The sequence below is a fragment of the Ruegeria sp. O5 genome (assembly GCF_056535105.1).
Genome location: NZ_JBQERN010000004.1, coordinates 168101 through 270080 on the forward strand (window position 1 = coordinate 168101; position 101980 = coordinate 270080).

A 101980-nucleotide genomic window follows, 5' to 3' on the forward strand; every position below is an offset into this window, starting at 1 on the left:
AAACAGGGCGCGTTATCCCCGCGCGCGAGTTCATGCCACAGGTTGAAAACACTCCGATCGGACGTGATCTCGACTGCGTCGCGTTGGAACTTGGTCTGCGCACGTTGGTGAACAACCCCCAGATCCGCCTGTCGATCAACATGTCCGCCCGCTCGATCGGTTATTCCAACTGGTCCGGTATACTGGACCGGTTTCTGAAACGGGATCCGCAACTGGGCGAACGGCTGATCCTAGAAATCTCCGAAAGTTCTGCTATGCAGGTGCCGGAATTGGTGGTCGACTTCATGGACCGCCTACAGGATCGCGGCATCGCCTTTGCGCTGGACGACTTTGGTGCCAGCAACTTCAGTTTCCGCCACTTTCGCGAGTTTCTGTTCGACGCCGCCAAGATCGACGGTCAGTTTATCAGGGGCATCAGCAACAGCCCCGACAACCAGGCTTTGGTGCGGGCCCTGATTGCCGTAGCGCGTGAGTTTGAAATTCTGGTCACTGCCGAATCGGTCGAAACTCAGAAGGATGCGGCATTTTTGCTTGAATTTGGCGTGGATTGCATGCAGGGCTTTTTGTTTGGCGCGCCCAGTGTTTCGCCCCAGTGGAAACAGGAAAAAAATTTCAAAAACAGCAAGTTGACCCGTGGGTGATCGACATTTTTCCGCCATTTCCCAAGCTGAGACAAGCTGCCCGTTGCTGCAAGTGCAGCATTACGCTATTGCAGAAGTACTTGAGCGGGGGATAACGGGGCGCTCTTGTTTCGAGAGGGAAACTCTCGGCCTGCGCCGTCAGACATTCCGCCAGACAATGACGGTAAAGGACTGATCATATGACCAACGTAGTAATCGCATCCGCCGCACGAACAGGTGTCGGCAGCTTTAGTGGTTCGTTTGCGAACACCCCCGCACATGATCTGGGCGCGGCCGTCCTGGAAGCAGTTGTTGAGCGCGCCGGGATTGAAAAAGGCGAAGTCAGCGAAACCATCTTGGGTCAGGTGCTGACTGCGGCTCAGGGGCAGAACCCGGCTCGGCAGGCGCATATCAACGCTGGTTTGCCGCAAGAAAGTGCCGCCTGGGGCATCAACCAGGTTTGCGGCTCAGGCCTGCGTGCGGTCGCATTGGGCGCTCAGCACATCCAACTCGGCGATGCCGACATCGTCGCCGCTGGTGGCCAAGAGAACATGACCCTGTCGCCCCACGCAGCTGCCCTGCGCGCCGGTCACAAGATGGGCGATATGAAGTATATCGACACCATGATCCGCGATGGTCTGTGGGATGCCTTCAACGGTTATCACATGGGTCAGACGGCGGAAAATGTTGCCGAGAAATGGCAGATCAGCCGCGACATGCAGGATGAATTCGCTGTTGCTTCGCAGAACAAGGCCGAGGCGGCGCAAAAAGCTGGCAAATTTGTCGACGAAATCGTGCCCTTCACCATCAAGACCCGCAAGGGTGACATCGTGATGGACAAGGACGAATACATCCGCCACGGCGCTACAATGGAAGCCATGGCAAAGCTGCGCCCCGCCTTTACCAAGGACGGATCGGTCACTGCTGCAAACGCTTCGGGCCTGAACGACGGCGCGGCCGCAACCCTGCTGATGTCAGCTCAAAACGCAGAGAAGCGCGGAATCGAACCTTTGGCGCGCATCGCGTCCTACGCAACTGCCGGGCTGGACCCGTCGATCATGGGCGTTGGCCCGATCTACGCTTCGCGCAAGGCATTGGAAAAAGCGGGTTGGTCCGTCGACGATCTGGACCTGGTTGAAGCCAACGAAGCCTTTGCCGCGCAGGCCTGCGCAGTGAACAAAGACATGGGCTGGAATCCGTCGATTGTGAACGTGAACGGCGGCGCAATTGCCATCGGCCACCCAATCGGCGCATCAGGTTGCCGCGTTCTGAACACGCTGCTGTTCGAAATGAAGCGCCGCGACGCAAAGAAAGGTCTGGCCACCTTGTGCATCGGCGGCGGCATGGGTGTCGCCCTGTGTGTGGAGCGCGACTAAGTGCGCCAATAACCAAATAGAAAAGGGCGTCCATGGGACGCCCTTTTTTGTTACACTGGGGTCGTACCCCTTAGATGCGACGATATTGCCATCCGAAATAAACACCTTAACGACGAAACAATATTGCGCACAAGCATCTCTCAAAGTAACAGCATTACCAAGGCGACTAAAATTGGAGGAGTCCTAAATGGCACGTACAGCACTCGTTACCGGCGGTTCCCGCGGCATTGGCGCAGCAATTTCCAAGGCGCTCAAAGCCGAAGGATACAACGTTGCGGCCACCTATGCGGGGAATGACGAAGCCGCCGCGAAATTCACCGAAGAAACCGGCATTAAGACCTACAAGTGGAACGTCGCCGATTATGACGAATCCAAAGCAGGTATCGAAAAGGTTGAGGCCGAGGTTGGCCCCATCGATATCGTTGTCGCCAACGCAGGCATCACCCGTGATGCACCTTTCCACAAAATGACACCCGATCAGTGGAAAGACGTGATCGACACCAACCTGACCGGTGTATTCAACACTGTGCACCCTGTCTGGCCCGGCATGCGCGAGCGCAAATTTGGCCGTGTCATCGTCATCAGCTCGATCAACGGCCAGAAGGGTCAGTTCGCTCAGGTGAATTATGCTGCGACCAAGGCAGGCGATCTGGGCATCGTGAAATCTCTGGCGCAGGAAGGCGCGCGGGCAGGCATCACGGCCAACGCGATCTGCCCCGGTTATATTGCAACCGAGATGGTGATGGCGGTGCCCGAAAAGGTACGCGAATCGATTATTGGCCAGATCCCCGCCGGTCGTCTGGGCGAACCAGAAGAGATTGCACGCTGCGTGACCTTCCTGGCCTCGGACGAATCTCAGTTCATCAACGGCTCGACCATCTCGGCCAACGGCGCCCAGTTCTTCGTCTGATCTGCAATCAGAATTGTGAAAACGGGCCGGTCCATTAGGGCCGGCCCATCCTTATCCCGTAAGAACGCGCGCGCTGCGATCAGCGGGAACCCAATACCCAATTCCACATCTGCCGGACCACCTTGCCACGCTCTTCATGAGCGCGCAGGATCGCCACTTGGGCGGCGGGATTTGTTGTCATCTCGATCATGGTAGCCGCCTTTCAATTCAGTTTTGCTTGACCTGATGTGAATATGAAGGTCACCTATGATCATGACAAACGAAGTTTCCTGAACCTTCAGTTAAGAATTTCTCGACCATGAGTGATTATCTGCCCCCACTTACCGCGCTTCGAGCTTTTGATGCCGCGGCCCGGCACATGTCCTTCGCGAAAGCGGCGGAAGAGCTGCACGTGACGCCAGCGGCCCTGTCCTTTCAGATCAAATCGCTTGAGGAGCATCTGGGTCGCCCTCTGTTCCGCCGTCTGAACCGTGCTGTGGAACTGACTGATGCGGGCCGCGCCCTGGCCCCCGGCGCGGCAGAGGGCTTTGCCACATTGCAAAGCGCGTGGCGTGCTGTACGCAGGCAGGAGGATGACACCGGATTGACCGTCACCGCAGGTCCGGCACTGACTGCAAAGTGGCTCGCACCTCGCCTTTACGAATTCGCCCGTGCACATCCGGAAATCGACCTGAAATTCTCGGCCACATTGCGCAACATGGATCTGGAGCGAGATGATGTGGATGTTGCCATCCGGTTTGGCAATTCCGCCGATGAGGGGCTGTATTCCGTACCTGTAAGAAAAGAGTGGCTGACCCCGGTCATGACCCCGGAGCTAGCGGAGCAATTCACCACGCCAGACAGCCTGCGCGACGCACCGTTGATCCACGACGATTCGATCAATTTTCTGACCCCGCCCTGCGACTGGCCTGCCTGGTTCCGCGCTGTGGGTATCGATTTTATCCCCACTCATGGGGCGCATTTTTCCAACGCAGATCACGCGATTGACGCCGCTGTCGCCGGCGTTGGTGTCGCCCTTGGACGGCGCGCCATGATCCTCAAGGACTTGACCGAGGGTCGGCTGGTTGCCCCCTTCAAGGTCGCGCTGGAAACGCAGGGCCGGTTCCGGTTCCTGTGCCTTCCGGGGGCCGAAAAACGTCCTCAGATCTCAGCATTTCGGGATTGGTTCCTGACCGAGATTGAAAAGACCGCGCATATTTCGGATGAATTCGACATTATTCCGATCGAAGAGGTTTCCGGATCATGACCAAAACGCGCGCAACAGCCATCGGCTTTGGGGCCGTACTATTATGGGCTTTGCTGGCGCTTTTGACCGTCGGCTCTGCACCCACACCGCCATTGCTGTTGAACACGATCTGCTTTTCGATTGGTGGGGCACTTGGGTTGATTTGGACAGCCGCAACCGGTGGGTTTAGCGGGTTGAAACAGGTCCCCTGGACGACCTACCTGTTCGGTTCATTGGGTCTGTTCGGGTATCACGCATTGTATTTTTCAGCCCTGCGTATGGCCCCCGCGGCCGAGGCCGGGTTGATTGCCTATCTCTGGCCCCTTCTTATCGTTCTGTTTTCCGGCCTGCTGCCGGGCGAGCAGCTTCGCACTGGTCACTTGATCGGGGCATGCCTTGGCTTTGTTGGGGCTGCTTTGATCATCACCGGAGGCGGGAGCGCCGGTTTTCAGGCACAACACCTGCCGGGATATGCATTGGCCCTGCTTTGCGCCCTGACATGGTCAGGCTATTCGGTTTTGTCGCGCAAATTGGGGGGTACACCGACCAGTTCGGTTGCGGTCTTTTGTCTGATGGCTGCGATGGCTTCGGGTCTGCTGCATCTGGCCATAGAAGACACCGTGCTGCCCGACACGACACTGGGGTGGTTATCGGTATTGGCACTTGGCCTCGGGCCCGTTGGACTGGCCTTTTATGTATGGGATATCGGGGTAAAGCAGGGTGATATTCAAATGCTCGGGACCTCATCTTATGCGGCCCCGCTTTTGTCGACACTTGCTTTGGTGATGGCCGGGATCGCTGCCCCATCCTGGGGGCTGGCGATCGCGGCCTTTCTGATTACCGGCGGGGCCTTGATCGCGGCCCGTTCCAGTTTGAAATCTTAAGCAGACAGTCGCTCGATCTCTTCCTTCAGCTTGAGCTTCTGTTTCTTCAGCTGGGCTATGTGGAGATCATCGATGCCTGGCGAGCGTTGGGCTTGTTCTACTTCTAGACCGAGAGATTCGTGCTTTTTCTTCAGTTCTGTCAGATGTGCGCTCACGCTCATTGCGATCCTCCTTTTATACGTGTCTGAATGTCACGTAAGAAGTTGATCACATCGTTTCCACCCTGTCACGCTGCAGACGCACAGAATCTGAAACAAATCCGACAAAATCGGCTGGACATTGCCGGTCGTCGTCAAAACCCGGGCAGGGCAGCGGCCTTCCGGAGCACGGCCGAAACTGCATCCGTATAGCTTTCGCCGTCTTTTTCGTGACGTTCACCCGCGTGCACAATCAAAGGTGGGTGGAGGCGAAATGCCGCACGCCCTCCTTTGCGGGCGCGCAGAATGATCAGCTCAGCCTCTCGCCCTGTCCGTGGGCTTAGCGGCAACAACTCTACCGATCCCAGCAACCCCTGGCACGCTGCCAGCATGTCGGGCAGTCGATCGGCTTTCTGGATCATGTGCAGGTACCCTTTTGGCGCAAGGCGTTTGGCAGCCACTGCAATCCAGTCGGCCAACTGGGTGTCTTCGCTCAGGGCCACACTTCGTCCAGCATCCTTTGCAGGGCTATGCGCCCCCGCCCGATAATAGGGCGGATTCGCAATTACGTGATCGAACTGGCGCTGCCGAAACGCCTCAGGCAAAGCAGTCAGATCAGCTTGGACAACTTCCAGCTCTATCCGGTTGATTTCCGCATTTCTGCGGGCCAATTCCGCATAGGAAGGCTGTAGCTCGATACCTGTCAGGTGCAGACCGGGCACTCGGGAGGACAAGCAAAGAATGGCAGCCCCTGCGCCGCACCCCAGTTCCAACACGGACTGACCTGCGCTGGCCGGAACGGATGCGGCAAGCAATACCGGGTCGACCCCGGCACGATAACCCGACCGAGGTTGCAGCAATCGAACCCTGCCCCCCAAGAAATCATTGCAGCTGAGTTCGCTATCGGAAAACCGGGTCATCGGCCCAGCGGAATTTCATTGTCGCGCATCACACGTTCAGCACGGGTCAGGTCTTCGGCGCGAACCATCAGTCGGCGGGGAAAGATTCCGATCCCACCTTCGAGGATGCTCATATTTACGTCCATCTGAAAGCAGTCTATATCCTCGCCTTCAAGGAGAGCGGATGCAAAGGCCAGGATCGTCGGATCGGTACTGCGCAATAGTTCTTTCATGGGGATGGATGTAAGGGCAAGGCGGGGCGGAAGTCGAGCCTTGTATCAGGAGAATGATGACCGTCGGCATGATCTCAAAACCGCATGAGCGCCTCGCTGATATATTGGCGGGTGAAATGGAGGCTGTGAACACGTTGATCCGCACCCGGATGGCGTCGGACCATGCCCCACGTATCCCCGAAGTGACCCAGCATCTGGTCGAGGCGGGCGGAAAGCGCCTGCGCCCGATGCTGACATTGGCAGCGGCGCGGCTGTTTGGCTATTCGGGCGAGCACCATGTACGCCTTGCTGCCACGGTCGAGTTCATCCATACCGCTACCCTTCTGCACGACGACGTTGTGGATGAGAGCGCGCAGCGGCGCGGACGCCCGACCGCAAATCTACTTTGGGATAACAAATCCAGCGTGCTGGTCGGTGATTACCTGTTTTCCCGCAGCTTCCAATTGATGGTCGAAACGGGTTCGCTGCGGGTTCTGGATATCTTGGCTAATGCCTCAGCAACCATCGCCGAAGGCGAGGTGCTGCAAATGACCGCGGCAACCGACCTGCGTACAGATGAAAGCGTTTACCTACAGGTTGTGCGCGGCAAGACAGCAGCTTTGTTTTCAGCTGCGACCGAGGTGGGCGGCGTGATCGCCGGTGCATCGGAAGAACAGATCAAAGCTCTGTTCGATTATGGTGACGCATTGGGGATCGCATTCCAGATTGCGGACGACCTGCTGGATTATCAGGGTGACAGCAAGACAACCGGCAAAAATGTGGGCGATGATTTCCGCGAACGAAAGCTGACCCTGCCTGTCATCAAGGCTGTTGCACAGGCCACGCCCGAAGAACGCGCTTTCTGGGAGCGTACGATCGAAAAAGGCCGCCAACAGGACGGTGATCTGGATCATGCGCTGGGTTTGATGGACAAATACGCAACGCTGGAAAAAACCCGGCAGGACGCTTTGGGCTGGGCGAATAAGGCAAAGGCATCTTTGGATGTTCTGCCCGATCATGAAATTCGCAGCCTGCTGCGCGAACTGGCCGATTACGTGGTCTCGCGCCTTAGTTAAGCTGCGTCGCACGGCACCACCAGTCAGGATGCGCCGCACCGATCTCATAGGCCGCGAAATGCGCGTCTTTCATTGTGGGATATAGGGCAAAACAGGTTGATCCTGACCCCGACATACGCGTCACAAGGACACGACTGGTCATGTTCAACTCGTCCAGAACCTGCTCGATCTCACGTGCAACGACCATGGCAGGTACCTGCAAGTCATTGCGTTGACCACGCAACCACAGGGCACAGGCTTCAGCGTCTTCAAAATCAGGGACCAGCTCAGGCATCGGCGGATTGTCTCGGGACGCCAGCGCGTTGAAAACGGCTCCTGTCGGCACCGGCACATTCGGGTTGACCAACAGTGCGGGTAGGTTCGGAAGGTTTACCGCCGCCAAACGATCGCCAATGCCTTGCATTCTGATCGCCCGGTTTTCGAGACAAACGGGCACATCTGCCCCCAGTGACAACGGCAGGTCAGGCGGGATGTCACGGCCCAGACCGCCCAGCATATTCAGCGTGGCGGCCGCATCCGATGACCCACCCCCAATACCTGCTCCGTGGGGCAGAGATTTGGTTAGGTCGATATGCCCGGTCCAACCGACACCTTCGGCCGCTTTCCAGACCAGGTTACGGCTGTCCATGGGCACGCCTTCAGCAAACTCCCCACTCACGTCCATAGTCAGCTCGGGGCCGGGTGTGAATGTCAACTGATCGCCGAGATCAGCAAAAACCACTAACGAATCCAACAGGTGATAACCGTCCTTACGACGTCCGGTCACATGCAGGGTCAGGTTGATCTTGGCGGGCGCAAACGCCTTAATTTCCATTTGCGACTTTCAAAGGTTCCGCACCTTCTTCGGCCAGAACGGCACTTAGTCCGACCTCGATCTTGCGTCGAATGCGATCTGGGTCAGCCTCGCCATCTGTGTCTTCGGGGTCAACAAAGGACAGCGCCCGCTTCCATTGGAACTCGGCCTCGCGCGCACGTCCAACAGCCCAATAGACATCCCCCAGATGATCATTGACGACCGGATCAACAGGCATCAGCTCGACCGCGCGCTCCATATGCTCGACCGCTTCTTCGTAACGACCCAGACGGAACAGAACCCAACCCAGACTATCCACGATGTAGCCGCTATCCGGGCGGGCTTCGACCGCGCGTTGGATCATGTCCAGCGCTTCATCCAGCTTTTCTTTCCGTTCTACCAAAGAATAGCCCAAGTAGTTCAGCACCTGCGGCTGATCCGGATTCAACTCCAGCGCCCGGCGGAAATCGGTTTCAGCCTGATCCCATTGCTTCAGCCGCTCGTGGCTTATGCCGCGCGCGTAGTGCAGGAACCAATTCCCACCTGCCTGACTGTCCGTCAAAGCAATCGCAGTGTCATAAGAGGCAACCGCAGCCGCATAGTTTTCCTGACGACGCTGAAGATCTGCCAGAGAAACATGCACGCTGGGCAAATCAGGGTTTTGCAGCGCCAGGTTTTGCAGAACTTCGATGGCCGCATCGGTTTTTCCGGATTTATCCAGGATTTCGGCCCGTCCAAGTTCTGCGGCATGGTGGTCATTGCTGCCTGCCGGGACCATACGATAGGCGGCAACAGCCAGATCATACTGTTGCAGCTTGTCCAGCAATTCCGCGCTCAGCAGAATGGCGTCCACGTGGTCAGGGCGCAGAAAGCTCGCCAGTCGCGCGTAAAGCAGGACGTAGTCAGCCGAAGCCTCGCTGTTCAATGCGGCACCAACGGTAAAGAATATTTCCGCCATGCCATCCAGCGCAGAGCCCGCATGGGTGAACGGAAGCGTCTCGCCCGCGGTCAATTGGCCGGTATAGGCTTCAATGGTCGGATCGCTACCGGAAACAAACACATCGTCCAGAAATCGAATGGCGTCTTCGTTGCGATCCAGCTGTGACAGCACCTCTGTACGGGCCAGCGCGGCCCGACGCGAGAACCGCGCAACCGCGCCGTTATTATCCGCAAATATCACCTCGGCACCTTCGAAATCGCCGATAGAGGCCAATGCCATGGCTTTGTGATACAGCGCAAATTCCCTGAGGCCTTCCTGCGTGGCCACGGCATCGAACTGCTCCATGGCCTTTGTCATTTCACCTTGCCCCAGATGGGCCCATGCGATCATCAGCCCATCAACCAAAGGACCGATCCCCTGCGTTTCAGGGTCACGCGCCAGAAGTTCGTCAAACTTGCCGTCAGCAATCAAATTGGCCGAAATCGCCATGCGCGCGGCCTGACTGGGAAGGTTGGCTTCCTCGATCTGCTTTGCAACGGGCAAAGCACGGGCAATTTCCCCCAGCGCAAGGCGGGCGACAACAACGCTTTCCAAGAGCAGCGCGTTTTCCGGATCAAACCTGAGAGCCTGGGCGTAGTATCTTTCCGCCGCAGAATAGTCGCTTTCGTAGATCGCCTGACGCCCGGCCAGATATGAACCGGCACCCGAATCCGAATAGGCCGGAACTGCGACCGACGACATGAGCAGCACGGACAATGCCGCGCGACGAACCAGGGAAACCACCGAAATCCTGCCTTACTATCGTTGACTGACGGTTAAGCTAGGGCTTCGGTCGGCAAGAGGCAATGGCAGAGCCTTCACGACCCTGCCATTGCCGGTTTTTTGCTTACATGTTCGGATAGTTTGGTCCGTCGCCCCCCTGCGGCGTGGTCCAGGTGATATTCTGGCTTGGATCCTTGATGTCACAGGTTTTGCAGTGAACGCAGTTCTGGAAGTTGATGACGAATCGCGGACCGTTGTCATCCTCGACCATTTCGTACACACCTGCCGGGCAATAGCGCTGCGCCGGTTCGTCGAACTTGGGCAGGTTGACCTTGACCGGGATATCCGGGTCCGTCAGGCGCAGGTGGCAGGGCTGGCTTTCCTCGTGATTGGTTGCCGCAAAGGACACGTTGGTCAGACGGTCAAAGGACAGCGTGCCATCGGGCTTGGGATAATTGATCGGCTTGTGCTTGCTGGCTTCCTCGGTCGACTGTGCATCGTTCTTGCCATGTCCCAGCGTACCAAAGAGCGAAAAGCCCAATGTGTTGGTCCACATGTCCAGACCACCCAGCACCAGCGAAGGGATCATGCCCCACTTGGACCACATCGGCTTGACGTTGCGCACCTTCTTCAGGTCCTTGCCAATTGCGCCATTGCGGACATCGGCCTCGTAAGCGGTCAGCTCATCGCCTGAACGGTCAGCCTTGATCGCGTCATAAGCAGCCTCAGCCGCGGCCTTACCAGACAGCATCGCATTGTGGTTGCCCTTGATGCGCGGCACGTTGACCATGCCCGCGGAACAGCCCAGCAGCGCCACGCCCGGCGCCACCAGCTTGGGCATCGATTGAAGGCCGCCTTCGGTGATCGCACGGGCACCGTAAGCCACGCGCTTGCCGCCTTTCAGCAGCTCGGCCACCATCGGGTGATGCTTGAAGCGCTGGAATTCCATGTAGGGGTACAGGTGCGGGTTTTTGTAGTTCAGGTGAACCACAAAGCCGACATAGACCTGATTGTTTTCAAGATGATAGATGAACGACCCGCCGCCTGCGTTGCCGCCCAGAGGCCAGCCCATTGTGTGCGTGACCGTACCTTCCTTGTGCTTTGCCGGATCGATCTCCCAGATCTCTTTCATGCCGACGCCGTATTTCTGCGGCTCTTTGCCGGCAGACAAGTCGTATTTGGCGATGACTTCCTTGGACAGTGAGCCGCGCACACCTTCCGACAGGAAGACGTATTTGCCGTGCAATTCCATACCCGGCTCGGTGTTGGGGCCATAAGAGCCGTCCGCTTCCAGACCAAAGACACCGGCCACTACGCCTTTGACTTCACCGTTATCGCCGTAAACCAGTTCGGAACAGGCCATGCCGGGGAAGATTTCCACGCCCAGTTCCTCGGCCTGCTCGGCCATCCAGCGGCAAACATTGCCCATCGAAACGATGTAGTTGCCATGGTTGTTCATCAGCGGCGGCATCGGGAAGTTGGGGATGCGGATCTTGCCTGCCTCGCCCAGCATGTAGAAATTGTCTTCATGCACCGGCACGTTCAGCGGAGCACCCTTAGCCTTCCAATCCGGGATCAAAGCATCCAGCCCGCAGGGATCGAGAACTGCGCCAGACAGGATATGAGCGCCCACTTCCGAGCCCTTTTCCAGAACGACAACGTTCAGATCCGCATCCAGCTGTTTCAGACGAATGGCCGCCGACAGGCCCGCAGGACCTGCGCCTACGATCACCACGTCATATTCCATTGCTTCGCGTTCAATCTCGGCCATCGCGGGCTCCCTAGCTTACTTTCCGAATTGGCGCTGTCACTGCAGGATCTGCGCAATTTTGTTTCACGGCTGATTACATGGTCAGTAAGACTTTGGTCAATCGAAACACGGCGTAACAAGGGCGCTATTCGACACATCAGTCCTCTGGTGCATCACCCATCAGGTATCTGGGACCGCTACCATGGGATTTTGCCCTGTCATCGGGGTTATAAAGCTTGCATTTCGGCAAGCTGAGGCACCCACACCCGATGCAGCCGTCCAGATTGTCGCGCAATCGCATCAGGGTATCGATTCGCTGATCCAGATGAGTGCGCAACCGCACGCTTATGGCTTTCCAATCCTGTGGTGTCGGTGTTCGCTTTCCCGGCAAGCCCGACAAGACCTCGCGAATTTCAGGCAAGGTCAGGCCGAACTGCTGTGCGATCATGACAAAGCTCAGCCGCCGGATATCTGCCCGCTGGTAACGTCGCTGCCCACCTGCATTGCGCCAGGGCGCGATCAAACCCTGTGCTTCGTAATACCGGATCGCCGAAACGGCCAACCCCGTACGTCGGGCCAATGCCCCGATTGCCAACCCTTCTGAAACAGCCATGTCGCCCTCGAAGAAATACCTTGACCTAAAGTTAGGTTTAGAAATTACGGTGAGTCGAAACAAGCCAAAAAAGGAGATCCCATGATGGCAACGCTTGAACATACCAATTTCACTGTCAGCGACCCACAGGCCTCGGCCGCCTGGATGCAGCAGGTCTTTGGCTGGAAAACACGGTGGGAAGGACCCGCAATATCAGGCGGATACACGGTGCATGTCGGATCGGCCCACACCTATCTTGCGCTTTACAAACCCGATGCGCCGAAACCATTGGTCGAAAGCAGCTACGATATCGTCGGCGGGCTGAACCATGTTGGTGTTCTGGTCGAAGATATCGATGCAACCGAGGCCAAGGTGCGCAAGGCGGGGTTCGAACCCCATAATCATGCCGATTACGAACCGGGGCGTCGGTTCTATTTCAGGGATGACAACGGCATCGAGTTTGAAGTGGTACAATATGATTGAGATGCTGTGGCTCTGCACGTCTTCGAGGCGATGGTGCAAGGGCGGGCAACCGGACCATCGCCATAGGCCACACCCGAAACAATCCCGCCGGCGCAATGTTGCAAATTGATCGCTGCACCTGCTGACACCCCTTGCAATTCACGTGGTATTTGGGTCAGGTAATCGTCAACCTAGGACTCGCCCCGACGCTTCTGTGCGGCGGGGCGAGTCAGTTTATGCGTGGACGTAGAGAGTATGGAAAAGATCCCGATGACGCCTGCGGGCAATGCCGCACTCGCAGCTGAGCTGAAGAACCTCAAATCCGTCGAACGCCCTGCGATCATCGAAGCCATCGCATCGGCGCGAGAACTTGGCGACCTGAAAGAAAACGCCGAATATCATTCAGCCCGCGAAAAGCAGGGGTTTATCGAAGGTCGCATCAAGGAACTGGAAGGTATCCTGTCACTGGCGGATGTAATTGACCCTGCAAAACTGTCTGGCGCGATCAAGTTTGGCGCAAAGGTTACATTGGTTGACGAGGATACCGACGAAGAAAAGACGTGGCAGATCGTCGGTGAATATGAAGCCAATATCGAAGCTGGCCTTTTGAATATCAAATCCCCCATCGCCCGCGCCCTGATCGGCAAGGACGAAGGTGACAGTGTCGAGGTGCGCACCCCTGGCGGCGTGCGCTCTTATGAAATTCTGAGTATCAAGTACGCCTGACCGGAGCGCATGTAATGTCGGGGCCCAAACCTGACCCGGAAACTGAAAGACCGACTTCGCTGGGCATCTATGACCGCCCAAAGGCGCCGTCTGTCACCGAGATTGAGATTGCCGCACTGGTGCTCAGCCTGATTTGGCTGGTGGTGTCGGTTGTTTTTTTGGTGTTGCCGGGTAAGGTGCAGAGCGGTGGTTTTGTTGTCACCTTTCTGGCCGTTTTCATGCCTGTGGCGATGATCTGGGTCGCGGCCACTGCCATGCGTGCCAGCCGCGTGATGCGCGAGGAAAGCGCGCGGCTGCAAACTGCGATTGATGCGATCCGCCAGGCTTATGTGGCGCAGCAGCAGCGCGCATCCAGCACCTACGAACCTGCGGTAGCAAAGAAACTGGATGAGATCGCAGCCGCGACGCGAAAAACCGAAAGCGCGCTGGCAACATTTTCGACCAAGCGCACAACGCCCCCTTATGCCCCTGCAAAACCACTCGTTGCGGGTGCTCAAACCTCGCTTGAACTGGGCACGTCTGCGGAAGAAATTGCGCCTCCGCTGAGCACCGATATCTTTATCCGCGCCTTGAACTTCCCGGAAACTCAGAATGACACCGAAGGGTTCAACGCCCTGCGCGTGGCGCTGAAAGACCGCAAGACGGCGCAGATCGTACAAGCCTCGCAGGATGTTCTTACACTGCTCAGCCAGGAAGGCATCTACATGGACGACCTGCGCCCTGACATGGCCCGGCCCGAAATCTGGCGTCAGTTCGCGCAGGGCGCGCGGGGTCGCGCTGTCGCCGCGCTGGGGGGTGTACGCGACCGGTCCTCGCTGGCGCTGACAGCTGCACGGATGAAACAGGATCCCATTTTCCGCGACGCCGCCCACCATTTTCTTCGCCGCTTCGACAAGATGATGGCCGAGTTCGAGCCCACCGCAAGCGATGCAGAACTGAGCGCGTTGGGTGAGACCCGCACCGCGCGGGCGTTCATGTTGCTGGGGCGCGTGGCCGGGACGTTTGATTAATCAGGCAAAACGATCCAAGACATCTTGGTCGCGCTGCTGAAACCAAACACGTAACTTAAAGGCCCGGTTTTTTCTTCACCCACCGCCCGAAATCCTTCGCGCTCATATAAAGCGCGGGCGCGGGGATTTGTGTCGATAACGTCAAGCTGAACCACTGACATGTTTTGTTTCCGCGCTTCACACTTAACGGCATCCAGCAAGGCAGTGCCAACCCCTTTGCCACGCGAGCCCGCGGCCACAAATATGCCATCCATCTGAAACACGCCGGGTTTCAGTTCGCGCTCCAAAATGCTGAGGATGAGGGCGCGCCAAATGGCCCCAAGCCAGCCATAGACCTTTGCTAGGTCTGACATTCCGCCTCCGGCCAATGCACCATCGCGTGTCTTGAAACCTGCAAGCCCCAAAATCCGGTCTTCCTTGTCCCGTGCAACAAGCGCGAAATCCGGGTTCAACGAAGTTTCGAAGAAAGCCAGCCCCTTTTCATCCGGACCCATGACTTTGTTCAGTTTCGCCGAAAATGCCTGCCAGAACAGGGTCGCCACCAGTGGGCGTTCCGCATCAGAAAAACCGCGTGAGATCGTGATTTTCACAACCCAAAACTGCCATACGGGATAAACCGAACCATATCACCCGGTTGGATATGCCGGGCACCATCTTCTATTTCGACCAGCCCTTCGGCCCAGCTGAGCCCGCTGATCCGGCCTGATCCTTCTGACTTGAAGACTACAACCCGGCCTTCCCGTATGCGCGCGCGCAGGTATTCGCGGCGGCCCGGTTTCTTGCGCTTTTCAAAGGCAGCGGGCACTTCGAACCCTTGCGGCTTGATCCAGCCTTCGCCAGACATCAGGCCCAGCGCCGGTCGCGCAAAGATCAAGGTGCAGACCAAGGCGGCAACGGGATTGCCGGGCAGTCCAAAGACCGGAGTTCCGGACCACAACCCCAAAGCCAGAGGGCGACCGGGTTTCAAGGCGATCCGCCAATGTTGCATCGCCCCCGCCTGGCGCAGCAAGGCAGATACGTGGTCTTCGTCACCAGCAGATGCGCCACCACTCGTCAGTATCACATCTGCCTGTTCCGCAGCCTGGTCCAGCCGTTCCCGCAGGGCATCCCGATCATCTGACACACGCCCCATATCCACAGGTACAAACCCCAGCCTTTCGACCAGAGACAACAGCATCGGGCGGTTGGCGTCGAATATCTGACCCGGTCCGGCGCACTCTCCGGCGTCGATCAGTTCATCGCCGGTCGATACCACGGCGACACGCAGCGGCTCGCGCACCTTCACCTCGGCAATGCCCAAAGCGGTGAGCAGCGCAAGGTCAGCCGGTGTCAATCGGCGCCCTGTAGGCAGGGCCAGATCGCCTGCGGCCACATCCTCGCCCGCTTGCCTGGTATTTGCCCCCTTTTTCAGCGGGCCGTGGAATGCGATATGCCCGTCTTTAACTGTGACATCCTCTTCCAGAATAACCGTATCCACCCCGTCAGGCAGCGCGGCACCCGTCAGAACGCGCACTGCCTGACCCTCGGGAACATCACCGTCGAACGGGATACCGGCTGCTGCACGCCCATCGACCAGCGGCAGGACCTGTGGCCCATCTGAAACCGGACCAGCGAACCCGAACCCATCCACGGCTGTATTCGGCTGCGGCGGGTTGGAACGTTGGGCTGTCACATCTTCTGCCAGAATGCGCCCACTCGCCTTTTTCAGCGCGACCACCTCGACCGAGGTAATCGGATGCAACCTGCCGCGCAAATAGGCCAAGGCGTCATCAACCGGCGTCCACTCCACACCCGCTGGCAGCGCAAAACAATCGTTGCGCAATGGTGGCGGGGCTATGTTCGGCTTTTTCTGAGTCACACCCAATATCCAGCCTTCCTCTGCCGCTGAAACATCTAATTGCGCTTTCAACTCCTGCTCTGTCAAACGCGACAGAGTCAAGGCGACCTGTTCGACCTGCCAAGCATCCTTGATCCGGCCGTCCGGTGGCGCACCCAAGCTGAGCGACGGCCAGATTTCCACAAAGGCAACGGGTCTATCCAACGACTCGAACGGCCAGACCGCGACTTGTCCGGCAAAGCGATGGCGGAGCCTGCTCAGAACTGGAAGCCCCATCATCACCTGCCCACCGACCGCGCCTGCACCCGCCATCTGCCAGCAGGTGAAACTGCCTTTTGCCAAGGCTTCAACCGCACGACGGTCGGAAAACGGATTGGAATAGCCCGTCTTGGTTCGCGGCAAACCATCAATGTCACGCCCGAGGCCATTCATCCAAAATGGGCCTCTTCCTCCGAGTTGTCGATTGACCCGGCCCGCCAAGTCGAAACGATTGTTCGTTTTCGGACCGTCTTCGACATGCTGTTCGAACCAGCCCCACAAGGTCAAGGGGTCATCCGTTCCGGTGATCGCGCGGGCAAAGCCCTTCGGGTATCCAAAAGGGAAATCGAACCCCAGAAACAGGCGGCGACCTGCCTTCAGTTCGGTGCGGATCAGGGCATCCAGCCACGCCTCGGCAAGCGCCCGGTTGCGCAGGTATTCGGGTTCCTGTGCCTGCCCTTCACGCGCAAGACAGACCCAGATCGCGTCTTTGCGCGGTGTTGGTCCGGTGTCATTTCCACCAGACCAGTCCACCATGGCAAAGGTCTGGAACAGGGTCACAAACCGACCTCATCCAATATGAAGTCCGCGATCCTGACTGTGTCGTTCAGGTCGAAAACCGGGCGATCCAGTTCCAGCGCCGTGTCGCTGGCAACGGCTCGAACGGTATCGTTTTCAATCGCGATCAGAGGGTTTCCTGCCTCGGCGCGAAACGCCTCGACCTTTGGGTGGCCTTCCCGTTTGAAGCCTTCAACCAGCACCAGATCAACCGGAGAAAGCCGCGCCAGCAGTTCGCCCAATGGCGGCTCGGGCGCGCCGCGCAGCTCTTGCATCAAGGCGACGCGCCGCCCCGACGCAAGCAACACCTCGCTAGCACCAGCAACGCGGTGACGATGACTATCCGTGCCCGGTTGGTCCACATCGACGCCGTGATGCGCGTGTTTGACAGTTGAGACGGTAAAGCCCCGCCCCGTGATTTCGGCCACCAGCCGTTCCATCAGCTCGGTTTTGCCCGCGTTTTTCCAACCGGTGACGCCGTAGACTCTCATACCTGCTCCAACAATGTCCGGGCGCGGTCCAGATCGTCAGGCGTATTTACATTGAAGAACGGATCAAACGGGTCAGCCTGAAACAAAGCCTCGCGCCCGTCATGTTTATCAGTCCACAGCACGACCTTGCGCAACCCGTCCGTCAGAGCCGCCCGCAGATCATCACGCAACGCCACAGGCCAGAGCCCAAAGGTCGGGTGCCGGTTGACCCGCCTGCCCCCACCGGATTTCAGCGCCTCGTCGCCCGTTCGCGGAGTAGTGGCCAAGACCAGAGGATGCACCTGCCCCGCTGCCGCCTCTTGCAGGCGCGCCACCAGATCACGTGGGAAGAACGGTGTATCTGCGGCAGCCGTTACGATGCTGTCGGCCCCCTGGTCTGCCGCCCAATCGAGCCCCGCCAGAACACCGGCCAAAGGGCCAGCGAAGCCTTCGATCGAGTCAGGCAGAACGGGTAGCGTCAGATCGCTGAAACGCTCGGGGTCGCCATTTGCGTTCAGGGCCAAACCATCGACTTGCGGAGACAGCCGGTCAACGACATGGGACAGCAAGCTCTGCCCACCAATCTGCAATAGACCTTTGTCACCGCCGCCCATCCGGGTGGCCTGCCCGCCTGCGAGGATGACGCCGAGGGGTTTCCTGTTTTCATCACTCATTGGCTACTCTTCCGCCGGTGTTTCCTGTCTTCGGCCACAACCGTCGACGGGTCCACATCACGAACCAACCGTTCCTCACCAGAAAGACAAACAAAGCGCTGTCCTCGCATCCGACCGATCAGCGTAAGGCCTACCTCACGCGCGATCTCAACACCCCAGGCGGTGAAGCCGGAACGGGACGCCAACACGGGAATGCCCATCATCGCCGTTTTGATCACCATCTCGGATGTCAGGCGACCGGTGGTGTAAAGGATCTTGTCCTCTGCCGAAGCACCCTCGGACAGCATCCAGCCTGCGATCTTGTCGACAGCGTTATGGCGACCCACGTCTTCCATATAAACCAGCGGGCGGTTTTCGCGGCACAGTACAGTCCCATGAATTGCCCCGGCCTCAAGATAAAGCGACGGGGTGCGGTTGATCTTGGCCGCCAGTTCGTAAAGCCACGAGGTCCGCACCTGCACTTGTGGCAGTTGAACGCCCTCAAGGCCCTCCATCATGTCCCCGAACACCGTTCCCACAGCGCAGCCACTGGTGCGTGTCTTTTTCTTCAGCTTGTCTTCGTACGAAGTCGCGCGTGCGGTGCGGACAACAACGGTTTCAAGATCATCATCGTAATCGACACGGGTAATCTCATCATCAGCCAGCAACATGCCCTGATTTCGCAGAAAACCCAGCGCCAGGTACTCGGGATAATCGCCAATGGTCATCGCCGTCACAATTTCCTGCGCGTTGAGGAAGATCGTCAGTGGGCGCTCTTCAACCACTGAAATCTGACTGACCTCGCCATTCTGGTCCACCCCCTCGACCGCACGGGTCAGGCGGGCCGCGCCCGGATCAGGAGCGATTACATAGTCTGACACGTCGGTTTCGGTGACCAATTGCAACCCCTCCACAAGACCGATACTGCTGCTGGCGTCACCATAGGATTTAGCCATGGCCTCTGCCACATCCAAGTCATACTTCTGGAAAGGTTTTCGCGACGGCACACCGTTTGTCTTCGTGGCTGTGCCTTTTGGTCTGTTGTTCGGTGTCTTCTCGACAGAAGCCGGGTTGAATATCGTGCAGACCATCGCCTTTTCCATCACCGTTTTTGCAGGCGCTGCGCAGTTTACAGCTCTGCAACTTCTGCAGGATGAAACGCCGACAATCATCGTTTTGATCTCAGCCCTGGCAGTGAACCTGCGGGTTGCGATGTATTCCGCATCACTGACGCCGTTTCTGGGTGCCGCGCCCTTGTGGCAGAGAGCATGTGCGGCTTACCTGATCGTTGATCAGTCTTACGCCTGTTCAATCGCGCAGTTCGAAAAAGAGCCTGATCTGACGATCCCCCAGCGAATGGCCTATTTCCTGGGTTCGGTCACTCCGATCACACCGCTGTGGGTTTTGGGAACCTGTCTGGGTGCCGTGCTGGGTGCTCAAATACCGGAAAGTTGGGCGCTGGACTTTGCCCTGCCGATCACCTTTCTGGCGATGATTGGGCCAATGATGCGTACGCTGGCCCATGTCATCGCCGCCCTGGTCGCCATTGTTGTTGCCCTGCTGACCGTGAGTGTGCCGTTCAATCTGGGCCTGCTGATCGCGGGCGCAGCAGGGATGATGGCCGGTGCGCAGGCGGAATTGATGCTAAAGCGGAACACGCTATGAACCAGATCGATCAGACAACAATATGGATCATCATCGCGGGTCTTGCGGTGGGCAGCTATGCTTTGCGCTTTACCTTCATCGGTCTCGTCGGTGATCGCCCGATGCCGCCCTGGTTGTTACGTCACCTTCGATATACAGCCGTGGCCATCCTGCCCGCACTGATCGCGCCGCTGGTGGTTTGGCCTGCAGCCACCGAAGGACAACCGGATATACCCCGTATGTCGGCCGCAGCGGTTGCACTGTCTGTGGGCATTCTAACCAAGAATGTGCTGGCCGCCATCTTTACCGGGGCGGCAACACTTTACATATTGCTGTATTTAGTTGGATGAAGCCGCGTCCAGCTGGTTCAGGCGCGCATTGTTGAACGCCAGTCCCTTTTGCAGGTCCGCGTCGTCGTTTTCACGGTACTCCGCCGTTTGAACGCCTTGCAGCGCTCCAAACTGATCCGACAGTTTGACCGGATAGAATGTGGTCGTGATCTGTTCGAACCCCGGAACCTGCTGCAACAGCTGCGAGGTAGAGTTCGCACAGAATGCACCAGCCACTGGGCCCATCTGCTTGGCCAGTTGCAATGCAATTTCGGCCTGTTGCGGAGTGACCTCGATCGTCTGGATGCGCGCATAATGTGTTTCGCGGGCGTGGCTGCTGCGATACGCACGTTCGACATTCGGGGTAATACCGTACAGCACATCGTTCCTGATCGGTACAACATCCGCCCGGAACGATCCTGCCGGGTCGAAAATAACCCGCTCACTGCCGCTGATCATCAACGACGTATGCGCACCCGAACCGGTTCGGGTGCTGATCATCGTGTACAAGGTCAGGGTCGATGGCCCCGGATCGCGATAGGAGCGGGACGTAATTTCAGTTTGATCCGCTTGTGGGCGCTGTGATGCAGCGCAACCAGCCAGCGTTGCGGCCACGAGGCACGCAGTCAATATCCTGAGCAAAGCCGCCCCCGAATTGCTTACGAGGCGAAAACTGCCAGGAACAGGCACAACAAGGCGATCGCGACCACACACCAAGTGGTGGCTTTGATGAAACCGTTGAAAGTTTTGGTTTGAACGTCGATGTTCATTTCGCCGTGCTTGTATTCAGCCATGAGTCTCAGAATCCCAATTCGCGTGTTTGACTTGTTGGATAATGGAAAACAAAACGCCTGTCACCACGTCATTCGCGCGCAGGGCGCGCTTACTTGAGGACCGAGCATCTTGGATACCCAAACCCCCACCGCCAGGGCAGGCCGCTGCACGGCCCGCCACCGAAACGAACCGCCCCATACATGGCATCCGCAGTGATCGCATGAATGGTGCGGATCTGATCAGGTTCCATATCGTAGCGATCCGCATATTCGTCGGCATTCAGATCTCCATGCGCCGCAACACAGGCATGCAGGGCATCGTCCGCCGCCAAACGCGCGTCATAGCTTTCCTCGGCCGAATCCGCGCCGCCAGCATTGTGATATGCCCGGTCGTGGATCACACAACAGTTTTCCCAAGGTGGATGTTCTTCAAAAAGTTCACCAACCTGCGGGAATTGCTTTGCCACCCAGCGCCAGCTTGCGGACAACCCACCCGAACACCCGTCTGTTTCAAATGGTTGCAGCTCGGCTCCGTTGCTCTGGTCCATCAAGGCGCGATGGGCAGGCATTTCGAACCGGCGCATCAAGTCCTGTGCCAAGGCAACATGCGGAAAGACGAGCAACAACAGCAACAGATTAAGGGCTTTCATCGCGCATCGCCTTGGTGTCGACTTGTAATCCGAACGCCGTGGCCAGCCACAACATCAGCCGCTCTGCCGGTCCCATTTCGGCGCGCACGCGAAGAACCTCATTGGCCATAGCCGGGCGATCGGTAATCAGACCATCAACGCCCATAGACGCCATTTTAGACATCTGCAGCGGATCGTTTACTGTCCAGACATAGATATCCCTGCCGGCATCGTGAACCTTTCGGATCAGGCCCGGCGTCGCCATCCCTGCGTTAACGGCGACAAACTCGCCCTCCAACCCCGACAGATCACCAACGGCTGTGGCCGCCAATACACCCGAACGCCAGTCCGGGCGCAGTTTCTTCATCTTTTGGACAGCCGGGTACTTCAACGACATGGTGGCGACCTCGTCCTGCATCTCCAACTCTTCCACCAGTTTGATCACCCGGTTTTCCAGATCGATATCATGGCCATAGTATTTCAGTTCGATAAGAACCCTGGACTTGCCTTTGGCCGCCTCCAGCACATCACGCAGAGTTGGCGTGCGTTCCGAGGCGTATTCCGGGTCGAACCAGCTGCCGATGTCGATATCGGCCACATCCGCCATTGTGGCATCCCAGACCTTCAGATTAACACCCGCCAGCTTCATGAAATCGCTGTCATGGGCCACGATGATCACGTCATCCGCGGATTCCTGAACATCGATTTCAACCCAATCCGCGCCGTCCTCGATGGCTTTCAGAACCGAGGCCATCGTGTTTTCCGGCCGCAAGGCCGCAGCACCCCGGTGACCAATGACCTCGGCATGATCCGGGGCCTGCACACGTTCCAGCAGACTTTGACCTGACCAAAGGCCAATACCCAACGCGGCTAGGGATGCACCCACTGTCACAAATACAGGCGCCTGAATTTTCCGGGGCTCTGGGTGAACGATCTTTTTTCCGTCTGTATCGAAAAACCCGTCCAGCAAGACGGCCAGCGCGCCCAGCGCCGTTGCTGCCAAAACCAGCCCCGCCAATGACCAGAGCCCAGCGACGACAAAACTGAAGGTCAGGGCCAGCTTGAGGTTGCCGCCGTCCTGCACGGGTACGAAAGTAAACAAATGGCTGGCCACTGCGGCAATCAAAGCGGCGATGACAAGGCGCATCCCCAGCCAAAGGACAAGCTCGATCTTCAACCGCCCGCGCTTGCCCTCCATTTTCTGCGCACTTTGGGCAAACGCTGCTTGGGGCGCAGTTCGTTCGAAAAGGACCAAATGCAGGGCCAGCGCCCAGGCGGACAGGCGGCGGATCAAAAGCCACGCCAGTACAAGAACAACCACTCCGATCAGAAGAACCGCCACCTTGAAGGCGGGGGGGCGGAAGGTCAGGTAATAGTTGATGTCATATTCAGTCAGCGTCCACCAAGCGATCAGGCCAGCGACAGCCACGAATGGCAGGGCAAGCAACAGGACACGCAGGATGAAACGCACGGCAAATCCGAACAACGCCGGGAAACGGGACAGGATCAATGCGAGCGCCGCACTGCCAGCACGCCAGGGATCCTGTTCGCCCATGCGCAGCGACCCGGCCATGACCGAGAACACAAAGACCTCAGCCAGCAGAAACAAACTCAGAACTACAACAGACGAGATAAACCCGACCGGAGACAGCAGGAACATGGCAATGTCCTGATCGGTCAAGGCCGTCTGGTCAGACAGAGAGACTGCCAGATTGACCGCCAGCGCCACCCCTGGCGCAATCAACGCCACAAGCAGCAACCGGACAGCGATATAGATAGGCACAAAAACCCGACGCCGGGCCCAGGCCCCCGCGTAGGCATGTGTTACGGCATGGAAATATCTGCTCACGCGGTCGCCTCCGAACTGATACATTCATTCAAAGGCGCGCAAACGTGAATTGCAAGTCAGCTGTCTTTCAGGTCTGCAGCTAGGCGGAACCCGATGCGGTTGGCTGGCTTGTCTTCAACCGATTTGGGAAGCGCACGCAACATCACGTTCAACTGGCTGACATGTTGCACCAGTTGCGTGCGGGCTCCGGTCCCGTCGGACCCGTAAAAGGTTATCATGTCGGGGTCGAAATAACCCATCCCCTCGATCCGCATTACACCTGCATCGCCACCGGTGAACCCCATCGCGACCTCATGATCGCCGTCCAGCGTCTGTTCGAAATTCTGGATGTACAGGATTAACCGCTCGTATGCCCATTGTGCGGGGCTCTTGCTAGCCACCGGTTTTTTCAACGTCTCGGGCAGTTTTTTGCTTCCGGATTCGGCTTTGGGATCGGCGTGCACCTCGTAACACTTTGGCAAAGCTGCGGCTTCTGCGGCCTCGGCCGAGGTTTCGATCTGGTCCTGCATTCGTCTACCCTTTGCGTTGATACAACCATGCCCCATCCGCGCGTTGCGTCCGGGTTACTGCACCAATGTGGTAGAGGTGATTTACATGTGCAACCGCCTCGACCAGCGCAAGGCCATACTCACCCTCGCGGATTGTACGTTTGAACAGCGGCATAAAGCAGTCAGCGGCAGATTTGGGCTGATCCAGATGATCCAGCAGCCGTTCCAGCGCGCCATGGTGGTTGTCAATCAGCTGCTTCATACGCAACGGCAGACCCGTGAAGGGCAGTTTGTGCCCACCCAAAACCAGATGATCGGGACGGGCGAGCGCCTGAAGCCTCTCACAGGCCTCCATCCATCCTGACACTGGATCGGCCATGGGTTCGGTCGCATAGACACCCAGATTGGGACTGATCGAACTTAAGATCTGATCGCCGCTGAGTACCAGATTGTCATCGCGGCTCCAGAAGGTGGCGTGTTCCGGTGCATGGCCATTGCCCATATGAACGTCCCAGTCACGTCCGCCCATACGGATCACGTCACCCTGCTTGATCCCGGTAAAACCCAGCGGCATGGGATAGACCGTGTCGGCAAAATTAAAGGGCCGGTCCGCCATCCGTTTGTTCAAAACTTCGGATGCCATGCCCGCGCTGCGATAGAAACCCAGCGTTTCTTGCGGCCAGGTTTCCTGCACATCCAGCGTCAGCATCCGCGCAAACAGCCACGAGGTGCGGCTTGTCACCAGCTCGGCGCCGTGTTCCGTCTGAAACCATCCGGCATTGCCAACATGGTCGGGATGGTGGTGAGTCACCACCACCCGCCTGATCGGCTTGCCTGCAAGAGGTCCGGCCATCAATGCTTCCCAGATGCGCCGCGTATTGTTCGAGGACAGCCCCGTATCGATCACCGTCCAGCTGTCGCCATCGTCCAGTGCGTAGATATTTACATGGTCCAGCGCCATAGGCAGGGGCAACCGCATCCAGAGAACACCTTGGGCAATCTCGGTGGCTTCGCCCTGCGCGGGCGGTTCAGACCACGGATATCTGATCCCCAATACGTGATCCCCGTCCATCAAACTGCAAACTCGTCCGTGCTCAGCGCGAAAAGGTCATCCGCCCCGTTCTGTGCCCGTGCCAAAAGGCCCGTATGTTCGGGCAACAGGGCGTTGATATAATACCGCGCCAGTTTCGCCCGCGGCCCCTCTGGGTCGGCAAGGGCTGCGGTCAGGTGATAATGCCCGCCCAGCACCCGGGCAAATGCCTGCAGATAAGCAACTGCGCCTGCAAAGCGGTTATTCATATCGTCCTGTGCCACCAGCCATTCTGTCGCCTCGCGCAGCGTTTCGGTGGCTTCCCAAACAGGGCCCGCCAGATCAGGCAGTGTTGCACGGGCGCGTTCAGCCTGGTCTTCAATCTCATCCAGCAAGTTCGAAGCAGCCTCGCCCCCGTCCATCATCTTCCGCGCAACAAGGTCCATCGCCTGAATGCCGTTGGTGCCCTCGTAGATCGCGGTGACACGCGCATCGCGATAGAACTGAGCTGCGCCGGTTTCCTCAATATATCCCATGCCACCATGCACCTGGACCCCTGTTTCAGCCACACGCATCCCGGTCTGAGTACCAAACGCCTTGCTGATCGGCGTCAACAGCGCGGCCCGCGCAGCCCAATCGGCGTCACCAGTGGCCTCTGCCATATCGATCGCAACCGCATTGGCCAACAGGATCGCGCGCGCGGCATAAACATCAGCACGCATATCCAAAAGCATACGGCGCACATCCGCATGATCGATGATCGTCCCGGACGGCGTTTTGCCTTGTTTCCGTTCCAGCGCATAAGCCACCGCGTGCTGATATGCACCTTCGGCCACGCCCACGCCCTGTCCGCCCACGCCGAGGCGCGCATTGTTCATCATGGTAAACATGGCCGCCATACCGCCATGTTCGGCACCCACCAGCCAGCCTTTGGCTTTGTCATATTGCATCACGCAGGTGGGCGACCCGTGCAAGCCCATCTTGTGTTCCAGCGAAACCACTTTCAGATCATTGGCCACGCCAGGATCACCATTTTCATCAGGCAGGAATTTGGGGACAAGGAATAACGAGATCCCTTTGGTGCCGGGCACCCCATCGGGAAGGCGGGCCAGTACCAGATGGCAGACATTCTCGGTGAAATCGGTATCGCCCCACGAGATGAAGATCTTTTGACCGGTGATCGAATATGTCCCGTCACCGTTCGGCTCAGCCTTCGCAGACAGCGCGCCAACATCGGATCCAGCCTGAGCTTCGGTCAGGTTCATGGTGCCCGACCATTCCCCCGTCATCATCTTAGGCAGATACAGCGCTTTCAATTCGTCGCTGGCGTGATGCTCTAACGCCTCGATCTGGCCCTGAGACATAAGCGGCGCAAGTTGCAGCGACAGGCAGGCGGCACTCATCATCTCGTTGACCGCCGTGGTGATGGTCATAGGCAGCCCCATCCCCCCGTATTCAGGATTACCACTGATCCCGATCCAGCCACCTTCGGCAATTGCCTTCCAGCCGTCTGCATATCCCGGAGAAGTTCGCAGCACGCCATTTTCAAGCCGTGCAGGTTCCAGATCACCGGGACGCTGCAGAGGGGCCATCACCTCTTCGCACATCTTTCCAGCTTCGGTCAGGATCGCATTGACCACATCCCCGCTGGCATCAGCAAATTTATCCGTCGCAGCGACCTGGTCGAACCCGACCACTTGGTCCAGCAGGAACTGGTAATCTGAAATTGGGGTGCGATAGGGCATGATCACTCTCGAAGGCTAACAATTCAGAACATATCGGCAGGCTTGGAATTGTGGGCAAGCGCCGGTAAGCGTATGAGCTTGGATCAATTACCTACTGTCCCTTATGTTTCAAGCAACCAAAACGCGGCGTCACCAGTTATGATCTCAACCGGCACTCAGGAATTGACGGCGGATCCCGGCGGTATCGCGCGGGCTGCAGATATGTTGCGACAGGGCCTTCTGGTCGCTTTCCCGACCGAGACGGTCTACGGCCTGGGCGGCGATGCCCGCAACGGGCAGGCGGTGGCGTCGATCTACGAGGCCAAGGGGCGGCCCAGTTTCAATCCGCTGATCGCACATGTCGCTTCGGTCGCCGCGGCGCAACGGTATGTGCAATGGTCAGATCAGGCCGAGCATCTGGCGCAGGCCTTTTGGCCCGGTCCGCTTACCTTGGTTTTGCCCTTGCGCGAAGGGCACGGGATTTCATCGCTGGTGACGGCAGGTTTGGATACGTTGGCCGTGCGCGTTCCGGCACATCCGACAGCGCGCACGCTGCTGGCCAAATTTGATGGCCCGGTTGCGGCGCCTTCGGCAAACCCGTCGGGTCAGATCAGTCCGACCAAGGCAAGTCATGTCTGGTCAGGTCTTGGCGGCAAGATCGCGGCTGTTCTGGATGACGGGCCGTGCGGTGTCGGGCTTGAATCCACCATCATCGGCCTGGCTGGGGAACCTGCACTTTTGCGTCCAGGTGGCATCGCGCTGGAGCAGGTCGAAGAGACGCTGAAAATGCGTCTGCATCTGCATCAATCCGGTGATCTTCTGACCGCCCCCGGCCAGTTGCAATCACACTATGCGCCGGACGCTCCGGTCCGTTTGAATGCCAAAACCCGTCAGGGTGACGAGGTGTTTCTGGGATTTGGGCAGGTAGAGTGCGACCTGAACTTGTCCGCCACTGGCAACTTGACCGAAGCGGCGGCAAATCTGTTTGCGTTTCTGCATCAGCTGAACGAAACCGGGCGACCGATTGCCGTTTCTCCGATCCCTGACACGGGTTTGGGGGCGGCAATCAATGACCGGCTGCGGCGCGCGGCGGCACCCCGTGACAGCTGATCACGCTCGCCCCGCGCTGGCAGAAAGGGTCAGCGGGTCCACGCCCAAAGAAGCCAACGCTGCCTCCCATTTCGCATCATCGGGCACATCGAAAACAAGTTTCGACGTTGCTTCGGTGGTTAGCCAGCCGTTCATGGCAATTTCATCCTCAAGCTGACCGGGCCCCCAGCCGGAATAACCCAGCGCCAGCATCGAGTTCAGCGGCCCAGTGCCTGACGCCAAATCCTCGAGCACATCAAGTGTCGCCGTCATGCTGAAATCCTCGGAAATCTGCATTGAATGCAGGTTGGCCTCGTAATCGGCGCTGTGAAGGACAAAGCCGCGTGACATCTCGACCGGCCCACCGAAATGCACAAGGCGTTCGCCGACAATCGGAACACGGCAGGCGATGTTCAGTTGACCCAGCAAAGTCTTGATCCGCAGGTCCGAGGGCTTGTTCACAATCAAACCCATGGCACCGTCGTCACCATGACTGCACACATACACCACCGAATGGTCGAATCGCGGATCCCCCATACCAGGCATCGCAATCAACAGTTTTCCGGTCAGGTCCATGGGCCGCCATCTCTTTCTCAGAACACCTCAACAATGGCCCCGCAGCATGTCTATTGGCAAGAGAACAACAGGTATTTTGGCGGATTTCATCCCAGTGAACAGAACGTGACTTGGAATCCGGGCCAACGCCGCGCATTTAAGAGGGATGAAGATGTCGATGAAACACACTGCCGTCGCTGCACTCGCTTGCCTGCATCTGGCCGCCCCGGTTGCCGCTCAGGGTCTGGACGGCGTGGTTCAGCTGGATGTTCTGGATGGCGGACGGACTGCAAACGGCACTTATCTTACCGCCTTGAAGGTGACGCTTGAGGATGGTTGGAAAACCTACTGGCGCGCGCCCGGAGATGCTGGCATCCCGCCGGAAATCAACTGGAAACGCTCAAGCAATGTCGGGCGTGTAGAGATCACATGGCCTGCCCCCGATGTCTTCGATCAGAACGGGTTGCAGTCGATCGGTTACAAGAATCAACTGGTCCTTCCGATTGAGATTACGCCGCACAACCCTGCCAAGCCGGTCCGATTGCAGGGCGAAATGGATCTGGGCGTTTGCAAAGACGTTTGTATTCCGGAACGTCTGGGCTTTGACCACACGCTCGACGCTAATGCCGGACGCCATCCCGCGATTGCCGCCGCACTGGCGCAACGCCCTTATTCCGCGCAAGAAGCTCGTGTGTCCAGTGCCACCTGTCGTCTGACGCCGACGAAAGATGGTATGCGTATCGAAGCACGAGTGACCATGCCATCGGCAGGTGGTCATGAAGTGGCTGTTATCGAACCCGGCAATCCCTCCCTCTGGGCGTCGCAGCCGGTTGCGCAACGGCAGGGCGATACGTTGGTCGCCGAGGCCGAGATTATCAATGCGTCGGGTACACCTTTTGCGCTGGATCGGTCGGAAATCCGGATTACTGTTCTGGGCGCCAATCACGCAGTTGATATTCAGGGCTGCAGCGCAGGCTGAATTCATGACCCAATCGCCAAAAATCGGTGCCCTGGCCGTTGTTCTGCATCAGGATCAGGTTCTTCTGGTTCAGCGCAGCAAGCAGCCCGACGCCGGGCTGTGGGGGTTTCCCGGTGGCCATGTCGAATGGGGTGAAACCGTATTGGAAGCGGCACAACGCGAATTGCTGGAAGAAACCTCGGTGATCGCGCAGTCGTCACATTATCTGAAAAATCTGGACCTTGTGCGCCGAACCCCAGATGGGCTGATCGTGTCCCATTACCTGCTGGTCGGGGTCGCCTGCCAGTATCGCTCGGGCACGCCAAAGGCCGGTGACGACGCACTGGATGCCCGGTGGTTTCCCGTCGATCAGATACGCCAGGGCAACCTGCCCATGAGCGCGCGGGTCATTGAGCTTATGGAATATGCCTTGCGTGCGGTTTAAGCATCTGCCGATTTCGTGAGGCGACCATAAAGCATGCCTGAGGCAGCAATGCTCAGAATCACAATCGGCACAGCGCCGGCAACAAACGCGCCCAGCCCCATTTTCAATGCGGCAATGCCATCCTCACCGGGGTAAAGGCTTTGTAGCATGGCAAGCGGTGCACCGTTGATGGCAGGCCAGATCATCGTCAAGGCAAACCAGACCCCAAGCATCGCGCCGGTTCCGGCCAACGCGCCACGAACAACCTTGTCAGGGGCCCGCGCCGCGCGGCGCATGGCTGTCATCGGACGTGCCACGTCATTGAGAACTCCCAGCAAGGCAGGCACAAGTACCAACACCAGCAACATTCCGAAACCAAGCCCGTAGACCAGTGTGATTACTGTCGGTTTCAGGAACTGCGCCTGTTGAGAGCCTTCATATAGTAAGGGCGCAAGGCCAAGAACCGTGGTCAGCGTTGTCAGCATCACGGGTCGCAACCTGTCCGCCGTGCCATCCAGAATAGACGGAATCAACCCGCGATCCTGCTGGTATGCGTCGATTGTCGTCACAAGAACGATGGAGTCGTTGATGATGATCCCTGTCATGCCCAGCAACCCGACCACCGTGAACATGCTAAGCGGCACCTCCCAGATGTAATGGCCCCAGATTGCCCCTACCAGGCCAAAGGGAATAATCGCCATAACCACAAGGGGCCGTGTCCAGCTGGCAAAAACCCAGGCCAGTACAAGGTAAATACCAGTCAGGCACAGGATCAGACCATTGCGGGCCTCGGACAGGAACTCGTTTTCCTGTTCGCTCAGACCCGACATGCGCCACTCAACCTGCCTTTCGGCCGCGATATTGGGCAGGATCTCGTCCTGCATCACGCGTTCAATTTCGGCGGCCCGTGCCGGATCGTCCTCCGAGATGTCACCTGTTACCGAAACCACCCTCAGGCCGTTTTCACGCCGAACCGTCGAAAACCCGGACTTGCGTTCGACCGAAACGATATCAGCCAGCGGTACATAGACCCCGTCAGGAGAACGCATCAGAGTTCGTTCCAGAAAATCTGCCGTCAGTTCACCTTCGGGCAGTTCGACACGGATCTCGGCACTGCGCGGCCCGTCGGGGAAGGTTGCGGCCTCAATCCCGTTTAAACGGTTGCGCAAAGCCCGCCCCAGCGTTTCGATCCGAAAGCCCAGCGCCTGACCCTGTGCCGTCAGATCAAGAAGAAACTCTTCCTTGTCATATGCCAAAGTGTCCTCAAGCGCCGAGACTTCAGGAAACTTCGACAGCGCGGTATGCAAATCTTCTGATGCGGCTTTCAGGACATTTACGTCCGAGCCATAGAATTGCACGTCGATGGCGTCGCCGCCGGGGCCGGACCGCCAACCGCGGAAGCTGATCACTTCGACCTTGGGGTGGCGCGGTACGAAATCCTGTAGCTCGCCCACAAACTCAAAACTCGAATAGGGGCGCAGATCGGCGTCGATCAATTCAATCGAAATACCACCCAGCACACTGCCGTCCTTGCCGTCAGCCGCAGCAAGCGCACGCCCGGCATTGCCCCCAACTTCGGCCAGGACATAGTCAATTGGATTTCGGCCATGACGCTCTTCGTAGATCCGGCCCAGTTCGTTGGTTGCGTCCTGTAGAATGCGCATCATTTCAAGCGTATCTGACCGGGTCGACCCCTCGCGCATAATAAACCCGCCGCTGACTGAACTGCGTTCAGGTGCGTTGAAGAACCGCCAGTTCACGTCGCCACGAATGAACAATGCGACCTGACTGGCCAGGATGGCGATCATCAGCGCGGCGACCACATAACGCGCCCAGATCACCCAGGCGATCAACGGGCGGAACAAGTGATCCCGAACCCAACGAAAACCACGATTGACGACACGGTTCGGCAGATCGTACCAGTGTTCCTTGGCCGAATGCGCAATTGCGTGCGCCATGTGATTGGGCAGGATCAGGAAGCATTCCACCAGCGATGCAACCAGAACTGCGATCACCGTGAAGGGGATATCGCGGATCAGTTCTCCGAAACGTCCTCCAACCAACGTCAGGCCGAAAAACGCAATCACGGTCGTTACCGTGGCGGCCAGAACCGGCATTGCCATTCGACGGGCGGCACGCTCAGCGGCTTCCACAGGTGTCTCACCCAATCGACGGGCACGAAAATCGGCGTGCTCACCCACGACAATGGCGTCATCTACGACGATCCCCAAGGTGATGATCAGACCGAACAGGGAAACCATGTTCAGCGACAGACCGCCCAGATACATCAGCGCGATCGCCGCCGACATCGCCACCGGGATACCCGCCGCGACCCAAAACGCAATGCGCGCATTCAGAAACAGGAACAACAGGATGACAACCAGCCCCAGCCCCATCAGCCCGTTATCCACGAGGATGTTCAGCCGGTCGGTAATCGCTTGCGCCCGGGTACGGATCAGATCAATTCTCACACCTTCAGGCAGGCTGGCCTGCATCTCGCGGGCTACGTCCTCGACCGTGTGCTGAATGCCTATCGCATCGCCCAGGTTCGACCGGTCCACTCTGATGGACATGGCGGGATTGTCGCCCACATAATAGCTGCGGTGCCGGGTGACGTCTTCGATCCGAAGTGTTGCTATGTCACCAACCTTCAGCTTCGACCCATCTTCGTTCACCCGCAGCGCGATGCCTTCGATCTGTTCGGGCGTGCGTTTCTCAGTCCCTGCCCGGATACGAGCCCCGGCGCCTTCCACATCACCCGCAGGATCCGTGGTGACTTCAGCCCCGATCGCCGCCGCGATTTCCGCCATTGAGATATCATTGGCAATCAATTGCGCTGTGGTGACTTCGACAACAATGCGCGGTGCGGCAATACCTCGGATTGTCGTGCGGGTCACACCAGATGCGAATAAACGATTGATAAGCTCATCCGTCAGCTTCGCCAGTTGAGCAGTATCGGTCGGCCCCGTGATCACTACATCCGTCACCCGATCACGCCACGCCCCGCGTTGAATCTTGGGCTCCTCAGCGTCTTCCGGCAGATCTGTGACAGCGTCTACGGCGGTCCTAACATCCTCGACAGCGCGGGACACATCCCAGTTGGGTTCGAATTCCAGCCTGATCCGGGTCCATTCATGATGCGAGGAAGCCTCGGTGCTGATCACCCCTTCGACGGCCAGCAGCGCAGGTTCCAGCAACTGCACGATTCCGGCGTCCATGTCCTCGGGCCCGGCGCCTTCCCAGGTCACGGATACATCGACGCGTTCCAGAATGACGTCCGGAAAGAACTGCGCCCGCATGTTCGGGATTGCCGCCGCGCCAAGAACCAGCATGACAAGCAACAGCAGGTTGGCAACTGTCCGATGCCGCGTGAAGTAACTGAGAATGCCGCCCGCCGCGCCAGGTATCTCGCGCATCATGGCGTTTATCCCCCAGCCCTGGTTTCAATGCTGCGCACCAAAGACGTCGGCACACGAGCTTCGCGCAGCCGGGTTAGAACCTGCGTCTTTTCCTTCGGAGGCATCGCACTGTTCGCCTCGACTTGCGCCACAAGTTCGGCGCGCTTCTCGTCCGTCAGCTCGACCATTCCGGGGTCTGCACCCGCCTCAAACCGCAGGGGCCGCACCCGCACGCCCGACCCAAGCAGGGGGGTTCGCCCGACGACGACCTCTCGCCCTTCCAAACCGTCGCCCCGCAGCAGAACCTCGTCCCCCTGGCGGCGGATGAGTTGAACCGGCAGGCTTTCCAAACGGTCATCAGGGCCAAGCACCAGAACTGTTCCGGATGCATCAAGGGCCGACGACGGCAGTCGGTAAACTCCGGCAAGCGGTTGTTCCTGAACTGAAACCGTAACGAAATCCCCGGGTTTAAACCCCGATGCCTCTTGCAGACGGGCATAGATCAACCGCCCGGTCTGGCCTTCACCGGCAGACCCGCTGTCGCGGCTAATCTGGCCAATCGCGGTCAGATCGGTCCCTGTCACTTCGAGCGATATGGTTACCGGCGCGTTGATCAGACGATCGCCGCCATCCAAAAGCCGCACATATTGCGCGGTCGACACCCGAAATGCCACCTCAAGGTCGTTGGGATCAACCAGTTCAGCCAGCTTTTCATTTGCCGATACCAGCCGCCCTTCCACAAGCGTCACATCCGTTAAAGTACCGCCAAAGCCCGCCCGGATTGTCATGTCGCCCAGATCACGTTCCGCAGCTTCCAGTGCTATCATGGCGCGGGCCAACAGGGTTGATGCCTGATCCACACGGGATTCAGCCTGTGCCAGCGCAATACGCCGCGCCAGTACGGCCTGTTGCGCCGCTGCGGCAGCCAGTTCGGCCTCTTCCACGCTAGCGGCGGCCCCCACGCCCCGAGATTCCAGATCGCGTTGACGTTGCAACGCCCTTTCCCGCAGTTCCGCCTGAGCCTCAGCCGATTTCAGCTCGTCCTGCGCCAGCAGCAACGAGCGTTCTGCATCGCGCTCTTCAAACTGAGCGTCCAAGAGGTCGGACTTGGCCCGATCCAGTGCGGATTGCGCATCTGCCGGGTCCAGTTCAACCAGCACTTCACCAGCCTCAACAATTCCACCATCTTCAAAGTCTTCCGCCAGCGCGACAACGCGACCACCAAGCGCCGCGCGCAACTCCAGCCTGCGGCGGCTTTGAACCTCTCCGAAAGCTTCAAGATATGGGGTGACGGTTTCCGCCTCGGCAGGCCGAACCGAAACAGCAAAGATCCTTTCTCGAGCGGGAGGTGTCGCGTTATCGTGCGTCAAAGCCTCCTGAACGGCCCCAACGATCATCTGCACGGCAACAAACAACAAAGCCAGCGCCAGAAACGCCAGAAAAATACCGACAAGACTATGCCGCAGAAATCGCATCAATCAGTTACCCCGGTTGCACCACGCTGCCGTCCACAACATGTAGCTGGATCAGGAAATATGCCAAGCCACAAGGCGGTTATACGGAATGGAACGTATGACCAGTCTACTTCCGTCGCAGATGTTCGTCCAATCTGGGCATTATTTCCACAAAATTGCACGGGCGATGGCGATAATCGAACTGTTTTTCCAAAATACCGTCCCACGCGTCCTTGCAGGCCCCCGGACTGCCGGGTAATGCGAACAGGTATGTCCCCCCGGCAACGCCCCCCGTCGCCCGTGACTGCACCGCCGAAGTTCCGATCTTTCCCATCGAGATGATCGTGAAGACAGTGCCAAAGGCTTCGATCTCTTTTTCATAGACATCGCGATGCGCCTCGACGGTGACATCGCGCCCAGTCAGACCCGTGCCGCCGGTCGAAATCACGACGTCGATCTGTTCGTCCGCCACCCACGCGCGTAACTGATCTGCGATCTGTTTGCGCTCGTCCCGAATTATCCTGCGATCCGCGACGACATGGCCTGCCTTTTCAATCCGGTCCACCAATGTCTGTCCCGAGCGGTCCTCTTTCATCGATCTGGTATCCGAAACAGTCAGTACGGCGATCTTAACCGGGATGAACTCCATGGTTTCATCAATGCGCGACATGTGGTGTCAGGCCCTTTCCAGAATGGCAAGCCGGACCGCAAGGGCCGCAAAAATGCCCCCTGTAATCCAGCCCAGAATACGTGAGGCGCGCGGATTCGAGACCAGATGGCGCCCCGCGCTTCCGGCGAAAACACCAACCAGCCCGTTCACGACGAACCCACCGATGCCGATGATTGTGCCGAAGATCAAAAACTGCATCAGGACCGACCCCCGCGACGGGTCTACAAATTGCGGGATAAAGGCCAGAACGAACAGAATAACCTTGGGGTTCGTCAGATTGACAAGCATCCCATCCCGAAAGGACAACCGGGCCGGTTTGACGGGGGCCTCGGCCGACACTGCGCCATTTCGAACAGCACCCCAGGCAAGATACAACAGGTATGCAACACCAACCCAGCGAATGACATCGAACAGCCATGGCAAGGCCGCAACCGCCGCGCCGAGGCCCAGCCCAGCCAGAAGGACCTGTATCATTCCACCCGCGGAAATCCCAGCACTTGCGGCAATTGCTGCGCGCGGACCTGATCGCAGGCCCTGACCGAAACAGAACATCATATCCGCGCCCGGTGTCAGGTTCAGCGCCAGCGCGGCGGGAATGAAGGCAAGCAGCGTTACCAACTCAATCATACAGCGACCTCGAACCAGTTTACCTTGGGGCCAAGGTTGGCGATCCGGGTGCGGCCGATCGAGCCGCGATATCCCCAGCTGTCGTGAATATGGCCGCAAAACGTGAAACGGGGCTGTATCCGCTCGATCGCGTCCCGAACAGCGATCGAGCCCACAGCCATGCCTTGCGAGGTCACATCCCCATGGCCCTTGGGCGGTGAGTGCGAAATCAGGATATCTGCTCCGCTGCAGCGCGCCAGCAGTTCGGCGGCCTCACCCTCGGTCAGATCACAGGACCAATCACCAAACGGTGTGGGTGGAACACCGTAGCCAAGCCCGAACAGGCGCAATCCATCCACCGTCATTCCCGTTCCATGCAGAACATGCACACCCTCGGGCACAGCTTTGCCCAGATCCTCTGCGCTTTCTGCATTCCCGGGTATCAGGACCAGCGGCGCTGAAACGCCCGAAAGCATTTGCATCGCCTCGTCCAGACCCTGCCGCATATTGCAATAATCCCCTGCGCCGATAACCAGGTCGGCATCAGCGCTGGCCGCCACCAGATCAGCAGCGCGGTTGCGCGCCATATGAAGATCGGAAAACGCCAAGATCTTCATGACTCACCTCGCAGCCGGGCTTGTAACTCCAGCAGATCAGCCCAGGCCTGTCGCTTCATTTGCGGCTGGCGCAGCAAATAAGCTGGATGAAACATTGGGATCACAGGCAGGTCCATCGCCTGATCCCATTGGCCGCGCAATCGGGTAATCCCGCGCTTGCCCAGAACGGCCTGACAGCTGATATTGCCCATCACCACCAGAACCTCGGGCCGGGCCAACGCCACGTGACGTTCCAGGAAGGGCTTCATCATCCCGATTTCTTCGGGCTTTGGGTCACGGTTCTGTGGGGGCCGCCATGGCAGCACGTTTGTGATATAGACGTTCTGCCTGCGATCCAGATCAATCGCGGCCAACATGCGATCCAGCAACTGGCCCGCGCGCCCGACAAAGGGCTTGCCCTCGCGGTCTTCGTCGCGGCCCGGCGCCTCACCGATGATCATCACCCGCGCACCGGGCGTTCCATCAGCAAAAACCAACTGCCGCGCCCCGCGCTTCAGCTCGCAGTGATCAAAAGCTTCCATCGCATCGCGCAGCTGATCCAGTGACCCCGCCCCCTTGGCCGCTGCTTGCGCAACCGTTACCGGGTCGGTCTGTCCGGGCTTTGACGGGATGGCTGCCGCAACCTCTGCCTTCTTGGGCTTTGGTGATGTGTCCGGCACCGAATATCGATCAACCGGAGCATCCCCGATTGCCTCGGTCACGCCCAGTTCGACCTGCCATTCCAGCAAGGCCCGTGCAGAGTAATAGTCCAAGCCCGATTCCATATGGATAATTTACCCGCCTGAGGGCTGATGGAAAGCGAATTGGGCTTGATCGGTCGCTCTGTCGCGCCGACCATCAGGGCACGATGCTCAGAACCTTGCGAATCCTCCTGATCGGGCTTGGACTGGTGCTTACCGGCAATCCGGCATTGGCGACGTTCCACAACGAACAGGGCCAGTGCCGTGCGGGCCAGTTCAAATGCGGCACCACCTGCTGTTCCGGCGGTCAAAGATGCAGCTTTGATGGGCACTGCATACCGCTGGGCGGCACCTATTGCGGTGGCGGGCGCAGCTGCGGCCCGTTTGAACGCTGCGTAGCGGGAGGAGCGAGCTGTGCACCCGCAGGCGTGAACAAATGCACATCGCGTCTGGATTGCCCCGGTGACAGTTTTTGCAATGGGCGCGGCGAATGTGAACGGATCACACCAGATTCGGGTACAGCCCCTCCTACGATATGCGAGGATGGCCGAACTTGTGCGCGCGGCTCGTCCTGTCTGCCGGGTGGGGGGTGTTCCCGTCCGGGATGGTTCCTGTGCGAAGAAACAGGCTCGCAGTGCCGTCCGGGATTCAAATGCTCGGACCATCAGGGTTGCGTGCCGATCAAAGCCATCGACTGCGGATACGGCAAATGGTGCAAACCAGGTGAACAATGTCTGCCCGAAGGCGGCTGCGAAAAACTGCCAGAGGGTTCTGATCCTTAGGTTGCTTTGCACCGCGTGGCTTTCTATAAGCGGCCCGATTGTCAGACAGGAGCCCGCCCATGCGTTTCGCCCATCGTCACCTTCTTGGCATCGAGCATCTGTCGCAATCCGATATCACCGAAATTCTCGATCTGGCCGAAACCTATGTCGACATGAACCGCCAGTCGACCAAACATTCGGATGTGTTGTCGGGGCTCACCCAGATCAACATGTTCTTTGAAAACTCGACCCGAACGCAGGCAAGCTTCGAACTGGCTGGCAAGCGTCTGGGTGCAGATGTGATGAACATGGCGATGCAGGCCAGTTCGATCAAAAAGGGCGAGACGCTGATCGACACTGCGCTGACCCTGAACGCGATGCATCCCGACCTTTTGGTGGTGCGTCACCCGCATTCGGGCGCGGTCGACCTGCTGGCGCAGAAGGTCAACTGCGCTGTTCTGAACGCAGGCGACGGGCGGCACGAACATCCGACACAAGCTTTGCTGGACGCGCTGACGATCCGCCGCGCCAAAGGTCGCCTGCACCGTCTGAACATCGCCATTTGCGGCGATGTCGCGCACTCTCGTGTTGCTCGATCCAATTTGATCCTGCTGGGCAAGATGGAAAACCGCATTCGTCTGATCGGCCCGCCCACACTCGTGCCGTCGCAATTCGCCGAGTTCGGGGCCGAGGTTTATGACGACATGAACGAGGGTCTCAAAGACGTCGATGTGGTCATGATGCTGCGCCTTCAGAAAGAACGAATGGACGGAGGCTTCATCCCGTCAGAACGCGAGTACTACCACCGTTACGGCTTGAATGCGGAAAAGCTGGCGCTGGCCAAGCCCGATGCCATCGTCATGCACCCCGGCCCAATGAACCGCGGGGTTGAGATCGACGGAACCCTGGCTGATGACATCAATCGATCCGTAATACAGGAGCAGGTGGAGATGGGGGTCGCTGTCCGCATGGCCGCCATGGACCTTCTGGCCCGCAACCTGCGCGAGGTTGCATGAGCAATCTGAAAATCGCCCCCCATGAACGCGGCGTTCTGCGCCTATTCACACTGAACATGCGCCCGGAAGAGGCAAAGTTCCTGCGCGAACCGGGTGCCGCCGATCAGGTGCTTGGCGTCGACGGGCTGGACCCCGAGCAGATCGACATTTTTCCGGTATCCGACCTCGAAGAACTTGGGCTTTACGGCTATCTGAACGAAGGGTGCGGCGTGTCCGAAGATCAGTTGGACCGTGCCGCGCTGGCGCAGATCGGCGGATGGGTCATGGTTCTGCGCAGCGCAGCGTTCAAAGACCAGGCCACGACACTTGAACCCGATCCCCGGCTTCACATGATTGGTCTTTTCACGGAAGAGGCGACCAATTGGACCGGCGGAACGATCGAGACCGAAAGCGCCAAGCCTTTCTCGGCCCCGCAAACCGCGCCGGTTGACAACAAACCGCTCCGCATAGGCTCGGCCGTTATGGCATTGGCAGTACTTTTGATCACCGGAGGGATTCTATGGCTGATCCTGTAGTCTTTGCCCCGGACAAGGGCGCGTATATCCGCACCAATGCATGGCTTGCGGCCGCTGCCATGGCCGGAGCAATGGCTGTCTTGTGGTTGACCGGCAACCCTTATGTCTGGACCGGAGCACCTGCTGGCCTCGCCGCTATCGGCATCCGCGCGTGGTATCTGGCATCGGAAGAACTGGCTGCTAACTGGGAGATGACCGGCACTTTGTTGACCGGCCCCGGTCCCCGCAAAGTACCGCTGAATCAGGTCGAGGCGGTTAAAACCATGGGCAGTTTTGTCCAAGTCGTTACCAAAGGCGGCGACAAACACCTGATCAAGTATCAGGCCGATCCCGCCGCCACGAAGGCCGCCATCGAAAGGGCTGTTCCATGACTTCCGTTCTTTTCGCCAACGCCCGCCTGATCGACCCCGAAGCCGGAACAGAGTCAACTGGCTGGTTGCAGGTGAACAATGGCCGGATTACCGCCCGAGGCGAAGGAAGCGCGCCGTGTACTGAAGGGCATATCGTAGAGTGCAACGGCAAGTGCCTCGCCCCTGGCATCATCGATATTGGCGTCAAGGTCTGTGAACCCGGTGAACGTCATAAGGAAAGCTATCGGTCAGCAGGACTTGCTGCTGCAGCTGGCGGTGTCACGACGATTGTCACCCGACCGGATACTCTGCCAGCAGTCGACACACCGGAAACGCTGGAATTCGCGACACGCCGGGCGCAGGCCGATGCGCCAGTCAATGTTCTGCCGATGGCTGCCCTGACCAAAGGGCGCGAAGGGCGTGAGATGACCGAGATCGGGTTTCTGATGGACGCGGGCGCGATCGCCTTCACCGATTGCGATCACGTCATCACTAATACCAAGGTGTTTTCCCGTGCCCTGACCTATGCGAAATCCTGTGGCGCGCTTGTGATAGCCCACCCGCAAGAGCCGGGGCTGAGCGCCGGGGCCGCAGCGACCAGTGGCAAGTTCGCGGCACTGCGCGGCTTGCCCGTAGTGTCACCGATGGCAGAGCGGATGGGGCTGGACCGCGACATTGCCCTGCTGGAGATGACCGGTGCCGCCTATCACGCCGACCAAATCACCACTGCCCGGGCGCTGCCTGCACTGGAGCGCGCCAAGCGCAATGGGCTGGACATAACCGCAGGGACGTCGATCCACCACTTGACGTTGAACGAGCTTGACGTGGCCGACTATCGCACCTTCTTCAAGGTCAAGCCGCCGCTGCGATCAGAAGACGACAGGCAAGCGGTAATTGAAGCTGTTCGCACCGGGCTGATCGATATCATCAGCTCGATGCACACCCCTCAGGACGAAGAAAGCAAGCGCCTGCCGTTTGAAGAAGCGGCCTCGGGTGCGGTCGCACTGGAAACGCTTCTGCCCGCGGCCTTGCGCCTGTATCACGCGGGCCAGCTGGATCTGCCGACGCTTTTTCGGGCCATGGCCCTTAACCCGGCCAAGCGGCTTGGACTGGACAGCGGTCGCCTGTCGAAAGGCGCGCCAGCCGATCTGGTTCTGTTCGACCCGGATGTGCCTTTTGTGCTTGATCGGTTTGCACTAAAATCAAAATCTCAGAACACTCCATTTGACGGCCAGCGGATGCAAGGTAAGGTCATTTCGACTTATGTGGCAGGTAATGAAGTGTTCCGGAGACCCTGATGCCCCCAATCGACAACTCGACTAGCGAACTGCTCCAATGGGCGGTCGTTGGATACCTGATGGGCTCCATTCCCTTCGGCTTGTTGCTTGCCAAGATCATGGGGCTGGGAAATCTGCGCGAGATCGGGTCCGGGAATATCGGGGCGACAAATGTCCTGCGCACCGGCAACAAGGCCGCTGCGGCACTGACCTTGCTGTTTGACGCAGGCAAGGGGGCGGCGGCCGTTCTGATCGCAAGCGCGTATGCGGGTGAAGATGCGGCCCAGGTTGCCGCTCTTATGGCGTTTTTAGGCCATTGCTTTCCGGTTTGGCTGAGCTTCAAGGGTGGCAAGGGCGTGGCAACCTTTCTGGGGCTTTGGCTGGCACTGGACTGGCGCGTCGGTGTTGCCTGCTGCCTTACCTGGCTGGTCGCGGCGGCAATCTGGCGGATATCCTCGGTTGGCGCATTGGCTGCGGCCGCGCTGTCAACGACTTGGGTGTTGTTGCTGTCAAACGGGACTACATTTATCCTTGGGATAATTCTGACACTTCTGGTCTACTGGCGGCACAGCTCGAACGTCGCGCGGATCAAGGCCGGAACGGAACCCAGAATCGGAAAGCCGTGATCGCGCCAGACGGGTTTCTGTATGCCCTTTTTGCACTGCCCTTGGGCAGTTTCACCGGAACCTCCGGCGGTCGGCGCTATGTTGTTGTGCGTCAACGAATGGCGGGTGGTAAATCCCACAAGCTGGTTGCGCACGAACTGGGCGGAGCCGACTATATCAGCCTGAACCTGTATCAGACCATGGGCAGCGGCGCGTTGCTAAGACCCTGTGAAATGTCCGCATGCAAAGTCATCGCATTTGTCCTGAACCTAAGGCCGGATGCCTGAGGCGAGATCGGCAAAAAAGAACAGTGGCTCTATCACCTGCGCACAATCACAAATCATTGTTTTGAACGTGATCAGCCCGCTTCCCAGATCGCTATCGTGACGGTCAATTACGGGCCACACAGGACAACAATCTGGGCCTTACGGCGGCAATTATTGCGGTGCTGAACGGGCTCATTTCACGAAAGGTGAAACAATGAACAAGTTTAAATCTCTGATCAGTGGCGTGGCACTGTCTGTCACTTTGGCAACCTCCGCACTGGCGGCTGGCGTCGAAATCAACGCAAGCTCGACCGGTCTAGCCATGCAGGGTTATGATCCGGTGGCGTACTTCACCGCTGGCGAAGCGACAAAAGGCGATTACCGCATCACTGCGCTGCATGATGAGGCCCTGTACCGTTTCGCGTCGGAAGAAAACAAAGCTGCCTTTGAAGCCAACCCCGAAGCGTACCTGCCTGCATATGGCGGCTATTGTGCCTTCGGCGCTGCCATGGGCTTTAAATTCGACGGCGACCCGAACCACTGGAAGATCGTTGACAACAAGCTGTATCTGAACCTGTCCAAAGACATTCAGGAGCGCTGGGAAGGCGACATCCCAGGTTTCATCGAAAGCGCGAGCGCAAACTGGGAAACGATTGCTGAAAAACCCCCGGCAGAGCTGCAATCGCAGTAAAACCTGATTTTTTTCAGGCACAGCGGCGGCGGTTTTTCCGCCGCCGTATGTCATTGAAGACCTCTTGTCCTTCCCATCCGGCGCATCAAGTATCCCAATTCTAAGGGCAATGGCGTTTCGGTACTGCGTTACAGGTCCAGAATTGTGCTGCCGGTCGTTTGCCGCGCCTCAAGCGCGCGATGCGCATCAGCAACCTGATCCAAGGCAAAGCGCTGATCGACATGGATTTTGACCTCACCCCCCTCGACTTTGCCAAACAGGCGACGCGACATTGCCTGACACACCGCATGGTCCGCGATATGTGTAAACAACGTGGGCCGGGTGATCTTGAGCGAACCTTTCTGGCCCAGAACTCCAAGGTTGAACGGTGGAACCGGGCCCGAGGCGTTGCCGAAGGAAATCATCATGCCCAGCGGTTTCAGGCAATCCAGTGATCCTTCGAATGTGTCCGCCCCGACCGAGTCCATCACCACGTCTACACCCTGACCCTTTGTAATCTCAGCCACGCGTTCAGCGAAATTCTCGGACCGGTAATTGATGCAATGCGCGGCCCCGTTAAACCGGGCAAGGCTGCATTTCTCGTCACTCCCCGCCGTTCCGATCAACGTGATGCCTTCTGATTTAGCCCATTGACATGCGATCAGCCCGACCCCGCCAGCTGCCGCGTGGAACAGAACCGTATCGCCCCGCTTCAATGGTGTGGTCCGGTGAAACAGGTATTCAACTGTCAGACCTTTCAGCATCATCGCTGCGCCGGCTTCGAATGTGATGCCATCCGGCAGCGGGCAAACCTGCGCAGCGGGCATCACACGCGCCTCGCAATATGCACCGGGCGGGGCTGCGGCGTAAGCGGCCCGCTGCCCCGGCTGAAGATGCGTTACCCCTTCCCCAACCGCTTCAACGGTACCCGCCGCTTCCATGCCTAAAGCATGTGGAAGATCAAGGGGATACAGGCCGGTGCGTTGATATACGTCGATGAAGTTCAACCCGCAGGCCTGATGCCGAATACGTATCTCACCCGGACCGGGGTCGCCCACTGGCCTGTCTTCGATCCGCAGAACCTCAGGCCCACCAAATTCATGAATCACAACCGTTTTCGCTGTTTGCTGCATCCTGACCTCCTCTTGCCTGCCATCAAGCTAACATGACTGTGACACAGGGCAATCCGTCCGATGCCGGAGTATTGATCCAGATTTCGTAAATTTATGTTATACTGAGGCATGGCGTTGCCGGTTGGACCGGCCACGGGCAACTGAATGCCGGATCCGTTCCGCGGCGCAAGTCTCGCCAGGGAAGGGTGAAGAAATGGCTAAGACAATCGGAAATCCGATCAGCTGGGCAGCCCAGGCACTGGGCGCCACAAGTGACCACGTCACCGAAAGCGTCTCGCAACTTGGCAGTGCAGATCCAACGCAAGTGCCAATGGTGCAGACCTTGACCCTGCAAGACCTACGGGCCTGCCTGAGGGCGGGGTATCAGGATTTTCTCGAAACCCGAGCGGATGTCGTATTCATTGTCCTGGTTTATCCGATCGCCGGGCTTTTGATGTTCGGCTTTGCCCTGAATGCCAATCTGGTTCCGCTTCTGGCCCCTCTGGTCGCAGGCTTTGCGCTGATCGGGCCTGTTGCGGCCGTGGGCCTCTATGAAATCAGCCGTAAGCGTGAACAGGGCAGCGAGGTTCACTGGCTGGACGCATTTGGTGTATTCCGCTCGCCGTCATTTGGAGCAATTCTCGTTTTGGGGTTTTACCTTGTGATGCTGCTGCTGCTTTGGCTGATGGTCGCGCAAAGCATTCACACCTACACGATGGGCCCCGAGGTTCCTGCGTCGCTCAGCGTATTTGCCACGCAGGTGTTTACGACCTCTGCGGGCTGGACGATGGTCATTGTCGGAACCGCAGTTGGGTTTGTTTTTGCCCTTTGCGCTTTGGCGATTAGCGTCGTCAGTTTTCCCTTGCTGCTGGACCGCAAAGTGGGCCTGCCGGTTGCCGTTGTGACATCATTCAGGGTGCTGCGTCACAACCCCGGAGTCACTCTAACCTGGGGGTTTATTGTAGCGGTGCTTTTGTTTCTGGGGGCTTTGCCACTGCTGCTGGGTCTTATCGTGGTGATGCCAGTTCTGGGTCATGCCACGTGGCATCTGTATCGCCGCGCCGTTGCGTGAACGCGCGGGACACGCCCGCGCATTCTAAACTCAACCCGCAATCTTCAGAACAATCTTGCCAATATGGCCCGAGCTTTCCATGCGCGCGTGGGCTGCGGCGGCCTCGGTCAGATCAAACTCGCTGTCCATCACGGGCGCAACTTTTCCGGCATCCAACAGAGGCCAGACAGCTTCGCGCAGGTCCTGCGCGATTTGCGCCTTGGCCAGATCACTTTGTGGGCGCAAGGTGCTGCCGGTCAGGGTCAGGCGCTTGACCATCATCAGGGCAAAGTTCAGCTCGACCACCGGGCCTTGCAGAAACGCGATTTGCACCAGCCGCCCATCTTCGGCCAGAGCCTTGACGTTGCGGGGGATGTAATCACCGCCGACCATATCAAGGATCAGGTTTGCCCCACCTTCGGCGCGCATGGCTGCTACGAAATCCTCGTTTCGATAGTTGATCGCCTTTTCCGCGCCCAGTTTGACACAAGCCTCGCATTTTTCATCCGACCCAGCCGTGGCAAAAACGCGCGCGCCAAAGGCATTGGCCAGTTGGATTGCCGTCGTACCAATTCCGCTGGACCCACCGTGAACCAAAAAGCGTTCACCTGCCTTCAACCCGCCACGCATGAACACGTTGGACCAGACTGTAAAGAATGTCTCGGGCAGACACGCTGCCTCTTTCATTCCCATACCTGCAGGCACTGGCAAACAATGGGCCGCTGGAGTCGAAACGTATTCCGCATATCCTCCGCCCGGCAGCAGTGCGCAGACCTGATCGCCGACAGACAGTCCTTCGACCCCCGCACCGACTGAAACCACTTCGCCCGAAGCCTCAAGCCCCGGCAGGTCGCTGGCACCCGGCGGCGGATCGTAAGCGCCCGCGCGTTGCAAAGCGTCGGGGCGGTTCACCCCGGCATAGGCTACTTTCAATACAACCTGTCCGGCCCCCGGCTTAGGAATAGGGCGTTCGGTCAGCTGCAATACATCGGGACCGCCCGGTTGAGTGATCTCAACAGCACGCATCATCTGGGTCATAGGCACCTCCTTTGCCCAATGCCTAGCAGGCATCAGAGGCAAGGCCCAGCACCAAGACGTGTTACTTTCGGGGGTTCAACACTCCAGGCAGATCACCCTGCATCTTGGACGGCGCCCTCACCTGACCCGCCAGCCAGTTCGGAACTGCAAGAAAGGGTTTCAACACCGGGTTGTCACGCACCTGAGCCTTGAGCTTTTCGAACTCCATGACATTTGCGATCCGGCGATCCAGAAACTCCCAGGTGCGCTGATAGTCGGGGCTGTCATCGCCCAGCCAGAACAGCAAGGTCGAGGAATAGACCCCCGACAAGGTTGCCCGTTTGGTGTACCAGTTCACATCGTCCGATGTATCGCCCAGCGCGCCCCAGATCAGATCGCAGGTTTGCCATAACGCCTTGGCCCCATCGGCCGCATATGCTGGCAGGGAAAACAGCGTCATGCCCCGGCGCACCAGCTCTTTGTCTTCAACAGCCTGCAACCGGAACCTGACCGCAGCGGCAATCCTGTCGCGGAATTTTAGCCCGCTCATGTCCTCGGACCTGAGGCGGTCCAGCATCACCTGATCGCCGCGCGCATGAAAGGCCAGTGCCAGATCAACCGCCCCGCGCGGGCAGATTGCACGTGCCAAACCGTCATCCAGACCACAATCGGATACCGAGGCGCGAAAGCTGGTTTCCGACCAGCCGTCGAAAGGAACATGGTTCAGCATCGCGTCCAAAAGCTGCCGTTTTGCATCTTCATATGTGGTGGTCATGACGGTTCTCCGGTTGTCAGGCCCAGTACTAGACAAGTTAGGGCGGCTTTGCTATACGGCCAACTCCTGCAATTTCCTTGCAACTCTATCTAGAAAGGTGGTGACAACCACATGCAGGTTAGTGTTCGCGACAATAACGTCGATCAGGCGCTTCGTGCCCTGAAGAAAAAGCTGCAGCGCGAAGGCGTGTTCCGTGAAATGAAGCTCAAGCAACATTTCGAGAAACCGTCCGAGAAAAAAGCGCGCGAGAAAGCTGAAGCGATTCGCCGTGCCCGTAAACTGGCGCGCAAGAAAGCCCAGCGCGAAGGTCTGCTTTAAGATCTTTGATTTCGTCCAGCTTTGGATGACACTATTTGACGACCCCCGAGGCATGGCCCGGGGGTTTGTCGTTTCAGGGCTCGGATACAATCCGCCGACTCGTGGTTCAGGTTGTGCGGCAAGCTGCCAATTCCGTACAGGCAGTGTTTTGCCCGGCGCTTTGCAGCGCAGCGAATCTCGTCTCGGTAGCATCGCGCCGCCAAAACTCGCCTGAATTGCGCCGCCCTCTATCGCCCCCGACATCCCCGCCTCTAAGTGAGCCCGTCCGCAAGGACACAAACACAAACGGAGGCAAATATGTCGACTGCAAGTACATACGAACGTGAGATGTTGGCGCTGATAAACCAGGAGCGCACATCCCGCGGGCTCAACCCGCTGCAGCTTGAAACGCAGCTGAACGACTCGTCCGAAGATCACAGCACCTGGATGCTGAATACAGACACCTTCAGCCACACCGGTTCAGGCGGTTCCAGCGCAACCCAGCGGATGCAAAACGCGGGGTTCGATCTTGAAGGAAGCTGGCGCACCGGGGAAAACATCGCATGGCAGTCCGAACGCGGCGCGCCGGGTATCAGCGACGATGTCGCCCAGTTGCATCAAAACCTGATGAACAGTCCGGGTCACCGCGCCAATATCCTGAACCCGGATTTCAAGTATATCGGGATCGGGATCGAAACCGGTGACATGCAAGGCTTCGATGCCGTGATGGTCACGCAAAACTTTGCCGCAACCGACGCGGCTGTCATGCTGGACAACGGCAATACAAACGCCCCGCCCGTTCCTCCGACAACACCGGACGAGGTTGCTGAGCCCGAGGAACCAGAAACCGAAACCCCGGATACTGACGTCACCGAGACCGAAGAGCCTGGGACCGAGACCCCCGGAACCGAGGAACCAACACCCGAAACACCGGACACCGATGTCACAGAGACGGAAGAGCCGGACCCCGAGACACCTGATACCGACGTCACTGAGACCGAAGAACCGGAACCTGAAACCCCCGGTACCGAGGAAACAACACCCGAAACACCGGACACTGACGTGACCGAAACTGAAGAACCGGAACCTGAAGCGCCGGATACTGACGTTACCGAAACCGAAGACCCGCAACCTGAAACGCCCGATACTGAAGTCGTCGATGGTGGTGAGCCGGAAGCCTTCTGCTTTGACATTCAGGCATTCCTGGATGAAATCGCCAGCTTCCTTGAAAACCTGCAAACGCAGTTTGACGAGTTTGATTGGCGCGACGACATGAATGACGGCACTGATGTGGCAGATGTCGACGATGTCGATACCCTGCCGACCATAGATACCACTCCGGAGACCGAGATTGAGCCTGTCGACACCGAAACGACCGAAGACGATGGCTGCGATGTCTTCATGATCAATATCTTCACCCATGACTGCATGATGGATGCAGCCTGATCACTTGAAATTGTGCGAGGTCGGCCCTGCCGGCCTCGCATGCGTTGCTCAGTAAATCTTTGGGACGTAAAGCTCGTCTGGCAATACCCGCCGCTCGTATTCAGGATTGTACCGCCGGTCAGGCAAATTGACCTTTTCCTGTGGCACGTCTTCGTAGGGGATTCTTGTCAACAGATGCTCGATACAATTCAGACGTTCGCGTTTCTTGTCATTGCCCTCAACGATATACCACGGTGCTTCTGGTATGTTGGTTCGAAACAACATGTCTTCCTTGGCCTTCGTGTACGCCTCCCAGCGAATGCGGGATTCAAGATCCATCGGTGACAGTTTCCACTGTTTCATCGGATCGTGAATACGCATGAGGAACCGCAGTTGTTGCTCTTCATCCGTGATCGAGAACCAGTATTTCAGCAGAATGATCCCTGACCGCACCAGCATCCGTTCAAATTCGGGAACGTCCTGAAAGAACTGTTCAACCTGATCCTCGGACGCAAAGCCCATCACTCGCTCAACCCCCGCCCTGTTGTACCACGAGCGGTCGAACAAGACGATTTCACCCGCAGCAGGCAGATGCGGCACGTAGCGTTGAAAATACCATTGGCTCTGCTCGCGGCGACTGGGGGCTGGCAGAGCGACCACACGGGCGACACGGGGGTTCAGGCGCTGCGTGATCCGTTTGATCACGCCCCCCTTGCCCGCACTATCACGGCCTTCAAACAGGATACAAACCTTGGCGCCAGTGTGCTGAACCCAATCCTGCACCTTGATCAACTCGGCCTGCAACCGCAGCAGGTTTCGGAAATAGACTTTGCGATCCAGCATTTCGGGGTGCTGGTCCCGATAGATTTTGCGGACTTCCATCGACAGCATAGGCTCGCTGAACTCGATTTCGAAGTCTTCATCCAGCGTGTCTTCCAATTCGGCCTCAAGCCAGTTCTTGGTGCCCCCATCGTTCTCGTAAGCCAAGATCAGCTCCTTCTCAGTCATCGGGTTCGAACCATATCGGGCCTGTGTAACCGCCTGATGTCATCAGATAAATCGAAGCCGATCCGTTGCAGCAGTCTATATCGGAAATCAGGGTCTGGACGGGTATATGGTCTTTTACCCGAATTTGTACGTCTGGCCCAAAGGATACAAGCACAAGAATTGACACGAGGCGCCAATCACGCGCTTTCAGGTTGCTTGCATTGCCTTGTTTTTGTGCGGCATGACTGGGTCCACAATTCAGACGAGAACGCCGTGACGTATTTCTTTTCGACATTGCCGGTCACTTGGCCCTGGCTGATCTTGATCACAGCGCAAGTCGCGGCGATGGGGCGACGAACCGGACTTGCGTATGCCCTGCTGGTTCTGTTCGTCAGTGTCGCCTCGGTTACCGGACTGATGTCACCGACAGCAATCGTGGCGGTGGCGCTTGGTCTGATCGTGGCCTTCTTCCTCCCTCGCCAGACAGGTCTGCTGGCTATTGCGGGGCATACGCTGTTGATCCTGTGGTGCCTGGCATTGGGGGCACATCTGTTGCCAGGATTCAACAATTTGAAACTGCTGGATCAGGTGCAGGCAAGTGCCTCGAGCACAAGTTTCACACTGCACCTGAATCTGGACAAACCCATGGTCTTCTTTGCCGTTCTTCTGGCTTGGCCCGGAATGCTGAACAGCCCAATCAAGACCAGAATAAAACCTTTGCTAGCGGGTTTTCTGATTCTGCCCGGCCTGTTTCTGCTGGGTCTATCGCTGCGCGCCGTGCGCGTGGACCTCTCAGCCCCTTATTGGTGGCTGGTATTTTGCCTGTCCAACCTGTTTCTGACTTGTCTTACAGAAGAGGCGTTCTTTCGCGGCTACTTGCAGTCGGCCATTACCTTGCGCCTTGAGGCAACAGGCGGTCTGGTCGCTGCCAGCCTGCTCTTTGGATTGGCGCATATTGGCGGAGGACCCGCGCTTGTGGTATTCGCATCCCTTCTCGGGTTGGGGTGCGGGTTGGGGTTTTATGCAACCGGTCGGCTTTGGGTGCCTGTTGCGATGCATTTCTTGTTCAATCTGACCCACCTGCTGCTGTTCACCTATCCCGGCCCGTTATGACGGTCAGACCGGCAAGGCTGTGGTCTTGAACACGGTACGCAGCGCAAATGAACTTTGCATCTGCGCCACCCCAGGCAAGCGCGACAGGTATTGCCGGTGGATACGCGCGAAATCTTCTGTGTTTTCCGCCACGACCTTCAGAATGTAGTCTGCGGTTCCGGCCATCAGATGGCACTCCAGCACATCTGGTATTCGGGCCACCGCCTTTTCGAAAACATCCAGAACCTCTTCGGCCTGGCCTTGTAGCGTGATCTCGACAAAGACGGTGGTAGGCACGTTCATTTTCCGCGCATCCAGCAGAGCCACATAGTTGCGGATATAGCCGTCAACCTCCAACCGTTGAACGCGGCGGTGGCACGCAGATGGAGACAGGTTGACCTGTTCAGACAGTTCCGAATTCGACATCCTGCCATTCTTCTGAAGTGCGGCCAGAATCTTTCGATCAGTCGTGTCCAGGCTCATTCCTGCAATTCCTTTGCGAGTTTTTTGAATAGTACGGGAAATTCTTCCAAAGAAAAGTCTACCGACACGTTTTCTTTCACAGAAATTGCGCCACGAAATGCACATAATTTAAGCAGCTTATGAACGGAGAGCCCAATGAAAATCGGTTGCCCCAAGGAAATCAAACCTCAGGAATTCCGCGTCGGGATGACGCCCAATGCTGCTCAGGAAGCGGTCGCTCGCGGACACCAAGTCCTGATCGAGTCCGGCGCGGGCATCGGCGCAGGCTTCGACAATGACGCCTATGTCGCCGCAGGCGCGCAAATTATCGACACCGCGGAAGAGGTGTTTGCCACCGCCGACATGATCGTCAAGGTCAAGGAACCGCAGGCCGTGGAACGCAAGATGCTGCGTGAAGACCAGCTGCTGTTCACCTATCTGCACCTGGCTCCGGATCCGGATCAGACACATGACCTGCTGGAATCGGGTTGTACCGCAATTGCCTACGAAACCGTAACGGATGCCAACGGCGGCCTGCCGCTGCTGGCACCTATGTCCGAGGTCGCCGGTCGTCTGGCCCCTCAGGTCGGATCCTGGACCCTGCAGAAGGCCAATGGCGGCCGTGGGGTTCTGATGGGTGGCGTTCCCGGCGTCGGCCCGGCCAAAGTGGTTGTGATTGGCGGCGGTGTCGTCGGGACACACGCGGCCAAGATTGCCGCCGGAATGGGGGCTGATGTCACCGTTCTGGATCGGTCGCTGCCGCGCCTTCGCTATCTGGACGATGTCTTTGGCGGAACTTTCAAGAACCAGTATTCGACAGCAGGCGCGACCGCTGAACTGATCCAGGACGCCGATATGGTCATCGGTGCTGTTCTGATCCCTGGCGCAGCCGCACCGAAACTGGTGTCGCGTGCTCAACTGTCGACGATGAAACCCGGCGCAGTACTGGTGGATGTCGCCATCGACCAAGGCGGGTGCTTTGAAACGGCAAAAGCCACCACCCATGCCGATCCGATCTACGATGTCGATGGCATTATGCATTACTGCGTTGCCAACATGCCGGGCGCTGTTGCGCGCACCTCGACCATCGCACTGGGCAATGCCACGATGCCGTTCATGCTGTCGCTGGCCGACAAGGGATGGAAACAGGCATGTCAGGACGATCCGCACCTGCTGGAAGGTCTGAACGTTCATGCTGGTAAACTGACCTACTATGCCGTTGGCAAGGCCCTTGGCATCGACGTCGTTTCGCCAAATGTGGTGGTCAAATCGTAAGTACCTCCACTCCTGAAGTTGCCTGTTGATGGCAATTCTCAGGGTGGCGCGGTCGGCATCGAACCGACGACTTTCACAAAAAAGGGCACCGCGTTTCTGCGCGGTGCCCTTCTCAATACGCGGAAAGGATGAATGCTCGCCCAAACAATGGGTGCCAGCTGTCACCCCTGTTTTTGAATTTCGACCGAATGCGGATACGGAATCGAAACACCTTTGGCGTCAAACGCCTCTTTCACCACCTTCGTAAGCTCGAACTTGACGTCCCAGTAATCGGCTGCGGCACACCATAGCCGCGCAGTCAGATCGACTGAGCTGTCGCCCAGATTCGTGACCCGCACCCAGGGTTCAGGGTCGCTGTGAATGCGCTGGTCGGCCTTGGCCACATCCAGAATGATCTGCATGGCGGTATCTGCGCTGTCCCCGTAATCAATTCCAAACACCAGATCGACACGACGTGTGTCGTGGGCTGAATAATTGGTTATGATCGACCCCCATGCCTGACCGTTTGGAACAATGATCTGCACGTTGTCGGGTGTCACAAGCTCGGTCGTGAACAGGCTCAGATCCATAACGGTTCCTGCCGTGCCACCGATATCCACATACTGTCCAAGCTTGTAGGGTCGGAAAACCACCAACATCACACCGGCCGCAAGATCACTCAGTGTACCCTGAAGTGCCAACCCGACAGCCAGCGACGCAGCGCCCAGAATGGCGACGATACTGGTCGCTTCTATCCCGAAGATACCCAGAACGGCGACCAGAACTATGGCCAGAATTGCCCACTTGATCACACTGGCGGCAAAATTCCCCAGTGTCGGGTCGATCTGCGGTGTTTTGTTGATCCGGCGGCGTACAACACCCGCGATCGTTCGGGCGGCGATCCAACCCAGAACAAGAACGATCAGAGCCTTCGCTGCATTCAAGGCAATGGGCAAGTATTGATTGGCCATACCAATCGCCTGCTCAGCCAAGTCGGCGGTTTGTTCCATCTCGAATTTCCTCGTGTTTTCTGTTCGTCAATTCTAATAAAACAGGCTCCGCGATTGGTGCGGAGCCCGATGTCGCAACGAAACGACAGATCTACTTCTTCAAAGCGTCCCGGATTTCCATCAGGATGTCCAGTTCGCTGGGACCTGCGGGTGCCTCTTCAACCGCTTCTTCCTTTGCTTCGGCAGCGTCTTTGACCTTGTTCACCATTTTTACCAACATGAAGACGACCCAGGCGATGATCAGGAAATTGATGATCGCCATAATAAAGGCACCATAGGCAAAGACGGATGCGCCTGCTTCACGTGCCGCTTCAAGGCTGGCACCTTCGGCCACGTCGCCTGCAAGAACGGCGTAATTGTTCGTAAAGTCGATACCCCCTGTGAACAATCCAATAAGCGGATTGATCAGATCGCCCACCAACGAGGTAACAATTGCGGTAAACGCGGCACCGATAATGATACCGACCGCCATGTCCATGACATTGCCCTTGGCAATGAATGTCTTGAATTCTTCCAGCATAGCATCCCTCTTGTTTTCTAAGACCACGCTTCTGTTCACGCATGAGCGCATAGGAATTGTGCGTTAAACGCATGAATAAGGGTATGTTTTTTAGGGGAAAGCCACCCTATTTTTCCCCAAATGGCATTTCTCAGGAGTTACCATGTCTCAACTTGCGCCTTTTTTCGTAACCGACAGATGGCCTGCAAAAGATCCCAAGGTCCTTCAACTCTACTCCTATCCTACGCCAAACGGCGTCAAAGCCTCGATCATGCTTGAGGAAACCGGCCTGCCCTATGAGGCACATCTGGTGACCCTGGCAGACTCGGATGTCAAAAGTCCCGAGTTCCTGTCGCTGAACCCGAACAACAAGATCCCGGCGATAATCGATCCCAACGGACCCGACGGTGCACCGCTGGCCCTGTTCGAAAGCGGTGCGATCCTGCTGTATCTGGCCGAGAAAACGGGCAAGTTCCTTGGCCAAACCGCAGCAGACAAGCACCGGATCACCCAATGGCTGATGTTTCAGATGGGCGGCATCGGGCCAATGTTTGGCCAGCTCGGGTTTTTCTACAAATTCGCTGGCAGCGCGATAGAAGATCCGCGCCCGCGCGAGCGTTACATCAACGAAGCCAAGCGCCTGCTGAACGTGGTGAATACGCAACTGGAAGGACAAGACTGGATCGCGGGCGAATATTCCATCGCGGATATCGCGCTTGCCCCGTGGCTGAATGCACTGGATTTCTATGGCGCGAAGGATGTGGTTGATTGGGACGACTATTCCAATGTCGTCGCTTACGTTGATCGTTTCTTCCAACGCCCAGCGGTTCAGCGCGGCAAAGCCATACCGGCACGAGACTGATAACAGTTGAAAGAAAGGGGGCGCCAAACCGGCGCCCCTTTTATCGATCAGCCGGGCAGAGCGCCTGTCAGCACGTAACGCAGAATTTCGACCACCTGAGCGGGTTCTTCCGCCACGGCCAGTGCGGCGGCATCAACTTCTTTCAGCGCGTGCTGGTGATCCGGGCCGTGCAGAACGATGATAGACTTGCCCAGTGCTGCAGCGTAACCCGCGTCAAAGGCAGCGTTCCACTGTTTGTACTTGTCACCAAACCTGACGACGACAACATCCGCATCCGCAATCCCCTTGCGTGTTCGGATCGCATTGACCATCGCTCCCTTGTGGTCGTGCCAATACTTGTTCGGCTCGGCCCCCAGAATGGCCACACCACAATCATCACTGGCCGTGTGATCGGTAACGGGGCTGTTGAAGGTCACGTCCAACCCTTGCGCTCCATCGATGATCTGTTCACGCCAGTCGGTGTGGATTTCTCCGGAAAGATAAACGTTCAGGCCCATGGCAAACTCCGATGTTGTTCCCGCCCAATTTAAGGGTCCCACACCCAAAGCCCAACGCGGATTCCGGAAAAACCTTACATTTTACGAGCCACTAGGAATCGGCGGGCGTCACGTATTGGGAAACTGTCGCTCTCGATGATGCTGAACCCGGCGCGTTCAAGGGCCGCATCAAGATCCGCCTCAGACAGGAATTGCACAAACGGAGCCTTACCAAAGAACTGCATGATCGGAAGCGCGAGACGAATAGCGTAATACTTTAGGCTCGCCGCGCTGGACGGACGGCAAAAAGTTTTCGAAATAAACAGCCCTCCGGGTCTAAGGACCGAGTGTACTCGGCTCAATGTCAGATCCAGATCTTCGACCAGGTGCAAAAGATTGAATGCCAGCGCCGCATCAAATGAACCCTCAGGCGGTCGATTTGCATCAGCCTCGGCAAAAGTGACGTTTTCGATGCTTTGCGAAGCGGCGTTTCGACGTCCAACGGCCAACATACCGGGGGACACGTCGGTTGCAGTGATAGATCCTACATATCCGGACAGCTTCAGAGCAGTCATGCCTGTGCCGCACCCAAGTTCCAGAACATCATCGGATTTCTTCAGGTAAGACGCTGTCCGTTCCAGCGTATGCTCGTACGAAGCCATGTCTTTGATGGGCGAGCGGGCATATTTCTCGGCCACTCCATCCCAGAATTTCGCAGTGGTGGTCATTGAGGAGTCTCCTTTCGGCGAGAATTTATTCATGCGCAGACCGAATATAAATTGCCGAAATTTGCAGGTTTACTATACATTTTTGTATGAATGAGTTTGGCGATTTTGATTGGAACCACATCCGGTCCTTTCTGGCGACGGCTGAAACCGGGTCATTTTCCGCAGCGGCACGGCAGCTACGGCAAACCCAGCCTACGCTGAGTCGTCAGATAGCGGCGCTTGAACAGGACTTGGGCGTGATGCTGTTTGAACGGGTTGGCAGAACTCTTGAGATCACTCAGGCCGGATTGGAGCTGCTGGATCATACACGCAAAATGGGGGACGCGGCCAATCGCATCGCGCTGACGGCGTCCGGACAGGCACAATCCATTGAAGGCCGGGTTCGCATCACCGCCAGTGACGTGATGTCGGCCTATGTCTTGCCCGACCTGCTGCGCGAAATCCGGGCGCAAGCCCCGCGCCTGCGGATTGACGTGATTGCCTCAAACGATATTCAGGATCTTATGCGGCGCGAGGCAGATATCGCGATCCGCCATGTCCGCCCTGATCAACCCGACCTAATCGCGAAACTGATACAGGAGGCGTCCGGGCATTTCTATGCAACCACAGAGTATCTCAACCGTGCGGGACGCCCGAAATCAAAGCAGGACCTTTCACGGCATGAGTTCATCAGCTTCGGCGACAACAATCAGATGATCGCCTATCTGAAACCGCTTGGCATTCACCTGACCAACGAGAATTTCCGGCTTGGGTCTCAGAACGGAATAGTGGCTTGGGAATACGCCAAACAAGGCTTTGGCATAGCGCCCATGTCGCAGACCGTCGGTGATGCGGCACCAGGTATGGAGCGTGTGTGCCCCGGGATGGAGGCCATCACATTTCCGATCTGGTTGACCACGCATCGCGAGTTGCACACCAGCCGCCGCATCCGGCTGGTCTATGACTTACTGACCAAGTTCCTGTCCAAATAAAACGCGCCCGAAGGCGCGCTTTCCATTGGAGCCTCAGAGCTCTAACCGCGAAGGACCCCACCCGTCGCCTTGGCAACCTTGGCAATGATCTTCTCGGCTACGGCTTCGATGTCCTTTTCCTTCAGCGTCGCCTCAGTCGGTTGCAGACGCACGGTAATGGCAAGAGACTTCTTGCCTTCGCCAAGGCTGCCGCCAATGAATTCGTCAAAGACACGCACGCCCTCAATCAGTGCCTTGTCGGCACCTGCGGCTGCGTTTACCAGCGTCAGCGCTTCGACATCGGCATCGACAACAAAGGCAAAATCACGCTCGACCGCCTGCAAGTCGCGCAGTTCCAGCGCAGCGCGGGTGGCCCCGGATTTGCGGGGCAAAGGCACTTCGTCCGGCCAGATGGTGAATGCCATTACTTGACCTTTTATGTCCATCGCCTGCAAAACGCGCGGGTGCAACTCTCCGAAGACAGCCAGTACTTTTTTCGGACCCAGACAGATTTTGCCATGACGACCCGGATGCCACCATGGATCGCCGTCGCGCAGAATCTGAACCTTTTCGGGCGCGCCAACGGCGGCCAGAACAGCCTCGACATCTGCCTTGGCGTCGAACACGTCCACTGGGCGCGCAGCACCGTGCACATCCTTGGGGCCAGAACGTCCTACCAGCAGGCCGGTGATCTGGGTTTTCTGATCACCCGGCTCGCCATTGTGAAAGACCGGACCGACCTCGAACAGGGCGACATCCGCGAATCCGCGCGCCTGATTGCGGGCGGCAGCCTGCAACAGGCCGGGCAGTAGATCGGGGCGCATATGGCTCATCTCGGATGAGATCGGGTTTTCCAGCATGGTCGTAGTATCGCCACCACCGAACAAAGCCGCCGAAGCCTGATCAATGAACGTATAACTGACGCATTCGTTATAACCCAGCGCCGCGCAGGTACGGCGCGCCATGGACTGACGGCGCTGCGCCGGGGTCATCACCGGTTTCGGTATCCCCTCGGTCACGCGCGGCAACGGCCGGCCTTGCAGCTTGGTCAAGGAAGCAATCCGCGCGACCTCTTCCACCAGATCGGCCTCGCCCAGGATATCCGGGCGCCAGCTGGGGACATGGGCCATCTCGCCTTCCAGACGAAAGCCCAGACGGGTCAGGGTCTGTCGCTGTTCGCTTTCGGGAATATCCATCCCGACCAGAGACTGCACCCTTTCCGCATTCAGCTTGTAGGCGCGCGCATGGTTCGGCGCTTTGCCGGCCTCAACCACGTTGGAGGCTTCTCCGCCGCAGATATCCAGGATCATCTGGGTCGCGTGTTCCAGCCCCTCGCGGGTGTATTCCGGGTCAACACCGCGCTCGAACCGATAGCGCGCGTCGGAATTGATCTTGAGCGCACGGCCTGTGAGCGCGATTTGCACATGGTCCCAGAACGCGCTTTCGAGGAAAACGTTTACCGTTTCCTCGGTACATCCGGTTTCCTCACCGCCCATGATGCCCGCAATCGATTCCGGGCCTTTGTCATCCGAAATCACCATCATTCCGGGTTGCAGCGTGTATTCTTTTTCATCCAGCGCGACCAGCGTCTCTCCGCCTTTGGCGCGGTGCACCCGCAGGTTGCCCTGCACCTTGTCGGCGTCGAACACGTGCAACGGGCGGTTGTGATCGTAGGTCATGTAATTGGTGATATCCACCAGCGCCGAGATCGGACGCAGACCTATGGCCTTCAACTGATCCTGCAGCCATTGCGGGCTGGGGCCATTCTTCACGCCACGGATCAGACGGCCAGTGAAATGCGGCGCTCCGTCCAGCGTGTCTTCTTCGATTGACACCTTGATCGGACACTCGAAATCACCCGGAACAGGCGTATAATCACGCTGCTTCAACGTGCCAATTCCACGCGCGGCCAGATCGCGCGCAATCCCTTCAACCCCCAACGCATCCGGGCGGTTCGGAGTGATCGCGATTTCGATCATCGGATCGACTTTGGACGGGTCGTTTTCTGCAAGCCAGTCCACGAATGTATCACCCACTTCGCCCGAAGGCAGTTCGATGATGCCATCATGTTCATCCGACAGCTCCAGCTCACGCTCGGACGCCATCATGCCAAAGCTTTCGACGCCACGGATCTTGCCGACACTGATGGTCAGGTCCAGGCCAGGGATGTACATGCCCGGTTTGCAGACCACGACGGTGATCCCTTCACGCGCATTGGGCGCACCGCAGATGATCTGTAGCTCGCCCTCGTCTGTATCGACCTTGCAAACGCGCAGCTTGTCCGCGTCAGGGTGTTTCTCGGCGTGTTTCACATAGCCCAGAGTAAAACCTGCCAGCCGTTCGGCCGGGTTCACGATCTCTTCGACCTCAAGCCCGAGATCGGTCAGCACCTCGGCGATTTCATCAACCGAAGCATCAGTGTCGAGGTGGTCTTTCAGCCAGGACAGAGTGAATTTCATTGCACGGGGCCTTTTTTGGCAAACATCCAGTCGGCACAGGCAATGGCAAAGAATGCGCCGGGGTGCAAGCGCTGCGCGTCACGGATAGCTGGGGGTGCGGCCCAAAAGCTCATCCAACTGCCGCCCAATCCAGCCATGCGGGATGAAATGCCCGCCGGGATGCGTGTCCAGCGTCACCTGCCCCTGCGTGCAATCGGTCCATTCCACTCGGCTAAGCGTCAGGAACGGTTCCACACTCCAATCACCCCGCGGGGTCGCTCCGTTGCAATTGTACTTTTCACGCCAAAGCGAGACCGGATGGGTCGTGTCGCCATTCGCGCCATAAGGAAAATCCATCACCGTATCGCTGAGCCCGTGTACATGGCGCGCCTCACGCGGGGCTTCGGGGCAGTTTTCTGTCTGGCGAATGCTGCCCGCAACGGCCAGCAAAGCAGCGATGTCATTGCCCGACTGGCACACATAGCGCCACGCCATCGCACCGCCGAAGGAATAACCCGAGACATAGATGCGGTCAGGGTCAATCGGATAGCGCTTGGCCACGTCCTCCAGCACCCGGTCGGCAAAAGGCACATCATCCGAGCGTGCGGACCAGAAATTCCAGCTTTTGCCCAAACCGTTCGGGGCAACCAGCAGCACGCCCCGACGTTTCGTGGCCCCGGCAATCCGTTCGTGGTTCACAACCACGGTGCCCTGCCGCGCCCAACCATGGAAATGCAGCAGCACGGGCAGAGGTGTTTCACCATCCCAGCCATCAGGTTCTAGAACGTGATACGAGCGGTCACCGAGATCACAGGCAATAACGCCGTGGCATTCGGTTTTCCAGGGGCCCATGGCAAAGGCGGGCGCGGTCATCAGCAGAAGAAGGCAGAGCAATCGACAGATCATGCACCCGACCCTAACGGGGCATTCCGCCCTGTCACTTAACATATCGGTGTGGTCCGATCGTAGGCCGGGCTTCAGCCCGGCACCCACCCACCGCACATGGCGGGCTGAAGCCCGCCCTACGTCAGGTCAAAGCATCAAGCCGGGCCATAGCCAGACCGCGGAATGGCGATCAAACCTTTAGCTGGGCAGTTTGTGGTCACCAATTTTGTGTGTCGTTGAAACAGGGCACCTGCGGAGACAAATCGCCAGCCCGTCCGGGCGGTCTGGCGATGGCGCGGCGGCCTACCGGCCTTTGCTCCGCGCAAGCTATTTGGATGGCTCTTTGCTCAACATTTTTTGCATCCATCTTGGAAATCTGAATTGATGATGCTCCGCAAGTTCCGTTCGCATTATTCTCAGCAGCTGCGCATGAGATTGCTGAAGTTCCCTTGCTGCCGCCTTAGCTTTCTCGGAGTTTTCAGGGCTAGCATCACCCGCCGGAGGGAAAGCAACCTTCCACGCGCGAAACTTTTTGTCATGAGAACTAACAGCATTCCAGATACGATCTGACGCTATCAAAGCAACCTGATCGCGTGTGGTGTATATATCAATCTCTGCTTTCGATATCCCCAAGAAGCCCGCCAGTTGCTCGTCGGTGTATTCTTGCCCTTTGTAAGGCTGGGAAAGAAAATGTTCGTGCGTGAGGGTCAGATACTTGGCGAAAAGCTCTCTTTGCCTCTGTTGAAGCTCAGTTTCCCTTTCCACCATTTTTTGCCAACGGTAGACAACCGTAGCGACTATTATTGTCACTAGGCCTAGGAAAAACTGGCCGATACTCACCGACTCAAACCACCATGCAGGTTCGGCATATCCAGCGCCGCAAACCCGTAGTGGCGCAGCCAGCGCAGGTCGCTATCAAAGAACGCCCGCAAATCCGGAATGCCGTATTTCAGCATCGCCAGACGGTCGATGCCAATCCCGAACGCAAAACCCTGATAGACCTCGGGGTCGATCCCTCCAGCGGCGATCACCTTGGGGTGGACCATGCCGGAACCCAGAATCTCCATCCAGTCGTCGCCCTCGCCGATCTTCAGCTGACCGTTATCCCACGAACAGCGGATATCAACCTCGGCCGATGGCTCGGTGAAGGGGAAGTGCGAGGCGCGGAAGCGCAGTTCGACATCGTCGACCTCAAAGAAGGCTTTCACGAATTCTTCCAGAACCCATTTCAGGTTCGCCATCGAGATATCCTTGTCGATGGCCAGCCCCTCGACCTGATGGAACATCGGCGTGTGGGTCTGGTCGTAATCGGCGCGGTAGACGCCACCCGGACAGATCACGCGGATCGGCGCGCCCTGTTTTTCCATCGAGCGGATTTGCACCGGAGACGTATGGGTGCGCAACACATGCGGCGGGCGGTTATCACCCTCGGCGCGGTGCATATAGAACGTGTCCATCTCGGCCCGTGCGGGGTGGTGACCGGGGATGTTCAGCGCGTCGAAATTGTACCAGTCGTCTTCAACACGCGGCCCTTCGGCCACCGAGAAGCCCAGTTCAGCAAAGATCGCTGTCAGCTCTTCGGTCGCCTGGCTGATCGGGTGGAGTGACCCCTGACGGCGCGGGCGGGTCGGCAGGGTGACGTCCAGCCATTCGGTGCGCAGGCGCTCATCCAGTACAGCATCGGCCAGCGCGGCTTTCTTGGCGGACAGCGCCGAGTTGATTTCATCCTTCAGGGCATTCAGCGCCGGGCCTGCGACCTGACGTTCCTCGGGCGTCATCTTGCCCAGCTCGCGCATCTTCAGCGCGACCTCGCCTTTTTTGCCAACAGCCGCGACGCGGATCGCCTCAAGCGCGTTTTCGTCGCCTGCTTCGGCGATTTGGCCCAGATATTTTGCCTTAAGATCGTCCATGACGGCCCTCTGAATTTGGTCGAGAACCTGCTATCGGCCCCGCCCCGCGATTGCAAGCGGGACGGTGCGCATCAATAGCTGTATTCGGGATAAATCCGGGTCAGATCGCCATTCCAGTCGCCATTGTAGTGTTCCAGCAACTCATCTGCCGGAACCTTGCCGGTGTCGATGCTTTCCTTCAACGCGTTCAGGAAATGCGTCTCATCCGGGACCAAACCACCAGCACCAGGGCGCGCACGGGCTTTCAGGCCCGCCTCGGAGATTGCCACAACTTCACGCGCCAAATCATGCATGTTGACGTTACCAACCTGCGCCTGAAGCCCGTCTTTGGCTGCCGCAACACGCAGCCCCTCGCGCGTTTCAGCATCCCAGCCCTTGACCAGATCCCACGCCGCATCCAGCGCGGTTTGGTCATAGGTCAACCCGACCCAGAAGGCGGGCAAGGCGCAAAGCCGTCGCCAAGGACCACCATCCGCGCCGCGCATCTCCATGAACTTCTTGATCCGCGCTTCGGGGAAGGCCGTTGTCAGGTGATCGGCCCAATCCGACAGGGTCGGCGTTTCACCCGGCAATGCAGGCAACTCACCCTTGAGGAAATCTCGGAACGACATGCCCAGCGCATTGATGTACTGCCCGTCGCGGTAGACGAAATACATCGGCACATCGAGCGCGTATTGGACATAGCGTTCGAATCCAAAACCATCCTCGAACACGAAGGGCAACATGCCCGTGCGCGCATCGTCCAGATGTCGCCAGATATGGCTGCGCCAGCTTTTCTGGCCGTTCACTTTACCTTCGAAGAACGGAGAATTGGCAAACAGCGCCGTCGCTACCGGCTGCAATGCCAGCGCCACGCGCAGTTTCTGTACCATGTCGGCTTCGGACCCGAAGTCGATATTGACCTGAACGGTACACGTCCGCCGCATCATTGCGCGGCCCATGGTGCCGACTTTTTCCATATAATCGTTCATCAGCCGATACCGCCCCTTGGGCATCAGCGGCATCTGGTCATGCGTCCAGATCGGCGCCGCGCCCAGACCGATGAATCCCACACCGATCTCATCGGCGATATCCTTCACCTCGCGCAGGTGAGTATTCACCTCATCGCAGGTTTCATGGATCGTTTCCAGCGGAGCACCCGATAGCTCCAGCGCGCCACCCGGTTCAAGGCTGACATTTGCGCCGTCCTTTTCCAGACCGATCAGATGACCGGATTCACGGACCTCTCCCCAGCCGTGGCGATCCCGCAACCCCTCCAACACGGCGACAATGGATCGCTTTCCTTCAAAAGGCAGAGGTTTCAGCGTGTCCTTGCAATAGCCGAATTTCTCATGCTCGGTGCCGATGCGCCAATCTTGCTTGGGTTTGCAACCCGATTCCAGATATTCGGCCAGTTGTTCATGGCGTTCGATCGGACCGCCGCCGGACTGAGGGATGGACATGAACCGTGCTCCGATCCTGCTGTGTCTGTTTTGAAGGTCAAGTGGTGGTCGGAAATGGCGCCAGTGTCAATGCAACGGCAAATGCGCCGGGCGCGACGGTGTACGTTCCCAGATAACGACCGGATGCTGCGATTTGCCGTTGAGTTCCGACAGCATTTGCTCGGTTTTGAGGCCAGGCAGGTTTGAGAACACGTCGAACAACGCCTCGGCTCCTTCTGCATTCACAGGAATGTGAAGCGTTGGCTGGCCCGGCTGATCCAGAACCCAATGTGCGGGGTCGGAGGTCGGGTCAAGGGCCAAACGCTCAATTTCGCGGGACGCGACGATGCCGCCATCCAAGGGGCCAAGATAAGTGATCTGACCTTCATCAATCGTCACGACACCTTGCCCGCCCACACCTGTTCTGAAGCGCGCGCGCTGTATGCCGATCACGGCCAAAGCCGCTGACACGACAATCAGAAACCAGCCTATCCAGGCCAACAGTCCGCCCGGCCCGCTGATCCAGCTCAGACCAAGGATCAGGACAAAAGCCGCGACCAGAACCTCGCGCCAACGCCAAAGCGCCAGTTTTGCTTCAGGTCGGATGAAACTCATGAGAGCACCCTTTGCGGTTCCTGAAGCAAAGCGACCTTGTACCAACCCACCTGTTGGAACCCAATCGCCTCATAGGCACGGGCGGCAGGTGCGTTGTTCGCAAACAGGTTCGCTGCCGCCGCGCCCTCGGATTTTGCTTTCTGCATCAATGCGGTCGTGACCCGTCGACCCAAGCCACGATTTCTGTTTTTACGTGGAACAAAAACACCACCGACCTGAATTTGGTCGTGAACCCTGGCATTTACAGACGCCATGGCAACCGGCGCGTCGCCTTCCATCAGGACAATCGCCCTGCCTGCGGTCAATTCCGCCTCGACGCGCTCTGCCGCCAGCTCACGCGCCTCTTCGCCTGCGGCCTGTCCGGTATCCTCGATGTAATCCGCGAACCAAGTGTGCAGTCTTGACCGATCCTCGGCGCGCAAATCGCGATATGGAACAGGTGCCTCAGTCAGACCTCGCAGGTCACGTCGATAAAGCGGTTCATCGTGATTCAACCGGTACTTCGCCTGCCCCAATCCCAAAGCGCCCAACGTCAGCTCGACCTGAGGTGCATCCCCCGTCATACCCAAAACGGTTTCGCCTTCGATCATCCGCGCGAAACACTCGGCAGCTTGGGTTTCGGCGTTGGGCAATTGAACCATCAGATAGCCCTTCTTGCTGAGCCCAAAGACACCCTGAACCTGATCCTCACCCCAGATGAAGTAGCGGCTGGAATATTCATTCGCATTCAACCCCACCCCGTGGGCCGCCAAATTGCTGCGCAAAAACATTGAACTGTCAGGGTAGCGGGACAGAAACCTCTCTAGCGCCGGGGCATCCGATTGAACCGCCTCTCGAATCACGACCAATCCCCCAATGCCTGCTGCCACATGGTCAACGCGGCCACCGCCGCTGTATCCGCCCGCAGAATACGCGGGCCAAGACTGACTACATGCGCATAGGGTAAAGCCGACAGCCGCGCACGCTCAGCGTTGGAGAACCCGCCTTCCGGGCCGATGAGAATCGCCCAGGGGCGCCCTTTTTCATTCGCTGCCAGCCGCAGGGCCGAGCCGACCTCGGCCTCGTTGCAGAACATCAACTGCCGCCCTTCAGGCCAGGTATTCAGCACACGGTCCAGCCGCTGAAGGTCTGCCACCTCGGGCACGTAGGTTCCACCGCATTGTTCAGCTGCTTCGATTGCATGAGCCTGAAGCCGGTCCTGCCGGATACGGTCTGCGTTGGTGAATTCGGTCTGAACTGGCAGGATGCGAGCCGCGCCCATTTCAGCTGCTTTTTCAACAATGAAATCGGTGCGCGCCTTTTTGATCGGCGCAAACAGGAACCACAGATCGGGGGGCAGCTGCAAAGGTTTGGTCTGCCTGACACAGGTCAGAGCGCCACCGCGTTTTCCGGACTCGGCCACCTCGGCCAGCCACTCTCCATCTTTGCCGTTAAACAGCGCCACTGCTCCGCCAACCGGCAGTCGCATGACGCCAAACAGATAGTGCGCCTGATCGCGCGTCAAAGGAACCGATTGCCCCTGACCCAAGGGCTGCTCTACATACAGTCTGATTTTCGCATTCATGAGACCTACATATGCAAGGCAATGCCCCAACACCAGATGGTCAAGTCGCCGATGCCGTCACCGGCAACTGGGTCGACACCCATGCCCCAGCCTTTGCCCGACCGTATCTGCGCCTCAGCCGCGCAGACCGGCCCATCGGCACATGGCTGTTGCTGCTTCCATGTTGGTGGGGGCTGGCGCTGGCCATCCTGCATGACGGTCAACCGCGTTGGGAAGATCTGTGGATTGCCCTAGGCTGCGCATTCGGAGCTTTTTTGATGCGAGGTGCCGGTTGCACGTGGAATGACATTACAGACCGGGAATTCGACGCACAGGTTGAACGCACACGCTCGCGCCCGATACCGTCGGGGCAAGTCAGTGTCCGGCAAGCTGCGGCCTGGATGATACTGCAAAGCCTTCTGGCGCTTGGCATTCTTCTCAGCTTCAATCAGGCGGCGATTGCCATGGGTGTGTTATCTTTACTGCCGGTGACCGTTTATCCGTTTGCCAAGCGGTTTACGTGGTGGCCTCAGGTTTTTCTGGGGCTGGCCTTCAACTGGGGCGCATTACTGGCTTGGACGGCGCATAGCGGGTCGCTCGGCTGGCCTGCTGTCACGCTGTACCTGTCCGGCATCGCCTGGACCCTGTTCTATGACACGATCTATGCACATCAGGATACCGAGGATGATGAACTGGTCGGCATCAAATCCACCGCGCGCCTGTTTGGCACCGACACGGCGAAATGGCTGAAGTATTTTCTGGTCGCAACAGTATCGCTGATGGGGCTGGCCATTATTGATGCCGGGGTGCCTGACGCGTCAATTCTGGCGTTGGGGGTCGCGCTTTGCGGCCCCTGGGCCATGGGCTGGCACATGATGTGGCAATTGCGCGGGCTTGATACTGAAGACAACGCCAAGCTGCTGCTGCTGTTTCGGGCCAACCGCGATACCGGCTTTATTCCGCTGATCTTCCTTTGCGTCGCCTTGTTGCTCTGATTGCACCTGCTGAACGGGGCCTGTAAAGATCGGCGCAAACGCCTGAGGAGTGCCAAACCCAAACATGCGTCTGCCGTATTTTATCGCTGTTTCCCTGATCTTTCTTGTATCAGCTGGCCTGTCACTTCTGGCGGCCAGCTATGCTGTTACCGAGATCGAAGAATCATCGGAACTCGCTGTACGGCGCTCGCTGGACCTGAAAGGACATGATTGGGCCGAGGTCGAAGCCGATGGTTTGCGGGTGGTCCTGACCGGTACAGCGCCAGATGAAGCGACCCGCTTTAACGCTCTGACCGCCGCGGGAACCGAAGTTGATACATCCCGCGTAATCGACGAAATGGAGGTTATCGCAACTTCCGCCCTCGCAGCACCGCGCTTTTCGGTAGAAATCCTGCGAAATGACAGTGGAATTTCGGCGATAGGTCTGATCCCGGCCAGTGAGAACAGGGACAAGCTGATCCAACGGCTTGGCAATCTGGACAGATCTGTTGCCATTTCGGACCTGATGGAAACAGCAGATTACCCAAAGCCCAAAGGGTGGGATGCCGCAATATCTTACGCGTTGGAGGCCCTGACCCACCTGCCCCGCGCCAAAATTTCCGCCAACCCGGATTTGGTCAGGATCACGGCAATTGCCAACAGTCAGCAAGAAAAACAAAAACTGGAACGCGACCTGACCCGTACGGCACCGCCCAGCCTGCGGGTTGGGCTGGCGATTTCAGCACCTCGCCCGGTCGTCACACCATTTACTTTGCGTTACCTGATCGACGAAGAAGGCGGGCATTTTGACGCCTGCTCGGCGCAGGATGAGAAGGCACGTGACCGAATCGTGGCCGCCGCGAAAAACGCCGGGTTGACGGGGCCTTATTCCTGCACCGTCGCCTTGGGCGAACCATCGCCACGCTGGCCAGAAGCAGCCGAGAAAAGCATTCAGGCGCTGTTCAGGATAGGCCAGGGTTCGGTCACCATGTCAGATGCGGACATTACCCTGATCGCAGCGGAGGGAACCGATCCTGCGGTGTTCGACCGGGTTGTGGGCGAGCTTGAAACCGAGCTGCCTGCGGTCTTCGCCTTGCACGCCGTATTGCCCGAGCCTGAGACAACGAACCCAAATGGCCCGGTCGAGTTCTCGGCGACCCGCAGCCCTGAAGGGCTGGTGCAATTGCGCGGACGGCTGGGTGATGAAACTCTGCGCGACATGGTCGACAGCTACGCGCGCGCGGCCTTTGGATCCGATCAGGTATATACTGCCACCCGCATCGTTTCGGATCTCCCGGCGGACTGGCCTGTACGTGTTCTGGCCGGTCTGGAGGCTTTGGGTCAGCTCCACAACGGCGTATTGACCGTTACACCCGATACGGTCGAACTGATCGGCCTCAGCCACGAAGAAGACGCCAAGGCCCGCATCGCAGGTCAATTGTCCGACAAGTTGGGCGAGGGGCAGGAATACACCCTGACCATCACCTATCAGCCCCCACCGGAACCCGAGGACGCCCTGCCCGACCCGGAAGTCTGCGAGGCCCAAATTGCTGAAATTCAGGCCACCAGCAAAATCGCCTTTGAGCCCGGATCGGCCACGATTGCATCAGACTCGCGCGATGTGGTGAACCAGATTGCGGATATCCTGCGCGACTGCGGTCCGATCCGTATGGAGATTCAGGGCCACACAGACAGTCAGGGCCGCGAAGAGATGAACCAACAACTCAGCCAGGCACGGGCACAATCCATCCTGAACGAATTGCGCGGGCGGCGTATTCCGACCAGCAGCTACACCGCTGTGGGATATGGGGAAACGCAACCCATCGCTGACAACGACACCGAAGAGGGCCGGGAAGAAAACCGCCGGATCGAGTTCCGTTTGATCCGCCCTGAGCCTGTTGCGAGTACCGAAACAGGCCTTGAAGCACTCGAGGTCGAGGCTGCGACCTCCGCAGAGGACCAAACCGACACGACCGCACCTGATGCGGATGCAGGGGACCAATAAGTTGAACAGAACAGAATTCGTCATTGTCACTGCCATTATCCTGTTCGCAGCCTTCTGCATGGGCTGGTTTGCCAATTGGCTGGCGCATCGCCTGTCCCGCGTACGACAAAGCGATGTCGCCGATCTGGACCGGATGAGTCAGGAGTTGCACGAGGCCGAGGAAACACGCGATCAGGCCATCACCTATTTGCAGCAACGTGAGGCCGAATTGACAAACCAGCTAACCCAGACAGAGGCCGAGCTGGCAGCCGCAATGGATGGCCTGCGGGCCGCGCGTCAGGAGGCCGAAGAACTGCGCGGACGGATCAACAACGCGGATTAAGTATACGACCTTGCGCCACCGCCCAAGTTTGCAAGAATAAACGGTCGCTAAATCACTACCACCGGGTCAGCGCGTCTTCGTCTTCGTCTTTGGCTGCGACCCATTCCGCACCAGAGTGGGTGATTTCCTTCTTCCAGAAGGGTGCGCGAGACTTCAGATAATCCATCAGAAATTCCGCTGCCTCAAACGCATCTTTACGATGCGGCGCAGCGGTCGCCACCATCATGATCCTGTCTCCCGGGGACAGGCGGCCATGACGATGGATCACCAGGACGTCACCCAATGACCACCGCTCCTTGGCTTCCTGGGCAATCTTGCTCAGCGCCCGTTCCGTCATACCCGGATAGTGTTCAATCTCCATCACATCCAGATCACCGCTTGCCAGGTCGCGCACAACGCCAGTGAAGGTGACAATGGCTCCGTTGGCATCATCCCCGGCGGCAAAAGCATTGGCCTCGGCGCCCAGATCGAATGCTTCCTGCTGAACAGTGATCCGCATCACTCAGCCGCCCGTCATTGGTGGAAAAAACGCCACTTCCCGAACGCCCGACAGCGAGGCGTCAAAATCCGACAATTCCTGATCCAGTGCAACGCGCAGGGCGGACAAATCGGCAAATGCCGCGGCATAGCGTTCTTCCCGCGCGCTCAACTCGGCCACCAGATCATTGACAGTGACTGCCTGCGTTTCGACCTTTTCCTTTGGCAAACCGATACGTTCGCGTACCCATGCAAAATACAGCACATCCATCCCTTAGATCTCCTTCAGATGTGGCATGGCTTTACGTAGGTAATCATAGCCGGTGATCAACGTCAGTGTCGCCGCAATCCACAGCAACCACAGCCCGATCTGGCCTGCCCAGAACATACCATGGATGTTCCAGCGCAGGTGATTCACATCTTCAACCTGGCCCGCGATAATCTGTTCTACCAGCGCGGCGTCCATGCCGAAACTCGCCATCACGGCATAGTGTTCAAAGATGCCCTGCGAGAACAGCACGGCGATGGCGATCATCTGCGCTGTAGTTTTCCACTTGGCAAGCTTTGTAACCTTCAGCGTCCCCGCCACATCGCCCAGATATTCGCGCAGGCCCGAGACAAAAACCTCGCGGAACAGGATCACGGTGGCGGGTAGCACCAGCCATGGCGTCCAGTGTTCGGTCGAATAGCCAACCAGAATCATCAGCGCGATCACCACCATTGCCTTGTCGGCAATCGGATCCAGCATCGCGCCCATCTTGGTTTCCTGTTTCCACGCACGGGCCAGATAGCCATCAAACCAATCGGTGATCGCCGCCGACAGGAACAGGATCAAAGCGAACCAGTCCGCATAGGGCCGGGTGAAGTACAAAAACATAACGGCCAGACCGGGCGCAGCCAGCAGGCGTAGAACCGTCAGGATATTGGGCAAATTCCACTTCATGGCTTGGACCCTATATCGCCGGTTCAAGACAGAAAAGACAAACCGGTAAAAAACTACATCACTCACAACAGCTTGGTCAAAGCGCCGCAGGTCCGACGCTTTGCGCTTCGTGCACTTGGCGTTTCACGTCTTTGCAGTCAGATTGCCCGTCGACTGCAAAGTGGAACGTTCAGGATGACAGCGCATATTCAAACCGACGCCCGGTCGAACATGGTCGGCAGCCTGTGGATGGTGGCCGCAATGGCGGGCTTTGCGTTGGAGGATGCGTTGCTGAAAGCAGCATCGACCGCGCTTCCGATCTGGCAGGTTCTGGTTCTGTTCGGGACTGGCGGGTCCGTAATCTTTGCGGCACTGGCGTCGGCTCGCGGAAAACGTCTGATACACCCAGACGTTCTATCCCGCCCGATGAAAGTTCGGGTGCTGTTCGAAGTCTTTGGTCGGCTGTTCTATGTGCTCGCCATCGCGTTGACGCCCTTGTCCTCGGCCACCGTGATCTTGCAAGCAACGCCTTTGGTTGTGGTCGCAGGCGCGGCGTTATTCTTTGGTGAAGCGGTTGGTTGGCGGCGATGGAGCGCGATTTTTGTCGGTATGATCGGCGTCGTCGTTATTCTGCAACCGACCGGGGGCAGTTTTTCGCTGCTGTCGATACTGGCCGTATTGGGCATGTTAGGGTTCGCAGGGCGTGATCTGGCCAGCCGCGCGGCCCCTGCGACCCTTGGAACCGAAGTACTGGGGTTTTATGGTTTCCTCAGCATTATCGTTGCGGGCCTTGCCTATCGGGTGTGGGAAGGCGCACCCATGACACCGGTTAGCACGCACACCAGCCTGCATCTGACGGGCGCGGTTCTGATGGGCGTCATGGCCTATGCCGCGCTCATGAACGCAATGCGCACGGGTGAAGTGTCAGCCGTGACCCCGTTCCGCTATACGCGACTGCTGTTCGGTATCGGGTTGGGTATCGCCCTGTTCGGCGAAAGCCTGGACCGTACCATGTGGGTCGGCAGCGCGCTTATTGTGGCCTCGGGTCTCTATATCCTGTGGCGGGGGCGACAGGTCTAACCCTTGTCGTGGAAGAAATCATAGACTTTCTGAGCCAACCCGGCCGAGATTCCCTCGACCGCTTTCAGGTCTGCCAGATTGGCCCGGCTTACCGCTTTGGCGCTGCCAAAGTGAGTCAGCAAGGCGCGCTTGCGTGCAGCCCCGACGCCCGGAATTTCATCCAGCGGCGTGGCACCAACAGCCTTGGCGCGTTTCGCACGGTGGGTGCCAATGGCAAAACGGTGCGCCTCGTCCCTTAGCCGTTGAATAAAGTACAAGACCGGATCGTTGCGTTTTAGGGCAAAGGGGCGCTGGCCGATCCGGTGAAACTCTTCCTTGCCGTGGTCACGGTCGACCCCTTTGGCAACACCGACCATCGGAATGTCTTCGACTCCGTGGGCCTGCATGATCTCGTGCACAGCGCTGACCTGTCCGGCACCGCCATCGATCAACAGCAGGTCGGGCCAAAGCCCTTTATCCCGATCCGGGTCTTCTTTTTGCAGGCGGGTGAAGCGACGGTTCAGAACCTCTTTCATCATGCCGAAATCATCACCCGGCGTCAGGTCGTCGCCGCGAATGTTGAACTTGCGATAGGCGTTTTTCATGAACCCGTCGGGCCCTGCCACGATCATACCGCCCACCGCGTTAGTGCCTTGGATATGAGAGTTATCGTAGACCTCAATCCGTCCCGGTGGACTATCCAGATCAAACGCCTCTGCCACCCCGCGCAGCAACTTGGCTTGGGTGGCGCTTTCCGACATGCGCCTTGCCAGAGACTCTCGCGCATTGCGCAAGGCACCTGCAACCAGTTCCTGTTTCTCACCCCGCAGCGGGACAAGGATTTCGACTTTGCGCCCGGCTTTCTCGGACAAAGCCTCCTGCATCAGATCGGCGTTTTCGATCCCGTCCGACAAGATCAACTGCCGTGGTGGTTCCTTGTTGTCGTAGAACTGGCCAAGGAAAGCCTCCATCACTTCGGCATGTGATACATCCGGGCCAACACGCGGATAAAAGTCCTTGTTGCCCCAGTTCTGGTTGGCCCGGATGAAGAATACCTGAACACAGGCCTGCCCGCTGTCCATATAAAGGCCGATCACATCCGCCTCGGTCACGCCACGAGGGTTGATGCCTTGCGCGGTCTGTACCTGCGTCAGCGCCCGGATGCGGTCGCGCAGACCGGCGGCGCGTTCGAACTCCATAGCCTCGGACGCGGCCATCATCTGTTCAGCCAGTTCCTCCTGCACCTTGGTCGAGCGCCCCGACAGGAAACGTTCTGCATCCTTGACGCTTTCACTGTAATCCTGCTCCGAAATCAAACCGACACACGGCCCGGAACACCGTTTGATCTGATAAAGCAGACAGGGCCGCGTGCGGCTGTCGAACATGGAATCCGAACAGTTGCGCAGCAGGAATGCCTTTTGCAGCTGGTTCAATGTGCGGTTTACAGCACCCGCGCTGGCAAATGGTCCGAAATAGGCGCCTTTTTCCTTCTTCGCCCCACGGTGTTTTTTGATCTGCGGAAAGTCATGATTCTTGGCGACCAGGATGTTCGGAAAGCTTTTGTCGTCCCGCAGCAGCACATTGTATTTCGGTTTAAGCTGCTTGATCAGGTTCTGCTCCAGCAGCAGCGCCTCGGTTTCCGTTCTTGTGGTCAGAAACATCATCGAAGCGGTCGAGGAAATCATCTTCTCGATCCGGCCCGAGTGACCCGGCCTTGTATAGTTCGACACCCGCGCCTTTAGGTTTCGCGCCTTGCCCACGTATAAAACCCGACTGTCGGCATCCAGCATCCGGTACACCCCGGGTGAGCTGTCCAGCGTCTTTGCATAACGCTGAATGCAGGCATAACCGGTCAGGGACGATTCACTGTGGGTAGTCATGGGATTCCGATATGATTCTCTTTTACTGGCTGCAATCTTGCGGGCTTCAGATCAAGAGAAAACAAATCCACGATTCCTGTGGATAAGTGTGAAGATAAGTTTTCACAGCTTTAGAATTTCCCTTGTTTCATTACCACTTCATTAACATGCACAAAAAATAGGCACATTATTAAGACGCTGATTTTTAACGATATTTTTTCACACATTTAGCAAGTGTATGAAAAAAAAGACATTTTTGTAACACGCAGGTAACACAAACGTGCGCGGTGCAAAACTTGCAGCGATATTGCTTATTCAACTCCCAGAACGTCCGGTGTTTTCCACCCCAGGTGCTGACCGCCATCCACGCATATCAGTTGCCCCGTTACTGCGTGTGCATCCAGAAAATATCCCAAAGCGGCGGTGATATCCGACGGATTTGACCCGCGTTCCAGAACAGTATTCGTTCGTTGCGCCTGGAAATGCTCAGCGCTTTGACGATGCCCCTGTACCGTTGGTCCGGGTCCGATGGCATTGACCCGGATTGCAGGGGACAGCGCCTGTGCCGAGGTACGGGTCAGCGTCCATAGCCCCATTTTGGCGATGGTGTAAGACATGAACTCGGGTGTCAGCTTGCGTACACGCATGTCCACCATGTTGATGATCAGACCGGTCGCCAGGGGTTCGCCATTTTCGTCCGTGTCCGGGGCCAGCCCCTGCCCGGCCATGGCTTGGGTCAAAACGAACGGTGCGCGCAGATTGCTGTCGAGATGGCGGTCCCAGCTTTGGCGGGTCGCTGTGTGAACGCTGTCATATTCAAAGATCGAGGCGTTGTTTACCAGACAGGTGATCGGCCCACCCAGAGCCTCGGCGGCTTTGGGCAGCAGGTCCTGCACCTGTGCCTCGTCCAGCAGATCGGCCTGCAATGCCACCGACCGTCGACCCAATGCCTGGACCTCCGCCACAGTCTCGTGCGCGGGGCGTTCTGAGGACGCATAATGAACGGCGACATCATATCCACGACCCGCCAGATAAAGCGCCATGGCCCGGCCCAGACGAATACCGGCACCGGTCACTAAAGCTCGGGTCATGCTTCACCTCGTTTTGTCAGATCACACCAGCAATACAGTGACATAAAGCGCATAAAGGAAGGTCAGCACCAGCCCCCAACCGCGAGAGATATCCTGCTTGAAGACAACAAAGGGAACCAGAAGCAGTGATGCGCCCAACATGACCCAAAGGTCAAAATGCAGGAAACCGGGATCAACCGGGATACGCCCGAACCAGGTTGCGATCCCGATAATGGCCAGAAGATTGAACATGTTCGAGCCAATCACGTTGCCAAGGGCCACATCGGCCTGTCGGCGCAAAGCGGCCATCACGGTTGTCGCCAGTTCGGGTAAAGACGTTCCAACCGCAATTAGGGTCAGACCGATAACCGTTTCACTGACACCATATGTCCGGGCGATGACCGTCGCATTTTCCACCAGCAGGTGCGCCCCCATAGGAAGGCCCACAAGGCCGAGGATCAGGTAAACCGATACCTTCCAGTAAGGCATGTCAGGATCAGCTTCTTCCAGACCTTCAAGGTCGTCGTCATCGGCACAGGCTTCCCCACAGGCCTTGCGGTGCGCCTTTGCTTCACGAAACGCATTCATCAGAACCAGGCCCAAAGCCGCCAGCAGGATCAGGCCGCTGACGACGGTGAATGTTCCACAAAACGCCAACCCTATGAACAGGGCCGTCGCCATCAGCATGAATGCATAGTTCCTACGGCTGTCGCATTCGCTGGTATGGATCGTTGCCAGCATCGCAGGAAGACCAAGAACCAACAGGATGTTGGCCGTGTTTGATCCGACAACATTGCCCAGCGCAATACCCGGTGCGTGTTCCTTGACGGCACTGATAGCAATCAGCAACTCGGGCGCGGACGTGCCGAAGGCCACAATCGTAAGGCTGACGATCAAGGCCGGAACACCTAAACGCAGGCTCAGGTTCACTGCGCCACGCACCAAGGCATCGCCTGCCAGCAACAGGATCAACAGGCCAAGACCAGACAGCAGCCACGTGGTGATCAAGCCCGGCCTCCTTTTCCACAGGCACAGGGGCCTTTTCCGATGCGATAGCGACCGCATCGCGGACATTTCGCCGAACTTAGCTTCTTTTGCCCAGGAAACCGCAGCTTGCCGAACATTGCCAATACGCCCATTGCGATCAGAAATAGAGTGACAGCCTTTACGATCACGTCACAAACCGAAACGCGCGTAGGCTGCCCGCTCCTCTAACCCTGCGATAGCATCCTGCGCCAGGCTGGCACCAAACCGGGTCCAGATCGGTTTTTTCACGCCATAGCGGCGAAATTTGACCTTGTCACCGAAACGGTCCTGCACCTTTGGCTTCAGATGGGCGATGCCGTCGATAAGCCCCAGTTCCTGCGCGCGACGCGCCAGCCAGACCTCGCCCGTGAACAGGTCAGCTTCCTGATTCAGCTTGTCCCCGCGCCGATCTTTGACGTGCGCAATGAAATTCTCGTGGATATCGCCCAATAACCCTTGCAGGCGGGCTACATCCTCTTTCTTTTCCGGTGAAAACGGGTCGAGCATGGACTTCGATTTCCCGGCGGTATGGACCCGCCGCTCAAATCCCTGCCGCGCCAGAAAGACATGCGCGCCAAATCCAGCTGAGATCACACCGATCGATCCCAGTACGGAACTGTCATCGGCCCAGATCTCATCCGCTGCGGCGGCCAGCCAATACCCACCGGATGCAGCGACGTCTTCGACAAAAGCGATGACCGGCACGTCCAGTTCTTCGGACAAACGCCGAATGCGCGCACCGATCATTGAACTTTGGACAGGGGATCCGCCCGGTGAATTGATCTCAAGCGCCACGGCCGCAGGTTTTCCCTTGCGAAAGGCTTTCTCGAGAACCGGCGCAAGCGTGGCGTCGTTCAAGGACCCGCGCCCGGCCATGCCGATGGCTCCGGACAGGCGGACGATGGCCACACAGGGGTGTTTTTTGACGAACGGCAGGCTGAGCTTCATGGGTGCCGATGTAGAGTGCCGCCATCCCGTAAACAAGGGACTCTTCGAACCTTGAACGCGACGTGAACCAGATTCACACACTCGATGGGCAAAAATGCAACGCACCGGCGTGGGTTAGCTGCGAATGCGCCAGCCGGTTTTGAATATCCAGCCAATGACCGCCAGACACACCCCAGTAAAGGCTATGATGGCCAGCAAGCTCAGGGCAATGGGCACATCCGCAAGCCCGAAAAACGACCAGCGAAACCCCGAAATCAGATAGACGACCGGATTGAACAACGTGATCGTCTGCCACAGAGGCGGCAGCATCGAGATTGAATAAAACGTACCTCCAAGGAAGATAAGCGGCGTGACCACAAGCTGCGGCACCAATGACATCTGTTCAAAATTACTGGCCCATATCCCGATGATAAAACCCAGCAACGAGAAGCTGAGACATGACAGGATCAAGAACGCCGCCATGGCAAAGGGATGTTCGATCCGTATGTCGACGAAAAAGGTCGACGTGGCCAGAATGACCAACCCCACGAACAGCGCTTTGGTGGCCGCCGCACCGACATACCCAATCACGATTTCGATAAAATTCACCGGCGCCGACAACAGCTCGTAGATGGTGCCCAGAAACTTTGGGAAATAAATTCCGAAAGACGCGTTCGAGATCGAAAGCATCACCACAGACAGCATGATCAAGCCCGGGACGATGAACGCGCCGTAGGATACACCCTCGACCTCCTGAATTCGACTGCCGATGGCGGTGCCAAATACCACGAAATACAGCGAAGTGGAAAGAACCGGTGACAGGAAGCTTTGCGCCAGGGTGCGAAAGAAGCGGGCCATTTCGAACCGGTAGATTGCAGCGATTGCGGTCCAGTTCATGCCGCCTCTCCGGATACCAGATTGACAAATATCTCCTCCAGGCTCGATTGCCGTGTCTGCACATCGCGCAACACCAGTCCGGCCTGCGACACGTCATTCAACAGGGTCGTTATCCCCGTGCGATCCGCATGGGTATCGTAGGTATAGATCAGGCTATCCCCCGCGCCGTTGAGGGTCAGATTGTGGCTGGCCAAATCATCGGGAATCTTGGCGATTGGCTCGGTGAGCATGACGACAATCTGCTTTTTGCCCATCTGCGCCATAAGCGTGTCTTTGTCCTGCACCAAAAGCAACTCACCCTTGTCGATGACGCCGACGCGATCCGCGATGGCTTCTGCCTCTTCGATGTAGTGGGTGGTCAGAATGATGGTGACACCGTCCCGTTTTAGCTCGGCCACGATTTCCCACATATCCTTGCGCAGCTCGACATCCACACCCGCCGTCGGTTCATCCAGAAACAAAACACGTGGTTCATGCGCCAAGGCCTTGGCGATCAGCACGCGGCGTTTCATGCCGCCCGACAACTCCTTGATTGCGTTCTTGCGCTTTTCCCACAGCGAAAGCTTGCGCAGAATGTCCTCGATCCGGGCGTTGTCTTTGCCCAGCCCAAACAATCCGCGTGACAGCCGAACTGTGTTCCAGACCTTTTCAAACGGTTCCAGCGCGATCTCTTGCGGGACAAGCCCGATCATCCTGCGCGCTGCGCGATAATCCGACTGAATGTCGTGCCCGCCGACTGAAACCGCGCCGGATGTTGGCGTGGTTATTCCGCAGATCGTCGAGATCAGAGTGGTTTTTCCCGCCCCATTCGGCCCCAGAAGCGCAAGAATTTCGCCTTCTTCAATGTCCAGAGACACACCTTTCAGCGCCTCGAACCCATCGGCGTAGGATTTGCGCAGATCTCTGATGGATAAAATGGTCGTCATATCCGCTCCCCGTTCTGGCCCAGACCCTATCGCCCCGAACACAGGGATAACAGGCCCATTCCGCACCATGTGATGAACAACTGCCAAAAGGAAGACCGCCCGCGCCAGCAATCATCCGGCTTGCAATCCCGACACCAGCCAGCAAACTCTGCCGGAAACGGAGGGCCTTGATGCTGAACGGAATACGTGTTGTCGAACTCGAAGGTCTGGGCCCCGGCCCGTTTAGTGCCATGTTACTGGCAGATCTGGGCGCTGACGTGATAACAGTCCACCGCAAAGGGGGCGCCGCAACACCGGGTATGCCGGAACGTTCCCTGCTGGACCGGGGCAAAAGATCCATCGCACTTGATCTGAAGAACGCCAATGATCTGGATACCGCACTTCGCCTTATTGACACAGCCGATGCCCTGATCGAAGGATTCCGCCCCGGTGTGATGGAAAAACTGGGGCTCGGCCCGGATACCTGCCTGACCCGCAATCCAAAACTGGTCTATGGGCGCATGACGGGCTGGGGGCAGAATAGCCCGCTGGCCGACACGGCGGGGCATGACCTGAATTACATCGCCCTGTCCGGAGCGCTCTGGTATGCATCACGTCCCGGCCAAGCACCGCAGACCCCGCCAACTTTGGTGGGCGATATCGGCGGTGGGGCCATGTATCTTGTGGCAGGCGTTCTGGCAGGGCTCATCAATGCGCAACGCACTGGCGCAGGTACTGTCGTTGACGCGGCAATCTATGACGGCTCGGCCCATATGATGAACCTATTGATGACAATGCGCCAAACCGGCAACCTGTCTGAAACCCGGAGTCAAAGCCTGTTGGACGGTCCCCACTGGAGCAGAACCTACGCCTGCGCCTGCGGCGGCTATATTTCCGTGCAATGCCTCGAACCAAAATTCTACATGCAATTTCTAAGCTTACTGGGCCTCACAAACGATACCGAATTTCAACGGCAATACGACCCTGATCTATGGCCTTCGCTTTCACGCCGTCTGACCGATATCTTCGCCAGTCAACCTCGAGACCATTGGGAGGCCCTGTTTCAAGGAACAGATGCCTGCGTTGCCCCAGTTCTCAGCCCGGACGAAGCCCGCTCACACCCGATGAATACCCATCGCAACTGCTGGCAGGATTTTGACGGCGCATTTCAGGCCGCCGCCGCCCCACGGTTTTCAGGCCATCACTGGACCCCGAAACCCAGCCCCATGCGCGGCGAGCATACTAAAGAGATCCTCGCAGAGCTTGACAGCCTGCGCTGATCCGCACTTCATCTGGCCCAAAATATCCCGGGGGATGAATTGGCCGCAGGCCAAGAAGGGGGCTGGCCCCCTTTAACCTGCTTACTGCCCGCGCACCGTATCAATCATCAACTGAACATTCTCAGGATCGGCATCCGGCGTGATCCCATGTCCCAGGTTGAAGATGTGCGGCCCGTTCGAGAAAGCCTCGACAATCCGCCGCGTCTCATCCACCAGAGCCTGCCCACCGGTCACCATATGCGACGAGGCCAGGTTTCCCTGCACACAACCATCAACCTGTACATGTCTGGCGGCCCAATCGGGCGACACCGAGTTGTCCAGCGCGACGCAATCCACGCCCGTCGTCTTGGCAAACCCGACATACCCCTCCCCCGCCTCGCGCGGGAAACCGATCACCGGGATGCCGGGGTGACGTTCCTTGATGGCCTGCGTAATCACACGGCACGGTTCCACCGCGTATTTGCGAAACGCCTCACCTTTCAGGGAACCCGCCCAGCTGTCGAAAATCTTGACCACCTCGGCCCCGGCGTCGATCTGAGCCGACAGATACTCGATTGTTGCCGCCGTGATGCGATCCAGCAGCGCCTCGAATAAAACAGTATCGCTTTCTCGCAGAGCGTGAGCTGGTCCCTGATCGGGTGTTCCACGCCCGGCGATCATGTAGGTCGCGACTGTCCAGGGCGCGCCGGCAAACCCGATCAACGCGGTCTCAGACGGCAATTCTCGCGACAGGATCCGAACCGTTTCATAAACGGGCGACAATGTCTCATGAATCGCGTCAACCGGTTTCAGCGCATCAAACTCCGCGTGCCGCGTGATGGTCGATAAACGTGGGCCTTCACCGGTCACAAACCATAAATCCGCACCCAGCGCCTGCGGCACCAGCAGGATATCGGCAAACAGGATCGCAGCATCAAACCCATAGCGCCGGATTGGCTGCAATGTGACTTCGGCGGCCAGTTCCGGGTTATAGCATAAAGACAGAAAGTCCCCGGCCTGGGCACGGGTAGCCCGGTATTCCGGCAGATACCGGCCCGCCTGGCGCATCATCCAGATTGGCGGCACATCCTGTACTTCACCCGCCAGCGCCCGCAGCAGTTTCTTTGTCTCGGCCATTTTCGCCCCCAGTCTTCCGGTTTTCGCAACGGGTCGTCCTTCGGCGGCAATTTGTCAAGCTCAGCCCCCATTGTCAGGGCAATGTGACGCGACTAAAGCTGTGCACATGACTTTGACCCTGCCCACACCCGCATCGCCCCTCAGAATTGGCACCCGTGGTTCACCGCTGGCTCTGGCTCAGGCCTATGAAACCCGCCAACGCCTGAGCGATGCGTTTGATCTGCCCGAAGCGGCCTTTGAAATCGTCGTGATCAAAACAACCGGCGACAATCGCGCCATGATCGATGCGGATCGCCCGCTGAAGGAAATCGGCAACAAGGGCCTGTTCACCAAGGAAATCGAAGAGGCGATGTTGCGCGCCGAAATCGATATCGCCGTGCATTCAACGAAAGACATGCCTGTTGAACAGCCCCAAGGGCTGGTTCTGGACACATTCCTTCCGCGCGAGGATGTGCGTGACGCTTTCATCTCGCCGCGCCTTAACTCAATCCACGATCTGCCCGAAGGGGCTGTTGTGGGCACTTCGTCATTGCGGCGTCGGGCACAGCTGCTGAACCGGCGGCCGGATCTGAAAGTGGTCGAGTTTCGCGGGAACGTGCAGACGCGGCTGAAAAAGCTGGAAGCCGGGGTCGCGGATTGCACTTTTCTGGCCATGGCTGGCATTCGCCGTCTGGGCATGGACGAGGTTCCAGCCAGCGCCATTTCTCCGGATGACATGCTGCCCGCGATTGCACAAGGTACCATTGGCATCGAACGGCGCAGCAACGATATGCGCGCGGCCGAAATGCTTGAAGCGATTCGTCACGCGGAAACAGGATGGCGGCTGGCCGCCGAACGCACCTTGCTGGCCGCGCTGGACGGGTCTTGCGAAACTCCGATCGCTGGCCTGGCAGAGTTGGATGGAAACAACTTAAGGCTGCGCGGTGAAGTCCTGCGCCCAGATGGGTCGGAAATCGTGAACAGAGAAGTGACCGGTTCTGTCAAAGACGGGCCGGAAATGGCCCGCACGATGGCTGCGGAACTGTTGGAACAGGCGGGTCCAGGTTTTTTTGATTGGAAAAATTCAAATTAATTTAAGGCAGTGTGAACTTGATCACTGTGGCCACCGAGATTCTCGGGCATTAAAGTGACATACCGATGAGGAAGTCGGGTCAGTCTCGAAAGTATCGAAAAGTTTTCAGATTGCCGGTGATTTAATCAGTATTCGAGGGGGCGAGGCTGACCCCCGACTTCCAAAGGTAGCGGGTCGCTGTTGAACTCAACAGCGACCCGTTTACGTTGTATACATCCAACCTTCAGGAAATGGCATCAACCGCGTGACGGACGGCGATGCGTGTCTGTTCCAGATCCGCATCGGTGATCGCCAGCGACGGATAAAGCTTGCCCGGAGACTTGAAGATTCCATGGGCGCGCAGCACCGCATTATAAGTGGCGTTGCGCTGTGGATCATCGTGGTTTGCGCTGCGATAATCAAGGCACTCGGCGTTGGTGAAATAGATGTCAAACAAAGTCTCGTCACCGCAAATCCGATGCGCGATGCCCGCTTCATTTAAGGCGTCCGACTGAATCTGCTGCAAGTGTTTTCCAATTGCGCGCAAACGCTCATACGCGCCTTCACGCCGCAAAATCTCCATCGTCTTCAGCCCAGCGGCCGAGGCGACCGGATTCCCCGAGAGGGTACCCAACTGCATCAGCCAACCTTCTTCCCCGACCTTCGACTTATCGAAATGCTTCATGATCTCGACGCTGGCACCAAGCGCAGCCAGAGGGAAGCCGCCACCCGTGATCTTGCCCAAAGTGCAGATATCCGGTGTGACCCTGTATCGTTCCTGCGCCCCGCCATAAGCCAGCCGGAATCCGGTGACGATCTCATCAAAGATCAGCAACACACCATGTTGATCACACAGGGTTCGAAGGCCTTGCAAATATCCCGGCATTGGCGGAATGATCCGTTGCAAAGGCTCGACCATAATCGCGGCAACGTCGTCATTTTCATCCAGCAAAGCAGCGACGGCTTCCAGATCGTTAAAGGGCGCGATAAGCATCTGCTCGGCCACGCTGTCGGGGATACCGGCGCTGTCGGGAACAGCCTGCGGGAAATTAACTCTGCGGCTTGGGGCAAGGCTCATCTGCGCCTCGGCGCTCATACCGTGGTAACCGCCTTCAAACTTCAGGATCTTGCTGCGCCCGGTATAAGCCCGTGCCAGGCGGATCGCATACATGTCGGCTTCGCCTCCCGACGCGACAAAGCGCACCTGCTCGCAGCAGGGAACGGCGTCGATGATGGCCTCGGCCAGTTCGATTCCTTTTCTGTTATTGGCAAAAAACGTCATCCCTTTGGGCAGCTGTTCCAAAACGGCTTCCATCACTTCAGGGTGACCATGACCCAGCAGCATCGGACCCGACCCGATCAGGTAATCGACATATTCGTTGCCGTTTTCGTCCCAGACACGGCTGCCTTCACCACGGGCGATGATGATGCCCGGATCAAAGTTGCCAAACCCCCCGGCGGGTAGAACTTCGTTCGCGCGAGCAATCCATTCGGATTGTGATTGGATTTTCAGCATCTCAGTCGATCTCCAGAATTGGGGTGCCAAGGATATCGAGGTCCGGCACAACACCTAAACCCGGACCTTCGGGCGGAGCAATCCGGCCGTTTTCACGAATTGGTGCATCAGGACACAGACGCGGGGCCACGTAAGACGACAAGTCGCACGTGTTCATCAGAGAACCTTTCGGCGTCGACGCCGCAAAGTGAAGTGAAGCCGCAGTAATAATGTCAGACCCCCATGTGCATTCCGCGCATATCTCGGCACCCAGATGCACGGTCAGATCCCGTGCACGACGCATTGCCGACAATCCGCCGAATTTCGAAAGTTTAAGCGCCACCGCATCCATGCACCCCAGGTCATGCGCACGCAAAAGCGAGGCAAGATCAAAGGCACTCTCGTCGATTTTCATCGGAAGACCAGTAGCCTGACGGACAGCGGCACAGTCTTCCAGCGTTTTGCAGGGCTGTTCCAACATCACGTCCAGATGTGCCACCGCACGCCCGGTACGGGTCGCCTGCAATCGCGATGCTCCACAATTCCAGTCACCATATACCAACGGCCCGATTCCCACGGCTTCGCGCACTTTGATCAGCCGTTCGGCATCCGCCTGCCAATCTCCCTCGACGCCCAGCTTGACCTGAAACTGCCGGATTCCGGTTTGAAAAGCGGATTTGGCAATGCGCGCCATCTCGTCCGGTGCGATGCAGGTGATCGAATGATAGAGCGGCATATCCGCCTGCGTTCGCCCACCCAACACCGCATAAACCGGCAACCCTGCCGCCTGACCGAACAGGTCCCAAAGCGCGATATCGACGATCGATTTCGCGTATTGATGCCCTTGCAGAAACCCGTCCAGCTTGCGCATGGTGGCGTCTGCACCAAAAGGGGTGATCCCGAGAATTTCGGGCCCCATCTCAGCAATGGCACCTGGCACCCCGTCCGCATAGGCCGGCAGGTAATGCGGGATCGGGCAGACCTCACCCCATCCCTTGTGACCGGTGTCCGTTTCAAGGCTCAGGACATGGGATTTCACAGTGGCACAGGTCTTGCCTTCGGCCATATGGTACGTTTCGTGACTTGTCAGATCGACAGACCAGAGCGTTATCTTGTTGATTTTCAAGCGTATACTCCCACTGGATCACCTAATGTGCTTTCATCCGGATGAACGCCAAGTCCAGGCTCTTCTGGCAGGTGCAAGTGGCCATCAACATTCCGAGGCCCACGCCCCCCGGCAATATCGACCGTGATCATGTCCTGACAGGCCCATACGGCAAGGCAGTTGTCATCCGGGATGGTCGCGGCCAGATGCAATGCTTCGGTATCGGCCAGAACCGTACCGCCTGTGGCCATTACAAACATGTCTATCCCATGGGCCAGCGCGATATCCCGCATGCGTGCAGCCTTGGTCAGCCCGCCGACGCGGTTCAACTTGATTCCGAAAATCTGAGCCAGACCATCGCGGGCGATACGGGCCGCATCCTGCAAAGTCACAAGGCTTTCGTCCACTGAAACGGGTGACGGGTGAAGCCCCGAGATTGCAGCAATGTCATCCAGCGTCTCACAAGGTTGTTCGAACATGACATTCAGGTCCGCGCAGGTGCTCATCACACGCAACGCTTGCTGACGCGTCCAGCCACGATTGACATCGTAAAGAACGATTTCCCCGGGTCGCCGAATACTCTCGACATCGCGAACACGCGCGATGTCCCGTTCAACGTCACCACCGATCTTCACGGAATGGGCGATGTAGCCCCGCTGGCGGTAACGCTCTATGACCGCGCGCGTTTCGTCGACAGTTTTCGCCCCGACCGAGGACGCAATCGGGCGCGGTGTCCGCGATCCACCCCCCATCAGATCGGCAATCGGCACGCCCGCCGCCTGACCCGCGATATCCCAGCAGGCCATATCAATTGGGCTTTTGGCATAAAGGTGCCCGGGCAAGGCAAGATCCATAGCCCGTTCCACATCCAGAACCCGCCGCGGATCAAGGCCCAGAATGAACGGCGCCATCGTTTCAATCCCGGCGCGGATACCCGGACCATGCGCGGGCACATAGGTATGGCCCCATGGGGTCCCTTCACCCCAGCCAACAAACCCCGCATCGGTATCGATTTTCACGACTGTCGCGTCAAGCGTTTCGAATTTCAGCCGCCCGCCCGACAACCAATATGGATGCTCCAGTGGGAGGTCGACGTGAAATACTGTGATAGATTTGATCTTCATGCGATATCCATCCGGGGCAGATCACCCATGCCTTCACCGCGCCACAGAACATAAGTCAGGATCTGCTGATCTGTGGTGACCATGGCATGACTTTGCCAGCTTGCGTGCAAGCGTGTTTGATTGGCGCCAAGATATGTTTCGTTCCCATTGACCTTGAACAACGCACCTCCGCCAAGAATGAGGTAGAGTTCTTCGGCCTGATGGCTGTGCCAATCGTAATTCAGGCCAGCCCCCCAATATGCGATGTAGCCACGCAGGAGGGTCGAGTGAAAATGTCCGGTAGGACCGAACAGCTCATAATAGCCGTATCGGTTCAGGAAATCCGCACCAACTTCGTCTTCGGTGTAGGTATGTTTCCAATGTGCCAGATGCGCCGTCGCATTGACCGCCGCGATCAAGTCACGGGTTGGCGTGTCTTCAACAAGATCGAAGGCTGCCACCAGCCTCGTTGCGGGAATGGGTGCGGCATCCAACCCCGTCGGGGTCAGATCACCCGGCCAAGGCGCGAACGCAGCAAGGCCCGGATGCGCATGGTGCATTTGACGGGCAGCTTCGAGAACATCGTCAAGCGTCATGGCATCACCACGATGTTGCCGGTGTGCTCTTTCGCGATGAACGCGGCTTGTGCTTCTCGGAGATCCTCCAGCGCGTATGTCGCGGCAAGCGCTGGCTTGATCTCACCAGCCTCGATGTATGTTACGAGGTTCTTCATGACCTGAGGGTCAATGACGGTCGAACCGGTGAAGGTCAGGTCGCGCAGGTAGAATGTGCGCAGATCAAGTTCGACGATCGGGCCTGCAATTGCGCCCGAACAGGTATAGCGGCCACCCCGTTCCAATATGTCGATCAGGTTCGGCCAGTATGGTCCGCCCACGACATCTGCGACCACACTGATCTTTTCCACGCCCAGCGCCTCGCGCAGGTTCGCAGGAGCGCGTGGCAGAATGACGTCAGGGCCAAGCCTGGCCACGTCCGCGTGTTTGGATTCGGATGCCATCGCGATCACACGCGCGCCGCGCCGTTTGGCCAGTTGCACAAGCGCACCGCCCACACCGCCGGAAGCACCTGGAACCAAAACCGTATCCTCGCCGGTCACATTGGCACGGGTCAACATGCCTTCGGCGGTGGAGTAAGAGCAGGAAAAAGTTGCCAGTTCAGCATCCGTCAGATTCGAGGTGATTGCCACAGCATTCACCGCCAGAGTTGTCGCGTATTCGGCAAAACCACCATCCCGTTCCGAGCCGAAATAACCAGTCTTGTCCATATTGTCGGGTTCCACCGGATCGCGCAGCCAGCCATCCGTGATGACACGCTCGCCAATACGCGCCTGGTCAACACCTTCGCCGACGGAAACGATATGCCCGCAGATATCGGCCCCTTGAATTCGCGGGAAGGTGATCGGATTACCGCCCCAGGTGGGATCTTCTTCGCCAACCTCTTCAAACGCACCACCGGTCGTTGCGGCTGTGACCGTCTTGGAGTACCAACCCGACCGCGTGTTGACGTCCGTATTGTTCAGGCCACATGCCGCAACCTTGATCAGCACCTCACCCTCCGCAGGTTCAGGACGCGGCCAGTTATCGTGCCAAACTATCTGCTCTAAACCTCCATGGCCCATCGTGACCATGGCTTTCATTGTGGCGGGCAGGCTCATCAGGCGGTCTCCACTAATGCGTCTGTGCGGGGCAGCAGGCTGTCGGGATCGTAGGCGGGCTCATCCAGTACTCGGGCCGGACGCGGCTTGCCGTGAATCACGACCTCCAATTCGGTTCCCACTTTTGCTGCTTGGGGTTTGATGTATGCAAAGGCCAATATCTTACCGACCGTGTGGCCGAATGCGACCGAAGCCGTCGAGCCTATGACACGCCCGTCCAGCATCACCGCCTCGCCTCCATGGCCGTCAATTTCGCCATCCGGCTCGATTTGCAGATAGGCACATATCCATGGCAAATCGGTGTTCAACGTCTTGTCCTTGCCCAGGTAATCCTTGTCCGTTCGGGCAAAGCGCAGCACGCCAGCCTCGGCCAGAGTGACCTCGTTGGTCAGCTCACCTGCCCCTTTGAAGCCCTTCTCCATCCGCATCACGTTCATGGCGAAACTGCCATAGTCCGCAATGCCATACGCTTCGCCCGCAGCCCATAGCGCATTGTAGACATCAAGGCAGGCAGCGTTAGGCATATGCAGTTCCCAACCCAGTTCGCCCGCATAAGACATGCGAAACGCCCAGAGTTTATGACCGGCAATTGTGACCTCCTGCGCTGACAGCCAGCGGAACCCGGCATTGCTCAGATCGGTATCCGTACAGCGCGCCAGAACTTCGCGTGATCGGGGACCGTTCAGCGACAAGGCCGACCAATCAGAAGACAGCGCGGTGATTTGCACAACTTCACCCTTGCGATGATGCGCCAGATGATCAAGCAAGCGCTGTTCGAAGAACGCTGCACAGACCAGATAGAAGCGGTCTTCGGCCATGCGGACAATCGTTGTCTCTAACTCGATCCGGCCACGACGGTTCAACATATGGGTCAGCGTGATCGAGCCAACCTTTTGCGGCATCCTGTTAGCAGTCATCCGATCCAACAGGGTATAGGCATCGGGCCCCGATACTTCGACTTTGGTGAAGGCGGTGACATCCATGATGCCGACACGTTCGCGCACTGCTTTGACCTCGGCCGCAACCATGTCGTCGGCAGGAGTGCGGCGGAAGGAATAGTGATCGCGTTGTTCCACACCATCGCGGGCGAACCAGCGGGGGCGCTCAAAGCCATAGACCTCTTCATGTACCGCGCCCTTGGATTTCAGCATCTCGTACAGTGGCGACGGCTTGATCGGACGCCCTGCAAGTCGATTGAGGTGTGGAAACGGGATTTCGTGCCGCAAGCAATAATCTTCTTCCGCCTTGGTCACCTGCCAGTCTTTGGTGGCATAGCTGCCAAAGCGGCGCGGATCGAAATCCCGCATCGAGATATCGGCAGCCCCATGCACCATCCAGCGCGCCAGTTCTCGGGTCAGACCCGGGCCCCAACCGATCCCGATCTGCGTTCCGCAACAGCACCAGTAATTTCGCACACCCGGAGCAGGCCCGATCAGGGGGTTGCCGTCCGGCGGGTGCGAAATCGCCCCATGCACATCGCGTTGAATACCCAGTTCCGCAAAGATCGGCATCCGGTTCAGGCTTTCCTCTAGCCATGGCATTACCCGGTCATAATCCGCGTCGAACAACCAGTTCTCGTACTCCCACGGGCAATGATCATGCCAGACCGAGTTCGGATTCTCTTTCTCGTATATTCCGATCAGGCCACGCTGCTGCTCCATCCGGATATAACCCGAGACTTTGCGGTCATCGCGGATCACCGGCAGTTCTTTGTCCAGGTTCTGGAATTCCGGCACCGGCTCGGTCACGAAATAATGGTGTGTCATTGACGTCATGGGCAGTTGCAGCCCGGACCATTCGCCCATCTGGCGCGCGTAGGTGCCTCCTGCGTTCACCACATGCTCGCAGGTGATGGTGCCCCGTTCGGTCTCAACAATCCATTCACCGTTTGCGCCCTGCGTGATGTTCGTCGCCCGGCAACTGCGGAAGATGCGCACGCCTTTCTGGCGTGCCCCGGTTGCCATCGCCATGGTCACGTTTGTCGGGTCCACATGCCCGTCATCCGGCGTGTGCAGAGCGCCAAGAACACCTTCAAGGTTATAAAACGGATGCAGTTCGGCCACCTTCTCGGGACCGACAAGTTCGATATTGAAGCCCAGCGACCGGCCCACCGACAGCGTGTGGCGCAGCCAATCCATCTCATCCTCGGTATAAGCAAGGCGGAACGAGCCGCAGCCATGCCATGTGACAGGCTGACCTGTCTCCGCCTCAAGCAGGCCGGAATACAAACCGATGTTATAATCGACGCATTTGCCCAGACCAAAGCTTGAGGTTGAATGCGTAATCTGCCCCGCCGCATGCCATGTACTGCCGCTGGTCAGCTCGGCCTTTTCCAGCAGAACAGTCTCTTCGCCCCAGCCTTCATGGGCCAGATGGTAGGCCAGACCAACGCCCATGACGCCGCCTCCGACGATGACCACACGTGCGTGTGACGGCAGTTCATTCCCGGACATGATTTTTCCTCTTCCCGAGTCGCTTTTCTGCTCGACAGGCTAATTCCACATTTGTACCATCGTCAATCATGAATGACACAAATGTATCATCAACTGTTCTGGATCGCCTGACCGAAGAGTGGGACGCCCTGACCCCTGAGGCGCAGAAAGCCGCGCGTTACGTTCTGGAAAACCCTACGGATGTAGGGGTTTCAACCGTGCGCGAAATTGCCGAGGCGGCAAAGGTCAAGCCCAACACATTCGTGCGCATGGCGCGGCAAGTGGGGTTTGAAGGGTACGAAGATTTTCGCGAACCCTTTCGCGACGCGATCCGAAAAGGGCGCGTGTCGTTTCCAGACCGCGCCAGATGGCTTCAGGACATCGGCAAATCCGGTGAATTGGGCGGGCTGTATGCCGATATGATCGGTGCCGCAATCCGGAATATCGAGGAAACATTTGCAGGGATCGACGCGACCCGCCTGAAATCTGCTGCCGAAATCATCTGGAATTCTCGCCAGATTTTCACACTCGGCGTAGGCGTCAACAACTCCAACGCGCGCAACTTTACTTATCTGGCTTCGACCGGGATGAAGCAGTTTCATGCAATCCCCCGCCCCGGTTCAACCCCAATGGACGATCTGGCCTGGGCCGATGAGCAGGACGTGCTGATTGCGATCACCTGTCATCCCTACCGCACCGAAGTGATCGAGGCGGTCAAACTGGCACGTCAGCAGGGCCTGACTGTCATCGGTATCTCGGACAGTCCGGCCAGCCCTGTGATCCGGAACGCCCATCACGGGTTTGTCGTCGCAGCAGATACCCCACAGTTTTTCCCGTCATCCGTTTCGACCATCGCGCTGCTGGAAACGCTGCTGTCTTTCGTGATCGCGGTATCCAGCGACGAGATCGTCGAACGGGTCGAACGTTTCCATCGTCGTCGCCATCAGCTTGGCATCTATGCGGAGGAACCCGAATGAACGCACCGCTGACACACTCACTGGACGCGCGATATTATACCGACCCCGCCATTTTCGAGAAGGAGATGCAGGGGCTTTTGGCCCGAACATGGCAGTTCGCAGGCCATGTCGCGCAGGTTCGGGAAACAGGAGATTACTTTGCCTTCGAGATTGCCGGGCAAAACCTGTTCTGCATTCGCGGGCGCGATGGCGAAATTCGCACTTTCTATAATGTCTGCCAGCACCGTGCGCATGAAATGGTCTCGGGCACAGGCAACACCCGCGTTGTCGTCTGTCCCTATCACGCGTGGACCTATGAATTGTCAGGTCAGTTGCGCGCGGGTCCAAATATCAAATCCGTCCCCGGATTTGACCGCAGTGCGATCTGCCTGACGGCGGTCCGGACCGAAATCTTCAATGGGTTCATCTTCGTCAATCTCGACGACAAGGCAGCCCCGATGGATGACTGGTATCCCGGAGTACGGCAGGAAATCCGTGCATTCGTCCCGCATATCGACGAACTCGAGCCGCTGGAATGGGTCGAGATTCCGGAACACTGCAACTGGAAGGTCAGCGTCGAGAATTATTCGGAATGCTATCACTGCCCGAGCAACCACCCGACTTTCGCTGAAGGTGTCGTCAAGCCCGAAACCTACGACATCCAACCCGATGCAGGCGGCGGTTTCGTGCTGCGCCACACGACCGAATGTCAGAGCCTCGACAAGATGACTTACCCAATCGACCTGTCGGTGCCTCATGCGGGCGATTACCAGTCTTGGTTCCTGTGGCCGATGTTTTCGTTCCAGTGCTATCCGGGCAATGTGCTGAACACATATCACTGGCGCGCAAATGACACGGATCACTGCACCGTCTGGCGCGGTTGGTACACTGAAGGTGGTTCGGAAAGCGCGGTGATCCGGCAACTGGCCGTTCAGGACAGGGAAACAACGGTCGAAGAAGACATCCGGCTTGTGGAATCCGTGCATCGCGGCCTCAGATCCCGTGGTTACTGCCCCGGCCCGCTGGTGCTGGATCCGGGCTGCGGTGTGATGTCCGAACACTCAATCGCCAAGTTGCAACAATGGATGCGCGAGGCCGTGGAATGAAACCCACCCCAGGCAGACATAACCTGCTTGCCCTACCCTTGAGCGGGTAGATCAACCACGCTGATGCCCAAGGACTGGCACCCTTGCGAAATTGACCGGATTTTGCCCAAAGCACTTGGGTATATCGACATAGTGGACATGCCGGACCGGGTATACAGGTGCACCACCGGATGAAATCACACTACGATCCCGCATACAAACACCGCCTGACACGCTGACAAACCGGAGACCCGTAATGGCCGACTTATTTGACGAAGACCTGTTCCTGAAAGGGTTGGAACAACGGAAGAATACACTGGGCGCGGACTATGTGGAAAAGAACCTTGCAGCAGCAGATGATTTCACCCGCCCGTTTCAGGAAGCCATGACCGCCTGGTGCTGGGGTTTTGGCTGGGGGGATGACGTGATCGACGCAAAAACGCGGTCGATGATGAACCTGTCCATGATCGGAGCACTGGGAAAGATGCATGAATGGGAAATCCACTGCCGGGGTGCCATCACCAACGGGGTGACCAAAGAAGAAATACGCGCCATCATCCACGTGGTCGGGATTTATTGCGGCGTTCCGCAGGCGTTGGAGTGTTTCCGCGTCGCCCGCAAAGTGCTGGACGACAATTAGACGCCATCACAGACCTGCTTCGGCCAACAGTCGTGCACCTTCGTCATAGTATTTTCTGTTTTTGAAACAGCCCGGCCAGGCCCAGCGCTCTGCCGTGAAACCGGGCTGCAATTCCAGGATGCGACGGGCGTGCCGGCGTGCCAGTGACTGGTTGCCAGCGGCGGCGGACAACATGCATAACACAACCCGCGCCCGCACGCTGCCGGGGTCCACTCGCAAGACATTATGCGCGTGCTGCCATGCTGCCTTGTCTCCGGAGAGGGCAAGGGTCATGGACAGGTTCGCCTCGATCCAGATCGGCGGGTGCGGCGTTAACGCGAGGGCCTGCCGATACGTGGCTATTCCGTCCTCAAGCCGGTCATCATACATCAACAAGACACCATAATAGCCCAGCAATTCGGGGCTGCTGTGGAACCTCTCAAGTACCTTGCGCATCAGCTGGCAAGCCTCGGCAGTATGGCCAGCAACACTGTGGGTAAACGCTTCGAGTGCGGCGCAATAAGGATCCGCCGGGTGTTTTTCACGCATGACGGCGCAGTCGGCATCGACCAGAGCCAGCGTTTTTTCCGGCGAATCTTCCATGCCCAACCGGATCAGATCCAGGCGGCAGAATCCGACAGCGATCCGCGCAGGCAGATAGTCCGGATCGCGCTGCAAACAGACCTCATACTGGCGGATGGCACGAAACAGGCCGTCCTTGGTCGTAAGGCTCTCCTGAATGCGACCATTCTGAAATGCCGTCCAAACTTCGGTGGATGTGGCGCGTGCTGACCAGATGTCGGACCAGTGACCATCCCGCAGCCGTAGTTGAAGCGCTTCGACAACTTTCATTGCGATTTCTTCAACGGCGTCAAACGTATCCTTTTCCCGAAACCGGAAACGTTCGGTCCATAGGCACACCTGATCCACGGTTGATGTTAATTGTGCCGCCACCCGCAGTCCTTCGGCCGCTACCACGCTGCCGCTTAGCATATAGCCGTCGACAGGCCCTTCTTGCCTGCGCGCATCACGCAATTCGATGACATCCGACAACGTACCCAAGAGGAAAAGCAATTCGTCCCGTATCGACGCCGCCGCAACGTTGATATTGTTATCGTCACCAATTACTTCAAACGGCTCGACTACAATTGCAGGTCTCTGATGCCCCCAATGGGATGGAAAGCGCGCGCCAACCGGGACAGGCGCATTTTCATCAAAACCAACGTCCCAATACGCTTGCCGTTCAACTGCCAACCAGTCTTCAAATTCCGGGTCTGCAACATCCAACCCTTCCAGAAGCTCGGCGCGATCCGGTTGAAGCGGTTCATCAAACAAATCGATTTCAAGCGCTTTCAGGTCGATGGAGACATTCTCGCGCCCGATGTCCAGAAACTCCAGCTTGAACCCGGCCAGATGCTTGGTCAGAACACTAAGTTCCTTGCGCAACGAAGCTGCACCCTGCGCGGGTGAGCTTTTGCTCCAAAGCTTGTCTTGCAGCCAGGCCCTGCTGCGAACAGCATTCTTAGACAACAACACCAAGGCGAGAAGCGCTTTCGCCTTGGTGCCGCGTGGTGTTGCATCCTGGCCGTCGTTGCAAATCACCTGAAACGGACCGGTCAGGAATATCTTGGTTTTTGCCTTACTCAAATAAACTCCTCAGGCAAGTTCAGATACTGCAATCAGGAACCACAGCCATAAACGACAATGCCACCCATCGCTTCATAGGCCAGCTTGCAGCACCATGACTCGTGATCGGGATTTGGGTCTGGCTCTTTATCGCTCAGATCAGGGATTACGATATGAACCTTGTTCTTGGAATCATAAACAAACTCCACCGCAGGATTACCGACATCAGCAAGGATTTCATGAATCTGCCGCTCAGCCGCGTCGCGACCCTCTTGTGACCCCAGCGCGTTGCTCCGGGCGGCGTTCAGAACTTCACACCCAAGATCCTTAAGTGTGTATTTCGGATTAATAGTCAAACGAGCCATACTAAAAGTCCTTTCTTAACAACCACAACCATTTGTATAACCCGTTACATACCTATCCGGAAACAAAAATGACCGACGCGCTGATTGAACTGGCCGAAAACGCAGGGATTATTTCCGGACCTTCTTTTGCTGAATTTCCCAAAGGTGCTCCGATCCACACCGCCTTTCGCATGGTCAATTTGCGAAACGGAACAGTGCCACCCGCTGGCGCAATGAAACATCGCGTGTCCTTTGGCACAGCGCGTAACCGGAACGAAGCCGCCCGGCTTTCGGGTTTCGAAGCGATCGAACGTTATGCGCTGCAATACAGCGCGGATTCGCCCGAAACCCGCGAAAGCCTGATTTCATCGGATGGTGCCACGCATGTTCTGCCAAATGATGCCCTTGCTCTGGGTGCGCCGGGCAGCGATGGGCAGATCACGTCGAAGGGGGCCGCAGCCGGACCAACGCATGAGGCCGCTGCGTTATGGGCCGCATTTGAATGCCTGGAACACGCGCTTGGACCACGCGGTTTCGACCAAGTGTTGCCCGAAACAGCGTTGCCGCGTGATCTGACCCGCTGGCTGAACACCTACCTGCGTCATCTGAGCGTTCACGTTCGCATGGTTTCGGGCGTCGGCCTGCTACTGCGTGCGGTCTGCGCCGATGCGGATGGCGGGCGACCAACCTATGGAACGGCTTTTTCCGCCGATCTGGCGACAGGTGTCTGGCACGCGGCATGCGAAGCGGTTGTGTCCTGGCGCAATATGGTGACGCTTGACCACACCGGCGTGACAGATGACGCGATGAATGAGGAACAGGCGCGCTTGTTCCGACTGTATCGCGGCGCGCGAACCGATCGCCCGACAACTCCGGCATCCTCTTTCGATGTGGACGCCTGGCAGAGTCCCGACCCGACGCTGATGACTGTGTTGACAGCGGCGGCCAACGCTGCCGGTCGCCCGATTGCCATATTCGATATGACCGCGCCGGAAATACCTTTGCCCGTTGTCAAAGCCGTGCCGGTTTGAAACCTTTTCAGTGACTGAATTGGCAAGTTGGCGCTACGTTGCCAAAGACCTCAGTTTCGGTCCGGTCCGCAAATTCAGAAATCTGTTTGCATCGTTGGGTTTCCGGCAGTCCACAAACGATATCGCTTGGATCAACAGGCGGGACTTCAACAAATTCGACCCTTGTGATCGCGCGTGGATTGGCCGCCACTGTTATCAAAGGGCCAACCTCGATCAGGCCGGCAAGCGCATAACCCGACGCAGGCCGTGCGGTCGACCCTGTTCCCATGGTGATATCGTCCAGAAACCGCGGATCATCGTCGCCCGGCCCGAACTCAAGGCGCATGGGCATTCCCGCTTCACCGCGCGGATAACGCACCCAATCTGTCGGCACATTCACCGCATCCACGAACAGTTCGGACATGTGAAACGCCCGAATATAAAGCCCCAGAGGATTCGCGAACGCCATCGCGCGCCCTGTCGGTGTCGCTGTGCCCCTGGAGAAGGCCAGATCAAGGGCTTCACCCGCCAACCCAGATCCCGCATGGCGACAATACAAATCCTTCCGGTCGGCAAAATGTAACACTTCATCAAGCCGCGCGGGCCTTCTGTTTTCACCATTGCCGACAACATAGGGGAATGAGGAAAGATGCATTATGGCGATCAGGTCGCTCAGGCTGTTCGTCTCTCTGATCATGAACAGAGCATGTTCGATATTCAACGGATGCTCTGGTGGGTGGGCAAAATCTGTTCCCACCAGTCTTTTGTGAAAACGAGCGATGCGTTGAGGCACGTCCAATGCGCACCAGTCTGCTCGCGAAACCCTGAACAACTCTTCGCAGGAATATGAACATCTAGATACGGTTTCGACGACCGAAAGGAAGTGATCCAGATCGAACACTGCCATGGTTCTCCACCACTCCATCAGTTCGGTCGTGGCGACAAAGCGCTTCGGCCGCATTTTACCTTCGGAATCGGGCCGTAAAATCAGCGCATATTCCAGAAATTCATTGTGCAGCTCAGCCCTGCTTGCCCAACCCTGATCCGAAAGGCTGGCGGCCAACTCCTCGCCCAGACAATCCCGAGGCTCGCGCGGGTTGGCAGACCATTTAAACCCCGTCGATATCTGACCATCGACGATGTCGTCTGGGTCCATGACCAGGAACGGGCTCACTCCATTGCTATTGAAGATTCCTTCAATTCTCGAGTTCCAGTCCGACAGGGCAGCTTCACTCACGCCCCTATCGGCGCAACCTGGCGATTGAAAAACGGCCATCGAGGAACACCGATCTGTATCTGAAACGCAGGGCTGATCCGCCATCAATATTTGCCACGGCAGCTCCAGCCTGGTTCGAGAGATCATCATCGTTGACGGGCACGGAAGCATCATGAAAAATCTTCCTCCGAAAAAATCTGAAACCTCATCCGCCCCAACCTGCCTGCTCTGGCAGATGGCGGGTCCACCACAACTCAGGCGAACTATTGGCTACGTGGATTTCACTGCCAGAAGACCGATTTCCCGAGATGCTGAGATGATCGCCGTCAAAGGTCTCCAGCGACACTTTCGATGACGCCGGTGATTTTGCCATATGCTCTGCCAGTATTCCGACCGCGATACGCTCACCCATCCGGATACTGTCAAAATAATCGCTGTAGAAATGAACCCCTGCCAGATTGCGCCCAAGTGCAATATTCGCAGCCAACTTGTTCAGCTCGCCATTTAGCGTCAGGCAGTCTGCACTGTCTTCCGGTCGGGTCGAGTCGATCAGGGTCTTACCCCCCGCAGCTGGCACAAGGACCCGAGGCAGACCAGCCGCAGCCAAAGACACCCGTGATCCATCCAAAGCGTGCGTTCTGAAGAAAGCCTTGAGCACTGTGACGCATGCCCCGGCAACGGCACCATGAGCCGCCCCATAAGACGGGTGCATTGGCGACCCTTCGGGGTAAGCAACCGGCAGCAGCAAGTTACGGTCATTTCGCGGCAAGCCCTTATGGGAAATGGCGTTATGCGCAAACCGCTTCACCGAAGGCGAGGCGGCGATTGCATCCATAAGGCTGAAACCTTCGCTTGCCGCCGCTTCGAGTTTTCCCAGATGGGTCGCGGCAAAAGGCTCGGCCGCGCCAAGGGTTGCGCCGTGACCGTTCGCCATCAAACTCGTAACACTGCCCAGCTTTTCAGGCCGGGCACGATTGTGCACCTGAAACGTCTGGCGTTTCGCGGCCCTCAGGGCCCGTGCCCCGGCTTCCGTCAACAGGGACAGTACGTGCGCGCCGCCGCAGGCAGAGCCTGGATCACGCACACCGGCATATCCATCCTCGGGCAAACCTTCATCTGTCGGCGTGCCCTGTCCCAGCATCAGCAGGCAGGCATTGAAAAAAGCCTGATAGATTCTGTCAAAATGCACGTAAGAGGCAAGGTCGCGCGGTGTTTCAATGAATTTCGTTCCCTCGCTCTCAAAGGCTTGTTCAGCCGTCGTGTCCGCCCCGTTCTGAACGTCCAGCCACTCAGCCCAATCCCGCAGATAGTCCACGCCCGCCGCCTGCGGCTGGATTTTCTGGTCGATCCTCAAAGCGCCGAAGGGAACAGCCCCGACGGCCATTGCCTGCGTCAGCTTTTGCTTTTGTCGGCGCGCTTGATCTGCTGTCAGTGGATCGTGGCCTTGTACCAGGAACTGCGACAGATACGGTCCCTGTGCACAGCCCTGCGAGCAACCGCGAAACAGGGTTTGAGGGGTCAGGCCGCCACCGTCCCGAACCCGCCGCGCCGCCGAAACCTTTCCAATCTCTGCGCCATCAGCGTCCCGAGGGCTGCCATCGCGACGGAACCATTCCATCTGACAAAGGGCACCCGCCACGTTGGCCGCATCACTGACACCATCCCTGATGGATTCGAACGGCACATCCCGCAGATAGGCCATCGCGTAAATCTCGGCCATCTCCGCCGCCAACTCATCCGATCCAAGCCGGGGCGCGGGTGCAATTCCCAACCCCCCCGCGTCACATCCGTTGAGACCAAGCCGATGGCCCAGGATTGGCCCTTCCCACGCACGCCACCTAAATTCACCACCCTCTGATGGCGCGGTGCGGAAGGGCCCGGAGTAGGCTGGCGTGTCGAACAACGCCAACCGATTGCCATGATTGTCGGTGCAGGTCGGATCAGCCACTTCTTCCAGAAACTCGGTATAGACCTGCGCGTCGACAATCCCGTTCACGTCATGACGCAAACCCTTCGAGAAATTCGTGGGCCATGTCCCTTCAAAAAGGTCCGATTCACCGTTGTGATCCTTGAAAACCTCCTGAGTGGAACGCGCCAACACACTCAAACGGCGCCGACCCCGGCTTACCTTTTGATTGGCTTCATCAGGGTTCTGCCATGGTTCAGACGGAACGGTATGTTGCGACATGATGTTCTCCTCATCGACGAAGGAACGAATCGCATCACGGCGTTACCGGATCGTGACTTCCAAAAAGAGAATGTGTTTTCTATGCTTTTTCAATAAGTTGCTGAATTCGCACTGGCGCACGGAACGCAATCACGCAAAAACTCGTGACTCGGTTCCACGTTGCAAAGCCAACCGAGCACTTGAACTCCGCTGTAGACTTGCCACGTTCAAATTCTCGCACATCAGGCCAGATGCCACAGGCAAGGCCCGCGATTCTAAGGATATTACGAACTGCATTGGGTCTGAAGAAAGTGAACCAAGTCTTGCCAATGGAGGATGCAAACCGGCGCGATTCCGTTCTATTTCAAAGAGTTCGGACAGATCTGTAAAAAAAACCAAACTTTGCGGAATTGACCTTGTATTTCCGTTGCTTGCACGGATATACCCGTCGGCGGAGACGTGGCCGAGTGGTCGAAGGCGCTCCCCTGCTAAGGGAGTAGGCCCGGAAGGGTCTCGAGGGTTCGAATCCCTTCGTCTCCGCCACTTACCTTTGTTTTTTAGCGGATAATTGCGAGTTTTTTCATTTTACCCGCCAAAAAACCCGCCAAAAACTAAATAGTCGGCAAAACCACATTTCGGCACGCATTACCAAGCAAACTAAGGATTTTTTTCGTCGATGAAGCTCGCTGCACACTATTCCCACTACAATGGTCTTGAGTGGTTGGTTTATCATCACGCGGACTACTGGGACGAAATTCAGGACGTGATTGCTTCGGTCGAAGCGGAGGCTTGCAAAACCAAGGTGTCCAAAGAGAAAAGGACGTTAGACAAGCTACTTTATAGCCCGGACGCCATGAATGATGCATTCCGTGCCGAGTTTGGGAAGAGGCAGTGGGATAAGGCGGGCCGAAACTACTACTACGTAACCGACGATGCCGACACAAATCGCAAACTCTCAAAGTTGGACTTTCGAGCGCAACGTGAATACCTCACCGCAGAGGGCCGTCCTTTGATTGAGACGTATAACTCTGCAGATTTTCGCAAGGACCGTGTTTCTGTTGAAGTGCAGTTTGGCAAGTATTCCTTTGTGCAATTTGATCTCTTCATCAAACATACTGCCGACTTTATGCACGACAGAATTGATCTGGGAATTGAGATTGTTCCCACGAAAGTACTTGAGGAACAGATGTCTAGCGGCCCCCCATATTATGAAAAACATCTTCACGAGATCGTAAGGCAAGGTCGAACCTTTCCTCCCGTACCCCTCATTTTGTTGGGGGTTGAGCCTTGAGTAAAAAATCTGGGTTGATGCTATTAGAGGAGATGGACTGGGAAATTCAATCCATCAATTTCGCCGATGTTATTGTGCGAGAAGAGTTTTCGAATGAAATCCAAGAATTGGCGCAGATACTTACCGCGTCAGACTTTTCAGTTGAAAACAGCATAATCAAGCGAGGCGGCGGCTTAGCGGACCAAACGCAAGAGTTGACTGCTGCATTGAACGAAAACAACTGGTGGAAAAACAATATTACCGTAAGCAACACGATCGAGTTTCAGTCTCAGTTCGACCCAATTGTATCGAGTTCGACTTCTCATGAGATCGATCATCTAAAAAAGAACACTTCCGGTCAGGTTGTTGCGCTAGAGATTGAGTGGAACAACAAGGACGAGTTCTTTGACAGGGATTTTCAGTCAATTAGGCGCTTGTATGAGCTAAATGTAATTGACCTGGGGATCATAGTCACGCGCAGTCAGAATTTAGAGGATAGTCTTTTGCAGATGATCACCAGCTACTTTGAGCGGTGGGAAATTCAGCAACTCGACGACTTCGACAAACTGCACAAACATTTCACAGATGAGCGAGGTAGAGACAAGTTCTCATTCCCTACCAATGCTCAAGCAAAAGCTATTTTAGCTAGTGAACGACATCCAGATAAAACCTTCGCGCAAGCGAGTGCTGAGGTTTTTAAGGCTAACAAGTTTGGTGGTACGACTACGAACTGGAGGCAACTGCAAAAACGTATCCATCGGCGTGATGCGGGGCGAACTCCAATGCTGTTCCTTGGTATGCCGCAATCCTTGTTCAAATAGTCATTCAGCAGCAAATTTTTCTTTATTTTTTGGCCGGTTGAGTGCGCCATTGACAGTCGCCGCGATTGTCATCCCTACGGTAATCGGCTTTACCAACGAAGTTATCTTGTTCTTTGCAAGACCGGCTTCGGTTTCTGCACCGTAAAGTTCGGCGTAAACTAGTGACCGAGCCTCTTCTACAGCTAGCGACGTATACAACTCGCTCGACATAGCTTGATCTGCTAAATCGCCTAAAGCATCGATGAAATCAAATGGATGTGTACCGTTTGCCTCCCTGGCCCATGTGGACTGAAGTGTCGACAACTGGTAGTTTTTGAGTTCTAAAATCGTTCGTTGCTGCAGACCCCAAACAAAAGCAGTAATATTTTCAGATATCAATGATGCAGATTGTAGTAGCTTGTCTGTCTGAAAGTTCCGTCGCTCAATGCGTTTCGAGTCCCCAAAATAGAAACCTACTCCCCATTGCTGTGGGCCATCTATGTTCGCCAGCTCGAAACGAGTTCCGCTTTTGAAACGAAGATTGGGTATGGCAAATCTAAATCGCCTTCCGCTGGGATACACTCTGCCAACTGTATCTGGCGTGGTTTCAATGGGTGTAGCTTTGGAGAGAAGCGAATTTGCATCGATGCTCGACGGCAGTTTGAGCTCGTCACAGCTAGTACCCTTTACTGCCTCCGCCACTAGATAAGTGAAAATCGGCGGGATCGCATTGCCCACCATTTTGAGCTTCTCAGCATGACTTTTTCCCAAGAATTGGAAAGTTGCTGGAAAACTCTGCAGCGAAGCTCTTTCCCGCACCGAAAGGCGCCGATAGTTTTGCGTCTCCGTATCAAGGATCACAAGGCTTTCGCGAGAGACGCGTGTGCATGTAGCTGTAACCGTGCGACTAGTTCGGTCGAGAGGATCAGGGAAAGGCATTCCGTTATAAACGGGATGTGCAACCTTCATATCCCTGTTGAAACGTTCTTCTTCCCAACTGAGGGCTGCTTCTTTTTCATTATCAGAAACTGTTAGTTTTGTTGGGCTATGAAAACATGGATCGACACTTTGTGCGAGATTGCTGACAACATCTCCTAAAGTTCGCACCGGAAGTTTTTTTCCATAAGATCGAAGAAGTTTAAAATCAAAATTGCCAACGATACAGCGTTTGCGCCTTTGGGGAATTCCAAAGTTCGCCATATCAAAAATCTCGATGTTTGCTTCTTCGAGAAGGTCGCTGTACTCATCCAGAGCGTTTCCTTCAGAAAGCTCAGTCTCAAGGACTTTCTTCACTCGGGGAACATTCTCAAACGCCCAATGGGTGGGTTTTAGCGCGCGCACTGCCTCAAAAAAGCACTTTATGTCTTTGAGCCCGTCCGTGATGTCGCCAGAGCCACCTCGGTTCGAATACGAGAATTGTGTGCATGGAGGGCTCCCGACGACCAGATCAATTTCGTCGGGCAATTCGTTCATCTCTAATTTGCGGATATCCACGACTTTTACCGTCGACTGACCATTTGCTCGATGTGTGTCGGCGGCTGGTTGCCACCACTCATACGAGCAGACCAGTTCAATACCTGCCATCTTTAATCCAACGGCCCAACCTCCGACCCCGGCATAAAGATCAATTGCTCTCACTCGACGACCCTCTTTTTCACATGCCTAGCATGGCAGAGAAGTAAGATCTAGCCCAAAATCACCTTAGCGCCTCGGAAACCGTCCATAGCAGCACAGAACTCCCATCAACAAGAACCCTGATCTGGACCTGTCCCGTTTTTTTGCCGCCCCAAGTGCTCGTTTAAGCCACTTTCCTTTCGAATGCGACAGGGCTTTTCCAGCCCAATGCTGAGT

105 protein-coding genes and 1 tRNA gene (1 of these 106 only partly in view) are annotated in these 101980 nt (G+C 57.4%); 42 read left to right on the forward strand and 64 right to left on the reverse strand.

The window, feature by feature from the left end; translation table 11 throughout:
* From ACR0M3_RS08510 to yddG, 5 genes are all read left to right on the forward strand, one after another.
* Nucleotides 1-641 carry the 3' portion of an EAL domain-containing protein gene (locus ACR0M3_RS08510; protein WP_480910254.1) on the forward strand. It extends 205 nt beyond the left edge of the window, so the window shows 641 of its 846 coding nt (coding positions 206-846); its start codon lies beyond the left edge, outside the window; it ends in the stop codon at nucleotides 639-641.
* A gap of 179 nt (nucleotides 642-820) precedes the next feature.
* On the forward strand, nucleotides 821-1996 hold the full coding sequence (locus ACR0M3_RS08515) for an acetyl-CoA C-acetyltransferase (RefSeq protein WP_480910256.1): 1176 nt from the start codon (nucleotides 821-823) through the stop codon (nucleotides 1994-1996).
* A 187-nt stretch (nucleotides 1997-2183) separates the two neighbouring features.
* Nucleotides 2184-2906: an acetoacetyl-CoA reductase gene (gene phbB / locus ACR0M3_RS08520; protein ID WP_209506587.1), complete on the forward strand. Its 723-nt coding sequence runs from the start codon at nucleotides 2184-2186 to the stop codon at nucleotides 2904-2906.
* Between the two features lie 298 nt (nucleotides 2907-3204).
* Nucleotides 3205-4152 carry a transcriptional regulator GcvA gene (locus ACR0M3_RS08525; RefSeq protein ID WP_480483103.1) on the forward strand — a complete coding sequence of 316 codons (948 nt, stop codon included), beginning with the start codon at nucleotides 3205-3207 and terminating at the stop codon, nucleotides 4150-4152.
* A complete protein-coding gene (gene yddG, locus ACR0M3_RS08530) occupies nucleotides 4149-5015 on the forward strand; it encodes an aromatic amino acid exporter YddG (RefSeq protein WP_480483101.1) in 867 nt (288 codons plus the stop codon). Before ACR0M3_RS08525 ends, yddG begins: the two co-directional genes overlap by 4 nt.
* Here the strand turns inward: yddG and ACR0M3_RS08535 are convergent.
* The 3 genes from ACR0M3_RS08535 to ACR0M3_RS08545 form a co-directional block, all read right to left on the reverse strand.
* Nucleotides 5012-5176, reverse strand: coding sequence for a YdcH family protein (locus ACR0M3_RS08535; protein ID WP_083445267.1), 165 nt, complete (start codon nucleotides 5174-5176; stop codon nucleotides 5012-5014). The genes yddG and ACR0M3_RS08535 overlap by 4 nt on opposite strands.
* 131 nt (nucleotides 5177-5307) lie before the next feature.
* Nucleotides 5308-6072 (reverse strand): tRNA1(Val) (adenine(37)-N6)-methyltransferase, encoded by a 765-nt coding sequence (locus ACR0M3_RS08540; protein ID WP_480539005.1) that lies wholly within the window; start codon nucleotides 6070-6072, stop codon nucleotides 5308-5310.
* Entirely contained in the window at nucleotides 6069-6284 is a 216-nt protein-coding gene (locus tag ACR0M3_RS08545) for a putative signal transducing protein (protein ID WP_050604033.1), read from the reverse strand. The genes ACR0M3_RS08540 and ACR0M3_RS08545 overlap by 4 nt, the downstream gene beginning before the upstream one ends.
* A 56-nt stretch (nucleotides 6285-6340) precedes the next feature.
* Here ACR0M3_RS08545 and ACR0M3_RS08550 point away from each other — a divergent pair, with 56 nt between their 5' ends.
* Nucleotides 6341-7339 (forward strand): polyprenyl synthetase family protein, encoded by a 999-nt coding sequence (locus ACR0M3_RS08550; RefSeq protein ID WP_267363260.1) that lies wholly within the window; start codon nucleotides 6341-6343, stop codon nucleotides 7337-7339.
* Here the strand turns inward: ACR0M3_RS08550 and ACR0M3_RS08555 are convergent.
* From ACR0M3_RS08555 to soxR, 4 genes are all read right to left on the reverse strand, one after another.
* On the reverse strand, nucleotides 7332-8153 hold the full coding sequence (locus tag ACR0M3_RS08555; RefSeq protein ID WP_480773345.1) for a 4-(cytidine 5'-diphospho)-2-C-methyl-D-erythritol kinase: 822 nt from the start codon (nucleotides 8151-8153) through the stop codon (nucleotides 7332-7334). The genes ACR0M3_RS08550 and ACR0M3_RS08555 overlap by 8 nt on opposite strands.
* On the reverse strand, nucleotides 8143-9813 hold the full coding sequence (locus ACR0M3_RS08560; protein ID WP_480910341.1) for a tetratricopeptide repeat protein: 1671 nt from the start codon (nucleotides 9811-9813) through the stop codon (nucleotides 8143-8145). Before ACR0M3_RS08560 ends, ACR0M3_RS08555 begins: the two co-directional genes overlap by 11 nt.
* Nucleotides 9814-9958: 145 nt before the next feature.
* Complete coding sequence (locus ACR0M3_RS08565; RefSeq protein WP_480483095.1) at nucleotides 9959-11605, reverse strand: electron transfer flavoprotein-ubiquinone oxidoreductase; 1647 nt, start codon at nucleotides 11603-11605, stop codon at nucleotides 9959-9961.
* Between the two features lie 136 nt (nucleotides 11606-11741).
* Nucleotides 11742-12197, reverse strand: coding sequence for a redox-sensitive transcriptional activator SoxR (gene soxR / locus ACR0M3_RS08570; RefSeq protein WP_209598669.1), 456 nt, complete (start codon nucleotides 12195-12197; stop codon nucleotides 11742-11744).
* Nucleotides 12198-12278: 81 nt separating this feature from the next.
* Here soxR and ACR0M3_RS08575 point away from each other — a divergent pair, with 81 nt between their 5' ends.
* The 3 genes from ACR0M3_RS08575 (at nucleotide 12279) to ACR0M3_RS08585 (ending at nucleotide 14374) form a co-directional block, all read left to right on the forward strand.
* Nucleotides 12279-12659 (forward strand): VOC family protein, encoded by a 381-nt coding sequence (locus tag ACR0M3_RS08575; RefSeq protein WP_209598670.1) that lies wholly within the window; start codon nucleotides 12279-12281, stop codon nucleotides 12657-12659.
* A gap of 234 nt (nucleotides 12660-12893) precedes the next feature.
* Nucleotides 12894-13364: a transcription elongation factor GreA gene (greA, locus tag ACR0M3_RS08580; RefSeq protein ID WP_209506599.1), complete on the forward strand. Its 471-nt coding sequence runs from the start codon at nucleotides 12894-12896 to the stop codon at nucleotides 13362-13364.
* A gap of 14 nt (nucleotides 13365-13378) precedes the next feature.
* On the forward strand, nucleotides 13379-14374 hold the full coding sequence (locus ACR0M3_RS08585) for a hypothetical protein (RefSeq protein WP_480910258.1): 996 nt from the start codon (nucleotides 13379-13381) through the stop codon (nucleotides 14372-14374).
* On the opposite strand, the gene ACR0M3_RS08590 is transcribed toward ACR0M3_RS08585, so the two are convergent.
* From ACR0M3_RS08590 to fdhD, 5 genes are read right to left on the reverse strand one after another with little or no spacing between them, the layout of a single operon-like run.
* Complete coding sequence (locus tag ACR0M3_RS08590) at nucleotides 14371-14964, reverse strand: GNAT family N-acetyltransferase (protein WP_480910260.1); 594 nt, start codon at nucleotides 14962-14964, stop codon at nucleotides 14371-14373. The genes ACR0M3_RS08585 and ACR0M3_RS08590 overlap by 4 nt on opposite strands.
* Nucleotides 14961-17030, reverse strand: a complete 2070-nt coding sequence (locus tag ACR0M3_RS08595; RefSeq protein WP_480910262.1) for a molybdopterin-binding protein — start codon at nucleotides 17028-17030, stop codon at nucleotides 14961-14963. The genes ACR0M3_RS08590 and ACR0M3_RS08595 overlap by 4 nt, the downstream gene beginning before the upstream one ends.
* Entirely contained in the window at nucleotides 17027-17518 is a 492-nt protein-coding gene (gene mobB / locus ACR0M3_RS08600; RefSeq protein ID WP_480910263.1) for a molybdopterin-guanine dinucleotide biosynthesis protein B, read from the reverse strand. Before mobB ends, ACR0M3_RS08595 begins: the two co-directional genes overlap by 4 nt.
* Nucleotides 17515-18171 (reverse strand): molybdenum cofactor guanylyltransferase MobA, encoded by a 657-nt coding sequence (gene mobA / locus ACR0M3_RS08605; protein ID WP_209506605.1) that lies wholly within the window; start codon nucleotides 18169-18171, stop codon nucleotides 17515-17517. The genes mobB and mobA overlap by 4 nt, the downstream gene beginning before the upstream one ends.
* Entirely contained in the window at nucleotides 18168-19106 is a 939-nt protein-coding gene (gene fdhD / locus ACR0M3_RS08610; protein ID WP_480899223.1) for a formate dehydrogenase accessory sulfurtransferase FdhD, read from the reverse strand. Before fdhD ends, mobA begins: the two co-directional genes overlap by 4 nt.
* Between fdhD and ACR0M3_RS08615 the strand changes: the two genes are divergently transcribed.
* Nucleotides 19105-19815, forward strand: a complete 711-nt coding sequence (locus ACR0M3_RS08615) for an AzlC family ABC transporter permease (protein ID WP_480483082.1) — start codon at nucleotides 19105-19107, stop codon at nucleotides 19813-19815. The two genes, fdhD and ACR0M3_RS08615, sit on opposite strands and share 2 nt — an antisense overlap.
* Nucleotides 19812-20144: an AzlD domain-containing protein gene (locus tag ACR0M3_RS08620; protein WP_267364537.1), complete on the forward strand. Its 333-nt coding sequence runs from the start codon at nucleotides 19812-19814 to the stop codon at nucleotides 20142-20144. Before ACR0M3_RS08615 ends, ACR0M3_RS08620 begins: the two co-directional genes overlap by 4 nt.
* Here the strand turns inward: ACR0M3_RS08620 and ACR0M3_RS08625 are convergent.
* The 7 genes from ACR0M3_RS08625 to ACR0M3_RS08655 form a co-directional block, all read right to left on the reverse strand.
* The gene (locus ACR0M3_RS08625) at nucleotides 20133-20765 is read right to left on the reverse strand and encodes a hypothetical protein (protein WP_480475007.1); all 633 of its coding nucleotides are present in this window, start codon (nucleotides 20763-20765) and stop codon (nucleotides 20133-20135) included. The two genes, ACR0M3_RS08620 and ACR0M3_RS08625, sit on opposite strands and share 12 nt — an antisense overlap.
* Nucleotides 20766-20782: 17 nt before the next feature.
* Complete coding sequence (locus ACR0M3_RS08630; protein WP_267364539.1) at nucleotides 20783-20917, reverse strand: aa3-type cytochrome c oxidase subunit IV; 135 nt, start codon at nucleotides 20915-20917, stop codon at nucleotides 20783-20785.
* Between the two features lie 89 nt (nucleotides 20918-21006).
* A complete protein-coding gene (locus tag ACR0M3_RS08635) occupies nucleotides 21007-21546 on the reverse strand; it encodes a hypothetical protein (RefSeq protein ID WP_480910265.1) in 540 nt (179 codons plus the stop codon).
* Nucleotides 21533-23374, reverse strand: coding sequence for a glycerophosphodiester phosphodiesterase (locus ACR0M3_RS08640; RefSeq protein WP_480910267.1), 1842 nt, complete (start codon nucleotides 23372-23374; stop codon nucleotides 21533-21535). Before ACR0M3_RS08640 ends, ACR0M3_RS08635 begins: the two co-directional genes overlap by 14 nt.
* 56 nt (nucleotides 23375-23430) lie before the next feature.
* On the reverse strand, nucleotides 23431-23883 hold the full coding sequence (locus ACR0M3_RS08645; RefSeq protein ID WP_267364542.1) for a DUF6173 family protein: 453 nt from the start codon (nucleotides 23881-23883) through the stop codon (nucleotides 23431-23433).
* Nucleotides 23884-23887: 4 nt separating this feature from the next.
* Complete coding sequence (locus ACR0M3_RS08650) at nucleotides 23888-24934, reverse strand: MBL fold metallo-hydrolase (RefSeq protein WP_480910269.1); 1047 nt, start codon at nucleotides 24932-24934, stop codon at nucleotides 23888-23890.
* The gene (locus ACR0M3_RS08655) at nucleotides 24934-26637 is read right to left on the reverse strand and encodes an acyl-CoA dehydrogenase (RefSeq protein WP_480486599.1); all 1704 of its coding nucleotides are present in this window, start codon (nucleotides 26635-26637) and stop codon (nucleotides 24934-24936) included. Before ACR0M3_RS08655 ends, ACR0M3_RS08650 begins: the two co-directional genes overlap by 1 nt.
* A gap of 138 nt (nucleotides 26638-26775) precedes the next feature.
* On the opposite strand from ACR0M3_RS08655, the gene ACR0M3_RS08660 reads away from it, so the two are divergent.
* The gene (locus tag ACR0M3_RS08660; RefSeq protein ID WP_480899218.1) at nucleotides 26776-27726 is read left to right on the forward strand and encodes an L-threonylcarbamoyladenylate synthase; all 951 of its coding nucleotides are present in this window, start codon (nucleotides 26776-26778) and stop codon (nucleotides 27724-27726) included.
* Here ACR0M3_RS08660 and ACR0M3_RS08665 read toward each other — a convergent pair whose 3' ends face one another.
* Entirely contained in the window at nucleotides 27727-28281 is a 555-nt protein-coding gene (locus ACR0M3_RS08665; protein ID WP_480483069.1) for a YqgE/AlgH family protein, read from the reverse strand.
* Nucleotides 28282-28438: 157 nt separating this feature from the next.
* On the opposite strand from ACR0M3_RS08665, the gene ACR0M3_RS08670 reads away from it, so the two are divergent.
* Nucleotides 28439-29239, forward strand: coding sequence for a protein-disulfide reductase DsbD domain-containing protein (locus ACR0M3_RS08670; protein ID WP_480899376.1), 801 nt, complete (start codon nucleotides 28439-28441; stop codon nucleotides 29237-29239).
* Nucleotides 29240-29243: 4 nt separating this feature from the next.
* Complete coding sequence (locus ACR0M3_RS08675) at nucleotides 29244-29663, forward strand: NUDIX hydrolase (protein WP_480486596.1); 420 nt, start codon at nucleotides 29244-29246, stop codon at nucleotides 29661-29663.
* On the opposite strand, the gene ACR0M3_RS08680 is transcribed toward ACR0M3_RS08675, so the two are convergent.
* From ACR0M3_RS08680 to ACR0M3_RS08705, 6 genes are all read right to left on the reverse strand, one after another.
* Nucleotides 29660-33061: an efflux RND transporter permease subunit gene (locus tag ACR0M3_RS08680; protein WP_480910272.1), complete on the reverse strand. Its 3402-nt coding sequence runs from the start codon at nucleotides 33059-33061 to the stop codon at nucleotides 29660-29662. The genes ACR0M3_RS08675 and ACR0M3_RS08680 overlap by 4 nt on opposite strands.
* A gap of 5 nt (nucleotides 33062-33066) precedes the next feature.
* Nucleotides 33067-34515 carry an efflux RND transporter periplasmic adaptor subunit gene (locus ACR0M3_RS08685; RefSeq protein WP_480486830.1) on the reverse strand — a complete coding sequence of 483 codons (1449 nt, stop codon included), beginning with the start codon at nucleotides 34513-34515 and terminating at the stop codon, nucleotides 33067-33069.
* Nucleotides 34516-34621: 106 nt separating this feature from the next.
* Nucleotides 34622-35164: a molybdenum cofactor biosynthesis protein B gene (gene moaB / locus ACR0M3_RS08690; protein WP_480486593.1), complete on the reverse strand. Its 543-nt coding sequence runs from the start codon at nucleotides 35162-35164 to the stop codon at nucleotides 34622-34624.
* 6 nt (nucleotides 35165-35170) lie between these two features.
* On the reverse strand, nucleotides 35171-35791 hold the full coding sequence (locus tag ACR0M3_RS08695; RefSeq protein ID WP_267366057.1) for a LysE family translocator: 621 nt from the start codon (nucleotides 35789-35791) through the stop codon (nucleotides 35171-35173).
* A complete protein-coding gene (locus ACR0M3_RS08700) occupies nucleotides 35788-36387 on the reverse strand; it encodes a metallophosphoesterase family protein (RefSeq protein WP_480483057.1) in 600 nt (199 codons plus the stop codon). Before ACR0M3_RS08700 ends, ACR0M3_RS08695 begins: the two co-directional genes overlap by 4 nt.
* Nucleotides 36384-37151 (reverse strand): uracil-DNA glycosylase, encoded by a 768-nt coding sequence (locus ACR0M3_RS08705; protein ID WP_480539023.1) that lies wholly within the window; start codon nucleotides 37149-37151, stop codon nucleotides 36384-36386. The genes ACR0M3_RS08700 and ACR0M3_RS08705 overlap by 4 nt, the downstream gene beginning before the upstream one ends.
* An 83-nt stretch (nucleotides 37152-37234) precedes the next feature.
* Between ACR0M3_RS08705 and ACR0M3_RS08710 the strand changes: the two genes are divergently transcribed.
* The 8 genes from ACR0M3_RS08710 (at nucleotide 37235) to ACR0M3_RS08745 (ending at nucleotide 42548) form a co-directional block, all read left to right on the forward strand.
* Nucleotides 37235-37849 (forward strand): scavenger receptor class F, member 2, encoded by a 615-nt coding sequence (locus tag ACR0M3_RS08710; protein ID WP_480910275.1) that lies wholly within the window; start codon nucleotides 37235-37237, stop codon nucleotides 37847-37849.
* Nucleotides 37850-37908: 59 nt separating this feature from the next.
* On the forward strand, nucleotides 37909-38844 hold the full coding sequence (locus tag ACR0M3_RS08715; RefSeq protein WP_267366053.1) for an aspartate carbamoyltransferase catalytic subunit: 936 nt from the start codon (nucleotides 37909-37911) through the stop codon (nucleotides 38842-38844).
* Complete coding sequence (locus ACR0M3_RS08720) at nucleotides 38841-39359, forward strand: hypothetical protein (protein WP_480910276.1); 519 nt, start codon at nucleotides 38841-38843, stop codon at nucleotides 39357-39359. Before ACR0M3_RS08715 ends, ACR0M3_RS08720 begins: the two co-directional genes overlap by 4 nt.
* Nucleotides 39344-39730, forward strand: a complete 387-nt coding sequence (locus ACR0M3_RS08725; RefSeq protein ID WP_480506675.1) for a hypothetical protein — start codon at nucleotides 39344-39346, stop codon at nucleotides 39728-39730. Before ACR0M3_RS08720 ends, ACR0M3_RS08725 begins: the two co-directional genes overlap by 16 nt.
* Entirely contained in the window at nucleotides 39727-41007 is a 1281-nt protein-coding gene (gene pyrC, locus ACR0M3_RS08730) for a dihydroorotase (protein WP_480899207.1), read from the forward strand. Before ACR0M3_RS08725 ends, pyrC begins: the two co-directional genes overlap by 4 nt.
* Nucleotides 41007-41612, forward strand: coding sequence for a glycerol-3-phosphate 1-O-acyltransferase PlsY (gene plsY / locus ACR0M3_RS08735; RefSeq protein WP_480910278.1), 606 nt, complete (start codon nucleotides 41007-41009; stop codon nucleotides 41610-41612). Before pyrC ends, plsY begins: the two co-directional genes overlap by 1 nt.
* On the forward strand, nucleotides 41609-41878 hold the full coding sequence (locus tag ACR0M3_RS08740; RefSeq protein WP_480483043.1) for a hypothetical protein: 270 nt from the start codon (nucleotides 41609-41611) through the stop codon (nucleotides 41876-41878). The genes plsY and ACR0M3_RS08740 overlap by 4 nt, the downstream gene beginning before the upstream one ends.
* 193 nt (nucleotides 41879-42071) lie before the next feature.
* Nucleotides 42072-42548, forward strand: coding sequence for a YHS domain-containing (seleno)protein (locus tag ACR0M3_RS08745; protein ID WP_480910280.1), 477 nt, complete (start codon nucleotides 42072-42074; stop codon nucleotides 42546-42548).
* A gap of 128 nt (nucleotides 42549-42676) precedes the next feature.
* On the opposite strand, the gene ACR0M3_RS08750 is transcribed toward ACR0M3_RS08745, so the two are convergent.
* Entirely contained in the window at nucleotides 42677-43660 is a 984-nt protein-coding gene (locus tag ACR0M3_RS08750) for a quinone oxidoreductase family protein (RefSeq protein WP_209506634.1), read from the reverse strand.
* A 193-nt stretch (nucleotides 43661-43853) separates the two neighbouring features.
* Between ACR0M3_RS08750 and ACR0M3_RS08755 the strand changes: the two genes are divergently transcribed.
* A complete protein-coding gene (locus ACR0M3_RS08755) occupies nucleotides 43854-44711 on the forward strand; it encodes a DUF2189 domain-containing protein (RefSeq protein WP_480899202.1) in 858 nt (285 codons plus the stop codon).
* A 30-nt stretch (nucleotides 44712-44741) separates the two neighbouring features.
* On the opposite strand, the gene ACR0M3_RS08760 is transcribed toward ACR0M3_RS08755, so the two are convergent.
* Complete coding sequence (locus tag ACR0M3_RS08760; RefSeq protein WP_480899201.1) at nucleotides 44742-45728, reverse strand: NAD(P)H-quinone oxidoreductase; 987 nt, start codon at nucleotides 45726-45728, stop codon at nucleotides 44742-44744.
* 61 nt (nucleotides 45729-45789) lie between these two features.
* Entirely contained in the window at nucleotides 45790-46482 is a 693-nt protein-coding gene (locus ACR0M3_RS08765) for a COQ9 family protein (protein WP_480910283.1), read from the reverse strand.
* 111 nt (nucleotides 46483-46593) lie between these two features.
* Between ACR0M3_RS08765 and rpsU the strand changes: the two genes are divergently transcribed.
* Entirely contained in the window at nucleotides 46594-46800 is a 207-nt protein-coding gene (gene rpsU, locus ACR0M3_RS08770; protein WP_005614280.1) for a 30S ribosomal protein S21, read from the forward strand.
* Nucleotides 46801-47097: 297 nt separating this feature from the next.
* The gene (locus ACR0M3_RS08775; protein WP_480506664.1) at nucleotides 47098-48225 is read left to right on the forward strand and encodes a CAP domain-containing protein; all 1128 of its coding nucleotides are present in this window, start codon (nucleotides 47098-47100) and stop codon (nucleotides 48223-48225) included.
* A 48-nt stretch (nucleotides 48226-48273) separates the two neighbouring features.
* On the opposite strand, the gene ppk2 is transcribed toward ACR0M3_RS08775, so the two are convergent.
* Nucleotides 48274-49212 carry a polyphosphate kinase 2 gene (gene ppk2, locus ACR0M3_RS08780; RefSeq protein ID WP_267365547.1) on the reverse strand — a complete coding sequence of 313 codons (939 nt, stop codon included), beginning with the start codon at nucleotides 49210-49212 and terminating at the stop codon, nucleotides 48274-48276.
* Between the two features lie 252 nt (nucleotides 49213-49464).
* Here ppk2 and ACR0M3_RS08785 point away from each other — a divergent pair, with 252 nt between their 5' ends.
* Nucleotides 49465-50304 (forward strand): CPBP family intramembrane glutamic endopeptidase, encoded by an 840-nt coding sequence (locus ACR0M3_RS08785; protein WP_480556375.1) that lies wholly within the window; start codon nucleotides 49465-49467, stop codon nucleotides 50302-50304.
* A 3-nt stretch (nucleotides 50305-50307) separates the two neighbouring features.
* Here the strand turns inward: ACR0M3_RS08785 and ACR0M3_RS08790 are convergent, their stop codons facing one another.
* The gene (locus ACR0M3_RS08790) at nucleotides 50308-50766 is read right to left on the reverse strand and encodes an Lrp/AsnC family transcriptional regulator (RefSeq protein WP_209506641.1); all 459 of its coding nucleotides are present in this window, start codon (nucleotides 50764-50766) and stop codon (nucleotides 50308-50310) included.
* A gap of 135 nt (nucleotides 50767-50901) precedes the next feature.
* Here ACR0M3_RS08790 and ald point away from each other — a divergent pair, with 135 nt between their 5' ends.
* The gene (ald, locus tag ACR0M3_RS08795) at nucleotides 50902-52020 is read left to right on the forward strand and encodes an alanine dehydrogenase (protein WP_480910285.1); all 1119 of its coding nucleotides are present in this window, start codon (nucleotides 50902-50904) and stop codon (nucleotides 52018-52020) included.
* Between the two features lie 161 nt (nucleotides 52021-52181).
* On the opposite strand, the gene ACR0M3_RS08800 is transcribed toward ald, so the two are convergent.
* Together ACR0M3_RS08800 and mscL are read right to left on the reverse strand one after the other, a co-directional pair.
* Nucleotides 52182-52970: a mechanosensitive ion channel family protein gene (locus tag ACR0M3_RS08800; protein WP_480624757.1), complete on the reverse strand. Its 789-nt coding sequence runs from the start codon at nucleotides 52968-52970 to the stop codon at nucleotides 52182-52184.
* A 130-nt stretch (nucleotides 52971-53100) separates the two neighbouring features.
* Nucleotides 53101-53529 carry a large conductance mechanosensitive channel protein MscL gene (gene mscL / locus ACR0M3_RS08805; RefSeq protein ID WP_480899194.1) on the reverse strand — a complete coding sequence of 143 codons (429 nt, stop codon included), beginning with the start codon at nucleotides 53527-53529 and terminating at the stop codon, nucleotides 53101-53103.
* A gap of 142 nt (nucleotides 53530-53671) precedes the next feature.
* Between mscL and ACR0M3_RS08810 the strand changes: the two genes are divergently transcribed.
* On the forward strand, nucleotides 53672-54370 hold the full coding sequence (locus ACR0M3_RS08810) for a glutathione S-transferase family protein (RefSeq protein ID WP_480910287.1): 699 nt from the start codon (nucleotides 53672-53674) through the stop codon (nucleotides 54368-54370).
* A 47-nt stretch (nucleotides 54371-54417) separates the two neighbouring features.
* Here ACR0M3_RS08810 and ACR0M3_RS08815 read toward each other — a convergent pair whose 3' ends face one another.
* The gene (locus ACR0M3_RS08815; RefSeq protein WP_480483023.1) at nucleotides 54418-54867 is read right to left on the reverse strand and encodes a YtoQ family protein; all 450 of its coding nucleotides are present in this window, start codon (nucleotides 54865-54867) and stop codon (nucleotides 54418-54420) included.
* Between the two features lie 74 nt (nucleotides 54868-54941).
* Nucleotides 54942-55574, reverse strand: a complete 633-nt coding sequence (locus ACR0M3_RS08820) for a methyltransferase domain-containing protein (protein WP_480910289.1) — start codon at nucleotides 55572-55574, stop codon at nucleotides 54942-54944.
* Between the two features lie 86 nt (nucleotides 55575-55660).
* Between ACR0M3_RS08820 and ACR0M3_RS08825 the strand changes: the two genes are divergently transcribed.
* The gene (locus tag ACR0M3_RS08825; RefSeq protein ID WP_480899190.1) at nucleotides 55661-56545 is read left to right on the forward strand and encodes a LysR family transcriptional regulator; all 885 of its coding nucleotides are present in this window, start codon (nucleotides 55661-55663) and stop codon (nucleotides 56543-56545) included.
* A 41-nt stretch (nucleotides 56546-56586) separates the two neighbouring features.
* Here the strand turns inward: ACR0M3_RS08825 and pheT are convergent, their stop codons facing one another.
* The 8 genes from pheT to ACR0M3_RS08865 all read right to left on the reverse strand — a co-directional run bounded on the left by pheT (nucleotide 56587) and on the right by ACR0M3_RS08865 (nucleotide 65357).
* Entirely contained in the window at nucleotides 56587-58983 is a 2397-nt protein-coding gene (gene pheT, locus ACR0M3_RS08830) for a phenylalanine--tRNA ligase subunit beta (protein WP_480899188.1), read from the reverse strand.
* Nucleotides 58984-59061: 78 nt separating this feature from the next.
* Entirely contained in the window at nucleotides 59062-59868 is an 807-nt protein-coding gene (locus ACR0M3_RS08835) for a CE1 family esterase (protein WP_480773372.1), read from the reverse strand.
* Nucleotides 59869-60174: 306 nt separating this feature from the next.
* A complete protein-coding gene (locus tag ACR0M3_RS08840) occupies nucleotides 60175-60687 on the reverse strand; it encodes a hypothetical protein (protein WP_480773373.1) in 513 nt (170 codons plus the stop codon).
* Nucleotides 60684-61757: a phenylalanine--tRNA ligase subunit alpha gene (pheS, locus tag ACR0M3_RS08845; RefSeq protein ID WP_480486562.1), complete on the reverse strand. Its 1074-nt coding sequence runs from the start codon at nucleotides 61755-61757 to the stop codon at nucleotides 60684-60686. The genes ACR0M3_RS08840 and pheS overlap by 4 nt, the downstream gene beginning before the upstream one ends.
* A 71-nt stretch (nucleotides 61758-61828) precedes the next feature.
* A complete protein-coding gene (locus tag ACR0M3_RS08850; RefSeq protein WP_267365439.1) occupies nucleotides 61829-63199 on the reverse strand; it encodes a glutamate--cysteine ligase in 1371 nt (456 codons plus the stop codon).
* 66 nt (nucleotides 63200-63265) lie between these two features.
* A complete protein-coding gene (locus ACR0M3_RS08855; RefSeq protein WP_480558732.1) occupies nucleotides 63266-63793 on the reverse strand; it encodes a hypothetical protein in 528 nt (175 codons plus the stop codon).
* The gene (locus tag ACR0M3_RS08860) at nucleotides 63790-64563 is read right to left on the reverse strand and encodes a GNAT family N-acetyltransferase (protein WP_480910292.1); all 774 of its coding nucleotides are present in this window, start codon (nucleotides 64561-64563) and stop codon (nucleotides 63790-63792) included. Before ACR0M3_RS08860 ends, ACR0M3_RS08855 begins: the two co-directional genes overlap by 4 nt.
* Before the next feature lie 68 nt (nucleotides 64564-64631).
* Nucleotides 64632-65357 carry a 16S rRNA (uracil(1498)-N(3))-methyltransferase gene (locus ACR0M3_RS08865; protein WP_480910294.1) on the reverse strand — a complete coding sequence of 242 codons (726 nt, stop codon included), beginning with the start codon at nucleotides 65355-65357 and terminating at the stop codon, nucleotides 64632-64634.
* A gap of 11 nt (nucleotides 65358-65368) precedes the next feature.
* Between ACR0M3_RS08865 and ubiA the strand changes: the two genes are divergently transcribed.
* The 3 genes from ubiA to ACR0M3_RS08880 all read left to right on the forward strand — a co-directional run bounded on the left by ubiA (nucleotide 65369) and on the right by ACR0M3_RS08880 (nucleotide 68637).
* Nucleotides 65369-66331: a 4-hydroxybenzoate octaprenyltransferase gene (ubiA, locus tag ACR0M3_RS08870; RefSeq protein ID WP_480506645.1), complete on the forward strand. Its 963-nt coding sequence runs from the start codon at nucleotides 65369-65371 to the stop codon at nucleotides 66329-66331.
* Between the two features lie 64 nt (nucleotides 66332-66395).
* Nucleotides 66396-68315 (forward strand): OmpA family protein, encoded by a 1920-nt coding sequence (locus tag ACR0M3_RS08875; protein ID WP_480910296.1) that lies wholly within the window; start codon nucleotides 66396-66398, stop codon nucleotides 68313-68315.
* A gap of 1 nt (nucleotide 68316) precedes the next feature.
* Nucleotides 68317-68637, forward strand: a complete 321-nt coding sequence (locus tag ACR0M3_RS08880; RefSeq protein WP_480558726.1) for a hypothetical protein — start codon at nucleotides 68317-68319, stop codon at nucleotides 68635-68637.
* Nucleotides 68638-68692: 55 nt separating this feature from the next.
* On the opposite strand, the gene ACR0M3_RS08885 is transcribed toward ACR0M3_RS08880, so the two are convergent.
* The 3 genes from ACR0M3_RS08885 to pgsA are packed head-to-tail and all read right to left on the reverse strand — an operon-like array spanning nucleotide 68693 to nucleotide 70057.
* The gene (locus ACR0M3_RS08885; RefSeq protein ID WP_480558724.1) at nucleotides 68693-69136 is read right to left on the reverse strand and encodes a molybdenum cofactor biosynthesis protein MoaE; all 444 of its coding nucleotides are present in this window, start codon (nucleotides 69134-69136) and stop codon (nucleotides 68693-68695) included.
* A gap of 3 nt (nucleotides 69137-69139) precedes the next feature.
* Nucleotides 69140-69385 (reverse strand): molybdopterin converting factor subunit 1, encoded by a 246-nt coding sequence (gene moaD / locus ACR0M3_RS08890; RefSeq protein ID WP_209506660.1) that lies wholly within the window; start codon nucleotides 69383-69385, stop codon nucleotides 69140-69142.
* A 3-nt stretch (nucleotides 69386-69388) separates the two neighbouring features.
* Nucleotides 69389-70057 carry a CDP-diacylglycerol--glycerol-3-phosphate 3-phosphatidyltransferase gene (gene pgsA, locus ACR0M3_RS08895; protein ID WP_480482997.1) on the reverse strand — a complete coding sequence of 223 codons (669 nt, stop codon included), beginning with the start codon at nucleotides 70055-70057 and terminating at the stop codon, nucleotides 69389-69391.
* Nucleotides 70058-70231: 174 nt separating this feature from the next.
* Between pgsA and ACR0M3_RS08900 the strand changes: the two genes are divergently transcribed.
* A complete protein-coding gene (locus ACR0M3_RS08900) occupies nucleotides 70232-71116 on the forward strand; it encodes a DMT family transporter (protein ID WP_480910298.1) in 885 nt (294 codons plus the stop codon).
* Here the strand turns inward: ACR0M3_RS08900 and uvrC are convergent.
* The 6 genes from uvrC to ACR0M3_RS08930 form a co-directional block, all read right to left on the reverse strand.
* Nucleotides 71113-72975: an excinuclease ABC subunit UvrC gene (gene uvrC / locus ACR0M3_RS08905; RefSeq protein WP_480910300.1), complete on the reverse strand. Its 1863-nt coding sequence runs from the start codon at nucleotides 72973-72975 to the stop codon at nucleotides 71113-71115. The two genes, ACR0M3_RS08900 and uvrC, sit on opposite strands and share 4 nt — an antisense overlap.
* A 290-nt stretch (nucleotides 72976-73265) precedes the next feature.
* Complete coding sequence (locus ACR0M3_RS08910) at nucleotides 73266-74045, reverse strand: SDR family oxidoreductase (RefSeq protein WP_480910301.1); 780 nt, start codon at nucleotides 74043-74045, stop codon at nucleotides 73266-73268.
* A 21-nt stretch (nucleotides 74046-74066) separates the two neighbouring features.
* Complete coding sequence (locus tag ACR0M3_RS08915; RefSeq protein ID WP_267365434.1) at nucleotides 74067-75029, reverse strand: calcium/sodium antiporter; 963 nt, start codon at nucleotides 75027-75029, stop codon at nucleotides 74067-74069.
* A 171-nt stretch (nucleotides 75030-75200) separates the two neighbouring features.
* Entirely contained in the window at nucleotides 75201-75998 is a 798-nt protein-coding gene (locus ACR0M3_RS08920; RefSeq protein WP_480910303.1) for a S49 family peptidase, read from the reverse strand.
* Nucleotides 75999-76112: 114 nt separating this feature from the next.
* Nucleotides 76113-76874 (reverse strand): ABC transporter permease, encoded by a 762-nt coding sequence (locus ACR0M3_RS08925; RefSeq protein WP_209598717.1) that lies wholly within the window; start codon nucleotides 76872-76874, stop codon nucleotides 76113-76115.
* Entirely contained in the window at nucleotides 76871-77800 is a 930-nt protein-coding gene (locus tag ACR0M3_RS08930) for an ABC transporter ATP-binding protein (RefSeq protein ID WP_480910305.1), read from the reverse strand. The genes ACR0M3_RS08925 and ACR0M3_RS08930 overlap by 4 nt, the downstream gene beginning before the upstream one ends.
* 170 nt (nucleotides 77801-77970) lie before the next feature.
* On the opposite strand from ACR0M3_RS08930, the gene ACR0M3_RS08935 reads away from it, so the two are divergent.
* Complete coding sequence (locus ACR0M3_RS08935; protein ID WP_480910307.1) at nucleotides 77971-79059, forward strand: CaiB/BaiF CoA transferase family protein; 1089 nt, start codon at nucleotides 77971-77973, stop codon at nucleotides 79057-79059.
* Nucleotides 79060-79140: 81 nt separating this feature from the next.
* Here ACR0M3_RS08935 and hemE read toward each other — a convergent pair whose 3' ends face one another.
* Complete coding sequence (gene hemE, locus ACR0M3_RS08940) at nucleotides 79141-80175, reverse strand: uroporphyrinogen decarboxylase (protein ID WP_480486544.1); 1035 nt, start codon at nucleotides 80173-80175, stop codon at nucleotides 79141-79143.
* 106 nt (nucleotides 80176-80281) lie between these two features.
* Between hemE and hemC the strand changes: the two genes are divergently transcribed.
* Complete coding sequence (hemC, locus tag ACR0M3_RS08945) at nucleotides 80282-81247, forward strand: hydroxymethylbilane synthase (protein ID WP_480486542.1); 966 nt, start codon at nucleotides 80282-80284, stop codon at nucleotides 81245-81247.
* A 223-nt stretch (nucleotides 81248-81470) separates the two neighbouring features.
* Here hemC and ACR0M3_RS08950 read toward each other — a convergent pair whose 3' ends face one another.
* From ACR0M3_RS08950 to ACR0M3_RS08975, 6 genes are read right to left on the reverse strand one after another with little or no spacing between them, the layout of a single operon-like run.
* A complete protein-coding gene (locus ACR0M3_RS08950; RefSeq protein WP_480910309.1) occupies nucleotides 81471-82742 on the reverse strand; it encodes an aspartate aminotransferase family protein in 1272 nt (423 codons plus the stop codon).
* A gap of 1 nt (nucleotide 82743) precedes the next feature.
* Nucleotides 82744-83847, reverse strand: a complete 1104-nt coding sequence (locus ACR0M3_RS08955) for a mandelate racemase/muconate lactonizing enzyme family protein (protein ID WP_480910311.1) — start codon at nucleotides 83845-83847, stop codon at nucleotides 82744-82746.
* Complete coding sequence (locus ACR0M3_RS08960) at nucleotides 83844-84950, reverse strand: mandelate racemase/muconate lactonizing enzyme family protein (RefSeq protein ID WP_480910312.1); 1107 nt, start codon at nucleotides 84948-84950, stop codon at nucleotides 83844-83846. Before ACR0M3_RS08960 ends, ACR0M3_RS08955 begins: the two co-directional genes overlap by 4 nt.
* Complete coding sequence (locus tag ACR0M3_RS08965; RefSeq protein WP_480910314.1) at nucleotides 84947-85525, reverse strand: dimethylsulfonioproprionate lyase family protein; 579 nt, start codon at nucleotides 85523-85525, stop codon at nucleotides 84947-84949. The genes ACR0M3_RS08960 and ACR0M3_RS08965 overlap by 4 nt, the downstream gene beginning before the upstream one ends.
* Entirely contained in the window at nucleotides 85522-86604 is a 1083-nt protein-coding gene (locus ACR0M3_RS08970; RefSeq protein WP_480910316.1) for an alcohol dehydrogenase family protein, read from the reverse strand. The genes ACR0M3_RS08965 and ACR0M3_RS08970 overlap by 4 nt, the downstream gene beginning before the upstream one ends.
* The gene (locus tag ACR0M3_RS08975; protein ID WP_480910318.1) at nucleotides 86604-89057 is read right to left on the reverse strand and encodes an FAD-dependent oxidoreductase; all 2454 of its coding nucleotides are present in this window, start codon (nucleotides 89055-89057) and stop codon (nucleotides 86604-86606) included. The genes ACR0M3_RS08970 and ACR0M3_RS08975 overlap by 1 nt, the downstream gene beginning before the upstream one ends.
* Before the next feature lie 68 nt (nucleotides 89058-89125).
* Between ACR0M3_RS08975 and ACR0M3_RS08980 the strand changes: the two genes are divergently transcribed.
* From ACR0M3_RS08980 to ACR0M3_RS08990, 3 genes are all read left to right on the forward strand, one after another.
* Nucleotides 89126-90013, forward strand: coding sequence for a MurR/RpiR family transcriptional regulator (locus ACR0M3_RS08980; RefSeq protein WP_480558706.1), 888 nt, complete (start codon nucleotides 89126-89128; stop codon nucleotides 90011-90013).
* On the forward strand, nucleotides 90010-91098 hold the full coding sequence (locus ACR0M3_RS08985; RefSeq protein WP_480910319.1) for an aromatic ring-hydroxylating oxygenase subunit alpha: 1089 nt from the start codon (nucleotides 90010-90012) through the stop codon (nucleotides 91096-91098). Before ACR0M3_RS08980 ends, ACR0M3_RS08985 begins: the two co-directional genes overlap by 4 nt.
* 235 nt (nucleotides 91099-91333) lie before the next feature.
* A complete protein-coding gene (locus ACR0M3_RS08990) occupies nucleotides 91334-91717 on the forward strand; it encodes a carboxymuconolactone decarboxylase family protein (protein WP_480482962.1) in 384 nt (127 codons plus the stop codon).
* Between the two features lie 6 nt (nucleotides 91718-91723).
* On the opposite strand, the gene ACR0M3_RS08995 is transcribed toward ACR0M3_RS08990, so the two are convergent.
* Together ACR0M3_RS08995 and ACR0M3_RS09000 are read right to left on the reverse strand one after the other, a co-directional pair.
* The gene (locus ACR0M3_RS08995; RefSeq protein ID WP_480910322.1) at nucleotides 91724-93343 is read right to left on the reverse strand and encodes a hypothetical protein; all 1620 of its coding nucleotides are present in this window, start codon (nucleotides 93341-93343) and stop codon (nucleotides 91724-91726) included.
* Between the two features lie 32 nt (nucleotides 93344-93375).
* Entirely contained in the window at nucleotides 93376-93687 is a 312-nt protein-coding gene (locus ACR0M3_RS09000) for a hypothetical protein (RefSeq protein ID WP_480482958.1), read from the reverse strand.
* A 68-nt stretch (nucleotides 93688-93755) separates the two neighbouring features.
* Here ACR0M3_RS09000 and ACR0M3_RS09005 point away from each other — a divergent pair, with 68 nt between their 5' ends.
* Nucleotides 93756-94697: a YcaO-like family protein gene (locus ACR0M3_RS09005; RefSeq protein WP_480910324.1), complete on the forward strand. Its 942-nt coding sequence runs from the start codon at nucleotides 93756-93758 to the stop codon at nucleotides 94695-94697.
* Nucleotides 94698-94704: 7 nt separating this feature from the next.
* Here ACR0M3_RS09005 and ACR0M3_RS09010 read toward each other — a convergent pair whose 3' ends face one another.
* Entirely contained in the window at nucleotides 94705-95832 is a 1128-nt protein-coding gene (locus ACR0M3_RS09010) for a hypothetical protein (protein ID WP_480910326.1), read from the reverse strand.
* A 265-nt stretch (nucleotides 95833-96097) separates the two neighbouring features.
* Nucleotides 96098-98080 carry a phosphatase PAP2 family protein gene (locus tag ACR0M3_RS09015; protein WP_480910328.1) on the reverse strand — a complete coding sequence of 661 codons (1983 nt, stop codon included), beginning with the start codon at nucleotides 98078-98080 and terminating at the stop codon, nucleotides 96098-96100.
* 432 nt (nucleotides 98081-98512) lie between these two features.
* Here ACR0M3_RS09015 and ACR0M3_RS09020 point away from each other — a divergent pair.
* The 3 genes from ACR0M3_RS09020 (at nucleotide 98513) to ACR0M3_RS09030 (ending at nucleotide 100150) form a co-directional block, all read left to right on the forward strand.
* A tRNA-Ser gene (locus ACR0M3_RS09020) sits at nucleotides 98513-98602 on the forward strand.
* A gap of 133 nt (nucleotides 98603-98735) precedes the next feature.
* Entirely contained in the window at nucleotides 98736-99350 is a 615-nt protein-coding gene (locus tag ACR0M3_RS09025; RefSeq protein WP_480910330.1) for a BglII/BstYI family type II restriction endonuclease, read from the forward strand.
* Nucleotides 99347-100150 (forward strand): BglII/BstYI family type II restriction endonuclease, encoded by an 804-nt coding sequence (locus ACR0M3_RS09030; protein ID WP_480910332.1) that lies wholly within the window; start codon nucleotides 99347-99349, stop codon nucleotides 100148-100150. The genes ACR0M3_RS09025 and ACR0M3_RS09030 overlap by 4 nt, the downstream gene beginning before the upstream one ends.
* On the opposite strand, the gene ACR0M3_RS09035 is transcribed toward ACR0M3_RS09030, so the two are convergent.
* Nucleotides 100151-101767, reverse strand: coding sequence for a DNA cytosine methyltransferase (locus ACR0M3_RS09035; RefSeq protein WP_480910334.1), 1617 nt, complete (start codon nucleotides 101765-101767; stop codon nucleotides 100151-100153).
* Nucleotides 101768-101980: the final 213 nt, after the last annotated feature.

What these genes read in the sequence shown, in the direction of transcription:
- ACR0M3_RS08655 (WP_480486599.1), bottom strand. Translation starts at nt 26,637, where the DNA reads ATGCCCTATCGCACCCCAATTTCAGATTACCAGTTCCTGCTGGACCAA.
- ACR0M3_RS09010 (WP_480910326.1), bottom strand. Translation starts at nt 95,832, where the DNA reads ATGGACCCAGACGACATCGTCGATGGTCAGATATCGACGGGGTTTAAA.
- ACR0M3_RS08555 (WP_480773345.1), bottom strand. Translation starts at nt 8,153, where the DNA reads ATGGAAATTAAGGCGTTTGCGCCCGCCAAGATCAACCTGACCCTGCAT.
- ACR0M3_RS08540 (WP_480539005.1), bottom strand. Translation starts at nt 6,072, where the DNA reads ATGACCCGGTTTTCCGATAGCGAACTCAGCTGCAATGATTTCTTGGGG.
- uvrC (WP_480910300.1), bottom strand. Translation starts at nt 72,975, where the DNA reads ATGACTACCCACAGTGAATCGTCCCTGACCGGTTATGCCTGCATTCAG.
- hemE (WP_480486544.1), bottom strand. Translation starts at nt 80,175, where the DNA reads ATGGCCGAGACAAAGAAACTGCTGCGGGCGCTGGCGGGTGAAGTACAG.
- ACR0M3_RS08930 (WP_480910305.1), bottom strand. Translation starts at nt 77,800, where the DNA reads ATGACGACCATTTTATCCATCAGAGATCTGCGCAAATCCTACGCCGAT.
- ald (WP_480910285.1), top strand. Translation starts at nt 50,902, where the DNA reads ATGAAAATCGGTTGCCCCAAGGAAATCAAACCTCAGGAATTCCGCGTC.
- ACR0M3_RS08585 (WP_480910258.1), top strand. Translation starts at nt 13,379, where the DNA reads ATGTCGGGGCCCAAACCTGACCCGGAAACTGAAAGACCGACTTCGCTG.
- ACR0M3_RS08535 (WP_083445267.1), bottom strand. Translation starts at nt 5,176, where the DNA reads ATGAGCGTGAGCGCACATCTGACAGAACTGAAGAAAAAGCACGAATCT.
- ACR0M3_RS08515 (WP_480910256.1), top strand. Translation starts at nt 821, where the DNA reads ATGACCAACGTAGTAATCGCATCCGCCGCACGAACAGGTGTCGGCAGC.
- ACR0M3_RS09025 (WP_480910330.1), top strand. Translation starts at nt 98,736, where the DNA reads ATGAAGCTCGCTGCACACTATTCCCACTACAATGGTCTTGAGTGGTTG.
- ACR0M3_RS08935 (WP_480910307.1), top strand. Translation starts at nt 77,971, where the DNA reads ATGCTGAACGGAATACGTGTTGTCGAACTCGAAGGTCTGGGCCCCGGC.
- ACR0M3_RS08965 (WP_480910314.1), bottom strand. Translation starts at nt 85,525, where the DNA reads ATGACGCTTGACGATGTTCTCGAAGCTGCCCGTCAAATGCACCATGCG.
- greA (WP_209506599.1), top strand. Translation starts at nt 12,894, where the DNA reads ATGGAAAAGATCCCGATGACGCCTGCGGGCAATGCCGCACTCGCAGCT.
- ACR0M3_RS08620 (WP_267364537.1), top strand. Translation starts at nt 19,812, where the DNA reads ATGAACCAGATCGATCAGACAACAATATGGATCATCATCGCGGGTCTT.
- ACR0M3_RS08925 (WP_209598717.1), bottom strand. Translation starts at nt 76,874, where the DNA reads ATGAACTGGACCGCAATCGCTGCAATCTACCGGTTCGAAATGGCCCGC.
- ACR0M3_RS08790 (WP_209506641.1), bottom strand. Translation starts at nt 50,766, where the DNA reads ATGAGCCTGGACACGACTGATCGAAAGATTCTGGCCGCACTTCAGAAG.
- ACR0M3_RS08575 (WP_209598670.1), top strand. Translation starts at nt 12,279, where the DNA reads ATGATGGCAACGCTTGAACATACCAATTTCACTGTCAGCGACCCACAG.
- ACR0M3_RS08675 (WP_480486596.1), top strand. Translation starts at nt 29,244, where the DNA reads ATGACCCAATCGCCAAAAATCGGTGCCCTGGCCGTTGTTCTGCATCAG.
- phbB (WP_209506587.1), top strand. Translation starts at nt 2,184, where the DNA reads ATGGCACGTACAGCACTCGTTACCGGCGGTTCCCGCGGCATTGGCGCA.
- ACR0M3_RS08745 (WP_480910280.1), top strand. Translation starts at nt 42,072, where the DNA reads ATGAACAAGTTTAAATCTCTGATCAGTGGCGTGGCACTGTCTGTCACT.
- ACR0M3_RS08900 (WP_480910298.1), top strand. Translation starts at nt 70,232, where the DNA reads ATGACAGCGCATATTCAAACCGACGCCCGGTCGAACATGGTCGGCAGC.
- ACR0M3_RS08760 (WP_480899201.1), bottom strand. Translation starts at nt 45,728, where the DNA reads ATGACCCAGATGATGCGTGCTGTTGAGATCACTCAACCGGGCGGTCCC.
- ACR0M3_RS08650 (WP_480910269.1), bottom strand. Translation starts at nt 24,934, where the DNA reads ATGGACGGGGATCACGTATTGGGGATCAGATATCCGTGGTCTGAACCG.
- ACR0M3_RS08970 (WP_480910316.1), bottom strand. Translation starts at nt 86,604, where the DNA reads ATGAGCCTGCCCGCCACAATGAAAGCCATGGTCACGATGGGCCATGGA.
- ACR0M3_RS08665 (WP_480483069.1), bottom strand. Translation starts at nt 28,281, where the DNA reads ATGGACCTGACCGGAAAACTGTTGATTGCGATGCCTGGTATGGGGGAT.
- ACR0M3_RS08860 (WP_480910292.1), bottom strand. Translation starts at nt 64,563, where the DNA reads ATGTTTTTGCGCAGCAATTTGGCGGCCCACGGGGTGGGGTTGAATGCG.
- mscL (WP_480899194.1), bottom strand. Translation starts at nt 53,529, where the DNA reads ATGCTGGAAGAATTCAAGACATTCATTGCCAAGGGCAATGTCATGGAC.
- ACR0M3_RS08660 (WP_480899218.1), top strand. Translation starts at nt 26,776, where the DNA reads ATGATCTCAACCGGCACTCAGGAATTGACGGCGGATCCCGGCGGTATC.
- ACR0M3_RS08980 (WP_480558706.1), top strand. Translation starts at nt 89,126, where the DNA reads ATGAATGACACAAATGTATCATCAACTGTTCTGGATCGCCTGACCGAA.
- ACR0M3_RS08825 (WP_480899190.1), top strand. Translation starts at nt 55,661, where the DNA reads ATGAATGAGTTTGGCGATTTTGATTGGAACCACATCCGGTCCTTTCTG.
- ppk2 (WP_267365547.1), bottom strand. Translation starts at nt 49,212, where the DNA reads ATGACTGAGAAGGAGCTGATCTTGGCTTACGAGAACGATGGGGGCACC.
- ubiA (WP_480506645.1), top strand. Translation starts at nt 65,369, where the DNA reads ATGCAAGGCAATGCCCCAACACCAGATGGTCAAGTCGCCGATGCCGTC.
- ACR0M3_RS09005 (WP_480910324.1), top strand. Translation starts at nt 93,756, where the DNA reads ATGACCGACGCGCTGATTGAACTGGCCGAAAACGCAGGGATTATTTCC.
- ACR0M3_RS08710 (WP_480910275.1), top strand. Translation starts at nt 37,235, where the DNA reads ATGCTCAGAACCTTGCGAATCCTCCTGATCGGGCTTGGACTGGTGCTT.
- pyrC (WP_480899207.1), top strand. Translation starts at nt 39,727, where the DNA reads ATGACTTCCGTTCTTTTCGCCAACGCCCGCCTGATCGACCCCGAAGCC.
- ACR0M3_RS08705 (WP_480539023.1), bottom strand. Translation starts at nt 37,151, where the DNA reads ATGGAATCGGGCTTGGACTATTACTCTGCACGGGCCTTGCTGGAATGG.
- ACR0M3_RS08990 (WP_480482962.1), top strand. Translation starts at nt 91,334, where the DNA reads ATGGCCGACTTATTTGACGAAGACCTGTTCCTGAAAGGGTTGGAACAA.
- ACR0M3_RS08950 (WP_480910309.1), bottom strand. Translation starts at nt 82,742, where the DNA reads ATGCTGAAAATCCAATCACAATCCGAATGGATTGCTCGCGCGAACGAA.
- ACR0M3_RS08565 (WP_480483095.1), bottom strand. Translation starts at nt 11,605, where the DNA reads ATGGCCGAGATTGAACGCGAAGCAATGGAATATGACGTGGTGATCGTA.
- ACR0M3_RS08960 (WP_480910312.1), bottom strand. Translation starts at nt 84,950, where the DNA reads ATGAAGATCAAATCTATCACAGTATTTCACGTCGACCTCCCACTGGAG.
- ACR0M3_RS08630 (WP_267364539.1), bottom strand. Translation starts at nt 20,917, where the DNA reads ATGGCTGAATACAAGCACGGCGAAATGAACATCGACGTTCAAACCAAA.
- ACR0M3_RS08700 (WP_480483057.1), bottom strand. Translation starts at nt 36,387, where the DNA reads ATGAAGATCTTGGCGTTTTCCGATCTTCATATGGCGCGCAACCGCGCT.
- soxR (WP_209598669.1), bottom strand. Translation starts at nt 12,197, where the DNA reads ATGGCTGTTTCAGAAGGGTTGGCAATCGGGGCATTGGCCCGACGTACG.
- ACR0M3_RS08885 (WP_480558724.1), bottom strand. Translation starts at nt 69,136, where the DNA reads ATGCGGATCACTGTTCAGCAGGAAGCATTCGATCTGGGCGCCGAGGCC.
- pheT (WP_480899188.1), bottom strand. Translation starts at nt 58,983, where the DNA reads ATGAAATTCACTCTGTCCTGGCTGAAAGACCACCTCGACACTGATGCT.
- ACR0M3_RS08820 (WP_480910289.1), bottom strand. Translation starts at nt 55,574, where the DNA reads ATGACCACCACTGCGAAATTCTGGGATGGAGTGGCCGAGAAATATGCC.
- ACR0M3_RS08835 (WP_480773372.1), bottom strand. Translation starts at nt 59,868, where the DNA reads ATGATCTGTCGATTGCTCTGCCTTCTTCTGCTGATGACCGCGCCCGCC.
- ACR0M3_RS08560 (WP_480910341.1), bottom strand. Translation starts at nt 9,813, where the DNA reads ATGTCGTCGGTCGCAGTTCCGGCCTATTCGGATTCGGGTGCCGGTTCA.
- yddG (WP_480483101.1), top strand. Translation starts at nt 4,149, where the DNA reads ATGACCAAAACGCGCGCAACAGCCATCGGCTTTGGGGCCGTACTATTA.
- moaD (WP_209506660.1), bottom strand. Translation starts at nt 69,385, where the DNA reads ATGGATGTGCTGTATTTTGCATGGGTACGCGAACGTATCGGTTTGCCA.
- ACR0M3_RS08635 (WP_480910265.1), bottom strand. Translation starts at nt 21,546, where the DNA reads ATGAAAGCCCTTAATCTGTTGCTGTTGTTGCTCGTCTTTCCGCATGTT.
- ACR0M3_RS08525 (WP_480483103.1), top strand. Translation starts at nt 3,205, where the DNA reads ATGAGTGATTATCTGCCCCCACTTACCGCGCTTCGAGCTTTTGATGCC.
- ACR0M3_RS08910 (WP_480910301.1), bottom strand. Translation starts at nt 74,045, where the DNA reads ATGACCCGAGCTTTAGTGACCGGTGCCGGTATTCGTCTGGGCCGGGCC.
- ACR0M3_RS08800 (WP_480624757.1), bottom strand. Translation starts at nt 52,970, where the DNA reads ATGGCCAATCAATACTTGCCCATTGCCTTGAATGCAGCGAAGGCTCTG.
- ACR0M3_RS08645 (WP_267364542.1), bottom strand. Translation starts at nt 23,883, where the DNA reads ATGCAGGACCAGATCGAAACCTCGGCCGAGGCCGCAGAAGCCGCAGCT.
- ACR0M3_RS08715 (WP_267366053.1), top strand. Translation starts at nt 37,909, where the DNA reads ATGCGTTTCGCCCATCGTCACCTTCTTGGCATCGAGCATCTGTCGCAA.
- mobB (WP_480910263.1), bottom strand. Translation starts at nt 17,518, where the DNA reads ATGAGAGTCTACGGCGTCACCGGTTGGAAAAACGCGGGCAAAACCGAG.
- ACR0M3_RS09000 (WP_480482958.1), bottom strand. Translation starts at nt 93,687, where the DNA reads ATGGCTCGTTTGACTATTAATCCGAAATACACACTTAAGGATCTTGGG.
- ACR0M3_RS08685 (WP_480486830.1), bottom strand. Translation starts at nt 34,515, where the DNA reads ATGCGATTTCTGCGGCATAGTCTTGTCGGTATTTTTCTGGCGTTTCTG.
- ACR0M3_RS08810 (WP_480910287.1), top strand. Translation starts at nt 53,672, where the DNA reads ATGTCTCAACTTGCGCCTTTTTTCGTAACCGACAGATGGCCTGCAAAA.
- ACR0M3_RS08615 (WP_480483082.1), top strand. Translation starts at nt 19,105, where the DNA reads ATGGCCTCTGCCACATCCAAGTCATACTTCTGGAAAGGTTTTCGCGAC.
- ACR0M3_RS08775 (WP_480506664.1), top strand. Translation starts at nt 47,098, where the DNA reads ATGTCGACTGCAAGTACATACGAACGTGAGATGTTGGCGCTGATAAAC.
- ACR0M3_RS08975 (WP_480910318.1), bottom strand. Translation starts at nt 89,057, where the DNA reads ATGTCCGGGAATGAACTGCCGTCACACGCACGTGTGGTCATCGTCGGA.
- mobA (WP_209506605.1), bottom strand. Translation starts at nt 18,171, where the DNA reads ATGAGTGATGAAAACAGGAAACCCCTCGGCGTCATCCTCGCAGGCGGG.
- ACR0M3_RS08680 (WP_480910272.1), bottom strand. Translation starts at nt 33,061, where the DNA reads ATGATGCGCGAGATACCTGGCGCGGCGGGCGGCATTCTCAGTTACTTC.
- moaB (WP_480486593.1), bottom strand. Translation starts at nt 35,164, where the DNA reads ATGTCGCGCATTGATGAAACCATGGAGTTCATCCCGGTTAAGATCGCC.
- ACR0M3_RS08550 (WP_267363260.1), top strand. Translation starts at nt 6,341, where the DNA reads ATGACCGTCGGCATGATCTCAAAACCGCATGAGCGCCTCGCTGATATA.
- ACR0M3_RS08855 (WP_480558732.1), bottom strand. Translation starts at nt 63,793, where the DNA reads ATGAGTTTCATCCGACCTGAAGCAAAACTGGCGCTTTGGCGTTGGCGC.
- ACR0M3_RS08920 (WP_480910303.1), bottom strand. Translation starts at nt 75,998, where the DNA reads ATGAAGCTCAGCCTGCCGTTCGTCAAAAAACACCCCTGTGTGGCCATC.
- ACR0M3_RS08720 (WP_480910276.1), top strand. Translation starts at nt 38,841, where the DNA reads ATGAGCAATCTGAAAATCGCCCCCCATGAACGCGGCGTTCTGCGCCTA.
- pheS (WP_480486562.1), bottom strand. Translation starts at nt 61,757, where the DNA reads ATGGACGATCTTAAGGCAAAATATCTGGGCCAAATCGCCGAAGCAGGC.
- fdhD (WP_480899223.1), bottom strand. Translation starts at nt 19,106, where the DNA reads ATGGCTAAATCCTATGGTGACGCCAGCAGCAGTATCGGTCTTGTGGAG.
- pgsA (WP_480482997.1), bottom strand. Translation starts at nt 70,057, where the DNA reads ATGAAGTGGAATTTGCCCAATATCCTGACGGTTCTACGCCTGCTGGCT.
- ACR0M3_RS08725 (WP_480506675.1), top strand. Translation starts at nt 39,344, where the DNA reads ATGGCTGATCCTGTAGTCTTTGCCCCGGACAAGGGCGCGTATATCCGC.
- ACR0M3_RS08545 (WP_050604033.1), bottom strand. Translation starts at nt 6,284, where the DNA reads ATGAAAGAACTATTGCGCAGTACCGATCCGACGATCCTGGCCTTTGCA.
- rpsU (WP_005614280.1), top strand. Translation starts at nt 46,594, where the DNA reads ATGCAGGTTAGTGTTCGCGACAATAACGTCGATCAGGCGCTTCGTGCC.
- ACR0M3_RS08765 (WP_480910283.1), bottom strand. Translation starts at nt 46,482, where the DNA reads ATGACCACCACATATGAAGATGCAAAACGGCAGCTTTTGGACGCGATG.
- ACR0M3_RS08985 (WP_480910319.1), top strand. Translation starts at nt 90,010, where the DNA reads ATGAACGCACCGCTGACACACTCACTGGACGCGCGATATTATACCGAC.
- ACR0M3_RS08695 (WP_267366057.1), bottom strand. Translation starts at nt 35,791, where the DNA reads ATGATTGAGTTGGTAACGCTGCTTGCCTTCATTCCCGCCGCGCTGGCG.
- ACR0M3_RS09015 (WP_480910328.1), bottom strand. Translation starts at nt 98,080, where the DNA reads ATGTCGCAACATACCGTTCCGTCTGAACCATGGCAGAACCCTGATGAA.
- ACR0M3_RS08755 (WP_480899202.1), top strand. Translation starts at nt 43,854, where the DNA reads ATGGCTAAGACAATCGGAAATCCGATCAGCTGGGCAGCCCAGGCACTG.
- ACR0M3_RS08850 (WP_267365439.1), bottom strand. Translation starts at nt 63,199, where the DNA reads ATGTCCATCCCTCAGTCCGGCGGCGGTCCGATCGAACGCCATGAACAA.
- hemC (WP_480486542.1), top strand. Translation starts at nt 80,282, where the DNA reads ATGACTTTGACCCTGCCCACACCCGCATCGCCCCTCAGAATTGGCACC.
- ACR0M3_RS08670 (WP_480899376.1), top strand. Translation starts at nt 28,439, where the DNA reads ATGAAACACACTGCCGTCGCTGCACTCGCTTGCCTGCATCTGGCCGCC.
- ACR0M3_RS08750 (WP_209506634.1), bottom strand. Translation starts at nt 43,660, where the DNA reads ATGCAGCAAACAGCGAAAACGGTTGTGATTCATGAATTTGGTGGGCCT.
- ACR0M3_RS08815 (WP_480483023.1), bottom strand. Translation starts at nt 54,867, where the DNA reads ATGGGCCTGAACGTTTATCTTTCCGGAGAAATCCACACCGACTGGCGT.
- plsY (WP_480910278.1), top strand. Translation starts at nt 41,007, where the DNA reads ATGCCCCCAATCGACAACTCGACTAGCGAACTGCTCCAATGGGCGGTC.
- ACR0M3_RS08875 (WP_480910296.1), top strand. Translation starts at nt 66,396, where the DNA reads ATGCGTCTGCCGTATTTTATCGCTGTTTCCCTGATCTTTCTTGTATCA.
- ACR0M3_RS08865 (WP_480910294.1), bottom strand. Translation starts at nt 65,357, where the DNA reads ATGAATGCGAAAATCAGACTGTATGTAGAGCAGCCCTTGGGTCAGGGG.